Raw genomic sequence first — 110996 nt, 5'->3', positions numbered from 1 at the left:
CAGCAGCACCAGGAATTCGTCGCCGCCATAGCGGCTGACGGTATCGGAGTCGCGCACCACGCTTTCGAGGCGGCGCGCGACCTGGCACAGCACGGCGTCGCCGACCGGATGACCCAGTGTGTCGTTGATCGGCTTGAAGTAGTCAAGATCGACGAACAACACTGCGATGTGCGTGCTGCGCCGCCGGGCCAGCGTAATCGCGCTGTCCAGCCGGTCGTTCATCAGGCCTCGGTTGGGTGTGCCGGTCAGCGGATCGCGTTGACCGTTGCGCGCCAGTTCGTCCAGCGTCAGCGTGGCGCTTTCGGCTATCGCTTCCGCCTGCAGCGCGGCGAGCACGAGATTTTCGTTCGCTTCGAGCAGGTCGGCAGCCTGTGTCGCATTGAAGGCATGCTTCAGGTCTTCAAGCTCGCACTGCAATCGACTCAGTTCTTCTTTCAGCGCATGCGTCTGCGCTTCGAACTGCGCGACGGTGGTGCCGGCTGCCGTGGGCGGCTCTTCGTCCGGCGGCCGGTTGTTCATGATGACCTGAGCGCGCCGTGACGAGTCAGTTTGCCGAACCTTGCATGGCCGCGCCGTCCGCACCGTTCGAAGCTTCCGGATCGCGTCGCGCCGGCTGACCGCCGAGCAGTCCTTCGTGGCCGGTGATCCGCTCGCCGATGCAGATTCCTTCATCACCGATGGTGAACTGCCGCAGCTCGTTCGAGTGCGCGCTGCCGCGCACCTTCACCACGGCCATCACCCGCTTTAGCCGGCTGTCGACCTCGACATAGCGCTGCACGATGATGGCGTCGGTCATGAAGGCGGTGCCGTAAGGGCTGAAGCGCAGGTCATTGAAGCGATCTTCCAGTTCCGACGTCATCAGTACGGTGACGCCGGTACTCGCCAACGCCGACACCAGGCGCGAGAGCGATTCGCGGAAGTCGGTGCGGAATGTCGGCGCCAGCGCCAGTTCGAAGCCGGACAGCGAATCGATGACGACCCGGCTTGCTTTGAGGCGGTTGATTTCAGTGATCAGCAGACGGGCAATCTCGTCAACAGACACTCCCGGTGCGCTGCTGTCGACCACGCCGATGCGGTCGGCCCGGATCAGCGGGGCAAGCGCTGCGCCCTGGGCCAGCCGCGGACGTTGTTCGAAGGCGGCAATGACGGACGTTTCACCCTGGCGCGCGCCCTCGGCCAGAAATGCCGTGGCGAGCGTGCTCTTGCCTGAACCCGACGGACCGGCGACCAGCAGCGAAAAGCCGCGCGGCAGACCGCCACCCATCATGTCGTCCAGACCGGGAACGCCCGTGCCCACGCGTGCCGCCCCGGCCGCTGGGCGGTCGACGCGCGGTGCGCCGGACACCTGCGGCGGCGGGAACACCTGAATGCCCGAAGTTCTGATGCGGAAGGTGTGCAGGCCGGGCAACGAGGGCTGGCCGCGCATCTTCATGATTTCCATCTTGCGCACCATGGAATTGCGTTCGACGCTCTGGCGCAGCCAGATCAGGCCGTCGGCGACGGTGAAGATCGGGTTCGGATCGCAGTCGCTGAAGTACTCGCCGATCAGGAAGGTGGTGGCCTGCCAGCTCGTCATCAGCACGCCGAGATTCTGGATGAAGTGCTGCAGCGTGATGAAGGACGTGCCGTCGTTCTGGCTCGCCAGGATGACCGACCGGAAGGAGTCGACGAATACCAGCCCCGGTCCGCGCGCTTCCACCTCGGCCACAATGTGTTCGAGCACCTTGTCCAGATTGCCGCACGCGACATCGTCGGCCAGATTCACGAAGCGGATCGCGCGGTTCAGCTTGTCGAGCTCGAAAAAATCGAATTGCTGCTGGTAGCGCAGCATCTTCAACGGCGGTTCGCCGAGCACAGTGAAATAGATCGCCGGCCGCTCGGGCGTGGCCAGGGCGAACATGATCTGGTGCGCCAGTGTGGTCTTGCCGCAACCCGGTGGGCCGGCGATCAGGTTGCAGGAGAACTCCGGCAGCCCTCCGCCGAGTACTTCGTCCAGCCCTGGAACACCCGTCTTCAGGCGATTGATGCTTGCTTTGCCGGTGGTCATTGCGAGGTGTCCTGCGCGGCGGAGCCGCTTGAATTGTTGACGAGTACCGACCGCAGCAGCCTCTCGGTCAGCGAATCACCGACGAGTGTGGACAGCAGATCACGGAAGTTTTCGAGCAGCGCGCCATGAGCGTCTACCACTTCGGCTTCGGCCTGCAGCAGCAATGCACTGCGCAGGGCGGCGAGTACATCGTGCCCGGCCGCCGTGTCACAGATCGGAGCCAGCCATGGATGGCGGTCACGTGTCAGGTAAAGGCTGCGCCTGACGAGTGCGGCCACGCCGCGCTGGCCGATGATGGGGGAAAGACTCGCGTGCAGCGTATGCCAGGCAGCAAGTGTCGCGTCGAGCTTCGAAGAAGCCGAAAGCGTCGGGCCGGTGACATCCGCCTTGTGAGATCCCGCTTCCCGGACGTCTCGTGAATCGCTTTGCATCGATGGTCCGGTAGTGGTTGGCTCGCGACTGCCCGCTGATGGTACACCCCGGAGCGGCGCTTCCGGTCGGCTTTTCGCGCTGGCGCCCGTGAGCTGGATGCCATGCGGCACCCGCCGCGCGCCGGTAAGCAATGTCGCCTGCTTATTGATTGTTCGACATCCCGCTTGGCGGCGGCCCGAAAACGATTTCCACGCGCCGGTTCATCTGGCGCCCGGCGGCGGTGTCATTTCCGGCTACCGGCCGGTCTTCGCCGAATGCACGCGTGCTCAGCCGATCAGACGCCACACCGAGCTTGACCAGTTCCGCCATCACCGCATTCGCACGTCTGCCCGACAGCGCGAGGTTGCTCGCTTCGGAGCCTACGCTGTCGGTGTAGCCTTCGATCGTTGCGCTGCGTTGCGGGTTGCGCTTGAAGAAGTCGGCCAGGCGGATCATGTCGGCCGAACCGCTGGACAGCAGATCAGCCTTGCCGCTGTAGAACAGCACGCCGCCCAGCGTGACGACCATGCCGCGATCGGTCTTTTTCGCATTCAGCGCGGTCAGTTCGGCTTCCAGCGTTTCGACCCGCGACCGGCTCTGTTCCATGGCGGCCTGGTCGCGCAGGGCGGACGATTCAGCTTCTGCAAGCTGGGAGCTCTTGACCTGACTGCGTTGCTCGGACGCGATCAGCTCGCGCCGTGTGTTGTCTGCCTCGGCCGTCCGTTCGGCCAGCCGCATGCGGTCGCGCTCGGCCGCCGCACCGGCGGTCACGGCCTGTGCCGCCCGACCGGCCGCGGTTTCGCGGGCGATCAGGATGCGCTGTTCGGCCAGATAGGCGAGGTGATCGACGGTCTCCTTGCGTGTGCCCGCCGTCCAGGCCTGTTCGGCCTTGCTCACGGACGCTTCGGCGTCGCGCAGTTCGTCGGCGGCCAGCGCGCTGACGTGCGGGTCGCTGCGTGCGGCGACGACGCGCTCGCGTGACTGGTCAAGCGCGCTGTTGCGCTCCGGCACGCTGCTGCAGGCCGCCAGCGAAGCGCCGAACAAGGCGATGCACAGCGTGCGGATCTTGGTATGGGGTGTCATCTTGGGCTCCTGATGCGCTGACCGCTGAGGTCAGCGAACGATCTTGCGGTTGATTTCTTCCTGCAGCACGCGGGCGGCGTCCTGCGACTCGGTGGCGCTGCGCTGCGAGCGCACTGCCTGGGCATGCGCTTCGGCAACGTGGGCGTCGAGTTCGGCCTGTTCCGCAAGCTGGCCGGCGCGCTCGTAGTCCTTGTTCGCCAACGCCTGGCGGGCACGGGTGAGCTTGCCGATGGCGATCTGCAGTTCGGCCGGCGCGTTTTCACGCGTGCCGGCGCTGCTGGCCCGTTCGACAGCGGCTTCGGCAACCGCCATCTTTTCGACGGGTGGCGGCGTGGATGCGCAGGCGCCGAGCAAAACGGCGGCCAGCGCGAGTGCGAGCAGCGACCAGGTTGTCCGGGCGGGAGCGGGCAGCGCCGATGCGGCGTGGGTACGAGTGGATGCGTGAGTGGGGGTGTAACTCGGGGTGTGCATGGGGGTGTGCATGGTCATGATGTTTCCCTGGGCAATGTGTCCGTCGACGGCAGCAGGTTGGCGGGCAGTGTTGGTGAGCTTCGCGTGCAGCCTGATCGCTGGCGGCCCCGCCGTCTGTCTGTTTGCGCACATCCGTTTGCGTTCGCGCACATCCGCCCAGGCGCCGGGCGGATGCAGTGCGGCAGCGTACAGACCGCATCCCGCCTGTCGCGGATATTCCGGCCGCACTGGCGACGCACGCCCGCGTTCCGGCCGTCCGTCGGGGCGGGGCCATCGTTGCGCCGCCTCGGGAGCCGTCATGCAAACAAGCCCACAGATCGAACACACCCGTCGACGACGGGTCATCCGGCGCCTGCTGGACGAACTCGCATCGTGCGACCCGGATGACGACGCCTACGAGCGCAAGCTTGATCTGCTTGGCCGGCGCATCGCGCGCCGCGTCCCGCCGGTGGCGGGCGATGCGGCATCCGGCCGCGCCAGCGGGGCCGGGCGCAGGTCGCCCCCGGCGCCTCTCTGGCAACCCTTCTGGCGACGGCAGCGCGCCCGTCTGACAAGGCTGGGCGGCGTGCTGCTGAAACTGGTCAGGGTCGCCTCCGCGCGCACCGCTGACAATCTGCACCGTTCGTCGCCCGCGCGACCGGATGCGCCTGTAGCCGACGGTTCCGGCGGTCTGACCGCAGCGGACGGCCGGCGGGTCGGTCGGTTGATCGGCCGATTCGGGGCTGGACAGCGGGTCGAGGGCGTCGACGGCCATTACATGCTGTATGAACCCGCGTTCCGCACCGCGGGACCGGCGCCGCTGCTGGTCATGCTGCATGGCTGCAATCAGGGGGCCGCCGAGTTTGCCGCCGGCACGCGCATGAACGAGGTGGCGGAAGATTCGGGCGTTGTCGTGCTGTACCCGGAACAGTCGATGGGTGCGAATGCGCTGCGCTGCTGGAACTGGTACGCCTTGCAGGACGTGTCGAACAGCGCCGGTGACGCGGCACTGATCGCCCGCCTGACGCGTCGGGTGATGCAGGATCAGGATATCGATCCGGCACGCGTCTACATCGCCGGCATGTCGGCCGGTGGCGCGATGGCCGCCGTGCTGGCGCGCGACTATCCCGGGTTGTATGCCGCGCTGGGCGTGCACTCCGGCATTGCGGCCGGACGCGCGCACGACGCCGTATCGGCCATGCGCATCATGGCGTCGGGACCGGATACGCTGCCGCCGGACCTGCTGTCGCCGACCGAGCTCGGTGCACTGCAACTGCCGCGCATCGTGTTCCACGGCGACGCGGACACCACCGTGCATCCGTCGAATGCCGATGCGCTGTATGCCGCATCGGGTCAGTCAGGCAACGATCAGGCGAGGGAGCACACGACGTCCGAAGCCACGCCTGCAAGCGAAGGGCAACGCGGCTACACCCGTTCCGCCCTGTTTGGTTCGTCAGGAGTGAGCCAGGGCGAGCGCTGGATCATTCACGGCGCCGGCCACGCATGGACCGGAGGCGACGGTACGCAGCCTCATACCGATGCGGCTGGACCGGATGCATCGAGGCAGATGATGCGGTTCTTCCTGCAGCATCACCTGAACTCGAAGATTTCGTAGCGGATGTTGCCGGCCGGGATGCCGCGTTCGCGCATCCGGGTCCGGACTGTCTGCAACAGGCCTTTCGGACCGCAGAAACTGATATCGATGGTCTCCGGCCGATTTGCGCGCAGGAGCGCATCGAGTGCATAACCGAACTCCGGGTCGGCGCCACCCCCCTTGATGGGGAAGAATGCTGCGCCGCGTTCCGACGCTTGCCCGCGCAAGCTGTCCACATCGGGGAAATCGCGGCCTGGGCTGCAGAAGTAGAACAGGCTGACGCGGTCGAAGTGCTTGCCGCCTGCATCGGTCAGCCACGCAACAAAGGGTGAAATGCCGACGCCACCGCCGATCCAGATTTCGCAGCGCGAGTCGGGCAGGCGCTCGAAGCGTCCGAATGGCGCATACAGGTCGGCGTGCATGCCTGTCCTTGCCTGCGTGACCAGTCGCTGCGTGTAGTCACCCAGGGCCCGGATGACGAACTGGATCCGCCCGTCCTGCCGGCTACCGGAGGCGATGGTGAAGGGATGCGGTTCGCGCAGTCCGTCCTCGCTGAGCGACAGGAATGCGAATTGCCCGGCCTCGAACCGGATCGGTTGCCCGAGCGGTCGCAGATCGAGCTGCACGGCCGCAGGGCCGTGCTCGACTGCGACGATTTCATACGCCGCATGACGCGACATCAGCGGATACAAAAGAAGTTTGTAGGCCGCAGCGGCCAGGCCCAGGCCGCACAGCCCCGCAAGCCAGACACCGGCCGGGCTGGCCAGGACGATCGGCGACTTGATGCTGACGGCGTGAAATACGACAACCAGCAGTGCCGGCCCGGCCAGCTTGTGCCACCACCGCCAGACGCTGTAAGGAATGTTCCGGTTCAGTGCCAGAAGGACCAGCAGCATCAGTGCGACGAAACCCGACTGTCGGGCAAGCCTTGCGATGGCCGGGTCGAGTGCGAAAACGGCCGCCTTCGTCCAGTTGTCGCCGTCGGCCTTGAACATGAGGTGAGCCGAAGCAAAAACCAGCGCCCAGATGCCCAGCCACTTGTGCGTGCGATAGGCGCGATCCAGCCCGCCGAATGCTGTTTCGACCCAATGCCACCGTGCGCCAAGTATCGCCGCACTGGCCATCAGCGCCAGCGCGGTGACGCCGCTGCCCAGACTGAACGCGCCGAGCGTCAGCCGGCTGTCTGCGGGCAGTTCGAGCGTCACGAGAAGGAAGCTGACAGCTGCCAGGATGAAGATCAGGGCCCGGCTGTCGGGGATCATGGTTTTACGTTCTCAGGAATGGGTGAACGAAAGCGCGCCCGGTGTGCCTGGCCGACGCAGCGAGACCGCAAGATGCAGGATGCATCATGCGGCCGCGGTTGGCAGACGTCTGCTCGGTGACGTACATAGCTTGTGTGTGTCAGCAGACAGACAAGATCTTTTCGACTGCGTAACGTGCAATGGACGGACTGCACACGTCCGCGTCCGTCCATGCAGCGACCGCTCCGGCCGCGCCTGCGACGTGACGGCGAATCACGAAAAGAGGACAACCATGAACACACTCCGTACCCATGCGCTGGCGCTTGCCATCGGCCTTGCCTTCAGCACGGGCGTCATCGCCGAAACGATGACCAAGGCCGAGCAGAAGGCTGCCAAGGCGCAGATCACATCTGACTACAAGGCAGCCAAGAAGGCCTGTGATTCGCTGTCCGGCAATGCCGAAGACATCTGCGAGGCGGAAGCGAAGGGCGCTGAAAAGGTCGCCAAGGCCACTCTGGAAGCGAAACGTGCGCCATCCACTACGGCGGACTACAACGTGCGTGTGGCGCGTGCCGATGCGGCCTACATGGTCTCGAAGGAACGTTGCGATGACCTCGCCGGCAACCCGAAGGACGTCTGCGTCGAAGAGGCCAAGGCCGCGCGCACAAGCGCCAAGGCCGATGCGACGGCACAGCTGAAGATGTCGGAAAGCAACGCCGCAGCAGGCGAAGCAACGAGTGATGCGCGCGTGAAGGCGGCGGAACAGAACGCCGAGACGCGCAAGGAAGCGAAGGAAGACAAGGTCGACGCGCGCTATGACGTCGAGCAGGAAAAATGCGACAGCCTGGCGGGCGACGCGAAGGATCGTTGCATCGATGCGGCAAAGATGCGCGCCGGCAAGTAAGCCGGTCGCGCACGCAGTACCTCGCGGCCAACCGGCCGCGATACCCGGATACGAGGTCACACCATGAATACGAAATCGAATGTTGCAAGGATCGCCCTCTGTGCTGCACTGCTCGTCGGCCTGAGCGCCTGCTCGGGCATGTCGGCGCGTGATCGCAACACCGCCATCGGCGCAGGTGCGGGTGCGGTCGGCGGTGCGGTGCTGACCGGTGGCAGCGCGGTCGGCACGGTCGGCGGAGCCGCAGTGGGTGGCCTGATCGGCCGCGAAATCAAGAAGTAAGCTGGCCATCGAGCTTTGGCCGGTTGCAGGGGCATGCGGCGTGACCCGAAGGAAAGCGCCGCATGACCGCTGGCAGGTATGCAGTTGAACGACGGAGTGGTCAATGAACAAGAATGCGCAAAAGCTGGGTGCGGTGATGGTTGCCGGTCTGTTCCTTGCAGTGTTGTCGGGCTGTCAGAAGGAAGGTCCGGCCGAAACCGCTGGCAAGAAACTGGACGCCGCGGTCGGCAATACCTCGGACGCGATCGGTGACGCAACCGAAAAGGCGGGCGACAAGCTCGAACAAGCCGGCGACAGCATCAAGGATGCGACGCGGAACGACAACAAGTAATCAGGCATTGAGGCGGGATGCCGGCCGCGATACTTCCACCGGCCGCACACTCGTTTCAGTCCGCTGAAGGGCGACATTGCGGCGGATACGTTCGCTGCCGAACAGACGCTGTTTGCCGCGCGGCACACAGTTTTCATTGGCGGTGGAACCCAACCGGCAGGACGGTCAGACCCCGGCGATTCCATCCGATTTTCAACATGATGGCGGGTTTCCGGGCTGCGGCCCGCCCGCTGACTGCGCTTTTCCAAAGGAGGCAAGATGAATACGGATTTCAACGGTGGTGAGGCAGGCATCCAGGGCAAGAAGGATGTGCTGGTGAGTGATGTGAAAACGGTGGTCGGCGACGCCGATGCCTTGGTCAAACAGGTGATCGACAGCACGGCGAGCGAAATTTCTGCGGCGCGTACGAAGATCGAAACGCGCCTGTCCGATGCCCGTGCCGGCCTGGATCGCGCTGCGCATGCGGTGTCGGACAAGGTGCACCGCGCAGCAGACAACACGCGGGTGTATGTCAGCGAAAACCCGTGGAAGGCGATCGGCGTGGCCGCGGCGGCCGGGCTGCTGGTGGCGCTTCTGATGCGTCGCCGCTGAGCATTGTTGTCACGTGGAACGGATGCAGGCGACCTGCCTGCAACGTTCGGGTTGAAACTGCAAACCGAAAGGACACGAAATGAACTGGGATATCGCCGAAGGCAACTGGAAACAATTCAAGGGCAAGGTCAAGTCGCAATGGGGCAAGCTGACCGACGATCAGCTTGACGTGATTGCCGGCAAGCGCATCGAACTGGCGGGCCGGATCCAGGAAGCGTATGGCATTACGAAGGACGAGGCGGAAAGTCAGATCGAACAGTTTGAAAAGCTGAACGAAGACAGCATCCGAACTCCCGACAGGCTGCCTTGAAGCGTGTTTGCCCGCGCTGCGCGTCGACGGTCTGCCGCATCCGGCGACGGTTCGTCGACCGCCTGATCAGTCGCTTCGTATCGGTACAGCGCTTCCGCTGCGACTCGATCCATTGTGTGTGGGAAGGCAACTTTCGGGTCGCGATGGAACTGCCCCGTGTCGATGCAAAGGCGGGTGAATGATTCCGGACCGGACTGCTGACCCGCATCTGGCAGGCACTCCGTTTTCGCGGAGAGATGATCATGAATGAAATACGACACACCATCCTTTTGTTCGAACCTGATGCGGTGCGAGCCGGCCGGATCCGGCTCGTGCTGGCAGGGCCGGTTACCTCATGCCTTCGCGTCGAATGGGTCACAACGCTGCCGGATGCGCTGCGGTGCCTTCGCCGGGATGAAATCGAGGTGGTGCTGCTCGACACCGAGCTATGTGAGGGCGAAGGCATCGACACACTCAGACGGATACGGCAAGTGAAGCCGAGTGTGCTGGTGTTGCTGATGTCCGAGCCCGGTGATGAACCCATGCCGGACAGAGCCGGCTTCGGCGACGCCGCGCGCGGATACCCCGGTCCGAGCAACGACACGGCACCCGGGCTTTCGGGTTCGACGTCGCTGTTGGACACATTGCGCCGTGGAGTCGAGGCGGAAAGACTGCAACGCCTGAGCGCCGACGTGGCGCTGACGTCCTGATTCTGTACGCCAGCGCACCGACGCACAACTATGGCGCGCGCATGCTGATGATGTTCCGGTCGGCGGTTTCGCATGGCCGGACATTTCCTGACAGACAGGGTCGCCAGCCGCTGGTTTCGTTCATCGAACGCGAGCGTGCGACGCCTTGCCGAGCGACGTCAGGCGCTCGTACAGCCGTTTCCAAAGGAGTTTTTCATGCATGACATCAAACGATATCTGTCGGCCGCCTTTCTGGCCGTTGCACTTGCCGGCGCTGTAGGCTGCGCCGCCACCTCCAAGCAGGAAGGCACCGGCGAGTATGTGGACGACAGTGTCATCACCACGAAGGTGAAGGCAGCCATCCTGAACGAAGCGACGCTCAAGGTCGCCGAGATCAATGTCGAAACCTTCAAGGGCGTGGTCCAGCTCAGCGGTTTCGTCAATTCGGCAGCCGACATCACGAAAGCGGTTGAAGTGGCGCGCAGCGTGGGTGGCGTCAAGTCGGTCAAGAACGACATGCGCCTGAAGTAAGACGCAGCGGTCTGTAGCCCACGACGGCCCTTGCGTACCTGGTTCGCAAGGGCCTTGCCACGTGTGCAGTGCGCGCAGCGTCAGATACGGATTGCGCCGCGTGTCCTGACCTTGCCGGTCGCCTTGTCGAGCAGCGCCTTCACCTCTTCCAGCGTCGGCAGCAGTGCCTTGAATTCGGGTGCCTGGAAGTACAGATTGACGCGGTGGTTGCCCAATGGCTCGAGCGCGTCACAGGACACGAAGTGCTGCGTGCCTTCGCGCGCGTCGGTGCGCTCGTCGATGAGGTCGAATTCGCCGGTTTCGCAATAGGCGTCGCCGACCCGGGTCGATGAATAGTAAGCCGGGTCGTCCTTCATGATGAGGGCGGTCCAGGCGCTGAGCTGCGCCGGTGTCACCCGCTCGCCGAAGGTTTCGATCGTCAGCTGCAGACCCATGCGGTCACCGCTGCGCCCGGCGAGAAAAGTGCAGATTTCGGTGTGGGTATCGACCGGCGCATCGGCCTGGCCCTTGTAGAGATCCAGTACGTCGGTGGCTGGCAGACGCACGATGCCGAAGCCGACTTCGGCGAGATCAGCGGTATCGACGAGGTCGCACGGTGTCTGACCGGCTTCGCTCGCCGATGCGGTCTGGCAGCACGCGACCACAATGATCGCCAGGCCGTATCGGCGTACCGACGTCACATTCGAAGTCATGTTCCGTCCTCCCGGAGCACCAGAGTAGGGCGACGCTGATGTCCGTCTGCATGTCGGGTCGCGCTGCCGTCGCGTGCCCATGAAAGTGCAGGGCAACGCAACAACATCGTACATCCATTGTGCGCACGGCTGCGCGCCCGGGTACCTGAAGCTCAGTCGAGCGCCAGCACGATGTTGCCGACCACTTGCCCCTGTTCGATCCGCGTGTGCGCGTCGGCGATCTGCGCCAGAGGCATGCGTTCGGCGATGTGGTGTCTCACCCGGCCGGTCGCCAGCAGCCGGGTCAGGGTGTCGATCACCGCGCGCCGCTCGGCCTCGTCCAGCGTGTAGACGAGAATCACGCGCAGCGTGATGTTGCGCGCCGCCAAAGCGAAGAACGGCAGCGCGAACTGCGGCGTTCCACTGCCATATATGATCCATTCGCCGCCCGGGCGCACCAGTCCGATGTCCATGACGGCGTTGGCGGCCACGTCGACTTCGACGATGCGGTCTACGCCTTGGCCACCCGTGGCGGCGGCCACCTGCGCAGCGACGTCTTCGGTGCGATAGTCGATGACCCGGTCGGCACCGGCGTCGCGCGCAAGTTCGGCCTTGGCCGCGTTGCTGACGGTCGTGATGACCTGCCGTGCGCCGAGCAGCTTTGCAAACTGCACGGCATAGCGACCGACCGCGCCCGCACCGCCCGCCACAAGTACCGATTTGCCTGCCACGCCGCCGTGCGTCAACAGGGCGTGCAGCGCGGTCGTTGCCGGAATGCCAAGGCAGGCGCCCGCTTCGCCGCTGATCGAGTCAGCCAGTGCGACTGCCTGTGCCTGCGGCAGCGTGATGAACTGCGCCGCGGTGCCGCAGGCGCGACCCCATGCCGCGTTCCACAGCCACACCCGCTCGCCGATGCGCGAAGCACTGACGCCCGGCCCGACCGCGTCGACGATGCCCATGCCGTCACTGTGCGGAATGATGCGCGGGAAGGGCATGCCGCCGGCACGCAGGCCGGCGCGCGCCTTCACGTCGGACGGATTCACGCCGGACCACTGCAGCCTGACCCGCAGCTCGCCCGCGCCCGGGACCGGATCGGGCAGCTCGGCCACCTGCAGCACCTGCCGGGCCGGGCCGGTCTGGTCGTAGAAGGCTGCGCGCATGGGAAATGTCCGGTCGGGTGCCGGCGCGTCAGTGACGCTTGCCTGTCAGGTAGGGGAATTCGATGTCCGAGCTGCCGCCGTCGATGAGATCGGCAAGCAGGCGTGCCGAGCCGCAGGCCAGCGTCCAGCCGAGCGAGCCGTGGCCGGTGTTGTACCAGAGACCCGGTATGCGGCTGCGGCCGATCAGCGGCACATTGCCCGGCGTGCACGGGCGCAGTCCGGCCCATGCCTGCGCTGCGTCGATATCGCCGGCATCCGGGCACAGCGTGCGGGTCAGACCGGTCAACAGACGCACCCTTTCGTCGTCCACGGTGACCGTGTGACCGCCCAGCTCGGCCAGACCGGCCACGCGGATGGTGTCGCCAAGGCGTGACATCACGATGCGGTGCTCCTCATCGGTGATGCTGACGCGTGGCGCATTCGGACCGGCCGGAAAGGTGATCGAATAGCCCTTGATCGGATACAGCGCCGGGCGCGGGCCGTGCTGTTCGACCAGCGCGCGGGTGTGCGTGCCCAGCGAACACACGATCTGGTCCGCGCACAGCAGCCCGCGTACGCCGCGCGCGTCGCGGACAGCCACGCCGCGCACCCTGCCTTCGTGCATGTCCAGGCTGTCTGCCGTGGTTTCGTAGTGGAAAGCGACACCGGCGTCGGCACAGCACTGCGCCAATGCACGGGTGAAGGCGCAGGCGTCGCCCGATTCGTCGTTCGGCGCGAACAGGCCGCCGATCAGGTTGCGCGTGCTCGATGCGAGTGCGGGCTCGATGTCGATGCAGCCCGCGGCATCGCAGACATCGATCCGGATGCCGTGCCTGTGCAGGATGCGCGCGCGCTGCTGCGCCCGGGCCAGTTCCTTGCGGTTGAAGAACACATGCAGGATGCCGCTTTCGGTGTGCGCATAGTCCAGCTGCAGGGTGCGTCGCAGCAGGCCGAGTTCGACCTGGCTGCGGATGGCCAGCTGCGCCAGTGCATCGGTGTTGGCCCGCACGCGCCCCGGGCGGCATTGCAGCAGGAACGCAGCCATCCATCGCCACTGGCGATGATTGACGGTCGGCGAGAAGCGCACCGGCGCGGTCGAGCGGCCCATGCCGCGCAGCCCGATGCCGGGCGCCTGCGGGGTAGCCCAGGGGCCGGCGTGGCTGACCGAAATCTGCCCACCGTTGGCGAAACTGGTTTCCATGGCCGGCTGGCTCTGACGGTCGACCACTGTGACGGAATGACCCGCCTGGCGCAGGTACCAGGCGGTAGTAATGCCGACGACGCCGGCACCTAGAACAAGTATATGCATGCGGATCTGGTTTTCGAGGACACCGTCAGGACTGCTGTTGCAGGCTGCAGGTTCCTTGTGTAAGCACCGTCGCGGGGCCGGAAATACGATCGAAACCGCAGTCGGCGTGAAATCGTGCGAGGCGTTTCATGGTGCTGTGCACGATAATCGATTTTCTGACCCTACGGAGCCGTACCCCATGTCCCGCATCACCCTCAGCCAGTTCCTGATCCAGCAACAGCGCGACGGCGAGCGCATCAGCGCCGAGTTGCGCTTTCTGGTCGAGGTGGTGGCGCGCGCCGTCAAGGCGATCGGCAACGCGGTGGGCAAGGGCGGGCTCACCAACTCGCTCGGTGAAGCGGGCGGCGAGAATGTGCAGGGCGAGGTACAGAAGAAGCTCGACGTGATCGCCAACGAAATCCTGCTCGAAGCGAACGAGTGGGGCGGTCACCTGGCAGCGATGGCGTCGGAGGAAATGGACGCGCCGCACCAGATCCCGAACCGCTACCCGAAAGGTGAGTACCTGCTGCTGTTCGATCCGCTCGATGGTTCGTCGAACATCGATGTGAACATTTCGACCGGCACCATCTTTTCGGTGCTGCGCTGCCCGGATTTCGCCAACGGCGGTGCCGCACCCGTGGATGAAAGCGCCTTCCTGCAGCCCGGTACCCGCCAACTCGTGGCCGGCTACGCGGTGTACGGATCGGCTACCCAGCTGGTGCTGACGCTGGGCGAGGGCGTGCATGCCTTCACGCTGGACCGCGAAACCGGCAGTTTTGTCAGGACCACCGCCAACATGCGAATTCCGGACGACACCAGGGAGTACGCGATCAACGCATCGAATGCGCGGTCGTGGGAAGCACCGGTGAAGCGCTACATCGACGAACTGACCGCCGGCAAGACCGGCGTGCGGGGCATGGACTTCAATATGCGCTGGGTCGGGTCGATGGTGGCCGACGTGCATCGGATTCTGACCCGTGGTGGCATTTTCCTGTACCCGAAGGACACGAAGGACCCGACCAAGCCGGGCAAGCTGCGCCTGATGTACGAAGCGAATCCGATGGCCATGCTGATCGAGCAGGCTGGCGGCGCGGCGACGACCGGCTACCAGCGCATCCTGGACGTGCAGCCGGAAAAACTGCACCAGCGCGTGCCGGTCATCCTGGGTTCGAAGAACGAGGTCGAGCGCGTGCTGGGTTATCACTCGGCCTGAATGCGGCCTGGATGGCAGCCTGGCCGTGCCCGGCGGCAAGCCGCTTGAGCATGCCGGCGGCCGCGACGCGGCCGCTCGCCATGCTGGCGGTGAGCAGATAGCCGCCGGTCGGCGCTTCCCAGTCGAGCATTTCGCCGGCACAGAACACCCCGGGCAGCGCCTTGAGCATCAGGTCGGCGTCGAGCGACTCCAGCGTCACGCCGCCCGCGGTGCTGATGGCTTCGGCCACCGGCCGGGTGGCGGTCAGGCGCAGCGGAAGGGCTTTGACGGTTGCCGCGATGCGCGCCGGATCGCTCAGTGCCGCCTTGTCGAGTACCTCGAACAACAGCCCGGCTTTCGCCCCGTTGATGCCCAGTCGTCCGGCCAGATGCGACGACAGCGAGCGCGCGCCGCGCGGGTGGGCGACTTCGGCGAGCACGCGCGCCGGCTCGTGCGCCGGCAGCAGATCGAGTGCAATATCGACAAAGCCGTCGGCCTCCAGCCGCTCGCGCAGCACGGCAGACAACGCATAGATCAGGCTGCCTTCGAGACCGCTGGCGCTGACCAGGCATTCTCCGCTGCGCGAGATCGTCCGGCCATTCCTGTCGGTGAAGCCGATACGCACATTTTTCAGCGGCACGCCCGCATGCCGCTCTGCAAAATGGCTGCTCCATGCAAGGTCGAAGCCGCAGTTGGCCGCGCGCAGCGGCGACACCGCGACGCCACGGCTTTCGAGCAACGTGGTCCAGCTGCCATCCGAACCCAGTTGCGGCCAGCTGGCGCCACCCAGCGCGAGCAGCGTGACAGCGGCCGGTCGCGCGACATCACCGTCCGGCGTGCGAAAACACAGCCGGCCGTCGGCGTCCCAGCCGGTCCAGCGGTGATGCATATGGAAGCGCACGCCGGCCGTGCGCAGACGTGTCAGCCAGGCGCGCAGCAGCGGCGCGGCCTTCAGGTCGCGCGGAAAGACGCGGCCGGATGAGCCGATGAAGGTGTCAATGCCCAGTCCGTGCGACCAGGCGCGCAAGGCACCGGCGTCGCAGCCTTCCAGCCAGCGCGCGACGTCGTCGCTGCGCTCGCGGAAGCGTTCGATGAACTGCGATGGGGCTTCGCTGTGCGTGAGGTTGAGCCCGCCCTTGCCGGCCAGCAGGAACTTGCGACCGACCGAAGCCTTGCCGTCGAACAGGTCGACCCGGATGCCGGCGCCCGACAGCACTTCGGCGGCCATCAGGCCGGCCGGACCCCCGCCCACGATGGCGACATCCAGCGCCGGCGGCAGACTGGCGTGCATCAGTTGGCTGACTGGATCAGGCGCATCTCGCTGCTGTCGGCGCGCAGCTTGTAGGGACTGGGTGGCACGACCGGTTCGGGCGGTGCCGCGAGGCGCTTGAGCGCTTCGTAGCGATCGCTCACACGCGGCACATAGGCCCGCGTTTCCGCGTAGGGCGGCATGCCGCCGTGCCGGCGGACCGCACCGGCACCGGCGTTATAGGCAGACAGTGCCAGTTCGACGTCACCGAAATCATCAAGCAGGTCGCGCAGGTGGCGTGCGCTCGCACGAAGGTTGTCGACCGGCTTCAGGGCGTCGGTCACGCCATAGGCCCGCGCCGTCGCCGGCATCATCTGAGCCAGACCGAGCGCGCCCTTGGGTGACACGGCGTGCGGGTTGTAGGCAGATTCCGCCTGCACGACGGCATGCAGCAGTTCCGGGTCGATGCCGCCCGCCACCGCCGCCTGTTCGATCTGCGCGGCGAATGGCAACCCGCTCAATGCCTGCCGCCTGGCTTCCCGCTGTTCCACTTCGCTGACCCGCAACAGTTCCGGCTGAAGCAGCCGGTAGGTCGTTCCATCGCCCAGCCTGAGCTGATACTCCGAGCCATTCGCATGCGTGAGCAGCGGCAGACCGGCAAGCAGCAGCACGAACATCCGGCGCATCATGACCGGATGCCTCTGGCCGCAATGTAGCGTGCAAGCAGCACGGCGAGAACGATGCCGACGCCGTTCGCAAGCAGGTCAGCCAGCTCGGCTTCGCGGCCGGGCAGCGCCAGTTGACGCCATTCATCGTACAGCGCGATCGCGAATGCGAAGACGGCGCAGCTGTAGAGCCAGCGCTGGCCGAGCGCGAGCCAGAGTGAAAATGCGATGGTGCCGAAAGTGGCCATGTGGGCGAGCTTGTCCCATGGGCTGGGAATCAGCCCGACCGCGAGTTCGGTCTCGCCCAGTCTGATCAGACTGGCAATCATCAGGGTGGCAACCCCCATCGCAAGCCACTGGATGACCGGCGTTCGCTTCACTGCTTCAGTACGCATTGCGGTCCTTGAACACCACCGCGACGGTTTTGACGATGATCCACAGGTCAAGGCCGATCGACCAGTTGCGCAGGTATTCCAGGTCGAACTCGATGCGCTTCTGCATCTTGTCCACCGTTTCGGTTTCGCCGCGATAGCCATTGACCTGCGCCCAGCCGGTGATGCCCGGCTTGACCTTGTGGCGGACCATATAGCCCTTGATCAGCTTGCGATAGGTTTCGTTGTGCGCCACGGCGTGCGGACGCGGCCCGACGATGCTCATCCGCCCCTGCACCACATTGATGAACTGGGGCAGTTCGTCGAGTGAGGTGCGGCGCAGGAAGCCGCCGAATTGCGTGATGCGCTGATCGTTTCGCGTCGCCTGCTTCACCACTGCACCGTCGTCCTGCACCGTCATCGAGCGAAACTTGTAGACGACGATTTCACGGCCGTCGAGACCGTAGCGGCGCTGCCGGAACAGCACCGGGCCAGGGGAAGTCATCTTCACGCCGATGGCAATGCCCAGAAGCAGAGGCGAGATCAGAACCAGAATCAGACACGAAAGCAGCATGTCGCTGCCGCGCTTGACCAGACCGTTGATTCCGGTGAATGGCGTGTCGCACACGGCTACCACCGGCACGCCGGCAACGTAGTCCATGCGGCCCTGGATCAGGTCGGTCAGGAAAATGTCCGGTGCGAAGAACACGCTGGCCGTGGTGTCCTTCAGATCGTCGAGCAACGCGAGGATGCGCGGCTGGCTGGCCATCGGCAACGCCAGATAGATCTGGTCGATGCGATGGGCCTTCACATAGGCGGCGAGCTCGCTGAGCCGCCCGAGCAGAGCATGACCGTTGAGCTGGGTGATGCGCTCCGGCGAACGGTCATCGAAGTAGCCGAGGCAATGGATGCCGAGGAAGGGGTTGAAGGCAAACTGTTCAGCCAGTTGCACGCCGATGTCGTTGCAGCCGACGATGATGACCCGCGTCTGGTTTTCCACCTGCGCGGCGGACCTTTTCAGATAGGCGCGTGCGGTGAAGTGGGCCACCAGCTGGGTCGCCGGCGCGGCCACGAGCCACGCGACCACGACGTCGATCGGAAAATTTTCGATGTACTGGCTCGCGTAGCCGAAAAACAGCAGGATGAACGCGATCAGCATCCAGTTGATGACGCACTGCCGGACCACACGACGCGGCCTCATGCTGAGCAGCGACGAGCCCGGAAACGACAGCGAAAACACCACCAGCGACAGCACGACATAGCGCGCGTCGACCGTGTCGCCGAAGTACAGGGCGCATGCGATCAGCGAAAGGATGAGCGACAGCGGGTCGAGGAACATCTCGACCATTCCGGGAAGACTTAGCGGTGCCCGCAATACGGAAGTGTTACGCTCAAACTTGGCGAGCATTGAGATTGAAACCGATGAGTTCAAGCTGGGAGGGTCTTTGGGAGGTGCGTCGCCGTAGAATAGCGGACTGCAGTTGTTAAATTTTTACGATTTGCGCGTCGGCAAGGAAAGCGTCACAGTCTGCAGCCATACTATTTTAGTGCAATGAACAATAACCTTTCGCTCCTTCCGCGCTCGCTGCAGTGCCTGCTGATGTTGACCTTCCCGCTGTGTGCGTTCGCAGGGGAAGGTGACGTATTCAGCCTCGTGACGTCCGGTGCCTGGCAGTACCAGGACAACGTGTTCTATCTGCCCGACGGGCTCGAGCCAACCTCTTTCGGTCCGAACACGCCGCGCGGCGATCACAGCTGGACCGCCACCCTCGGTTTTACCGCCGACAAGATGATCGGACGCCAGCGACTGACCGCGAGCGCCTCGCAGTCGGCCGTGCGCTACAACGATCTGACGCTGCTCGACTACGAAGGGCAGAACATCGCCGCCGGCTGGCAGATGCAGCTCGGCAATGACTTCTCGGGCAACCTGCGCTACACCAACCGCAAATCCCTCGGTGGCTTCGGCGACTTCCGTTCAACCGAGCTCACCAAGAACATCATCGATGCGGAAACACTGCGTTTCGACGGCGCGTACAAGATCGACGCGTACTGGTCGCTGTTTGGCGGCGTGAGCAAGGATTCGTGGCGCAACAGCACGGAAATCAGGCGCCGCAACGATCTCGACATCGAGCGCATGGAAGCGGGTGTGCGCTACACCACGCGCGGAGGCACGGCATTCGAGCTGCTTGGCCGGCGCAGCGACGGCGACTACCCGCAGCGCCTGCCCATCCTGAACCAGACCAATTCGTACAAGCAAAAGGACATCGAGGCGCGCGTGCGCTGGCAGCCGGTCGGTCACTCGCGGCTGTCGGGGGCCATCGGCCAGTCGAAGCGGGAGCACGAGAACGTGCCTCAACGTGACTATGACGATGTCTATGGCCGGCTCGGCTGGGAATGGCAGCCGACCGGGCACACTGCGGTCAATTTTCAGGCCGAGCGCCAGATCAGCTCGCTGGACGACAACTTTTCCAGCTATTTCCGCACCACCACCTACTCCATCGCGCCGGTCTGGCAGGCCACCGGCAAGATCCGCGTTGATGGCCGGGCGCAGTGGATTGCCCGCCAGGGCGAGGGCGATACCTTCTTCACGGCGCTCGGCGCGATCGGGCCGTCGCGTCAGGAAGACCTGACCACCTACAGTGTGGGCGCGACCTGGGCGATCGAGCGCAATCTGTCGGCCAATGTCGAGGTGCGTCGCGACGAACGCGAGTCGAACAACCAGTTCTTCCAGTACCGCGTGCGCAGCGTGTCCGCGTCGCTTCAGTACGTATTCTGAACACCCTTCAGTAGCGAAGCAGCGCGCGGGCGTCCCAGCCCCGGGCGACGAGCCGGGCCGCGCCGCCGAGGTCGGGCAGGTCGATCAGGAAGCGGAAACCCTTGATGTCGCCGCCCGCCCGGGCGATCAGTTCGCCGCAGGCCAGCGCCGTGCCGCCGGTGGCGATCAGGTCATCAATCACCAGTACCCGGGCGCCCGGCAGCACGGCGCCGACCTGCATTTCCAGCCGGTCGCTGCCATATTCCAGCGCGTAATCGATGCCATGGTTCGGGCCGGGAAGCTTTCCCGGTTTGCGTACCGGCAGCAGGCCGCAACCGAGCCGTTGCGCCACGGCGCCGCCAAGCAGGAATCCCCGCGCTTCAATGGCGGCGACCAGATCGATGCTGTGCGGCGCGATGCCTTCGGCAAGCGCCTCGAGTGCCAGCGAGAAGCCGTGCGCGTCGGCCAGCAGCGGCATTACGTCCCGAAACAGAATGCCGGGCGAGGGGAAATCGGGAATGGTCCGGATCAGCGCCTGCAGTTGGCGTGCGTCGTCGGTATTCATCGGATCGGGTCCTTTGCCGGTGGCAGATCGAGGCGGGCGCGGCGTTCGTCGCGCGGCAATGCGGCCAGTTCGCGCAAGGTCGCCCAGACCGCCGGCAGGTCGGGCGACGCGTCGATCAACCGCGTGAAGGCCGGTTTGGCCGCGCTGTACAAGCCGATCGAGGCGAGCGTGGCGTTGTTGATGTCCTGTGCGAACCATCGGTCATAGCCGCGAAAGCCACCCCAGTCTCGTTCGCGCACGCGGGCGTATTCATCGCCGAGTGCGTCGATCAGGCGGGCCTTTTCCTGCCGTTTTTCGGCGTCGCTCGACGATGATCGATAGACCTCATCCAGTGCGTCACGGTACTTCAATACCAGCGCGGAAAAATCGGCGCGGATGCGCTGGTTGCGTTCGAAACCGGCGCGCAGCGCCTCCTTGCCCGGCCGCATCAGCCAGCGCCGGACGCCTTCTTCTTCCACTGCGCTGGCAAAGGATTCGTTGAATTCGGTGTCGTCGCGCACATAGACGATCTGGTGCGACAGTTCATGCACGATGAGCCGCACCAGTTCTGTTTCCGGGTAATGCATGAAGGTGTTCAGCAGCGGATCGTCGAACCAGCCGAGTGTCGAGTAGGCCGGCACGCCGCCGACATGTACATCGAGGCCTTCAGCGCGGCGTGCTTCGGCGTAGGCCCGCGCGTCGGCTTCGCTGAAGAAGCCCCGGTAGCTGACGCAGCCCGCGATGGGGAAGCAGGACTGGGCCGGCTCGACCGACAGCGGATCGGCCGCGAACACGTTCCACACGACGTAGGGTCGCCCCAGATCGGCGTAGCGACGGTAGCTGCCGTTGTCCGGCAGGGCCATCTCGCGGCTGGCCCAGTCACGGATTTCGGCCGCCAGCGCAAGCCTTTCGCGCAAGGTGTGCGGCGTCGCAGGGTCGGCGCCGACCTGTCCGACCGGTCTGGCCAGGCGCCACAGTTCGAACTGTCCGCTGGCCGCCTGCCAGTAGTAATGCGGCGAAAAGCTGCCGTTGCAGCCGACGATCAGGGGCGTCAGGCACAGCAGCAACAGGCGACGCAACGTTGCCTCAGGCCGCGCCACGGTCGCCGGCGAACGGATCTGCGTAGGCGGGCACCGGGGCCGGCGTGGTGTCGGCCGGGCTCACGTCGAGGCTGACCGGTATCCAGCCGCGTACGCTGTTGATGAACCATATCTGTTGCGCCCGGGCAAGATCGGCGTGCGTGAGCACTTGTTCGCGCAGCACGCCGCTGTCCACCAGGTCGCGCCTGAGCGTGCCATCGAGCAGACCGCTGGCAACCGGCGGGGTCAGCTGTTCGCCGTCGATATCGAGCACAAGATTGCCGCGCGTGAATTCGGTCAGTTCGCCGGCGTCGTTCCACAGCAGCACATCGAACGCGGAACCGACGCAGTGCGAGAAGTGGGCGTCATAGACCGAGCGACGGGTTGTCTTGTGATACAGGAAAGGTTCGGCGCGCGACACCGGTTCAACGGCCAGGCGTACGCTGCATGCGAGCGTGCCGGTGCTGCCGGCGACCGTGCTGTCGAGCCGCACCGTGCCATCGGCGCCATACAGCAGACGCACGCGGAAGCGGCCTTTCGGGTGGCGACGGGCGTGGGCTTCGAGTGCGGCACGCGCCGCATCGGGGGCGTCGAAGCCGAAGAAGCGGGCCGACGCGTCGAGCCGTGAAAGATGTCGTTCGAGCAGCGCGTACTGGCCATCTTCAAGCAGCAAGGTTTCGAGCAGATCGAAATTGCGGGCGGCACGGGACAGGAAACGGCTCTTGGTGCGCACTTCCTCGTACTCGTCGGCCGCCACCGAATCCCACGTGATGCCGCCGCCCAGACCGCAGCGCATCCGGCCGCTGGCAACGTCCAGCGTGACGGTGCGGATCGCGACGTTGAACTGTGCGCCGCCGCCCGGTGCGATATGACCGATGGCGCCGCAATAGACCTCGCGCGGCGTGGTTTCCAGATCCGAAATGATGTCCATCGCCTTGAGCTTGGGCGCACCGGTGATCGAACCGCACGGAAACAGGGCGGCAAACACATCCTCTATCGTCACTTCAGGGCGCGTGCGCGCGGTGATGGTCGAGGTCATCTGCAGCACGGTCGGGTAATTTTCGATCGAGAACAGGTGCGGCACCTGCACGCCGCCCGGCATCGACAGCCGCGACAGGTCGTTGCGCAGCAGGTCCACGATCATCAGGTTTTCGGCGCGGTTCTTTTCCGAATCGCGCAGCCAGCGCGCCAGTTCTGCATCCTCGCGCGGCAGCTGGCCACGGCGCGCCGTGCCTTTCATCGGTCGCGTCGTGAGCACACCGTCCTGCCAGGAAAAGAACAGCTCGGGCGAGGCGGACAGGATACGGTGGCTGCCGATGTCGGCATAGGCGCAGAAGTCTGCCTGCTGGGCGACCCGCAGGCGCTCGTAAAAAGCTTGCGCATCGCCTTCGAACGACGCCAGCGCGCGGATGGTGTAGTTCATCTGGTACGCGTCACCGCGCCGGATCGCGGCATGGATGGCCTCGATGCACTGTTCATAGCGCTCGCGCGGGGTGTCCAGCGTCCACTCGGACACCGAAAAGGCGCCCGGCGCATGCGGCGGGGCGTCAAGCGGCGCCTCGTGCAGGCCGAACCACACCAGCGGCAATGTATTGCCCGCCAGAACGCGGGCGGCGCGGTCGAACGCCGGCGCCGCTTCGTAAGCCACGAAACCGGTCGCATGCAGACCGTCGCGCGCAGCCTGCGCGACCCGCTGCAGTGCCGGCCTGACTTCAGCGGCCGTTTCAGCCCGCACGATTTCCACCGGTGGGCCAAACACCAGACGCCGGGGCAGCCGGCTGGGCGACGCGAAATCCAGTATGAAGTTCATGGGGCGGCGGGTGTGCTCGGGTGGTTCAAGGTCGGCCGTATCAGATGATGTGGGGTGCGATGTATAGCGCGACGACCCGCTTGCCGATCAAGGTGACCGACCCTTGCCGGCGTCGTGTGCCGTCATCGCTGTATTCGAAGCCATAGGTACGCTGGATGCGCATCTGTCCGTTGTCGTCGCGTGCCAGCCAGGCCTTGCGGATGGCCACCGTGTCGTCGAGCAGCTGCACGCCATCAGCGTGGCAGGCTGCCCGGCTCGCCTCCATGCCGATTTCGCGAGCGCTGAGGCTGTCCAGCCACAACCATATCAAGCCTCCGATGACCAGCAGTGCGCTGAGTTCAAAAACAGGCATGGTGGCTCAGGCCCGCAGTGCGGGCTGGCGCGCGACGTAGCGCGCGAGTTTGTCGTCGGCTCGCTGCGACAGCCGGGTGGCCAGCTGTTCGGGTGTCAGTCCCGGGTAAAGCCGGCTCAGAACCAGCAACATGCACAACAGCACGTCTGCGGCTTCGGCGATGGCGGCTTCAGGCTCCAGCGTCTTGTGCGGCTTGAAACCGCGCTCGACCAGCACAGCCTCGGCCAGTTCTCCGCATTCTTCGGTAAGTTTGCACAGCAGCATCAGCGGATCCATGCGTTCATGGGCCGCGAAAACCTGCAGGGCGCTGAGAAATGATTCGGCTGGAATGGACATGGTGAAACCGGATGCAGGGTCAGCGCCGATTCTAGCCTGTGCGGCCACACCCGCCACACCCGCCAGACAGCGCACCCACCAGGATGGAAAGACAACAGGTGAGCGCGCGTCCGGACTTGAAACATTCTGCAAACGCGCATCCGGAGTCCGCTCCATTACGGAAACATTTCACGCAATGGCGCCGTAACACTGCGCGGGTACTGTTAATGCTTGAGGACTTGGGCTATCTTGGCAATCGACCTAAGTGTCACAAATCCGCAACAAATTTTTCGGGGACAACATGTCACACCACGCAGGTCGAGCACTCGTTCTTTCCATCCTGGCGACGGCAATGCTGGCGGCGTGCGGCGGAGAGAGCGGTGACAAGAAGGTCGCGACACAGGTCGCAGTCAAGGTGAACGGCGGTGAAGTGTCGGTGCATCAGATCAACCAGGTCATGCAGCGCACCAATGTGAGCAGCCCCGAACAGGCGAAGGCCGCGAGCCGTCAGGTGCTGGAACGACTGATCGACCAGGAATTGCTCGTGCAGCAGGCGATCGACAAGAAGCTCGACCGCGACCCGAAAACCCTGCAGGCGATCGAAGCGGCCAAGCGCGAGGTGCTTTCCCGCGCCTACCTGGAACAGGTTTCGGCGGTTGCGCCCAAGCCGACCGAGTCCGATATCAGCACTTACTACGCCGAACATCCCGAACTGTTTTCCGAACGTCGCATCTTCAGCCTGCGCGAACTTGCGATCCAGGCCGGCCCGGAATTCATGCCGAAGCTGCAGGGGTACATGGCGGAACCGCGCAACATGCAACAGGTTGCAGAATGGTTGCGGTCGGAGAACGTGCGCTTCACGGCCAACGCAGTGACCAAGCCGGCCGAGCAGTTGCCGCTGGAAATGGTCAAGAACATACACAAGCTCAAGGATGGTCAGGTCGGCATCATCCGCTCCGGCAACACGATACTGCTGCTTGAAGTGGCGGCTTCGCGCAGCGTGCCGGTCGACGAGAAGGGCGCCCAGCCGGTGATCGAACAGTTCCTGCTCAATCAGCGCAAGACCGAACTGGCGAAGGCCGAGGTCAAGAAGCTGCGTGACACGGGCAAGATCGAATACCTCGGTGAATTCAGCGCGCCAGCCGATGAGCCGGCGACAGCCACTGCGCCGGTATCGACGACCGAAGCGCCTCCGGCTGCGTCGCCGGATGCCGGCACCGCGGTTGACAAGGGCCTGTCGGGCCTCAAGTAGGACGCCCGGCCGCGCTTTCCGGCCCTCTTCCAGAGGGCTTCAGTCACCTTCATCACCTGGATATGTCCACCATGACGAAGTTTTTGCGCCTGCTGTGTGCACTCTGGTTCAGCGCACTCCTGCTGCCGATGGCCCATGCGGTCGATGCCCGTGAATATGCACTCGGTTCCGGCGACGTGGTTCGCGTGACCGTGTTCCAGAATCCCGATCTCACCGTCGAAACGCGGGTAACCGAGAACGGGAGCATCACCTATCCGCTGATCGGGGCGGTCAACGTCGGCGGCCTCACGCTGCCGGCGACCGAAAAGCTGATCGCGGACAAGCTGCGTGAAGGCGGCTTCGTGTTGAAGCCTCAGGTTAATGTGCTGGTGCTTCAGATACGCGGAAACCAGGTTTCGGTACTCGGGCAGGTGAATCGCCCGGGCCGCTACCCGATCGAGATCGCCGGCACGACAGTGACCGACATCCTGGCCATTGCCGGCGGTGCGTCAGTCAATGGTGCAGACGTCGTGACGCTGGTCGGTACGCGCAACGGTCAGCCGTTCCGCATGGAAGTCGATGTCCCGTCGCTGTTCCAGCCGGATGGCATGAAGTCGGACATCGCGGTGCAGGGCGGAGACATGCTGTATGTGCATCGTGCGCCCGTGTTCTACATCTACGGCGAGGTGAATCGCCCGGGGGCGTATCGCCTGGAGCGCGGCATGTCGGTCATGCAGGCACTCGCCCAGGGTGGCGGCATCACGCTGCGCGGCACCGACAAGCGGATCCGGTTGCATCGCCGCAACGCTTCGGGCCAGGTTGATACGATGGAACCCGAAATGGCGTTGCCACTGCTGAGTGATGATGTCGTGTATGTGCGCGAAAGCCTTTTCTGATCGGATGAATTCATGACTTTCCAGCAGTTTCTTCTGATTCTTCGCGCACGTTGGCTGGTCGGGCTCGCCGTGCTTTTCGTGGTTGTTGCAACCACCGTGGCGGTGAGTCTCGTACTGCCCAAACAGTACGAATCGGCAGCGTCTGTGCTGATCGATGTCAAGTCGCCGGATCCGATTCTCGGCGTCACGCTGCCGGGCCTGGTGTCGCCAGGTTACATGGCGACACAGATCGACATCGTGACCTCGGACCGCGTCGCTCAGCGCGTCGTGCGGGTGCTCGGTTTCGAAAAGAGTGCGCAGGCGGTCGAGCAGTGGCGCGAGGCGACCGATGGCAGAGGCTCGATCGATGCCTACTTCGCCGAATTGCTTAAAAAGAAGCTTGATGTGCGTCCGTCGCGCGAATCGAATGTGTTGTCGATCGCGTTTTCCGGCCAGGATCCCGCGTTCTCCGCTGCCGTGGCAAACGCCTTTGCCCAGGCCTACATAGATACCAATCTCGAACTGAAGATCGAGCCGGCCAAGCAGTACGCCGCCTGGTTCTCCGGCCAGTCGAAGTCGTTGCGCGAAGAGCTTGAAAAGGCGCAGACCAAGCTGTCGGAGTTCCAGAAGGAAAGCGGTATCGTTAATACCGACGAGCGGCTCGATATCGAAAATGCCCGTCTCGCCGAGCTGTCGAGCCAGTACACCGCGATCCAGGCGCAGCGCAGCGACAGTGCGTCGCGTCAGGCACAGGTCAGTCAGTCGCAGATCGAGACGCTGCCGGAAGTGCAGCAGAATTCGCTCATCATCGGGCTCAAGTCGGAGCTGGCACGCGGCGAGGCCCGGATGACCGACGCCAGCCAGCGCTTCGGCCGCAATCATCCGGAGTACCAGCGCGCCCAGGGCGAGGTCGATTCGCTGCGCGCCAAGCTCGATGCGGAAATGAAGAAGGTCGCCAGCACGCTGGGCACCAGCAACCGGGTCAATGTGCAACGTGAAGCCGAGGTCAAGGCATCCCTGGCGGCGCAGAAAGACAAGGTTCTGGAACTGAAGAAGCAACGTGATGACCTGGCGGTCCTCCAGCGTGAGGTCGAAAGCGCGCAGCGCGCCTACGACGCAGTGGCGCAGCGTTTCACGCAGACCAGCCTGGAAAGCCAGACCACGCAGACCAATATCGTTGTGCTGACGCCGGCCTCGCCGCCGCTGGAACATTCCAGCCCGAACCTGCTGCTCAACACGCTGGTCGCCGTGTTCCTCGGTGTGCTGCTCGCCGTGGGTACCGTACTGCTGCTCGAACTGCTCGACCAGCGCATCCGCGGTGATGATGATCTGCAGCAGCTTCTCGGGGTGCCCGTACTGGGTCTGATTTCGACCGCCAAATTCGGCAAGGGTGCCAAGCGCGCCCGCGCAGCCGCAGCCTGAAGGACACTCTGGAATGAATGCATCCACTTCGCTCGACACCGGCTCCGGCCGGGCCATCGGCGCCATCCTCATCGACGCCGGGCGGCTCAGCCCGGACGGTGCCGAACGCATCCTGCGCGCTCAGCGCGACGGTGGTCTGCGCTTTGGCGACGCGGCGATCTCGCTCGGTCTGCTGAAGGAATCGGACATCCAGTTTGCGTTGTCGCGTCAGTTCGATTACCCCTTCCTGCAATCTGGCGAAAGCAGTGTCAGCGACGAGGTCGTCGCGGCTTATCGTCCCTTCACGCACCAGGTTGAAGAATTGCGCGCGCTGCGCAGCCAGCTGATGCTGCGCTGGTTCGATGCCGAAGCCGAGCGAAAGACGCTGGCCATCGTCAGCCCGGAACGTGGCGAAGGGCGCAGCTTCATCGCCGCCAATCTGGCTGTCGTTTTTTCGCAGTTGGGCGAGCGAACGCTGCTGATCGATGCCGACATGCGCAATCCGCGCCAGCACACGATGTTTTCCGTCAGCAATCGGCTCGGCCTGTCGGAAACGCTGGCCGGACGCGGTGGCCCGGAAGCCGTGCAACGCGTCCCGGCGCTGCTTGACCTGTGCGTCATGCCGGCGGGCGCCGTGCCGCCGAACCCGCAGGAGTTGCTGTCGCGACCGATGTTCAGCCAGCTGCTTGCCCAGCTGGCGAAGGATTTCGACGTGATCCTGATCGATACGCCGGCGGGCGCCGAATACGCCGACGCACAGACCATCGCCGTGCGAGCCAGTGGCGCGCTGATGGTGGCACGCAAGAACGTGAGCCGTGCATCGCGCCTGCATCGCCTGGCCGACGAACTGGTCACCGCGAGTGCCACCGTCGTCGGCTCGGTGATGAACGAGCCCTGATGTTCCTGGTCAAAGAGGTCTTTCGCTTGTGAATCTTCCGTCCATGTCTTCCCAGTCTTCGATGCGGCTCGGTCTGCATGCCCTGTCCGCAGGATGGGCGCCATTCTGGATCGTCATTGCGGGTATGGCGGCCATGTTCGGGCCGAGCTTCCACGACCTTTTCAACGGAATCTGGGCCACCGACGAGAACGCGCACGGTCCGATCGTGCTCGCTGTTTCGCTGTGGTTGCTATATACCAAGTGGAACGAAATCGCCGACAGCATCGAGTACACACCGGCGCCCGGGCTGGGTTGGCCGGTGCTGGTGTTTGCGTTGCTGCTGTACGCGCTGGGACGCTCGCAGGACATCCTGATCTTCGAAATCGGCTCGCTGATTCCGCTGCTGGCCGGCCTGCTGCTGGTGTTTTTCGGCAAGTCGACGCTGCTCCGGCTGTGGTTTCCGCTGTTTTTCATGCTGTTCATGATTCCGTTGCCCGGTGTGCTGGTCGACACCATCACCCAGCCGATGAAGATGGGCGTGTCGTGGGCGGCCGAACATCTGCTGTACGCCCTGGGTTACCCGATCGCACGTACCGGCGTCATCCTCGTCATCGGCCAGTACCAATTGCTGGTGGCGGACGCCTGCGCCGGCCTGCATTCGCTGTTCACGCTTGAAGCGCTCGGCCTGCTTTACCTCAATCTGGTGAAGCACGATTCGCTGAGCCGCAACATCACGCTGGCCATCCTGATCGTGCCGATCTCGTTCTGCGCCAACGTCATCCGGGTCATCGTTCTGACGCTGATCACTTACCACTTCGGCGACGAAGCGGGCCAGGGCTTCCTGCATGGCTTTGCCGGCATGGTGCTGTTCATCAGCGCGCTCGTCCTGATCATCGGCGTTGATTCAATGCTGCGCTTCGGCGTACGGGTGGCCGAACCCCGCCCGAGCTGAGCCCGGGCGGGCGGCGTTCATGAGCACCACAGATACCGACCTCGGATTCATGAACGAAGCACTCGCGCTCGCGCGCGAGGCCGGCGCGCTGGGTGAGGTGCCGGTCGGTGCAGTCGTCGTGTGCGACGGTGAAATCGTCGGCCGCGGCTACAACCGGCCCATCATGGCGAACGACCCGACGGCGCATGCCGAAGTGATGGCGTTGCGCGCAGCCGGCCAGGCCCTCGGCAATTACCGCATGCCTGGCTGCACGCTGTATGTGACGCTCGAACCCTGTGCCATGTGCAGCGGCGCGATCCAGCATGCGCGCATCGCGCGCGTAGTGTTCGGGGCGCGCGATCCCAAGACCGGTGCCTGCGGCAGCGTGACCGATCTGTTTGCCGAAGCGCGTCTGAATCACCACGCGACGGTCGAATCCGGTCTGCTCGAAGCGGAATGCGGCCGTGTGTTGAGCGATTTTTTTGCCGCCCGCCGCCGTCGCACCGATACCGCCTGATGCGCCTGGCGCTCGACATCCCCACCCAGTGGATGCAGCTGTACGACGATAGCGATGTGCTGATCCGTCGCTACCGTGTATCCACCGCGCGCAACGGCAGCGGGGAGAAGCGCGGCAGCTATTGCACACCGCGCGGACGCCACGTCATCCGCGCGCGCATCGGTGGCGATGTGCCTGTCAACACGGTGTTCGGGCGGCGCCGCCCGACCGGCGAAGTCTGGTCGCCCGAGCTCGCGGCCAGTCAGCCCGGCCGGGACTGGATACTGACCCGCATCCTGTGGCTGTCCGGTTGCGAGCCGGGCTTCAACCGCCTGGGCGAGGTCGACACGATGCGCCGCTTCATCTACCTGCACGGCAGTCCGGACACGGCCGAGATGGGGGTGCCCGGGTCGATAGGTTGCGTGCGCATGCGCAACCGCGACATCATCGAACTGTTCGAACTGGTGCCGACCGGATCGGCGGTGGAAATCCGCGATTGAGCGCGCTGACTGTCGTTGTCGGGGGCTGGGCAACGCTCGAGCCGGCGCTCAGGACGGTGCGCGAGGCGGTGTTCATCGTCGAACAGGGCATCCCGGACGAGCTGGAGTGGGACGCCGACGACGCGATCAGCCGGCATGCACTGGCGTGCGTCGATGGCGCGCCGGTGGCCTGCGGACGTCTGCTGCCGGACGGACATATCGGTCGCATGGCGGTACAGGCGGCCTGGCGAGGGCAGGGAATCGGCCGCGCCATTCTCGATGCGCTGATCGACTCGGCGCAACAGGGCGGCATGCCCTTGCTGCAGTTGCACGCCCAGATACATGCCACCGGCTTCTACGAAAAGGCCGGATTCACCGCCGAGGGGCCGACGTTCGACGAAGTCGGCATCGAGCATCAGCGGATGGTGCGCACCCTCGCAAGTTGAGGCAGGATTTCACTCTCCAGCGGCTTGACGATGAAATCCGCGACCCGCGGGTAGCCCATCGCGCGTTCACGTTCGTGGTCGAGCGGTGACGAGCTGAGCATGCAGATGCGCGCGTCGCCCTTGTGTTCGTCGGGCAGCAGATGAAAGCGGTCGAGAAATTCGAAACCGTCCATGCGCGGCATGTTGATGTCGAGCAGCACGAGATCGACATCGTGGCGTGGGTTGTCGGCAAACCACACGAGCGCCTTCTCCGCCCATTCGAATACCTCCAGGCGCAACGCAAGACCGGAACGTTCCAGCAGCAGGCCGTGGAAGAAATTGTCGGCTTCGCTGTCGTCGATCAACATGATGGTACGCAGCAATGGCTTGGTCATGCGGCGGCCATCCGTGGCGGCGTGGTCGGCAGGCAGGCCGACAGTGGCAACGCGAGCACGAAACAGCTGCCGCGGCCTTCTTCCGACTGCACATACAGTCGCGCCCCGTGCATGTCGGCAATGCGCCGGCTCAAAGCAAGGCCAAGACCGGTGCCTTCGTATTCCGAGCGCGCGTGCAGACGCTGGAACACGCCGAAAATCTTCTCGTGAAAATCATGGGCGATGCCGATGCCGTTGTCGATCACCTGGATGCGCAGCTCATGTTCATCCGATTCGGAGCGGATGCGGATGACCGGCGCCACGTCCGGCCGCTTGAACTTCAGCGCATTGCTGACCAGATTCTGCAGCAGCAGGCCCAGCAGGGTACGGTCGCCCTGCACCGCCGGCAGCGGTGCCACGTGCAGCGTGGCACCGGCCTTTTCGATCGCATCGGACAGTACCTGCCGGGTGTCTTCGAGGCTTTCATTCAGGTCCACGCGGTCAAGCCGCGCTTCGCTGTTGTCGATGCGTACGAAGGAAAGCAGGTCATTGACCAGCGTGCGCAGGCGCTCGCCGCCGCGCAGTATGAAATCGATGTAACGGTCGATGCGTTCGCTGTCCGCCTCATGGCGGTCGCGCGCCAGCAGCTTGGCGAAGTTGAGGATGGAGTTGATCGGCTCGCGCAGGTCGTGCGAGGCGACATGCACGAACTGCTGCAGCCCCATGTTGCTGCGCTCGAGTTCGTCCAGCGTCCGGCGCAGGTGTTCTTCAGCTTCGAGCCGGGCCGTGATGTCTTCACCCATGCCGAGCAGACCAATGCCGATGCCGCGTTCATCGACCAGGCGCGTGGTGTGCCATGCCACCGTACGGAATTGTCCGTCCGACGTCATCACCCGGCCATGGAAACGACGCGAACTGTCGCTTCCGGCGTCGATCAGGCCGGTGAAGAATTCACGGGCTGCAGCGCGTTCCTGCGCCGGGAAGCACAGGTCGAACCAGTCCTCGCCGCGCAGCGACCCGCTCGGCCGGCGCAAAACCTCGCCCGTGCGGCAGTTGGCGCGTTCGATCCGGCCTGCCGCGTCGGTCACCACCATCATGTTGCCGGCGACGTCGAAATACAGTTCCGCCCGGTCGCGTGCCTGCTGCAGTTCGCGCGTGCGCAGCGCAACCAGCGTCTGCATTTCCTCGTTGAAGCGCTGCAGTTGCTGCTCGAACAGCGACTGGCGCGCGGTGGCTTCCTGTAGCGCAATCACCTTGTCTCGCAACCTGATCTGAGCGACGACCTGACGCGCCAGTGCAGCAAGCGCCTCGCGCTGGGCGTCATTGAGCTGGCGCGGCACGATGTCCAGCACGCACAGTGCGCCGATGCGCTCGCCCGTGCCGATGTCGAGCGGTGCGCCTGCGTAGAAGCGCATACCCATGGGGCCGGTCACCAGCGGGTTATCGTGAAAGCGCTCGTCGCAGCGGGCATCGCCCACCATCATCACGTCTGACTGAAGGATGCTGTGGGCGCAGAACGCGATGTCGCGGGGTGTTTCCGGCGCATCGATCCCGATGCGCGACTTGAACCACTGCCGGTCATGGTCCACCAGGCTGATTGCCGCCATCGGCGTACCGCAGATCATCGACGCAAGACGTGTCAGGTCGTCGAACGACAGCTCGGCAGGCGTGTCGAGCAGCGCGGTATCGTTCAGCGCAGCCAGTCGTTGGATTTCTCCGGAGGGCAGGGGTGCGGCGATCATTTGACGGGGGTTGAAAGCGGAGACGTGGCCGCAACAATCTGCTTTTTCGACATATTAGAGACAAAACTTGATCGCACACGTACGAAAAAGGGGCTGCCGGCCTTCAATGCTGAAGAGTGAAACGCGATGCGCCCTGGTATCGGCCTCTGCTGCCGTAGCGACGCTCTTCGACAGACAGGTATCTTTCGGTCAGCTGCAGCACGGTACCTGCTCGGGTGCCGTACTCATCACCGTTGATGAAAACCGGCGACAACCGGCGTTCCCACTCGATGCCGACGCCAGTGTCCGGCAGGTCGGCGTCGTCCGCCGGCGTGTCGTCGGCAAGGAGGGCGAAGGCCGGTTCGGTGAGGGCATCGAAGGCCGGTGCCTGGGCAGCTTCCGGCCTGCCCAGCATCCGTGAAAGGCCGTCGAGCGCCCGTACGAGCTTGGGCCACGGTGTGCCCGGAAGGTGATTGGATACGGCGTGCAGGCCAGGTTCAAGCGGGCGCACGCTGACCTTGCCGTCGCCCGGATGACCGATCCATATCAGCGAGTTGCCGTCGCACAGCAGCAGATTGAAGCCGTTGTAGTCGCCGCCGTCGCGACGCAGCGCGTTCGCGTAATCGTGCCCACTGGCGTGCCCGCTCAGGAAACCGGACACCAGCAGGCCGCGCGAGCGGGCGTCCGGGCGCTGCGCGGACGGATCGCGGAAATTGGTCAGCGCAGCAAAGCGGCCGCCGCGGGTGACACCCATCCAGGTGCCACCGGATTGCAGATCGCGCCCGGCCAGCACCGTCGGCGCATCCGGCCAGAACGCCAGCGGTGCCGTCGGGCGGCGATGAAATTCGTCGCGATTCGCGATGACCAGCAGCGGCATGTCGGGCCGCACCCGCCAGCCGAGCGCGATCAGGCACATGACAGGGCTTTCCGGCCACTCATCCGGGCGCGCGGAAACGTTCCATGTGGCGCCGGCTGCCTTCGGCCAGCAGTTCGTACAGGCCATGGCGGAACGCGTGGCTGCCCAGTTCGATCTCGAATTCGTACTGGTCGCTGACACCTTCGTAGCTTTCCATCCAGGTCGACGGGTCGTCGAGCCGGCGCCGCACCCGGCCGGCGATGCCGGTCGCCGCGTGCAGCGAGGCCTGCATGGTGGCCAGCGCCGCCAGCAGTTCGGCCTCGCGCCCGGCATCAATGCGGTAATACACGAAGTAGTCGATGCGCACGGCCATCACTCGCCCAGCGTGTAAGGCAGGGGCAGCAGCGTCAGAGCGGCGCCATTCGGGCTGGCCAGCTTCACGGGGCCGGCGGTCGTGCTCGACATCTGGATCACGGCCAGCAGCTCGCAGCCGCCCTCCGGATGGGCGACCGCATCGACCACTTCGCCGCAGGCCTGATCGTTGGTGTCGGTGCCATACACCGGCGTACCTGCCAGCGGCGGCGGGCAGTCGGCCTGCGCGCGGTACATGCGCCGCTTGAGCTTGCCCAGATACTGGGTGCGGGCGACGATTTCCTGCCCCGGATAGCAGCCCTTCTTGAAATTCACGCCGCCGGTCAGCTCGAAATTCACCATCTGCGGCACGAAAGACTCCTGTGTTTCAGGCCACACGCTGACCAATCCGTCGCGAATGTCGAAGCGCCGCCAGACCGGGGTGCCGGCGGGCATTGCATGGGCCGAAAGCGCGCTCCACAGCGGCGCAAGGCGTTCCGCCGGCAGCACGATTTCGAATCTGTCTTCGGCCAGTTTCAGTACCGTCACGTCGTCAGTGACCGCCGTGGCCATGAGTTGCGCAGGCACCGTCAGACCGGCTGCACCCAGCGCAGCGACGGCGTTGCCGCCCGCCAGACCAAGCGCCGGGCGCGCCGCGCTGTTGTCCGAAAGCGTCACTTTCGAGCGCAGCACATACATCGACAGCTTCTTGCGCATCGCTTCAGCCAGCGCCGTCGGCAACTGCACGACAACGGCACTGCCCTCGCGCCAGATCGTGAAGGCGGCCAGCAGGCGACCTTTCGGGCTGCAGAAGCCGGCGTAACGCAGGGCGTCGGCCGGCAGCCCCTTGACGTCCTGCGTCAACAGGTTGTGCAGGAAGGTCGCCGCGTCTTCGCCGTCGGCATGCAGACGCGACAGATGACTCAGCGGAACGAGTACGGCGCCATCATGCGCCGCGCGCATTTCGGCGGCGGCATCGAGCATGGCCGGGAACTGGCCATCTGCGGCAACAGTGCCGGCCGGGAGAAGATCGTTGAATGTCATGGTTGGCAAAGACTGGAGTCAGGCGGTTGACGCTGAGGGTCGGCGACACGTCATAGAGGTTAACATATGCGACCCGGCGTGCTGCGCCGCCCGCCATCCGCCTTTCTGCATGCTCCGTGTTCTCGTCCGTCTCTTCGTGCTCGCGCTGGTCACAGCGCTTGCCGTTGCCGCTGCACTGGCCTGGTACGCCCAGCGTCCGCTGATCTGGGAGGGCGAAGCCGTCGAATTCACGCTGCGCCCCGGAACGGCCCTGCGTCAGGCGACCCGTCAGATCGCTGCGGCCGGTGTGCCGGTCGAGCCGGCATTGATGGGTCTCATCGGCCGCTTTGCCGTCGACGGTACGAAGCTGCAGGCCGGCAGCTATGCCTTCCGCAGCGGGCTGACGCCGGTCGAGCTGCTCGAAATGATGACGCGCGGCGACGTGACGCTGCGCGAAGTGCGGCTGATCGAAGGCTGGACCTGGCGCCAGGCCCGCGCGGCGCTGGCGGCGCATCCGGATCTGCTGCAGGAAGCCGCTGCGCTGGATGACGCGCAACTGCTCGCCCGCATCGGCAGCGATGCGACATTCGCCGAAGGCTGGTTTTTCCCCGACACCTATCTGTTTGCCAGGGGCGACAGTGATCTTGCGGTGCTCAGACGCGCGCATCACGCGATGCAGGCCCAGCTTGCGCAGGCGTGGGAAAAGCGCCCGGCCGATCTCCCATATCGCTCGCCGCAGGACGCGCTGATCATGGCGTCCATCATCGAAAAGGAAACCGGCACCGCAGCCGACCGGCCGATGATCGCGTCGGTATTCGTCAATCGCCTGCGTGTCGGCATGCCGCTGCAGACCGATCCGACCGTGATCTATGGTCTGGGCGAGCGCTTTGATGGCAATCTCACGCGTGCCCATCTGCGTTCCGACACGCCGTACAACACCTACACCCGGGGCGGCCTGCCTCCTACGCCGATCGCGCTGCCCGGTCGGGCGGCGATCGATGCCGCCCTCAATCCGGCGCCCAGCCCCTACTATTACTTCGTGGCGCGCGGCGATGGCAGCAGCGAGTTCTCGCGCACGCTGGCCGAACACAACCGCGCCGTCGACCGCTATCAGCGTCGGCCGGCGAGGAGTGAACGCAAATGAACCCCTTGAGCGATGAACGAAAACACGATGAACGCAGGCAAGACCGCCATGCATGAGCAGTCATACCGTTTCATCACTTTCGAAGGCATGGATGGCGCCGGCAAGAGCACCCAGATCGCCCACGCCGCAGACTGGTTGCGCGCGCGCGGCGACACCGTGCTGCTGACGCGCGAGCCGGGCGGTACGCCACTGGGCGAATCGCTGCGCGCATTGCTGCTGCACGAAGCCATGCATGCCGATACCGAGGCGCTGCTGATGTTCGCCGCCCGGCGCGAGCATCTGGCGCAGGTGATCGAACCGGCGCTGGCGCGCGGCGACTGGGTGCTGTGCGACCGCTACACCGACGCCAGCTTCGCCTATCAGGGCGGCGGTCGCGGCATCGACACGGCACGGCTGGGTGTGCTGGAGCAGTGGGTGCAGCGCGGTCTGCAGCCAGGCCTGACGCTGCTGTTCGATCTGCCATGCGAAGTGGCGGCGCAACGACTGGCCGCGAGTGGTGGCGACCCGGATCGATTCGAGCGCGAGCAGGCCGATTTTTTCAACCGTGTACGGGCGGCCTATCTCGGGCGGGCTTCCGCCGACCCGGTGCGCATGCGGGTCATCGACGCGTCAGTGCGCCCGGGCCTTGTCTCGAATCGACTCGAAGAAATTCTCTCAAGCTACTGTAATTGAATGATTCATGATTGGTTGAAGCCGCAGTGGAATCAGTTGCTCGCCGGGGCGGATCGCATGCCGCACGCGCTGCTGCTGGCCGGTCCGTCCGGTGTCGGCAAGCGCGAATTTGCCGAGGCGCTGGCCGCACGCATGCTGTGCGAACGTGCCCGCGGCACTGAAGCCGCCTGCGGCGTGTGCGCGTCCTGCGTGCTGATCACGACGGACAATCATCCCGACCTGCTGACGGTACGCCCGGAAGCGCTCGACGACGACGCCGGCGAGGCCGATGACGCAGAGGACGGCGAAGGTGGCAAGGCGAAGTCGAAACTGATCCGAATCGCGCAGGTGCGCGCCGTCATCGAACGGCTCGCCGTGGGATCGCATCAGGGCGGCTACCGCGTGGTGCTGCTGTATCCGGCCGAAGCCATGCTGTCCGAGTCCGCCAATTCTCTTCTGAAGGTACTCGAAGAGCCGCCGGTAAATACTTTGTTTTTATTGATTTCAGATCGGCCAAGAAATTTGTTGCCGACGATACGCAGCCGCACCCGGCTGCTGCCCTTCCATCTGCCGCCGATCGAACAGTCGATGGCCTGGCTCAAGGCTCGGGGTGTCGCGCAGGTGGCCGATGCGCTGGCGCTGTGCGCCGGGGCGCCGCTGCATGCACGCGATCTGGCGGCATCAAAAGACGCTCAGATTCAGAGCCAGTTTGTCGATGATGTATCAAGGCACGCAATCGATGCACCGCTGGAAGTCGCCGCGCGCTGGGCCGGCTGGCTGCAGGGTCGCAAGAAGGGCGAACCCGGGCTGACCGACCTGCCGACGCTGGTGACCTGGCTGCAGCGCTGGATGGCCGATCTGGTCATGCAATCGACAGCCGGTGCGCCGCGTGTGTTCGTGGCGCGCCAGCCGGCGTTGCAAGCGCTTGCACAACGCAGCGATGTCGCGACCGTGCTGCGTGGGTACAATGAATTGCTGAAAGTACGGGCGCTGGCGCATCACCCGCTGAATGCGCGCCTTTTTGTGGAAGACATGCTGCTGCGTTACGCCAGGCTGTTCCGGGCGCCACGCTGAGCGAATGACTTGATGTACTTGATGTCGGCCGACCCCAGGACAACAGGAATGAGCGAACCGCAGGTCACGTCGGGCAACCGCCGCAGCGTTCTGTCACTCGCCGTCAGCTCGAAATCGGTGCTGTACGCCGCCTACATGCCTTTCCTCAAGGGCGGCGGTATCTTTCTACCGACCAACCGCGTCTACAAGATCGGCGACGAGGTGTTCCTGCTGCTCCAGTTGATGGACGATCCGGCCAAGTTGCCGATCCAGGGCACCGTCGCGTGGGTGACGCCGCCGGACGCGCAGGGCGGCAAGCAGCAAGGCATCGGCCTGCGCTTCGGTGAAGACGACAGCAGCAAGGCGGCCCGCGCCAAGATCGAATCGGTCATCGGCACCCATCTGGCGTCCAGCCGGCAGACCCATACGCTTTGACCGGGTGGCCCCGGGCGTGATCCGGGCCACCCCAACCCACACGTTTAATCCGGTTCTTCAATGTTCATCGATTCACACTGCCACATCGACTTTCCCGACCTGGCCGTCCGCGAGGACGAACTGCTTGCCAACATGCGGGCGCAGCAGGTGAGTCACGCGCTGTGCGTGTCGGTCAATATCGAACAGTGGCCGCGCGTCACGGCCATGGCCGACCGGCACGACAATGTGTACGCATCACTTGGCGTGCACCCGGACTATGAAGACGTGACCGAACCGGATGTCGCGCAACTGGTGAAGCTGTCCGACCATCCGCGCGTGGTGGCGATCGGTGAAACCGGGCTGGATTACTTCCGCCTGACCGGCGACCTCGAATGGCAGCGCGCCCGCTTCCGCACCCACATCCGTGCTGCACGCGAATGCGGCAAGCCGCTCATCATCCACACCCGATCGGCGGCCGAAGACACGCTGGCCATCATGCGCGAGGAAAAGGCGCACGAAGTCGGCGGCGTCATGCACTGTTTCACCGAATCGCTGGACATGGCCGAAGCGGCGATCGACATGGGTTTCTGCATTTCCTTTTCCGGCATCATCACGTTCAAGAACGCGCAGTCGCTGCGCGATGTGGCCAGGGCCATTCCGGCGCGCGCCATGCTGATCGAAACCGATTCGCCCTACCTTGCGCCGGTGCCCTATCGCGGCAAGATGAACGAGCCCGCCTTCGTGCCGCATGTGGCTGCCGAACTGGCGCGCGTGCGCGACCTGTCGCTCGACGACGTCGCCCGCATCACGAGCGACAATTTCTTCCGCGTGTTCGGCGACGCTGCCCGACTGGCGGGCCGCATCGGAGTGGCGGCATGAAGACCCTGCGCATTCTGGTGCTGAGCACCTGCCTCGCTGCGACCAGCGGCGTGCTGGGCGCGGCCTACGACGACCTGATCAATGCCGCGAATCTGGGCGACGCGCGCACCGTGGCCGCCTTCGTCGATCGCGGGCTGGACGTGAATTCGGTCGATCCGCGCGGCGAAACGCTGCTGATCATCGCGTCGCGTGCCGGTCACCTCGATCTGGTCAAGGCCTTGCTCGATCGCCGCGCCAGGCTTGAAGCGGTCAATGCGGTCGGCGAAACCGCATTGGCGGTGGCGGCCTACAACGGTCACGCCGAAGTGGTCGACCTGCTGCTGGCCAAAGGCGCCGACCCGGTCAACACGCAGGGCTGGTCGGCACTGCATTACGCTGCCATGCAGGGGCACAGCGCGCCGCTGAAGGCGCTGATCGCGCGCGGCGCACCGGTTGATGCGCTGGCACCGAATGGCGCGACCGCACTGATGCTGGCCGCGCGCAGCAACAACATCGACACGGTTCAGGTGCTGCTGGCGGCGCGTGCCGACGCCCGGGTACGCGGGCGCGATGGCGAAACAGCGGTCGACTGGGCACTGAAAGCCGGCAATACCGACGCCGCGGCGCTGATCCGCAAGTCGATGGGGAAGTAATGGACGACGAACGCCAGCTGCCGTCGCATTCGCCGCTCGGGCACAGCACCGACTATCCGGATCGCTACGACGCCGGCCTGCTGTTTCCAATGCAGCGCATCGCCTCACGCCAGTCGCTCGGTCTGTTGCAGGGGCAGCCGCTGCCGTTCTCCGGCATCGATCGCTGGCATGCGTGGGAAATATCCTGGCTGGACCCGCACGGCAAGCCGCAGGTGGCGATCGGCCGCTTCGACATTCCGGCCGACAGCCTGTGCATGGTCGAATCGAAATCGCTGAAGCTCTACCTGAACAGCTACAACAATGAGCGCATGGTGTCGCGCGAAGCGGTGCGTGCGCTGATCGAAACCGATCTGTCAGCCGCTTGCCAGTCGGGCGTGATGGTCGAACTGTATGCGCTCGACGCACTGCCGGCGCTGGTCGGAACGCACGGGGTCGCACTCGCGGGCGACTCGATCGATGCGCCTGAGTTGCATTTCGACTGCTACCTGCCGGATGCCTCATTGCTTTCGGCGAGCGGTGATCCGGTCGAAGAGTGCCTGCGCTCCGATCTGCTGAAAACCAACTGCCCGGTCACGCTGCAGCCGGACTGGGCGACGCTGCGGGTGCATTACCGTGGTCCGCGCATCGATCGCGAAGGCCTGCTGCGCTACGTCGTGTCCTTCCGCAATCACGCCGATTTCCACGAACACTGCGTCGAGCGCATCTATATCGATCTGCTGCAGCGCTGCCGGCCGGAGCGTCTGACGGTGAACGCTTTCTACACACGGCGTGGCGGGCTGGACATCAACCCCTGGCGCAGCAATTTCGAACAGCCGGACGCGTGCTTCGTCAAACTTGCCCGTCAGTGAGCCGGTCGCGCAGCGCGCTGACCGCGGCGCGAAACTCGGGTGCGCCGCCGTAACTGGGGTGACGCGCCGGCAGGGCTTCGATGCCCATGTCGGCCAGACTGGCCTGGCAGATGCGGCCAATCGCCATGCGCGGCACACCCGGGAAGAGCGCGAGGAACTGTTCCAGCAGCGGCCGCAGCGCGCGCCGCTCGGTCACGCTGGGCGCGCGGTTGGTGAGCGGCTGACCCGGCAGGTGAGGGTGATAGGCGACTGCATTCCACAGCACGAAGTCGCGCGCCTGCCAGTTCTGGTCGCGCATCGCGCCCCACACGATGCTGGCGGTACGCTCGAGCATGCCGTCGCGGTTCTTCAGCTGCGGCAGCTCGCGGCTGGTGCGCCGGAAACCGCCGTCGAAGTATTCATTGCCATGGCCGCCGGCACAGCGCGCCAGCACGTCGCGTTCGCTGGTCATCGCCATGCCGGAGAATTTGGCGCCGCTGTAGCTGGGCGCTTCCGCAATCAACAGCACGCGGGCGCGGCCCAGCCGGGCGGCCAGGTAGCGAAACAGATGGTCGGCGCGGATCTGCGGCGCGTCCGGCGATTGGTCATGCACGAGGTCGTGGTCGCCCCACGGGTTGAACATCGTGCCCGGGTCTGGAATCAGCCGGCCGGCCGCCACGGCGGTCACGAAATTGTCGAGATCGTTTGCGGACATCGAAGGTCTCACAGGCCGGACACGAAAGGCGCGCATTGTGCATGACAAGAACCCACGCAGAAGAATCGAAAGCAGAGAGCACCCGATGAAAGCTGACCTGATGTTTGCCGCGCGCATGGCGCTGCGCGATTTCCGTGCCGGCGAGCTGCGCATCCTGCTGGTGGCGCTGCTGCTGGCGGTTGCCGCGCTGACTTCAGTGTCCTTCTTCACCGATCGCGTATCGCGTTCGGTGGTCAGCGAAGCAAACCAGCTGCTCGGCGGCGACCTGCTGGTCGCCGCGCGCGACCCGGTGCCTGACGCCTATGCCGACGAGGCGCGCTCACGCGGCCTGCGCGCTGCCAGAAGCTGGAGTTTCACCAGCATGGCGTCGAGCGCCGACGGCGCCCAGCTGGTCGGCGTCAAGGTGGTGTCCGACGGTTATCCGCTGCGCGGCAAGCTGCGCACTGCGCCGGCGCTCAATGCGCCGGACGCGGAAACCCGTTCGCTGCCCGCTCCCGGCACCGTGTGGCTGGATGAACGCGCAACCAGCGCACTGGGCGTGCGCACCGGCGACACCCTCACGTTGGGTCAGCTCACGCTGCAGGTGGCGGCCGTGCTCACGTTCGAGTCCGACCGCGGGGCCAGTTTCTTTTCCATCGTGCCGCGGCTCATGCTCAACGCGGCCGATCTGCCGGCGAGCGGACTGATCCAGCCGGGCAGCCGCATCAGTTACCGGCTGCACCTGGCGGGCGAAGATGCCGCGGTGCGCAGCTATGCGTCATGGCTCAAGTCAAAGCTGACGGCAGGCGAAAAGATCGAAACCGTCGATGAAGCCCAGCCCGAGGTACGCGGGGCGCTCGACCGGGCGCAGAAATTCCTGCGTCTGGCCGCCATGCTGGCCGTGGTGTTCGCCGCGGTGGCCGTCGGCCTGTCGGCGCGCCGCTACATGCAGCGGCATCTGGATGGCTGCGCCGTTATGCGCTGCCTGGGCGCGACGCAGGCGCGGCTGACGCGCTTGTTCCTGATCGAATTCGCGCTGGTCGGCATCGTGGCCTGCGCAGCCGGGTGCGCTGTCGGCTACGTGACGCAGTTCGGGGTCGAGGCGCTGCTGGCGGGGCTTTTCGCCACCCGGCTGCCGCAGCCGGGACCGCTGCCTCTGGTGTATGGCTTCGCGGTCGGCATGACGCTGATGCTGGGTTTCGTCTGGCCGCAGCTGCTGCGCCTGCGTCGTGTGTCAACGCTGCGCGTGCTGCGCCGCGAATGGGACGAAACCGACCGCATTTCGTGGGGCGCCTATGGCTTCGGTCTGGCCTGCCTGTCGGCGCTGATCGTGCTGATGGCGGGTGATCTGACGCTGGGTCTGGTCGTCGTCGGGGGGTTCGTGCTCGCCTGCGGTGTCTATGCCGCGGTGGCCTGGCTGGCGCTGGCCGCGGTGGCGCGGCTGCGTGGCGGCACGGCTGGCGGCTGGCGCTACGGTCTGGCCAGCCTGACCCGGCGACGTGCCGCATCGGTGATGCAGATCGCCGCGCTCGGGCTGGGTTTGACGGCAGTGCTGCTGCTGGTGATCGTGCGCGGCGACCTGCTCGATGCGTGGCATAACCGCCTGCCCGCAGACGCGCCGAACCGCTTCATCCTGAATATCCAGCCTGATCAGCTGGGCGCGGTACGCGAGGAATTCGCGCGCGCCGGCCTGACACCGCCGGAACTGCTGCCGATGGCGCGTGCCCGGCTGGCCGCCATCAACGGCAAGCCGGCGTCGCCCGACAACTACGACTCGATGCGCGCCCAGCGGCTGGTCGAGCGTGAATTCAATTTGTCCTGGTCGGACAGCTTCCAGGTCGGCAACCGCATCGTCGATGGCGCATGGCGGGCCGATCAGCCGGGTTTTTCGGTTGAAGCCGGGCTGGCGAAGGAACTGGGGCTGCGCGTCGGCGACCGGCTGGCGTTCGAGATCGCCGGCCAGCGGGTCGAATCGACGATACACAGCCTGCGAGAGCTGGCCTGGGACTCGATGAACGTGAATTTCTTTGTCGTTGCTTCGCCCGGCGTGCTCGAGGACTTTCCGGCCAGCTACATCACGTCCTTCCACCTGCCGGCTGCCTCGGCCGCCTTCACGAACGAACTCGTGGCACGCTTCCCGAACCTGACCGCGATCGACGTCGATGCCGTGGTGCGCCAGTTCCGCGCGCTGATGGACCAGCTGTCGGCGGCGGTCAGCGTGGTGTTCGGCTTTGCGCTGCTGGCTGGCGTGGTCGTGCTGTTTGCGGCCATCGAGGCGACGCATGACGAACGCCGCTTCGAACTGGCGGTGCTGCGTACGCTGGGTGCGCGCAACCGTCAGCTCCGGGCATCGCTGCTGACCGAATTCGCGCTGCTCGGCGCACTGGCCGGCATGCTGGCTGCCGCCGGTGCGGTGGCGATGACGATGGTGCTGGCGCGCGAAGCCTTCCAGTTGCCCTATGTGCCATCCATCATCCAGCCGCTGGGCGGCATGCTGTTCAGTACGCTGGCCGTGGTCGGGGCCGGCATGCTGGGCCTGCGCGCGGCGCTTCGTGCGCCGGCGCTGGCCAGCCTGCGCGCTGCCTGACGCCGGTCAAAGCCACAGCGGCGCCACGAAAGCGAAGAACGCGCCGATCGCGTACAGCGCAACCGATGCGGCGTACACGCCGGCCGACAGCCTGCGCGCCCGCTGACAGGTGCGTGCGGCCACCGGGTCAGCCGGGCAGGGCAGCGAGCGGGCGCGCCACTGCGCAACGCCCGCAAGCAGCAGCGCCAGCGCCGCCCCGCCGAATACCACGGCCTTGTGTTCCGACAGCCAGATGAGCTGCGGTACATGACTGGTCAGCGTGACCAGGCTGGCACCGGCGCCCAGCGTCACCAGCAGCGCCGGCAGCGCACAGCACACCAGGGTCGAGCTGCTGGTCAGCAGCGACAGCCAGCTCGCGCCCAATGTGGCGCGAAGACTTTCAGCCGGCCCCATGTCAGCGCGCCTTCAGTCCGGCGCGCAGGTTGTCCAGCGTGTCGGGCACGCGTTCGATGCTTTTCACCAGATAGCCGGCGTCGGTGATCTGCTTGCGCAGCAGGTCGTCGGCGATGTCCTGCCCGTCCTTGAGACTCAGCGCGACGATCTTGTGCTCCAGACTGACCAGTACGTCATCGGTTGCCGCGTTGGAGCGCAGCTTTTTCTCGATGGCCGAGCCGCAGAAGGCGCAGACCAGTCCGTCGACCTGCATCCGGATGGTCTGGGCCGCCCAGGTCTGGCCGACGGACAGGGCGCACAGCGATAAGGCAGCAGCGAAGGTACGAATATTCATTTGATATCTCCTTGAATTCAAAACAGAAGCATGACGTTTACGAAGCCGTCGCCACGATGCTGGCTGTTGACGCTGACACCGACATCCACCCACCAGCGGCGCTGGAACAGCCGCACCAGCGGGGTGATCTGGGTGGCGTCCGACAGGGTGCTGCGCCGTTCGGCCTGCAGGCCGAACCACAGTGCGATGTCTTCGTAGTCGGCGGCATAGGGCGCCCACAGTGCCTGGGCGGTGGTGACCGCCTGGGTCTGGCTGCCGGCGTGGTACAGGTGGGTGGACAGCCGGGTGTAGATGCGCCGGGTTTCGTAGTCCATCCAGAAACCGCCATGGACGCCGCTGCGACTGCCGCTGTCGGTGCCACCTTCGTCGTAGGCGCTGCCGCGTGCGGCGAGCGGTCCGCCATATATATATGCATTGGCGATGCCGTCCCGGCCGTAGTGGCGATGCACCAGCCAGTTGGCCTGCAGCGTCGTGTAGCGGCGCTCGATGCTTTCGTCGTCCGACAGGTAGCGTGACTGGCCGGCAGCGACCGACAGGTCGGCGCGGAAACCGTGTGCCACTTCGGCCATCTGCGCGTCGGGTGATGCGGTGAACATGAACATCGTGATGTCGCGCGGAATGAAGAATCCCGCGTGCGCCTGGCTGGCGAGCGCACTGAGCGCAAGGGCGGCCAGCGTGCGCGAGCGGAAGTCGCGCGCGGGCGAACCCGATGGATCGAGCATGATGAACTCCTGAACGTTGAACAACGGCTGCGACGCACAGGCGTCGCGATCGGCGTGTTCAGCCGTGTCTGGGCGGACGTTCGGGCGGCAGGGGAGTATGGGATGGCCGGTCAGTGAAAGTATGGGTGCTGACCATATCGATGCCTGCCGTTGCGTGTGCCGTCCCGGTCACCGGCAGCGCGATCGCATGCGCGGCAGCGCATTGAGCACCATTCGGGCAATCGTCGATCGCGTCGGCCGCTTCGTGGCAGTCATGACTGGCCTGGCTGTCGGACATGGCGCCATCCATGGCCGCATCGATATGCATGTCACCCGGCATTGCCGGGCCGGCGAGCGCACAGCGAACCTGACACTGCAGGGCGAACGCCTGCAGCGGCAGCGCACCGACCAGGAGCAGCAGGACATAGGTCCGCAGCCACGGTCGCAACAGGTTGGAGCACGCATTCATCAGCGCGAAATCAGCACGGCAACGTGGATGAAGACAGGCCACGCCTGTGACGGTTCAACCGTGGTGCGGCGTGTCGCTGCGTCAGACCACCTGCGGCCAGTGCAGGTCGCCGCACAGCACGCGCAGTTCGTCGTCCCAGTCGCGGTAGGCGACCGACACGGTCACGCACAGGACGCCGGATGAAATCGACAGATAGGGACGCGTCACCTGCACCTTGCCCAGATTATCGACGGCGCGCCGGAAATAGGGCCGGCGCGACCAGCGTGCGTGGCGGTTGATCGACAGCGCGCGGTACTGGCTTTCTTCCGGGCCGGCGGAATCGACCGGACGCACATTGCGGCCGACCTGACGGCCCTGGTCGTCGAGCAGAAAGCAGCAATCGGCGCGTTCGAGCTGCAGGAAGGCGTGGCAGGCCTCGTGCATCGGCACACCTTCTTCGAGCAGCACGGCGCAACCGCCCATGGCGTGGATGTAGGGGCCGATCAGTTCGCGGTAACGCTGCGCACCGTTGCCGCGCGTGGTGTTGAAGCGGTCCCACAGCGCATTGATCACCGGACTGACTTCGCGCGTATCGACCGGCGCGGCGGCTGGCATGGCGAAATAGAAGCCCTGTACGAAATCGATGTCGGAATCGAACGCGGCCAGCGCCTGCGCTTCGGTCTCGACGCCCTCAAGCAGCACCAGCGAGCCGGCTTCGTGGATCAGGCTGACGATCTGCGGCAGCAGGCGGCGGGCCGACGGGTCTTCCACCGACTTGATCGCGAAGGACCGGTCGAGCTTGACGATTTCGGGTTGCAGCGACCAGATGCGGTCGAAGTTCGAGTGGCCGGCACCGAAGTCGTCGAGCGCAATCATGCAGCCCATCTCGCGCAGGTATTCGACCGTGCGGGCAAAGCCTGCGTGTTCAGACACGGCTTGTTCCATGACTTCGACGACGATGCGGCGTGCATCGATGTTCGGGTGTTCGCACAGTTCGGGCAGGAAGTCGGACAGGTCGCTGTCCGGGCCGCGCCGGAACACTTCCGGATGGATGTTCAGGAACAGCCAGCCGCCGTGCGTATCGTGGGCTGAATGGTTATTCACATGCAGATAGCGACACAACTGGTCGAGGTAGCGCAGGTCTTCATAGCCCGAGGTGCTGGCGAGGACCCGTCCCGGTGCGACCGGGTTGAGGTCGGCGTCGGCCGCGCGCAACAGGCCTTCGTGACCGATGGCGCGACAGTGCGACAGGCTGAAGATGGGCTGGAAGTGACTGGTCAGCTTCAAACCCTTGTATCGCGCCGACACGCCACTGGCGCTGTGGACGATGTCGGCACCGCGGGACGTTTCGGCCTCCGCTACCACTGCTGATGTTGCTTGGGGCATGAAGGACGCTCGAATAGACTGGTTAGTGGGTTCTAACGGCAGTGCACGCGGCACTCTTGAACGCCGGTCGCGCTGTCGGGATCGGCGCCCGCTGCTATCCTGCGCGTCGTTCATCCTTCGCTCGCCGCCCGCCCACGTGTCCGAAGTCCCCCGTTTTCCGCATTCCGCAAGGCGCTCAGGCCGCCGTGCGGCAGTTCCATGAATCCGGCCCTGCAACAGATCCTGCTGGCGGCGCCGCTGTTCGTGCTGGTGTTCGTCGGCTACGCCATCATGAGATGGGGCGGCTGGAACAAGGCCGGCGCCGATGCGCTGGCGAAATTCGTGTTCACGATTGCACTGCCGGCGATGCTGTTTCGCCTGATGAGTGGCTTTGCCGGCCTGCCGCCCGTCGATGCGCGCCTGCTGATCGCTTTCTTCGGTGCCTGCCTGATCGTGTTCGTGATCGGCCGCCTCGTGTCGGCGCGGCTGTTCAGTCTCGACGGCGTGTCGCAGTCGCTGTTTGCGCTGGGAGGCGTGTTTTCCAACAATGTGCTGCTGGGCTTGCCGCTGACGCACACGCTGCTCGGCGAGTCGGCCATGCCGTCGGCGGCGCTTGTGGTGGTGTTCAACGCCCTGATCCTGTGGACCCTGGTCACCGTATCGGTAGAGTGGGCGCGCCACGGTGCGCTGACCCTGGCTGGATTCGGCAAGACGGCGCGCGGTGTGCTGACCAACCCGCTGGTGGCCGCGATTCTCGCCGGCACGCTGTTCGGTTTGAGCGGACTGACGCTGCCCGGGCTGATCGATGAGCCGCTGAAACTACTGGCTGACGCCGCGCTGCCGCTGTCGCTGATTGCGCTTGGCATGGGGCTGGCTGAATTCGGCGTGCGCTCGCACTGGCGACAGAGCGCGTCGATCAGCGTGCTCAAGCTGGGCCTGCATCCGTTGATTGTCTGGGCGCTGGCCGTCGCGCTGGGCCTGCCCGAAACCGAAACGCGCACCGTCGTGCTGCTCGCCTCGCTGTCGGTCGGCGCCAACGTCTATCTGATGTCGCGCCAGTTCCAGGTCATGCAGGGCCCGGTGGCCGGCAGCCTGCTGATGTCGACCGCGCTCGCCGCGGTGACGACGCCGCTGATGCTCGCGCTGGTCAGCCGATAGTCTTCGAGCCGTTTCCTGCCGGCCGTCGTCGGAGTTTGCCCTGCGACCGCGGGATTTTTTGCTGTGTGTTCGGGTCTGTGTCCTTAGCAGCCACTGGTGACCGACACGACATGACAGACTTGTTTTCCGACCCTCACTTTGCCGACGCCACCGGCGGCGTCGGCGATTTTCCGGCGACCGTCGCCGCGGCGCTGGCGCGCATTGATGCGATCCAGCCCCTGACGTACGCCCGTACGCGCAACCATATCGATGGCGCGGTGAGCCGCGTGTCACCCTACCTGACACACGGCTTCGTCGATGTGCCGCAGGTAATCGAGCGTTTGTCGCAGCGCTGTGTGCTGGCGCCGGAAGACAAGATCGTGTTCGAACTCGCGTGGCGCGAGTATTTCCATCACCTGTGGCGGCATTGGGGCGACGATATTTTCGAGTCGCGCCGCCCGCCGCCTGCTGCGCAGTACGCGCCGGCCATGCCGCAGGATGTCGTCCAGGGGCGCACCGGTGTGCCGGTGATCGATCAGGCGGTGCGTACGCTGTATCACACGGGCTATCTGCACAACCACGCGCGGATGTGGCTGGCCAGTTATGTCGTGCATCTGCGCAAGACCGACTGGCGCGCCGGGGCGATGTGGATGTATCGCCATCTGCTCGATGGCGATCTGGCCTCCAACACGCTGTCCTGGCAGTGGGTGGCCGGCACGCTGACCGGCAAGCCCTATCTGTTCAACGCGGAAAACGTCGAGCGCTACGCACCGCAGTGGGCCAGTCGCGATACGGTGCTTGATGCCGGATACGACATCCTCGACCAGCATGCCCGGCACGGCGGCGATTGTGGCCCGCACAGTCTGCGTGCCGAAGCGATCGACGAGCCGCCGGTCGGTGCCGTGCTGGATCCCGACAACTGGTCGATGCCGCAGGATGAAGAAGTGTGGCTGATGCACCCGTGGTCGCTCGGCTGTCCCCCGCAGGGACGGGTGATCGGCTGGATCGAGCCGTCGTTCCACGAGCGCTTCGCGTGGAACGAGGGGCGCTGGCAGTTCGTGCTGGCCCGCATGCGCGAGGCCTGCGACGGCATCGTCGTCGGCGACGCGAAGACCCTGCATCGGCAGCTCGGCGGTGTGCGCCTGATGACCATGCAGACGCACAACCCGGGCTATCGTGAGGCGATCGCCGAAGCGGGCATGCTGGCTGAACCGGTGGCACGGCAGTTCGACGACCCGCCGCGTGCCATGCCGTCGTTTACGCGCTTCTGGCAAAGCGTGGCGCCCAAAGCCGAGGTGGGTCGGCCCTGGCACCGCTGACGCCTGTGACTACCGTTCTGAATCCGCTGGCGCGCGCGCCGGCCCGGGTGCTGGGTCTGGCCGGACTGATCCCGTTCGTCGGCCTGACCGTCGCGATGTATGTCGACGCTGCGCCGCGCGGCTGGGTGGCGCTCGCCCAGCTGGCCTACGCGGCCACCATCGTCAGCTTCATCGGTGCGCTGCACTGGGGGCTTGCGATGCGCGACCCCACGCTCGACCGCACCGCGCTCTGGCAGGCGCTCGGCTGGGGCGTGCTGCCCTCGCTGCTGGCGTGGCTGGCGCTGCTTGTACCGCTGGGTACCGGCTTCTGGCTGCTGTGCGCGGCGGTGCCCGCCTGCTGGTGGATGGACGTGCGACTCGCGCGCGCGCTGACGCTCGAACCCTGGTACCTGCAGCTGCGCACGCTGCTCAGCGTCATCGTCACGATCTGCCTCGCCGCGTCGGCGCTGGCACTGCCCTGAACCGGCAATGCAGGTCGTCTGGTTCAAGCGCGACCTGCGCATCACCGATCACGCGCCGCTGCGCGCGGCGGCGCTGGCCGGCCCGGTGCTCGCCCTGTATGTCTATGAAGATGAACTGCTGGGAGCACCCGACGCTGACGCCCGCCATCTCGGATTCCTGAATGAGGCACTCGACGATCTTGACGCGGCGCTCGAGGGCATCGGCCTGCGTCTGCTTCGATTGCGCGGGGCGCTGCCTGATGTGTTCGATGCGCTGCATCGCCGGCAGCGCATCGATGGCCTGTGGAGCCATGAAGAAACCGGCAATGCGTCAAGCTTTGCCAGAGACCGTGCAGTGGCCGCGTGGTGCCGCGGGCAGGGCGTGGCGTGGCGCGAGTTTCCGAATGGTGCGGTAGTCAGGCGTCTGCGCGATCGCGACGAGTGGTCCGGGCACTGGATGTCGGTCATGCGCCCGGCACCGGCCGGCCCGCCGCCGCGCATCACGCCGGCGCGGGTGGTCGGCATGGTGAGCGTGGTGCCGCCGGATGGCGCGGCGATCGGTTTGCTGACGCGCGATATCGAAAGGCGTCAGCGTGCGGGCAGGGCGCTGGCGCTGAACGAACTCGACCGGTTTCTCGATGAGCGCGTGCTGCGCTACCGGCGCGGCATGTCCAGCCCGCTGTCGGCCGGCGACGATTGTTCGCGCCTGTCGCCGCATCTGGCCCTGGGCATCGTGTCGCTGCGCGAGGTGGTGCATGCGGTGTGGCGTGCGCGTTCCAACTGCCTGGCGCGTGCACACGTTCCGCAGGGGGCGGCGGCGCTGGCCGGGCTCAAGTCATTCGAAAGCCGGCTGCACTGGCACTGTCACTTCATCCAGAAGCTGGAGTCTGAGCCGGACATCGAAACCCGCCCGGTGAATCGTCTTTACGAAGGGCTGCGCGAGACCGACTTTTCGGTGTCGCGCCACGCTGCCTGGTGTCGCGGCGAAACCGGTTACCCCTTCATTGATGCGTGCATGCGCTCGCTCGATGCGACCGGCTGGATCAATTTCCGCATGCGCGCGATGCTGATCGCGTTTTCGTCCTATCAGCTCTGGAACCACTGGCGGGAGCCGGCGTTGCATCTGGCGCGCCTGTTCACCGACTACGAACCCGGCATTCATTACCCGCAGGTGCAGATGCAGTCCGGCGTGACCGGCATCAACACCCTGCGCATCTACAACCCGGTCAAGCAGCAGATCGATCAGGACCCGAAAGGCATTTTTGTGCGCCGCTGGTTGCCCGAACTGGCGCGCGTGCCGCTCGAATTTCTGGCCGAACCCTGGCGCATGACAGCAAACGAGCAGATGCGGGCCGGGTGCCTGATCGGTCACGACTATCCGGCGCCGGTGGTCGAGCACCTCGCTGCTGCCCGCGCGGCGCGCGACGCGGTGTGGGCGGTTCGCCGCCTGCCGGAAGCGGGTGCCGAGGCGCGTCGCGTCTTCGTGCAGCACGGCAGCCGAAACCCCGACAGAGAAGGCGTGAAGCGGCGTCGAAAGGCGAAGGCCGATGACGGCGGTCAGATGGGCTTCGGGTTCTAGGGCGAGTCACGCGCGGGCGTCAGCGTCCTCGCTAAGCGTCGCCCAGCGCCTGCTGCAGATCCGCGATCAGGTCATCGGCGTCTTCGATGCCGATGGACAGCCGCAGCATCGCGTCCGGAATGCCGCGTCGTGCGCGCTCTTGCGGCGTAAGGCCGTGATGGGTGGTGGTGCAGGGCTGGGTGACCAGGCTTTCGACGCCGCCCAGGCTGGGCGCCAGCCTGATCAGGCGCAGGCGGTCGGCGACGCGGGTGGCTTCGCCGCCGTCGCCGCGCACCACGATGCTCAGCATGCCGCCGAAGCCGTCCATCTGCGCCTTTGCAAGCAGGTGGCCGGGCGCGTCCGGCAGGCCGGGGTAGTGCACGCGAGCGATCTTCGGGTGACGCGCCATGGCCTCGGCCACCGCCTGCGCATTGGCGTTGTGCTGACGCACGCGCACGACCAGCGTACGCAGGCTGCGCGACAGCAGCGCGGCGGTTTCCGGCGCCGGCACGGTGCCGAGATTCTTGCGCCAGGCCCACACCGGTTCGAGCAGCGCCTTGCTGCCCATCAGCGCGCCAGCGGTGAGATCGCTGTGACCGCCCAGATATTTGGTCGCGCTGTGCATGACGAGGTCTGCACCCAGTTCCAGCGGACGCTGGTTCACCGGCGAGGCGAAGGTGTTGTCGATGGCGGCCAGCGCGCCGTGCGCATGCGCCTTGCTGGCCATGGCGCGGATATCGACGATGTCCAGCGTCGGATTGGTCGGCGTTTCGAAGAACACCAGCTTCACGCCATCGGCCAGCAGGGCGTCCAGCTTGTCCGGTTCGTTGCCGAGTATGCAATGCGTGCGCAGCCCGAGGCCGGGAAGTTGCTGCTCCAGCAGTTCCAGCGTGCCGCCGTAGGCGTCACCGACGCAGACGATGCCCGCGCGGCCGTGTGTCAGGAACAGCGCGCTCAGCGCCGCCATGCCGGATGAAAACACCCACGCGGCCTCGGCCGATTCCAGGCCTGCGAGGGTCTCTTCGAGCGCGTAGATCGTCGGGTTCAGCCCGTAACGCGTATACAGCCCGCCGCGCGTGCGGCCGTCGATCACGTCGAGCAGGTCGGCCGTCGAATCGAACCCGAAGGTGGTGGTGTTGTAGATCGGCGGGTAGGGGCTGCCGTAGGCGTCGTCGGCGGTGTGGCCGTGGATCGCGCGGGTGGCGAGGCGTGCGTTCTTGTCGCTGGGCATGGGTGGCGGTGCTTGCAGGGTGATGTACCAAGAATACGCCGCCAACGCCGGGGGCGTCGCCCCCGGGGTTTCGCCGGATCAGCACTCGGGGCCGACGCCGTTCGCCAGGCTCGACTCGGGCACGACCTTGCGACCAGCCTTCTCGGTGGCGAGGTGCGGACGAATGCGTGCGTACAGCACGCCCATCTTCACTTCTCGCCAGACGTAGTGAAGCTTGCCTGCGGGCGTGTCGATAGACGAGCTATCGGTAGTCCCGGAAATCGTTGGCAGTGCGTGCTTTCCGGGAGGAACTTCGACGAAGAAACAGGTCCTGGTGTCATGTCAGTAGCGTACAGAAGAGTTCTCCGCAGTCGGTCCAGTCGTGTCCTGCGCGTTCGGATTCTTCTCATCGCGGCGATCAACCGTTACCGACTCACCCATGCGCACCGGAAGATCGTTCGGGTAGTTGTACCCCGTGCCCTTGTTGTGGTCGATGATGGCGCCGATACCACCGCCGAGGATGATGTTGCCCCACATGCCGCCGGCCGAACGGGAGATCGCGCGCAGGAATCCGTCGCTCATGCCTTCCTTCTTGCATTCCACATTGAGGTCTTCGGCCGAGCGGCGAACCATGACGTTGCCGGGTGCCGTGGCGGTCCAGCTGCCCTTGTCGTTCTTCAGCGTGCACCGGGTCTGTTCGACCCTGTCGCCGTTCGAGGTGAGCGTATTGAGTGTGACGGACTGCATTTCATTGGATGTGATCGTGGCGCAGCCACCGAACAGCAATGTGCTCAGAAGCAGCGCGGGGAGGGACGTCTTCAAGGGGGAATCCTCATGATGAAGTGCCCCGCCGGTTGTGAAATACGACTTTAGTTATATGCAAAAAGAATTGAATCTTGCGGGGCGCGCGGACTATAGACGTTGAATCGCAATGTCATCGACTGATGACAAAAATTCACGATTGAAAGACTGCGGTCCGCACCGTGTGCGGACAGGCCTGAAGGGGTGGAAAGAGGGGGCGGGAGCGGCGATCAGCCCAGGCAGAAGAACTCGACCACGTCGCTCGCCGCGCTGCGCGGCGAGCCGAAGGCCAGCCAGCCGTGGCCGTCGATGATCACTTCTTCGCGGGTGAGCGCGAATTCCTGCCGGCCTTCGATGGTGACGAAGGTGCCGTTGCTCGAGCGGTCGGTCAGCACGAATCGGTCGCGCCGGAATTCGAGGTCGCAGTGCTGGCGCGAAGCGCGCGCGTCCTTGATGCCGATGTCGACATCGATGTCGCGCCCCATGCGCAGCCGCGGATGTTCATCGCCGAGCAGCCAGACGCGGCCGCCGTGATAGACACGCATTTCGACCCGGCCGCTGCTCATCGTCAGACCGCCGATGTGGGTGACGTGGTCGGAATGTTCGCAGCGCAGTTCGCACAGTTCGACCGAGCGTGCGACACCCTTGACCACGCGCGGCGGCATCGGGCGGATCTTCGGCTGCCAGTGTTCGCTCAGCCGCACCGCGGCTTCGGTCGACACGATGGCACGGCCGTGGCTGGCCAGCTCCGACAGTCGCGCTGCGATGTTCACCGACTCGCCAAAGATGTCGTTGCCCGACTCGACCACCGGACCGAAGTGGAAGCCGGTGCGCACGCCAAGTGAAAAGTGCTTGGCGAGCGGCAGACCGTCGATGTCGCGATGGATGGCCAGCGTGGTTTCAGCCGCGTGGTCGCAGGCCCGGAACACCGCCAGCAGGCCGTCGCCGGTCATCTTGATCACGGTGCCCGAACTGCCGATCACCGAATCGCACATGGTGCGCAGACAGCGGTCGATCAGCGCAAACGCTGCGGTGTCGCCCATTCGTTCGTAGAGCTGCGTGCTGCCGACCAGATCGGCAAACAGCACGGCACATTCACGGGTACGGGGCGGACTGGTCGGCATGTCGGATCAGAAAAAACGTTGTCGCACCGCATCCGGCAAGGCCATGCCGGTGGCGTGGGCACGCGCCAGCAGTTCCCAGTAATAACGGTAGGATGCACGATCGTGCAGCGTGTCGCGGTGGCGTGTCGGGCCCCAGCTGGCATCCTGCGCCGCACACAGGATGTCTATGGCGTCTTCGACTTCGCTGAAATCCGGTCGCATGGCGCTCAGGATAGGCTCGATCTGGTTCGGATGGATGCTCCACATCCGCATGAAGCCGAAATCGTGGCGCGCCCGTTCGGCGTCGCGCCGGATGTATTCGATGTCGCGGATTTCGGTGGTGACGTTGTGCGTAGGCACCACGCCGCACCCATGCGCCGCAGCAGCGATTTCGCACTTGGCCCGCACGATGATCGGGTGTTCGAACTGCTTCGGGCTCTTCATCGCGTCGCCCGGCAGTGCGCCATGATGGGCGCTGACGAAATCCATCAGCCCGAGATCGAGCGATTCGACGCGGTCGAGGCGTGCGATGTCCCACACCTCGCGCAGCGCACCGTGGCTTTCGATCAGCACATGCACCGGAATGTCGCGCTTCACCCCGGCCAGTGTTTCGCAGGTGCGCAGCCAGTCGAGCTGCGTACGCACATCGTCGGCGGAGCGCGCCTTGGGCAAGGTGATGAAAGCGAGGCGGTCGCCGGCTTCGCCGACCAGAACATCCATGTCGGCTTTCCACTGCGCATGCGTGACATCGTGGATGCGCACGCCGATTCGCCCGTACAGATTGTCGGCATCATTGATGATGGACGCGCACAGCAGGCGGTGTGCATCTTCGTTGCCGGCGGCGGCACCGTCTTCGCAGTCGCAGGTGAGGTCGAACACCGGGCCCCGTTCGCCCTGCAGCGCGAGCGCCTTGCGCATCAGCTTTTCCGAGCCGGCGTAGTGGTCGACGGCCGGGAGGATGGGGAAAGCCCGCTCGCCCTGATAGAGAACGTTGCGTGGATGAACCGGCGCGGCTGGAGTCATGCGGGATGTCCGGGCAACAAAAAAGCGGCCACGTTACCGGGCCGCTTCTTCTGTTTCAAGCTTGACGGATCAGAGCAGGTCGGCGACGCCGGCGCGCTCCTCTTCCAGTTCGGCCAGTGTCTTGGCCACATAGGGCTTCGAGAACTCGTCGATTTCCAGGCCCTTGACGATGCTGTACTCGCCATTGGCGCAGATGCACGGGAAGCCGAAGATCAGGCCTTCCGGAATGCCGTACGAACCATCCGACGGCACACCCATCGTTACCCAGTCACCATCCGAACCCAGATGCCAGTTGCGCATGTGGTCGATGGCCGCATTGGCGGCCGAGGCAGCCGACGACAGGCCGCGCGCCTCGATGATGGCGGCGCCGCGCTTGCCGACGGTCGGCAGGAAGGTCTTGGCATTCCACTCCTGATCGTTCACCAGCTGGGCCACGCTGTCGCCGTTCGACGTGGCGAAACGGTAGTCGGCGTACATCGTCGGGCTGTGGTTGCCCCACACGGCCATCTTGCGGAAAGACGCCACCGGCCGGTTCAGCCTGGTCGCCAACTGCGACAGCGCGCGGTTGTGGTCCAGACGCAGCATGGCGGTGAAATTCTTCGCCGGTACGCGGCCGCCGGACTTGGCAGCCGTCTTCAGGGCGATGTAGGCGTTGGTGTTGCAGGGGTTGCCGACGACCAGGATCTTGCAGGTCGGGGCAGCGTGCGCGCCGATTGCAGCACCTTGCACGGTGAAGATCTTTGCATTCTCGGTCAGCAGGTCCTTGCGTTCCATGCCGGGGCCGCGCGGGCGTGCGCCGACGAGCAGCGCGAAATCGGCGTCCTTGAACGCGACGTTCGGGTCGTCGGTGGCGACCATGCCGGCGAGCAGCGGAAACGCGCAGTCGTCCAGTTCCATCATCACGCCGGTCAGCGCCTTCTGGGCCTGCGGCAGGTCGAGCAGTTGAAGGATGACCGGCTGGTCCTTGCCCAGCATTTCGCCGCTGGCAATACGGAACAGCAGGGCATAACCGATTTGACCGGCGGCGCCGGTCACCGCGACGCGGAGGGGCGTCTTTGACATGTGAGTCTCCTGGATGAGGATGGGAGTGGTGCGTAAAAGTGCGTTGTGCGCGGCAGGATTATGGCCGACCTGCAGTGTTTTGACACACAGCACAAAACAGACTTGTCGGAGCGAAACATGCCGGAGTTTCCCGGCGCCTGTCAGCACGGGAGCAATTTATATCATATATAAGACATGAGACAGCTTGTAGACGTGATGGGATTTCTGTGCTGAAATTGTTGCATGGCACAGGAATCCCCAACGTTCAGTCCGCTGTATCGCCAGATACGAGTGCTGCTGACCCAGGCGCTGCAGAGCGGCGAATGGCGTCCGGGTGAATCGATACCGAGCGAAACCGAACTGGCGCAGCGTTTCAGCGTGAGTCAGGGGACGGTGCGCAAGGCCATCGACGAGATGGCGGCGGACAACCTGCTGGTGCGCAAACAGGGCAAGGGCACCTTTGTTGCGACGCATCACGATCCGCGCGCCTTCTTCCGTTTTCTGCGTCTTGCTCCGATCAACGGCAGCATCGAAACATCGCAGAGCGTGCCGCTCGAATGCTGGCGGGCCCGCGCGGGCCAGGAGGTGGCCCGCACACTCAACGTCGAGGTGGGTTCGCAGATCATCATTGTGCGCCGTCTGCTCAAGTTCGCCGGCAAGCCGGTCGTGATAGACGAAATCTATCTGCGCGGAGACCTGTTCCCCGGGCTCAACCTTGATGTGCTCAAGGAACACCAGGGCTCCCTGTACTCCTTTTTCGAAACACGCTTTGGCGTACGCATGGTGCGCGCCGAAGAGCGCCTGCGCGCAGTACCGGCAGATCGCCAGAGCGCCGAATACCTCGAGGTGCAGGAAAACACGCCGCTGCTGTCGGTCGAGCGTGTCGCCTATACCTACGATGACGAACCGGTCGAATGGCGGCGTGGCCTGTGCTCCACCGCTGATCACTACTACCTGAACACCCTGAGTTAGCAGGGCCGGCGCAATCCAGTTTCCTGCCACACGATCATTCTAGGAGAGCGAGCCAGATGGCCAATACAGCCAGCAAGACCCGACCGAAACACCTGCAGCTGACTGCAATACGGCTGCCGATCCCGGGCATCGTGTCCATCCTGCACCGGGTCAGTGGTGCCGGGCTCTTTCTCTGTCTGCCGTTGTTGCTGTGGTTGTTCGCCGCCAGCCTCGGCTCGCCGGAAACCTTCGATACCTTCAGCGCGGTAGTGGGCCATCCGCTTGCGAAGCTCCTTCTACTGGGCCTGATGTGGGCCTATCTGCACCACTTCTGCGCCGGCATACGCTTCCTGCTGCTCGACATGCACCAGGGACTGGAACTGGCTGCCGCGCGCAAGAGTTCGGTTGCCGTGCTGGTCGTGAGCTTGACGCTTACCGTGATTCTGGGGGTGAAACTGTGGTGACTCGGGTTGTTGTCGGTGCCCATTACGGGCTGAAGGACTGGCTGGGCCAGCGCATCACTGCGGTCGTGATGGCGGTGTACACGCTGATTTTCGCGGTCGGCGTTCTTTTCATGGGCGAATTGAACTACGACAACTGGCGTGGTCTGTTCGCGGGTGGGTTCATGCGTTTCGCGACCTTCCTGTTCTTTGCGTCGCTGATGTACCACGCCTGGGTCGGCGTGCGCGACATCTACATGGACTACATCAAGCCCACCAGCGTGCGCCTCGTGCTGCATGCGGTGACCCTGCTGTTGCTGATCGGCTATCTGGGCTGGGCAGCGCAAGTTTTGTGGAGACTGTAAGTGAGCGTACCCATTCGCAAGTTTGATGCAGTCATTGTCGGTGCCGGTGGTGCAGGTCTGCGTGCCGCGATCCAGTTGTCGGAAGCCGGTCTGCGCACAGCAGTTCTGTCCAAGGTATTTCCGACCCGGTCACATACCGTTGCGGCACAGGGTGGTGTTGCAGCTTCCCTCGGCAATTCGGAAGAGGATCACTGGCACTGGCACATGTATGACACGATCAAGGGTTCCGACTGGCTCGGCGACCAGGATGCGATCGAATTCATGTGTCGCAAGGCGAACGAAGTCGTCATCGAGCTGGAACACTACGGTATGCCGTTCGACCGGACGGACAGCGGCAAGATCTATCAGCGCCCGTTTGGCGGTCACATGTCGAACTTCGGCGAAAAGCCGGTACGCCGCTCCTGTGCGGCCGCCGACCGCACCGGTCACGCGATGCTGCACGCGATGTATCAGCGAAACGTCAAGGCCAACACCCAGTTCTTCATCGAATGGATGGCGCTCGACCTTATCCGCGACGATGCGGGTGACGTGGTCGGTGTGACCGCGATGGAAATGGAGTCGGGCGAGGTCTACATCTTTCACGCCAAGGCGGTGCTGTTCGCCACGGGCGGCGCCGGCCGAATTTACTACAGCTCGACCAATGCCTTCATCAACACGGGCGATGGTGCAGGCATGGCGGCACGCGCCGGCGTGCCGCTGGAAGACATGGAGTTCTGGCAGTTCCACCCGACCGGGGTGGCCGGCGCCGGTGTGCTGATCACGGAAGGGGTGCGCGGTGAGGGCGGCATCCTGCGCAATGCCGATGGCGAGCGATTCATGGAGCGCTACGCGCCGAATGCCAAGGATCTGGCGTCGCGTGACGTGGTGTCACGCGCCATGGTGACCGAAATCAACGAAGGTCGCGGCTGTGGTCCGAACAAGGACCATGTGATGCTGGACATCACTCACCTCGACCCGGCGACCATCATGAAGCGCCTGCCGGGCATCCGCGAAATCGGCATCCAGTTTGCCGGTGTCGACGCGATCAAGGAACCGCTGCCGGTGGTGCCGACCTGTCATTACCAGATGGGTGGCATTCCGACCAATTACCACGGCGAAGTCGTCATGCCGAAGAACGGCAACCCGAGCGAGCCGGTGCCCGGCTTCTACGCAGCAGGAGAGTGTGCCTGCGCGTCGGTGCATGGTGCCAATCGCCTCGGCACGAATTCGTTGCTCGACCTGCTGGTGTTCGGCAAGTCTTCCGGCGAGTCGATGGTCGAATTCATCAAGACGCAACCGGCGGCGCACAAGCCCTTGCCCGCCAACGCGGCCGATTACTCGCTGTCGCGCCTGAACCGGCTTGAAACGCAGACCGGTGGCACCGCGGTCGGCGCGACCCGGCTGGCAATGCAGCGCACGATGCAGGCCCACTGCGGCGTGTTCCGCTTCAAGCACATGCTGGAAGAAGGTGTCAGCAAGATCACCGAGATCGAGCAGCAGGTTGCCAGCACCGAGATCAAGGACAAGTCCAAGGTATTCAATACCGCGCGTCTCGAAGCACTCGAGCTGGACAACCTGATCGAAGTCGCCAAGGCGACCATGGTGTCGGCCAATGCGCGTACCGAATCGCGCGGTGCCCACGTGCGTGACGACGCGATCGACAGCCCGGAGTTTCCGGACGGCCGCGATGACGCCAACTGGCTCAAGCACACGCTGTGGTACCGCGAAGGCAACAAGCTCGACTACAAGCCGGTGAACATGAAGCCGCTGACCGTTGACACCATCGCGCTGAAGAAGCGCGCTTACTGAGGATCACAGCATGACCGCCCGTACTGTCGAATTCAGTATTTACCGCTACGACCCGGACCGCGACGAAAAGCCCTACATGCAGTCGATCTCGCTCGAGCTCGACGGCACCGAACGCAAGCTGCTTGATGCGCTGACCAAACTCAAGGATGTGGACGACACGCTGTCGTTCCGCCGTTCGTGCCGCGAAGGCGTGTGCGGCTCGGACGCCATGAACATCAACGGCAAGAACGGTCTCGCCTGTCTGACCGACATGGATTCGATCGCTACGCCCATCGTGCTGCGCCCGCTGCCGGGCCTGCCGGTGGTACGCGACCTGATCGTCGACATGACCCAGTTCTTCAAGCAGTACCACTCGATCAAACCCTACCTGATCAATCCGGAGCACCCGCCCGAGCGCGAGCGCCTGCAGTCGCCGGAAGATCGCGAGGAGCTGAACGGCCTGTACGAGTGCATCCTGTGCGCGTGCTGCTCGACATCCTGCCCGTCCTTCTGGTGGAATCCGGACAAGTTCGTCGGTCCGGCCGGCCTGCTTGCCGCCTACCGCTTCATCGCCGATACGCGCGACCAGGCGACCAGCGAGAGGCTGGACAATCTTGAAGATCCGTACCGACTGTTCCGATGCCATACCATCATGAATTGCGTCGATGTATGCCCGAAGGGATTGAACCCGACGCGCGCCATCGGCAAGATCAAGGACATGATGGTCCGCCGGGCCGTCTGAGCATGGACAGCGCGAACGATCAGCAGGTCAGCCCCGGTCGACTGCTCTGGCATTGCCGACGCGGTTTGCTCGAGCTCGACCTGATCCTGCAGCGCTTCATCGAGCATCATCTTGAAAGCTTGACTACAGACCAGAGGGCAGAGTTGTTCGAACTGCTCCATTACGACGACATCACCTTGTTGGCGATTGTCAGCGGACGCGAGCAGTGCGAGGAGACGCGTCTGAAGGGGATGGTTGACCTGTTGCGTGCAGCGTGAGAGCGCAACGGAGTCGATCCGGGCCATTTTGAGGAAGTGAAGAGGTTAGACATGACAAATCAACGCACTGCTACGCTGACCATCGAAGGTCAGACCACCGAGTTCCCGATCATGAGCGGCGTCGCTGGCGCTGATGTGGTGGATATCCGTTCGATGTATGCCAAGACCGGCATGTTCACGTATGACACCGGTTACCTCTCCACCGCCAGTTGCAAGTCGACCATTACCTACATCGATGGCGACAAGGGCGAGCTGTGGTATCGCGGCTACCCGATCGAACAGCTGGCCGAGCACTGCGACTTCCTCGACGTGTGTTATCTGCTCAAGAACAGCGAGCTGCCCAACGTCGAAGAAAAGACCGAGTACGTCAATCAGATCAAGCGTCACACGCTGCTGCACGAACAGCTGGCCCGCTTCTATGCCGGCTTCCGCCGCGACGCCCACCCGATGGCCATCATGGCCGGCGTGGTCGGCGCGCTGTCCGCCTTCTACCATGACGGCATGGACATTTCCGATCAGGCGCATCGCGACATTTCGATCAACCGCCTGATCGCCAAGATGCCGACGATCGCCGCCATGGCCTACAAGTACTCGGTCGGCCAGCCCTTCATGTACCCGCGCAACGACCTGTGCTATGCCGGCAACTTCATGTACATGATGTTCGGCACACCGTGCGAGGAGTACAAGCCGAATCCGGTGCTGGTCAAGGCGCTCGACCGCATCTTCACGCTGCACGCCGATCACGAGCAGAACGCATCGACCTCGACTGTGCGTCTGGCCGGTTCGTCCGGCGCCAACCCGTACGCCGTCATCGCCGCTGGCATCGCCTGCCTGTGGGGCCCGGCGCATGGTGGTGCGAACGAAGCCTGCCTGCAGATGCTGGAAGAAATCGGTGATGTGTCGCGCGTGCCCGAATTCATTGCGCGCGCCAAGGACAAGAACGACAGCTTCAAGCTGATGGGCTTCGGACACCGCGTGTACAAGAACTTCGATCCGCGCGCCAAGTTGATGCGCCAGACCTGTCACGAAGTGCTCACCGAACTCGGCCTGCAGAACGACCGCCTGTTCAAGCTGGCGATGGAACTGGAACGCATCGCACTGGAAGACGAGTACTTCATCGAAAAGAAGCTGTACCCGAACGTCGACTTCTATTCGGGCATCGTGCAGAAGGCGCTCGGCATCCCGACTTCGATGTTCACCTGCATCTTCGCGCTGGCCCGCACGGTCGGCTGGATTACGCAGTGGAACGAAATGATCACCGATCCGGAATACAAGATCGGTCGTCCGCGCCAGCTCTACGTCGGCCCGGCACGACGCGACATCAAGCCCTGATCGGGGTTCGCAGCGCAACATACCCTGCGGTCATGCGGAGACCGCAGGGGAAACATAAGCAACCGCATGCAGCAGGCCTTCTCGAAGCCCACGAGACGCGAGGGTCCGGAGCACGACAGGTGCGCCTTGATCCGACCGCGTGGGCATCGCCATAACAAGCCCGGGCAACCCCGGGCGGGGGAGCGAGTCATGATGCAGATGTTGAGTCATTCCTACCTCTTCGGGGGCAATGCGCCCTTCGTCGAGGAGTTGTACGAGTCCTATCTTGCCAATCCGGGTTCCGTACCGGACGCCTGGCGCAGCTACTTCGAATCGCTTCAACATCTGCCAGGCGCCGCTGCCGATGTGGCGCATGCGCCGGTCGTCGCATCGTTTGCCGAACTGGCCAAGCGCGGTCCGACCCGCTCTGCTGGCCCGGCCGCCGACGACAAGCGTCAGGTCGGCGTGCTGCAGATGATCAATGCCTACCGCTTCCTCGGTAACCGCTGGGCACAGCTCGACCCGCTCAAGCGCGCCGAACGGCCAGATATTTCCGAACTGGAGCCGTCGCATTACGGCTTCACCGAAGCCGATCTTGGCGACGTATTCAGCACCGGCTCGTTCCGCTTCCCGCCGGATGACCGCGCCAGCCTGCGCGAAATTCTTGAAGCGGTGCGTCAGGTGTATTGCGGCAGCGTCGGGGCCGAATACATGTACATGACCGACATCGCCCACAAGCGCTGGATCCAGGCGCGGCTGGAACCGATGCGCGGCAACTACGGCTACTCGGTCGAGGACCGCAAGCGCTTCCTGGAACGCGTGACGGCGGCCGAAACGATGGAGCGCTACCTGCATACCAAGTATGTGGGCCAGAAGCGCTTCTCGCTCGAAGGCGGCGAATCGACCATCGTTGCCATGGACGAACTGGTGCGTGTGGCCGCCACCCAGGGCGCGCAGGAGATTGTCATCGGCATGGCGCATCGGGGCCGGCTGAACGTGCTGGTGAATACGCTGGGCAAGGCGCCGTCGATGCTGTTTTCGGAATTCGAGGGCAAGGCGGCGTCCGACCTGTCGGCCGGTGACGTCAAGTACCACATGGGTTTCTCGTCCGACGTGAATACGCCGTCCGGCCCGGTGCACCTGACGCTGGCGTTCAACCCGTCGCACCTGGAAATCGTCAATCCGGTGGTGGTCGGTTCGGTGTACGCCCGCCAGCGTCGCCGCGGTGACAAGAGCGGCACCCAGGTCATTCCGGTCATCCTGCACGGTGACGCGGCCGTGGCCGGCCAGGGCGTCAATCAGGAAATGCTGAATTTCTCGCAGACGCGCGGCTACGGCGTAGGCGGCACGGTGCACATCATCGTGAACAACCAGATCGGCTTCACCACCTCCGATCCGCGTGACTACCGTTCATCGCTGTATTGCACCGACATCTTCAAGATGGTCGAAGCGCCGATTTTCCACGTCAATGGCGACGACCCGGAGGCAGTCGCCTACGTGACGCGCATGGCGATGGAATTCCGCGCCGAATTCAAGAAGGATGTGGTGATCGACATCATCTGCTACCGCAAGCTCGGCCACAACGAGCAGGACGAGCCGATGGTGACCCAGCCGCTGATGTACAAGAAGATCACGGCGCACCCGGGTACGCGCAAGATATACGCCGACCGGCTCGTTTCGCAGGCGGTGATCGGCGAGCAGGAGCCGGAGCAGATGATCGCCGACTACCGCGCCGCGCTGGACGAAGGGCGGCTGGCGCAGGACCCGGTGCTGACCAATCATCAGCGCCGCTTCGCGGTGGACTGGACGCCGTTCCTGAAGCAGCCCTACACCGACGAGTGCGACACGCGCGTGCCGAAGGACGAACTTGCACGCCTCGGCAAGCGTCTGACTACCGTACCGGACGGTTTTGCGTTGCATTCGCGGGTGCAGAAGATCATCGACGATCGCGCTGCCATGGCGCAGGGCAGCCAGCCGGTCGACTGGGGCATGGGGGAGAACCTCGCCTACGCCACCCTGCTGGTAGAAGGTTATGGCGTGCGCGTATCCGGCGAAGACGTGGGCCGCGGCACCTTCTTCCACCGCCATGCCGTGCTGCACGACCAGAAGCGCGAAAAGTGGGACAGCGGCAACTACATGCCGCTGCAGCACCTGCAGGAAGACCAGGCGCCTTGCGTGGTGATCGACTCGGTGTTGTCGGAAGAAGCCGTGCTGGCTTTCGACTATGGCTACGCGACGACCGAACCGAACGAACTGGTTGTGTGGGAAGCGCAGTTCGGCGACTTCGCCAACGGTGCGCAGGTCGTGTTCGACCAGTTCATTGCATCGGGCGAAGCGAAGTGGGGTCGCCTGTGCGGGCTCGCGATGATGCTGCCGCACGGCTTCGAAGGTCAGGGTCCGGAGCATTCGTCGGCGCGTATCGAGCGCTACATGCAGCTGTCGGCTGAAAACAACTGGCAGGTGACGATTCCGAGCACGCCAGCGCAGATATTCCATCTGCTGCGTCGCCAGATGCTGCGCAAGGTGCGCAAGCCACTGGTCATCATCACGCCGAAGTCGCTGCTGCGTCACAAGGACGCCGTATCGTCGCTCGACGAACTGGCCAACGGCCGCTTCCAGCCGGTCATTCCGGAAGTCGATGCGCTGGACGACAAGAAGGTCGAGCGCATCATCATGTGCAGCGGCAAGATCTACTACGAACTTCTGGCGCATCGTCGTGCGAACGACATCAAGAACGTCGCCATCGTACGGCTTGAACAGCCCTATCCCTTCCCGTCGTCGGAGGTGACCGCGCAGGTCGCACGCTATCCGAAGGCGAAGGGCATCACCTGGGTACAGGAAGAGCCGCGCAACCAGGGTATGTGGTACTGGCTCATTTCGCGCCAGCACCTGGGCAAGGCAGTGGGCGACATGAAGCTGGAACTGGTATCTCGGCCGGCGGCGGCTTCGCCGGCGGTCGGCTATGCCGCCAAGCACCAGGCACAGCAGAAGGCGGTCATCGAAGCAGCGTTCGCAGGAGTGGGGCGCTAAAGACGCCCCCGACAGGGAGACAGGATCAAATGCTTATCGAAGTGAAGGTTCCGCAGCTGTCCGAATCGGTGGCCGAAGCCACCCTGGTCAGCTGGCACAAACAGGTGGGCGAAGCGGTCGCCCGTGATGAAAACCTGATCGACATCGAAACCGACAAGGTGGTGCTGGAAACCCCGGCGCCGGACGCTGGCGTACTGGTTGCCATCATCAAGCAGAACGGCGCCCTCGTTGCCAGCGGCGAGCTGATCGCGCAGATCGACACCGAAGGCAAGGCAGCTGCGGTGGCACCGGCTGCTGCGGCAGCGCCTGCGCCAGCTCCCGCCGCCGCCGTGGTGGCAACCGCCAGCGCGTCCTCGTCGGCGCCGGCCAGCCCGGCCGCACGCAAGATCATGGACGAACGTGGTCTGGCGGGCGGTGATGTGCAGGGCACCGGTCGCGGTGGCCGCATCACCAAGCCGGATGCCGTCGGTGCGGCAGTGCCCGCAGCCGCACCGGCACCCGCCGCGCCGCGCGCCGCTGCTGCGCCGGCACCGGCTGCCGCGGCACTGCCGCAGCCGCCGGTTCCGGTCCGGCTCGAAGAGCTGCTGGCCGACCGGCCGCAGCAGCGCGTGCCGATGTCGCGCCTGCGCGCCCGCGTCGCCGAGCGCCTGCTGCAGTCGCAGTCGCAGAACGCCATCCTGACCACGTTCAACGAAGTGAACATGCAGCCGGTCATGGAGCTGCGCAAGAAGTACGCCGAGAAGTTCGAGAAGACGCATGGCGTCAAGCTTGGCTTCATGTCGTTCTTCGTGAAGGCTGCGCTGCAGGCGCTGCGCAAGTTCCCGCTGCTGAACGCGTCGATCGACGGCAATGACATCGTCTATCACGGCTTCTTCGATATCGGCATCGCCGTCGGCAGCCCGCGTGGTCTGGTCGTGCCCATCCTGCGCGACGCCGACCAGATGAGCTTTGCCGACATCGAAATGAAGATCGCCGAATTCGGCCAGAAGGCCAAGGACGGCAAGCTGTCGATGGAAGAACTGACCGGCGGCACGTTCTCGATCTCCAACGGCGGCGTGTTCGGCTCGATGCTGTCGACGCCCATCATCAACCCGCCGCAGTCGGCCATCCTGGGCGTGCATGCGACCAAGGACCGGCCGGTGGCCGAAAACGGCCAGGTGGTGATCCGCCCGATCAACTATCTCGCCATGTCCTACGACCACCGCATCATCGACGGTCGCGAGGCGGTGCTCGGCTTGGTGACGATGAAGGAAGCGCTGGAAGATCCGGCCCGCCTGCTGTTTGACGTGTGAACCCGATTCAAGGCTAAAGATGCAGGATGCAAGTGGAGACCTCCCCTTGCATCCTGATACTTGAATCCAGGATCTGTTTTTTGCGGAGCAAATGTAGATGTCCAAAGAATTTGATGTCGTCGTGATCGGTGCCGGTCCCGGCGGATATGTCGCAGCGATTCGCGCCGCCCAGCTGGGCCTGAATGCTGCCTGTATCGAGTACAACAGTTACGCCGACCCCAAGGGCGAGGTGCGGCTCGGCGGTACCTGCCTGAACGTGGGCTGCATTCCGTCCAAGGCGCTGCTGCAGTCGTCGGAGCTGTTCGAGCAGGCCAACCACAGCTTCGTGATGCACGGCATTTCGGTCGAGTCGCCGCGCATGGACGTCGGCGTGATGATGAAGCGCAAGAACAACATCGTCGATCAACTGACCAGCGGCATCCGCGGCCTGTTCAAGAAGAACAAGGTGACGCTGCTGAGCGGTCTGGGCAGTTTCGCCGGCCGCGAGGATGAAAAATGGAAGATCGCCGTGACGCGCAACGGTGAGACCGAACACGTGATGGCGAAGCACGTCGTCGTGGCGACCGGCTCGCGTGCACGCCATCTGCCGGACATTCCGGTCGACAACGAGGTGATCTGCGACAACGAGGGCGCGCTGGCGTTTGACGGTGCGCCGAAGCGTCTGGGCGTCATCGGCGCCGGCGTGATCGGGCTGGAACTGGGCAGTGTATGGAAGCGGCTCGGCGCTGAGGTGACCATCCTCGAAGCCGCACCGGACTTTCTTTCGGCAGCCGATGCGGCCATCACCAAGGAAGCCTGGAAAACCTTCACCGCGAAGCAGAAGCTCGGCATCAAGCTCGGCGCGAAAATCGGCAAGGTCGAACGCACGGCCGACGGCGTGCGCGTCGAGTACGAATTGAAGGACGAGCAGAAGGTGCTTGAGTGCGACCGCCTGATCGTATCGGTCGGTCGCATCCCGAATACCGATGGCCTCAACGCTGACGCGGTGGGCCTGAAGGTGAGCGAACGCGGTTTCATCGAGGTCGATGAGCAGTGCCGCACCAACCTTGCCAACGTATGGGCGGTCGGTGACGTCGTGCCGGGCCCGATGCTGGCGCACAAGGGCATGGAAGAGGGCGTGATGGTGGCCGAATGCATCGCCGGCCAGAAGGGCCACGTCAATCACGACACCGTGCCCTGGGTCATCTACACCCATCCGGAAATCGCCTGGGTCGGCAAGACCGAGGCGCAGCTCAAGGCGGCCGGCATCGAATTCAAGGCGGGCCAGATTCCGTTTGCGGCGAATGGCCGCGCGCTGGGGCAGGGTGACACCACCGGTTTCGTGCGCATGTACGCCTGCGCCGAAACCGATCGCATCCTCGGCGTACACGTGATCGGCAACAACGCGTCAGAGCTGATCGCTGAAGCTGTGGTGGCGATGGAGTTCGGTGCCTGCTCGGAAGACATCGCACGCATCTGCCATGCCCACCCAACATTGTCGGAAGTCATGCACGAAGCGGCACTGGCCTGCGACAAGCGACCTTTGCATTTCTGACACCGGGCGATGTCGCACGAAATACTCCAGGTGCCCGAATGGGGCATGATGGACGCCTTCGAGGCGGCACTCAAAACGCACGGCTATCAGGCTGACGCGTCACAGCGCGCCGCCGCCGAGAGGCTGCAGCAGCTCTACACCGAACTGCTCGGCTTCAAGGCGGCGCGCCGCACCCAATTGCGCAAGCTGCTGTCACGCGCGCAACCGCCGCGTGGCGTCTATTTCTGGGGCGGCGTCGGTCGCGGCAAGAGTTTCCTGATGGATTGTTTCTTCGATGCCGTGCCCTATCGACGCAAGAGACGCGTGCATTTCCACGCCTTCATGCAGCAGGTGCATGCGGCGCTGAAGCAGCACAAGTCGGAAGCCGACCCGTTGGCAAAGGTGGCCGACGATCTGGCGAAGTCTGCCCGGCTGCTGTGTTTCGACGAATTCCACGTATCCGACATCGCCGACGCGATGATGCTCGGCCGGCTGGTCGAGGCACTGTTCGAGCGTGGCGTGGTGCTGGTCGCCACGTCCAACTATCCGCCCGACGGGCTGTACCCGAACGGGCTCCAGCGGCAGAACTTCCTGCCCACGATCGAGCTGCTGAAGAAGAAGCTCGAGGTGTTCGAACTCGATGCCGGCATCGATTACCGGCTGCGATCGCTCGAACGCATGGACATCTACATGGTGCCCAACGGCGCCGACGCCGACCGTCGGCTGGAAGAGGATTTCCGCGAGCTGTGCGGCGAGCCATCGTCCGACGGCACGCTGGACATTCTCGGTCGCACGTTGAAGACCCATGCCTGCTCGCTGGGCGCGGTGTGGTTCGACTTCCAGGAAATCTGCGGCGGCCCGCGCTCGCAGAACGACTACCTCGAACTGGCGCGGCGATTCCACTCTGTCGTTCTGTCCGATGTGCCGAAGATGAGTCGCGAAAAGTCCAACGAGGCGCGCCGTTTCACCTGGCTGGTCGACGTGCTGTATGACTTCCGGGTCAAGCTCATCCTGTCGGCCGAAGTCGAGGCGCATCTGCTTTACACCGACGGCCCGAATGCCAACGAATTCACCCGCACGGTCAGCCGCCTGATCGAAATGCGCACCCGTGAATACCTCGCGTCGCCGCACCGGGTGGATTTCGCCGGCGGAGCGCCCGCGACGGTCAGTTGAGCGTTTTTTGGCAGGTGTCTGTCCCTGTGATCCCTGATCCCCGAACAGGGTCCGCTCCTACGAAAGGCAAGCAGCGTCGCAGTGTTCGTAGGAGCCGTCCCACGGTCGGCCCTGCATGGCCGACCGGCTCCACGGGCGGCGAGCGGTGCTCGCCGAAACCCCCGCGCCGCCCCCGCAGGCGATTCCGGTCTCCGAACACGTAATGGCGCATGAGCAGCGCGCGCATCGCGGACGGGGTCCGCTCCTACGAAAGGCAGCGGTGTTCGCCGAAACTCTCTCAGACGCGAGACCCGGTGAAACGCGCTATGCGCTGCGCAGGTGCAGGGCGCGGGCGATCAGGATGGCGCTGACGGGCATCAGCACGGCGATGGCGACCACGGTGAGCAGCAGTGATGTGAGATCGCTGTAGTTCGCGGCGGTCACCACGGCACCGGTGGCCGGGTCTTTCACTTCGCGCGCCAGCGTGAAGATCTGGTTCAGATATTTGGTGCCGAGCTGGCTGGCCGACAGCGCCAGATTGGTGAAGGACGCCATCACCGCGAAGAAGGTCGCCTTCAGATGGGCCGGTGCCGAATTGGCGATCCAGGCAAGCATTGGAATCATCGAAATCTGACCCAGCGGCGATTCGAGCGCGGTGTCGATCACCGCGATGAAGCGCGCGTCGACGACACCGCCTGTCACGCTGGCGGTCCACTCGTGCAGGCCCATGCTCATGCCCAGCGTGGGCATCGACAGCACGAAGCTGGCCGCGGTCAGGAAGCCCACGACGTAAAGGATGGACCGCTCGGCCATGAAGCGGCGGAACAGGAACATGCCGATCAGCGTCAGCGAACTGGCGATCAGCGACAGCACCGAAAAGAAGGCCTGGTCGAAGCCCAGCACGTCGATCGACCACCAGGAAACGCCGGGCCCGGTGCCTGGCGTCGCGCGGAACATGAAGATGACCAGCGCGGTGCCGATCAGCGTGTTGCGTGCCGTCGTGTCCAGTTCGCGGGTGAGCTTCGCCATCAGGAAAGCGATGATGACGAACGAACCGACGAAGATGATTTCCTGGTTCCATTTCAGGTTCGACAGCCCCATCGTCAGCGTGAAGGCCACGAAGGCTGCGCTGCCGCCGATGATCCACCAGTTGGGTCGGGTGTTTCCGTCCGGATCGCGCAGCAGCGCGGCTGCTTCGGCGCGCGACAGACCGCGCGCCATGTGTGCCCGCATGTGACGCATCCTGAGCAACGCCGCAAAGGCGACGCCGGCCACCGATACCGCCGGAATGACCAGCGCCATCAGATAGATGTCGCGATACAGCAGCACCTTTTCGGCTTCCGGCAGCGCTTCGCTGCCGGAAAACAGATAGAGGTTCACCAGTGCCACCAGCACGCTGCCGCCGATGATGGCGACCCGGCCGAGGGTCTGCATCGTGGTGTGCATCAGCTTCAGGCGTTCGGGCGTGACCGGCGTGCCGTCTTCCTCGACATGCGGCACCGCCTCGACCGTCATCGCGTCGGCCACCGCGTCCTGCAGCACGTAGCCGATCGGGCTCAACAGCGCGCTCAGCACGAACCAGGTGTTGATCGGCAGGATGGCTGCCATCGCGTCGCGTTCGGCGATCAGTCCAGCCATGATCAGCAGGCTGGCGGCGATGATGCCGGCGCCCAGATAGATCAGCAGGCTCTTGTAGCGCCATACCAGATCGACCAGATGGCCCATCGGAATTTTCAGCGCCCACGGGATGCCGACCCAGAAGCCCAATGCGGCAAGAAACTCCGCCGACAGTCCGAGGTAATCCTTGACGAAGAAGGTGCCGACGATGCCGGTCAGGCCCTGGATGCCGGCCGCCATGTAGACCATCAACGGCGGCAGGTACGAGAGGCGCATGTCGCGCCCGAGCGACAGGATGTTGAGGTCAATCCAGTGCAGCAGTCGGGATGTCATGTCTGTAATTATCGTTATGGCCGTGCCTGAGACCGGCAAGGATAGGGGGAATTCCGCACCCGGCGTACTTTTGCGCGCACAAAACTCGGTATGCTGCGGCGTTGATATCCACGCCCCACCCGACGGAGTCCGACGTGCGCTTGTTTGGCCGCCATGATGCACACGAAGCGCCGCATCCGCTGCGCCAGATCAAGCTGTTTTCGACCTTGAGCCGGCGCGAAATGCCGGTGGTGCAGGCGCTGCGCCACGAGCGCAACTACCTCGCGGGCGAGGTGGTGTTCGACGAAGGTGATGACGGCGAGGCGATCTACGCCATCGTGTCCGGCGAAGTCGAAATTCTGCGTCATGACGGCGGGCGCCAGCAGCGTCTGGCGGTTCTGGCCGCCGGCGAGGTGTTCGGCGAACTGGCGCTGCTCGATCAGGCACCCCGCGCAGCGCAGGCCCGCGCCACGGCCGACTGCATGCTGGTCGTGTTTTTCCGCGCCGACTTCATGAACCTGCTGGAAACCCACCCGAAGATCGCGTCGAAGATTGCGCTGTCGCTGGCGCGTCATCTCGGCAGCCGGCTGCGCCAGGCCAATGCCGGGCAGCGGCAGGACGGTCATCTGTGAGCGCGCTGGCATGAGGCGGCTGCGACCATCCGGCGCCGGGCCGCTTGCCTGGTGCGGCATCCTGCTGGCCACCACGCTGGCGCTCTATCTGTTCCAGCAGGTGCTGTGGCTGGTGCTGCCCTTCCTGTTCGGGCTCATCGCCTACTACTTTCTCGCATATCCGATGCAGCGGCTGATGTTCGCCGGCCTGTCGCAGGAATCGGCTGCCAACATCACGGTGGGCGTGTTCGCGCTGCTGCTGGTCGGCGCCTTTGCGTTCATGCTGCCGCGTTTTGCCGCGCAGGCGGTCGGCGTGCAGGAAACCGGCATGCGCTATCTGCAGGGGGGGCTGCTGCTGCTCGACCAGACACTGCGTGCGCTGGAGCAACAGTCCCGTTTCATGCGCGATGCGCATGTGGCCGACGCCGTGTCGTCCTACATTGCGGTGGCCGGCGAGGGCTTTGCCCAGAACCGGTTGCCATCGCTGATGATGTCGGTCGCCGCCTGGCTGCCGTCCATGCTGCTCGCACCTTTCCTCGCCTATTTCTTCCTGCGTGATGGCCGCCGCTTCCAGCGCTTCCTGGCGCGCGCGGTACCCAACGCCTACTTCGAGCGCACGCTGCATCTGCTGTACGAGGTCGACCGCACGACGCGCGCTTACTTCCAGGGGCTGGTCAAGCTCACCGTGCTCGATGCAGTCTGTCTGGCGGCCGGGTTGTGGGTCATCGGACTGTCGTCGCCCCTGACGCTGGGCATCATCACGGCGGTGCTGGCGTGGATTCCGTTTGTCGGCTCGGTCATCGGCTGCGCGCTGGTGGTCATGGTGGCTGCAACCGATTTTCCCGGTTCGCCGTCGATCGCTTACGCATCGATCGGCCTGTTCATCCTGGTGCGCCTGCTCGACGACTTCATCTTCATGCCGCTGACCATCGGCCGCAGTCTGCGCATGCATCCGCTGATCACCGTGCTGATGATTTTCGTCGGCGGTGCGGTCGCCGGTGTGGCCGGTCTGCTGCTGGTGCTGCCGGTGCTCGGCGTCATCATGGTGGTCGGCGAAACGCTGAGCATCGTGGCATCCGACCCGCGCCTGCGCGCCCGCCATGCGCACGCCCGCCGCCTGCGCTGGCAGGCGGTCACGCGCGACCTCTGATTGCCCGGGCATCTTCCGCCTCCCGATGGCCCTTGCTAGTATGACGATCGGGTTGATGGAGGAGCGACATGAAAAGGTATGCAACCAGACCGATTGCCGCAGACGCCGCGACCGCCCCGGACTGTCCGGCTGAGGGTTCGGGGGTCGCGCAGCTCAAGCACCTGCTCGATGTGCCGGCCGAAGCCTGCTTCCTCGGCTTCGCGCTGACGCACAGCGGTACCGGCGACTATCTGTGCCGGTCACCCGATCGCGCGCACGCGGCGCTTTGCAGCTGGTCTTGCGCCCCCGACAAGGCGGTTTTCTTCCGCAACTGGTCCGACACGCTGCAGGCGGCAGCAGTCCGCCCCGAGGTCGACATCGTGCTCATCTTCGACATCGGTGACGCGCTGCTGGTGTTTCCGGCACGCTAGAGCCAGACGCAGCTGTAACGTCATCGCATCGTGTCGGCGCTCAGTGCGGTCTCATGTAGCCGTGCAGCCGTATCGTCGTGTCGCGCAGCCGCTGCGCCAGTGTGCGTGCCAGATTGGCGTAAAGCAGATTGGCAATCTGCGGATGCTGTATCTGCAACTGTTCGAGTGCGGTGCGTTCCAGCACCAGACATTCAACCGTCGTGTCGGCGATCGCATCTGCCGTGCGCGGCTGATTTTCGATCAGGCCCATTTCCCCGACCACCAGACCGGCGCTGAGGCAGGCGATGCGTATCCGCGGCGCGTCGGCGGCGCCGGCGCGCAGGATGCTGACACTGCCCGCCTGCAGCACATACATGGCATCGCTGGCGTCGCCGGCGTTGAACAGCACGTCTCCGCGCACGTAAAGCCCGCGCCGCATCAGGCGCTCCAGCGTGGCGGCCTGGTCCGCGCTCATGCCGGCGCACAGATCGAGATGACGCAGCGTCGTGGCCGAGTCGAGTCGGCGGGTTGCCATACCCGAGTCCAGCACCTGGTTTTCCGCCCATTCGAGCGCTGCGTCGGCGTTGGCGAACCATCGCTTGCGCGGCAGACCCTGCGCCAGGCCGCTGCTGGCAAGAAAGGTCGCCCGCGCACCGGCCGGATCGAGGCCGGCCAGTGCGAGCCGTGTGTGACGGATACGCAGCCGCGTCGCCATGCGCGACAGTACCTGCGCGGCCGACAGGTCGATGTCGATCAGGCGGGAACAATCGAGCACGATGAAGCGGGCGTCCGCCAGGCGCGTTTCGATGACTTCTTCGAGTTCCTCGGCAGTGCCGAAAAACAACAATCCTTCAAGCTCGACCAGTGCGTAGCGCGTCGATTGCGACGCCAGCCTGATCTGCTGCCAGGCCGGCCTGACCTGCAGGCTGGACGCGACCGAACCGTCGGCGACGCGTCGCACGATGCTTTTGCTGTGATCGCGTGCGAAGAGGAACATGGCGCCCACCAGTCCGGCCGACACCGCCTCCAGCAGACCGACGAACGCCGCCACCAGCGTGACCAGGGCGCTGACGGCCAGATTCGACATCAGACGCCGTTCCGGCAGCGATCGGCCGCGCAGGCAGTCACGTACCGCATCAACGCTCCAGCGATCGGCCACGCCGGCGGACAGCAGCACCAGACCGGCGCCGATGGTCGAGTGTGGAAGCATGGCCAGCATGTCGAGGCCGAACAGCCACAGCAATGCAATCAGCAGGGCGTAGCACAGCGCCGGAACCCGCGTCCGGCCGCCCGCCGAATAGGCCGCATTGGCGCGCGATACGGCACCCGCGGCCGGCAGGGCGCCGGCCGCGGCGAGGGCGAGATTGGCACCACCGATTGCAGCAAGTTCGCGCCGGGTGTCGTGCCGGCTGTGAGTCAGCGTGTCGAGCCGGTTGGCAGCAAACAGGGTTTCCAGTGCCGACACCAGCGCGATGGCCACGCATGAGCCACCGAGCACGCGAAGCCAGTCGCCCGGGCCGTGCAGCGCCAATGCATCGGGCAGGTGCAGCAGGTGGTCGAAGCTGAGCCGGGTGTCGGCCAGTGTGCCCAGTGTCAGGCCCATCGCCATGCCGCGTGAAGCCAGTGCGTGATGCAGCAATGCGCCGACACACAGCAGCACGGGCAGGAAAGGCCGCTCCGGCCAGCGTTGCTGCAGCACGAAGCCGGGCAGCACGATGACCGCCGCCACCAGCGCCGGGCCGGATGACAGGTGCCAGGTGCCGCCCTGCATGAAAACCAGCTTCAGCCCGCCGAGCAGCATCAGCAGCGCGACGCCGTTGAAGAACCCGGCCTGTACCGGATAGGGGATGTAGCGCACGAAGCGACCCCAGCCGGCGGCTGCGGTCGTCAGCTGCAGCAGGGCGGCGCCGGCGAGAGCCAGGCCCATCAGGATGAGTGCGCCGTCCTGATGCGGTATGCCGGGCAGCCAGTTGGCCTTGATCAGCGTATGTCCGATCAGGGCCGACACGATGAGCGCCAGCGCCGGTCGTGCGCCGTGTATCTGTCCGACCCGGCTGCCCAGTGACAGGGCGACCAGCGTGCCCAGCATGCCCGCGAGCATGGCCGCGAGAATGCCGCGTCCTTCCATCGCCAGACCCAGAGGCGCCATGGCGAGCAGGCCGTAGCTAAGTTCGTTCGGGATTGATCCGGCCGCAACGGTCACGCCCGCGCCGATTTCCTTTCGCCAGTTTCGGGGTCCGACCGGCTTTGATTCGTCAGGGACTGTGCTCGACGGCGGTGGCGTACTCATGTGAAGGATGCAGGTATTGTTGTTATGCGCCTGAGCGGGGTGGGCTCATGCCATCGGCTGCGATTCGGGTGAACAACCTCGCACCATCGCATCCGATTGTTTCAATTTTGCGTCAGGACGTCGCGCTGTTGCGATGCCCATGCGGACGACCGCTGACGTCAGTGAAAGTCCCGGCTGCGCGGCGTCAATGCGCCGAGCAGCGGCGAGCGGTCGACCAGCCGACGGGCGATCAGGTGGATCACCTCGCCTTCGCGCGACACCTGGCCGTAGATGCCGAGCAGTGTGGCGCCGAGCACTTCGCTGCGCTGCCTCTCCTGCAGGTCCTTGTGCACGATGATGTTGGCCAGCCCGGTTTCGTCTTCGACGGTGACGAACATGACGCCGCTGGCCGTACCGGGACGCTGGCGGCAGGTGACGATGCCGGCGGCGCGCGCCAGTGCGCGGTCGGGCAGGCGGCGCAGTTCGGCCGCAGTGATGAAGCGCTGCGCGGCGAGCTGGCTGCGCAGCAGCGCCAGTGGGTGGCGGCCCAGCGTGAAGCCCAGGCTGGCATAGTCGGCCACGATGTCCTCGCCTTCGCGCGGTGCGGCCAGCGCCAGTATCGTCTCGTTCACCGGCGCGTCGCGCAGCAGCGCGTCGGGCCGGCGCGCGGCGGCCTGCCAGTGCGCCTGGTGACGGTTGCCGGCCAGTGACTGCAGCGCGCCACCGCTGGCCAGACAACCGAGCTGCCGGCGGTCCAGCCGGGCGCGGCGGGTCAGGTCGTCGACATTCGACAACGGCGCCTGTGCGCGCGCCGCCACGATGCGCCGCACCGAGTCCTGCTCCATCCCCTTGATCATGCGCAGGCCCAGACGCACGCCCGGTAACGCGTTGTGCGTTTCTGCTTCGAGCACGCAGTCCCAGCCGCTGACCGATACATCGGCCGGCCTGATGTCGACACCGTGTGCACCCGCATCGGCGATCAGTTGCGCCGGCGCGTAGAAACCCATGGGCTGGCTGTTCAGCAGGCCGCACAGGAAGGCGGCCGGGTGGTGGCACTTGAGCCAGGAGGAGATGTACACCAGCAGCGCAAAGCTTGCGGCGTGCGATTCCGGGAAGCCATAACCGGAAAAACCTTCGATCTGGCGGTAGATCTGCTCGGCGAATTCCGGCGTGTAGCCGTTCTTCAGCAGGCCGTCGGTCAGCTTCTGCTGGAATTTTTCCATCGTGCCGCGCTGCCGCCAGGCCGCCATCGAACGGCGCATCTGGTCGGCTTCGCCGGCGGTGAAACCGGCAGCGACCATGGCCAGCTGCATCACCTGTTCCTGGAAGATGGGCACGCCCAAGGTGCGTTCGAGCACCGGGCGCAGCGCGTCCGACGGATAGTCGATGCGTTCCGGTGGCAGGTGGCGGCGCGCCAGATAGGGATGCACCATGCCGCCCTGTATCGGCCCCGGCCGCACGATGGCGACCTGGATCACCAGATCGTAGTAACGGCGCGGCCGCAGTCGCGGCAGCATGTTCATCTGCGCGCGCGACTCGACCTGGAACACGCCGGTCGACTCGCCGCGGCACAGCATGTCGTAGGTCGCCGGGTCTTCGGGCGGAATATCGGCCAGGGTGCGCGGGGCTTTTCCTGCCGCGGCCGGAACCCCGTCTTCAAACACTGCCAGTGCGTCAAGCGACTTGCGGATGGCGGTCAGCATGCCCAGCGCCAGCACGTCCACCTTCATCAGGCCGAGCGCTTCGAGGTCGTCCTTGTCCCACTGGATGACGCAGCGCCCGGCCATGCGTGCGTTTTCGATCGGCACCAGCCTTGAGAGCCGGCCGCGTGCGATGACGAAGCCGCCGACGTGCTGCGACAGGTGGCGCGGGGCGCCGATCAGTTCGTTCGACAGTTCGAGCAGCAACTGCACGCGCGGCGCTTCGGGCCGGAAGCCGGCTTCGAGCAGGCGGTCTTCGCGTACGCGGCCGCCGTCCCACCACATGTGGCCCTGCGTGAGCCGGTCGAGTGCATCGTCGGTGTAGCCGAGTGCGCGGCCGACATCGCGCAGCGCCGAGCGCGGCCGGTAGGTGGTCAGGCTGGCGGCCAGGGCGGCACGGTCGCGGCCGTACTTGCCATAGATGTACTGGATGACCTCTTCGCGCCGCTCGTGTTCGAAGTCGACGTCGATGTCCGGCGCCTCGTTGCGTTCGCGCGAAATGAAGCGGCCGAACAGCATGTTGGCGCGCCAAGGGTCGACTTCGGTCACGCCGATGCAGTAGCACACGGCCGAATTCGCGGCCGACCCGCGGCCCTGGCACAGGATGCCTTGCGCGCGGGCCCAGGCGACGATGTCGTAGACGGTCAGGAAGTAGGGCTCGTACCCCAGCTCGGCGATCAGCGCGAGTTCGACCTCGATCTGTTCGCGCATCTCCTGTGCCTTGCGCGCGAAGGTGGCGGCGTCCAGCGCAACGATGCCGCGGATCTGCGCACAGCGCTCGACGTAGCCGCGCTCGGTCAGCTCGCGCAGCCAGGAGGTCGTCGTGTGGCCGGGCGGCGCGATTTCCTCCGGGTATTCGTAGCGCAGTTCGTCGAGCGAGAACCGGCAGCATGCCGCCACCTTCAGGGTTTCGGCCCGCAGCGCTGCGGGGTAGATACCGGCCAGCTTGTGCGGCAGACGCAGGTGGCGCTCGCCGTTGGCGTACAGCGCGTAGCCACAGTCGGCCAGCGTGCGCCCGAGCCGTATCGCGGTCATCGTGTCCTGCAGGCGGCGGCGTTTGCGCACATGCATGTGCACGTCGCCGGCGGCGCACAGCGGCAGCCCGCTGGCGGCACCGATGGCCTGCAGCCGGTACAGCCGCGTGGCGTCGTCCGGACCGTGGTGCAGTTCGACGGCCAGCCAGGCACGTTCGGCGAAGCGCTGCTTGAGCCAGCCGGCGTGCGCCGACAGCGCAGCGTCCGTGTCGGGCAGCGCAGTGCCAGGCACCAGCAGCGCGATGCAGCCGGGCAGGCCGTCGTCGAGATCGGCGCAGCTCAGCTGGTAGCGGCCTTTCTCTGCCCGCATGCGACCGAGCGTGATCAGTTCCGACAGGTTGCCGTAACCGTCGCGGTCGCAGGCCAGCAGGACCAGCTTCGGCCCGTCGGCCAGTTGCACTTCGCAGCCGATGATCAGTTTCATCCGCGGTTCGGGCAGGTTGCGCCAGGCCAGGTGAGCGCGTGCGGCGCCGGCCAGCGAACATTCGTCGGTGATGGCCAGCGCCGCATAGCCCAGCCCCGCAGCGCGCGTCACCAGTTCGTCCGGGGCGGAGGCGCCGCGCAGGAAGGTGAAGTGGCTCAGGCAATGCAGTTCGGCGTATTCGACGGGTGGGGCTGGCATGGTGCATCGGCACGAATGAATGGACTGCACGGGATGCTGTGATTCTATACAGTAATCCGGGCGGAGCGAATCGCGCGCTGCGGCATCGGTCGGACTTCCGTCAGGCACCTTGATGGTGCATATCCGGGCGCTGTCAGTGCATGGCGAAGCGAGATGCAGCGCAAGCCGCAACAAGCGCCGGATACGTCTCCCCGGTGGTCGGTCGTGGCAACTTCCGCCTGCAAGCGGCGTGCTGCGAGGCTGTCTCCGACTCCGCCACCCGGTCATCCGGAGCAGCCATCTGCAAACTTGCCGGATATCCGTTGCGAACTGGACCGCTACTTGCTGAACACCGGTCAACGGTCTGGATTGCCGGCGCGTCAACCGTGTGAAAGAGGAAGTGTGTCGCGCGTCGATCGGGCCGCCCGTACCGGGAACTTAGAGGGCGTCGCGACATCGACTCATCAGGTGTTCCGGCGTTGCGCGGCACTGGCGTTCAATCGGATCAGAATGGTGATTGCGGTGTTTATCGAACTTTGCGTATGCGCTGCCGTAGACCAAGCTGAAAGCAGGGCGAACGATAGTGCGCCGCAGGCTGCGCGTGCCGGGCAACAGGTGTTTTGCAGGTCAACGGATTGTGGAGATCAACATGGACATCGTCAGTCATTTCGCCGCACGCTACGAACGCACGCGTGAGGAAGAACTTTCGCTGGAAGAGTATCTGGCGGAGTGCAAACGCGACCCGCTGAGCTACGCCAGCGCGGCCGAGCGCATGCTGAAGGCGATCGGCGAACCGCAGACGGTGGATACCCGCAACGATCCGCGGCTGTCGCGGCTGTTTGCCAACAAGGTGATCAAGATCTATCCGGCCTTCGCCGAGTTCTACGGCATGGAAGACGCGATCGAGCAGGTCGTGAGCTACTTCCGCCACGCCGCCCAGGGGCTGGAAGAGAAGAAGCAGATCCTCTATCTGCTGGGGCCGGTGGGTGGCGGCAAGTCGTCGATCGCCGAGCGGCTGAAGTCGCTGATGCAGGAAGTGCCGTTCTATGCGATCAAGGGTTCGCCGGTGAATGATTCGCCGCTCGGACTGTTCGATGCGACCGAAGACGCTGCCATCCTGGAGAAGGAATACGGCATCCCGCGCCGCTACCTCAATCGCATCCTGTCGCCCTGGGCGGTCAAGCGGCTGGAAGAATTCGGTGGCGACATCCGCAAGTTCCGCGTGGTCAAGCGTTACCCGTCGGTACTCAAGCAGGTCGGCATCGCCAAGACCGAGCCGGGCGACGAAAACAACCAGGACATTTCGAGCCTGGTCGGCAAGGTGGACATCCGCAAGCTGGAAACCTTCGCGCAGGACGATCCGGATGCCTACAGCTTTTCCGGCGGCCTGTGCCTGGCCAATCAGGGTCTGCTCGAATTCGTCGAAATGTTCAAGGCGCCGATCAAGGTGCTGCATCCGCTGCTGACCGCGACCCAGGAAGGCAACTTCAAGGGCACCGAAGGTTTCGGAGCCATCCCGTTCGACGGTGTGGTGCTGGCGCACTCGAACGAGAGCGAATGGAAAGCCTTCCGCAACAACAAGAACAACGAAGCCTTCCTCGACCGCATCTACATCGTCAAGGTGCCGTACTGCCTGCGCGTGTCCGAAGAGGTGAAGATCTACGAAAAGCTGCTGCGCGGCTCGTCGCTGGCCGAAGCCATCTGCGCCCCGGGCACGCTGAAGATGATGGCGCAGTTCGCCACGCTGACCCGCTTGAAGGAACCGGAAAATTCCAGCCTGTATTCCAAGATGCAGGTGTACGACGGCGAAAACCTGAAGGACACCGATCCGCGCGCCAAGAGCTATCAGGAATACCGCGACTACGCGGGCGTGGACGAAGGCATGAGCGGCGTATCCACGCGCTTCGCGTTCAAGATCATTTCCAAGGTGTTCAACTTCGATTCGACTGAGGTCGCCGCCAATCCGGTGCACCTGATGTACGTGCTCGAGCAGCAGATCGAACGCGAACAGTTTCCGCAGGATGTCGAGCAGAAGTACATTTCGTTCATCAAGGAACACCTGTCGCCGCGCTACGCCGAATTCATCGGCAAGGAAATCCAGACCGCCTACCTGGAAAGCTACAGCGAGTACGGCCAGAACATTTTCGACCGCTACGTCACCTACGCCGACTACTGGATTCAGGACAGCGAGTACCGCGACACTGACACCGGCGAGGTGTTCGACCGCGCGTCGCTGAACGCCGAGCTGGAAAAGATCGAAAAGCCGGCCGGCATCAGCAACCCGAAGGATTTCCGCAACGAAATCGTCAATTTCGTGTTGCGTGCGCGGGCCAACAACGGCGGCAAGAATCCGGTGTGGAGCAGTTACGAAAAGCTGCGCACGGTGATCGAGAAGAAGATGTTCTCCAACACCGAAGAACTGCTGCCGGTGATCAGCTTCAATGCCAAGGCGAGCGCCGACGACGCCAAGAAGCACGAAGACTTCGTCACCCGCATGGTGGACAAGGGCTACACCTCGAAGCAGGTCAGACTACTGTGCGAGTGGTACCTGCGTGTGCGCAAGAGCTCGTGAGGGCGCCAGCGCACAGGCAAGGACGTAGAAGTCGGATCGACTGACGGCTCGGAGAACACATCTTGCAGCAGATCATTGATCGACGGCTGGCCGGCAAGAACAAATCCATCGGCAACCGCGAACGCTTCCTGCGCCGCCACAAGGAGCAGATCCGCGAGGCGGTGCGCCGGGCCGTGGAAGGGCGCGGCATCCGCGACATCGCGCAGGGCGAGGACATCCACATCCCTCGGCGCGACATCAGCGAGCCGGTGTTCGGTCACGGCCAGGGCGGCAAGCGCGAAATGGTGCATCCGGGCAACAAGGACTTCGTGCGTGGCGACCGCATCGAGCGGCCCAAGGGCGGGCAGGGTGGCTCCGGGCAGGCCAGCGACGCCGGCGGCGGTGAGGACGACTTCGTTTTCCACCTGTCGAAGGAAGAGTTCATGCAGGTCTTCTTCGATGACCTCGCGCTGCCCAACCTGATCCGTACCACGCTGGCCGACACGCCGGAATACAAGACGCACCGTGCCGGCTTTTCCAGCGACGGCACACCGAACAACCTGCATGTCGTGCGCTCGATGCGCGGCGCCATCGGCCGGCGCATTGCGCTCGGCAGCGAATCGCGGCGCGAACTGCACCGGCTCGAAGACCTGCTGGTCGAATTGCGCGCCCAGCCGGTCAGCGCCGAGCGGCTGCACGAAATCGAACAACTTGAAACTGACATTGCGGCGCTGCGCGCTCGCATCGACCGCATTCCCTACCTCGACCCGATAGACCTGCGCTATCGCAGCCGGGTGCGCACGCCGGTGCCGACGGCCAAGGCGGTCATGTTCTGCGTGATGGACGTGTCCGGCTCGATGGACGAGGCGCGCAAGGACCTGGCCAAGCGCTTCTTCATCCTGCTCTATCTGTTCCTGACACGGCACTACGAAAAGATCGACATCGTGTTCATCCGCCATCACACACAGGCGCAGGAGGTGGACGAGCACGACTTCTTCCACGCCACCGAAACCGGCGGCACCGTGGTGTCGAGCGCGCTCGTGCTGATGGAAGAAATCATCCGCGCGCGCTATCCGCGCAACGAGTGGAACGTCTACGGCGCGCAGGCCAGCGACGGCGACAACTGGCACGACGACAGTCCGCGCTGCCGCCAGTTGCTGGAACACGGCATCCTGCCGCTGTGCCGTTACTTCGCCTACATCCAGGTGGTCGAACAGGAACAGAACCTGTGGCACGAGTACGCCTCGCTGGCCGAAGCGTCCGATACGTTCGCAATGCGCAAGGCGAGCGAGGTCGACCAGATCTACCCGGTGTTCCGCGACCTGTTCAGGAAGGAAGGGGCGGCAAAATGAGCGATACCTTCAATCGCCGGCATGTCGGTCAGGCGGCCACGCCCGACGAGTACGGCGGTCGCCGCCCGCGCCCGCCGCTGCGCGTGCCGCTGCCGCCCACTGATCGACCTGCGCAGACGCTGCCCGGTCCGAGCGACTGGACCTTCGACCTGATCGATCAGTATCACGCGGTAATCCGCGCGACCGCCGAGCGCTTCAGCCTCGACACTTATCCGAACCAGCTGGAAATCATCACCGCCGAACAGATGATGGACGCCTACGCGTCGGTCGGCATGCCGGTCAATTACCGGCACTGGAGCTACGGCAAGGAGTTCATCAGCACCGAAAAGAACTACCGGCGCGGCCAGATGGGGCTGGCCTACGAGATCGTCATCAACAGCAACCCTTGCATCAGCTATCTGATGGAAGAGAACACGATGGCCATGCAGGCCCTCGTGATCGCGCACGCCGCCTATGGGCACAACAGCTTCTTCAAGGGCAACTACCTGTTCCGCATGTGGACCGACGCGGGCTCGATCGTCGATTACCTTGTCTACGCAAAGAACTACGTCGCGGCCTGCGAGGAGCGGCACGGTGTCGATGCGGTCGAACTGCTGCTCGACAGCTGCCATGCGCTGATGAATTACGGCGTCGATCGCTACCGTCGCCCGGGCAAGCTGAGCCTGACCCAGGAACTGGAGCGCGCGAAAGACCGCGAGGCCTACGCGCAGCAGCAGGTGAATGAAATCTGGCGCACCCTGCCGCCGAAGTCGGGCAAGGACGCCGGAGAAAAGGAACAGGCGCGCTTTCCGGCCGATCCGCAGGAAAACCTGCTGTATTTCATCGAGAAGAACGCGCCGCTGCTCGAACCCTGGCAGCGCGAAATCGTGCGCATCGTGCGCAAGATTGCGCAGTATTTCTACCCGCAACGCCAGACCCAGGTGATGAACGAAGGCTGGGCGACGTTCTGGCACCACCACCTCCTGAACACGATGTACGACGACGGCTATCTCGAAGACGGCATCATGATCGAGTGGTTGAAGTCGCACACCAATGTGGTGTTCCAGCCGCCGGTCGATCACCCGGCCTACAGCGGCATGAATCCGTACGCGCTGGGTTTTGCGATGTACAGCGACATCAAGCGCATCTGCGAGGCGCCGACCGACGAAGACCGTTACTGGTTTCCGGACATCGCCGGCCGCGACTGGCTGGAAACGCTCGACCACGCGATGCGCAATTTCAAGGACGAAAGTTTCATCGGCCAGTATCTGTCGCCGCGTGTCATGCGCAATTTCCGGCTGTTTTCCATCGTTGACGACGAGGTGGATCCGACGCTGGAAGTGTCGGCCATCCATGACGAGGCGGGTTACCGCAGCCTGCGCGAAGCCATGTCGCGCCAGTACGATCTGGGCTCGCGCGAGCCGAACATCCAGGTGTGGTCGGTCAATCTGCGCGGCGACCGCTCGCTGATGCTGCGCCACACGCAGCACAACGAGCGCCCTTTGCACGACAACGCCTACGAAGTGCTCAAGCATGTAGCCCGGCTGTGGGGTTTTCCGGTGCATCTGGAAAGCGTCGGCAGCCTGGGCAATGTGTCGCGCCGCTGGACCGTGGACCCGAGCACGGCCTGACCCGGTTTTCGCTGCATCACAAGCTACGCGTCGATTCCGGTCTGGCGTTTCAGGTCTGCTCGCGCGGGCCTGCGCCCGGCCGGATCAGTGCCACCAGTTCGGGCAGGCGGCGCGCCGCGGCGATGCGCGCGTCCTCCTCGATCGCGCGGTAGAGCGCGAGCACCTGTTCGCCGGTTGCCGTGAGCCGGGCACCGCCGCCCGCCGCGCCGCCGCGCTGCTTGGTGACCAGCGGTTCGATGAAGTCCTTGTTCATGGCGTCGACCAGCGACCAGATGCGCTGGTAACTCATGCCGAGCCGGCGTCCGGTTTCAGCCAGTGAGCCCGTCGCGGCGATGCCCTGCAACACGTCTGCCTTGCCGGGGCCGATCGCGACCGCGTGCTTGATCTGCACGCGGAACCGCGTGCTGTGTTCGGCTGTGTCGGGCGCAGCGTTTGTGTTCATCGTTGATCGCGGTCCATCGCTGTCGATGGACGAACTTCAGTCAGAGTGATGCATGGAAGATCCTGCACGGCGTACGGTACTCGTTATACTCAGCGAACGATATCCATACGAATATATATCGAACCGTTCGGAGACGCGTCGCCCGTGAAACCTGTTCGCTTGATCCACCGAATCCTGCTGCTGTGCGTCGTTGCCTGGTCCGTCGCGTCGTTTGCGCGCGCGGCCGAACCGCCCACCGTGGCGGCGGCGTCCGATCTGAAGTTTGCCATCGAAGAGCTTGCGGTGCGCTTCGAGCGCGACACCGGCCACAAGCTGCGTCTCGTGTTCGGGTCGTCCGGCAACTTCTTCTCGCAGATCCGGCAGGGCGCACCGTTTCATCTATTCATGTCGGCGGACGAAGATTTCGTGTTCAAGCTCGCCGAACTGGGGCTTACGCAGGACCGCGGCCGACTATACGCTTACGGGCGGATCGGCTTGATGGTGCCGAAGGGCTCGCCTCTGAAGGCCGACGGCGAACTGAAGGATCTGGCGCTTGCACTGCGCGACGGGCGACTGAAGAAGTTCGCGATAGCCAACCCGGAACATGCGCCGTACGGTGCGCGCGCGAAAGAGGCGCTGCTGCATGCCGGGCTGTGGGCCGACATCGAACCGCGTCTGGTGCTGGGCGAAAACATCTCGCAGGCGGCCCAGTTCGCGACTTCCGGTTCGGCTCAGGGCGGGATCATCGCGTTGTCGCTGGCCATGGCGCCCCAGGTGGGCGGACTTGGAGATTTCGCGCTGATACCCGAAAGCTGGCATCGGAAACTGGCCCAGCGCATGGTGCTGCTGCGCGATGCGCCGCCCGCCGCCCGTGCCTTCTACCATTACGTGGCGACGCCGACCGCGCAGGACGTCATGCGTCGCTACGGTTTTGAAATGCCGAAGGAGTGACCATGCATCCATCACCGCGGCTGACGCCAGCCTGCTGGTCCGCAAACCGGGGCTGACATGGACTGGCAGGCCTTTTCGCTGTCGATCGAACTTGCAGCGGTGACGCTGCTGGTGCTGTTGCCATTCGGCGTACTGGCCGGGCGCTGGCTGGCGCGGACACGCTTTTACGGCAAGGCGTGGGTCGAAGCGTTCGTCGTGCTGCCGCTGGTGCTGCCGCCGACGGTGCTGGGTTACTACCTTCTGGTGTCGCTCGGCGCCGGCTCGCCGCTGGGGCGCTGGCTGCTCGACAGCTTCGATGTCAGGCTGACCTTCAACTTCGCCGGCCTGTTGATTGCATCGCTGGTATTCAACATTCCATTCATCGTGCAGCCGGTGCAGCGCGCATTCGAAGCGATACCCGGGAACCTCGCCGAAGCGGCGGCTGTTTGCGGGCTGAGCGGCTGGCAGACCTTCTGGCGCGTTGAACTGCCGCTGGCCTGGCCGGGCATCCTGTCGGCGATGGTGCTCACCTTTGTCCATACGCTGGGCGAATTCGGCGTGGTGCTGATGATGGGCGGCAGCATTCCGGGCGAAACCAAGACGGTGGCCATTTCCATCTATGACCGCGTACAGTCGTTTGACCTCGCCGGTGCCGACCGCATGGCGTTGCTGCTGCTGCTGTTGTCGCTCGGGGCGGTGGCGGCGTCGTTCTTCGCGTCGGCCAGACTGGTGGCCAGACGATGAGCGGCGGGGGCGATGCCCGGCGCGCCTTGCGCGTCGATATCGATCAGAGCGAACCGATGCCGCTGCGCGGCCGCTTCGAGTGCGCGGCCGGCGAACTGCTCGCACTGGTCGGACCATCGGGCGCTGGCAAGACGTCGATGCTGCGCGTACTGGCCGGGCTGATGCGCCCGCAGCGCGGCCTCATCGAGGTCGGCGGGCAGCTGTGGTGCGACAGTGATCAGGGCGTCTTCCTGCCGCCACAGCGTCGGCATGTCGGACTGGTGTTCCAGAACTACGCATTGATGCCGCATCTGAGCGCAGCCGACAACGTCGCACTGGCCATGCTGCATCTGCCGGCGGCCGAGCGCGACGCTCAGGCCCGGCGCTGGCTGGACCATGTACGCCTGTCCGGCGAGCAGCAACAGCGGCGGCCGGGCACGCTGTCGGGTGGCCAGCAGCAGCGTGTGGCGGTGGCGCGTGCGCTGGCCCGCGAACCGAAGCTGCTGCTGCTCGACGAACCGTTTTCAGCGGTCGACCAGATGAGCCGGCAGGGGCTGTACCGCTTGCTGGCCCAGTTGCGCAGCGACCTCGACATCCCGATCCTGCTGGTGACCCATGACCTGAACGAGGCGCGCCTGCTGGCCGACCGTCTGGTGGTGATGGATGCCGGCGCGGTACTGCAGGAGGGGCCGCCCGAGCACATCCACCGGGCGCCGCGCAATGCGCGTGTGGCTGATCTGGTGGGCATGCACAACCGTTTCCAGGGCGTCTGGGTGGGGCCGTCGGGTCGCGCCGGCTGGGGCTTGCTGAAGTGGGTGACCGAGTCTGGTGGCGAGGGGGAGGGCGAAGCCATGCTGCTCGAAGTGCGCGACAAGGGAAAGATCAAGCCGGGCCAGCCGGTGAACTGGGTCGTGCCGGGTGACGGCATCCTGCTCGGCGCCGATGGCAGCGGTCAGACACTGGACGCGCGGGTGAGCGACGCCCGCCATCTGGGCGAAATCACGCTCGCATCGCTCACGCTGGAGCGCAATCCGCAGATCAGTCTGCGCATCACGCTGGCCGGGCCGCAACGCCAGCGCATCGCCAACGGCGACCGGCTGGCCGTGCGTCTCGATTCAGCCCTGGTGCACGTGATGCCGCTGCACCCGCGTCCGCCTGCGGTGACGACGTAGCCCGCCGATCGATACGGTCGTGTGGAGCGCGTTACATTGCTTGACGGTCCAGCGCTCAAGTTCGCACCTCGCGTGCCGAAGCACTTGAATCCACTGTCCTTTCGATCATGCATGAAGATTTCGGACTTCAAGTGCCACCGCCCGGGCGTCCGGGCAAGCCGTTCTGTCGTGGGCAAGGTACACGACAGTTGCAGGTCGCCGACGGTGTCCGGTCGGCACGCCGCCCGGCTGTCGATACCCGCTCCTCGTGTCTGATTTCCAGCAAAGGCCGAACCTGCCTGGCGCAGTCGTGTCGCGGCAGACAGATCGCGTCACGCCCCTGCCGGGCAGGCTCTGCCGATTCATGGGCATGCCGCGTGTGATGCGCGCCGCGCGCGAGTTCTTCCGCGCCTACGACGTCGACGAAGCGACCGCCGCCCGCTTCAGGGCGCGCCAGATCGAGGCGCTCCTGCGCTACACGCCGATGGCGATGGTGATCAACGTGATCAACGCCGCCATCGTCTGCATGGCAACCTGGTCAGCGGCGTCGCACGTATTCCTCGTGACCTGGGCGGCGGTGATTTCGGCCATCGCTGCGTTCGGCCTTCACGGCTGGCTCAAGTCACAGTCTCGCCCGGCACGGCAGAGCGCGTCCAGGCGGGCGATACGACATGTCGTGGCCCAGGCCAGCGCGCTTTCGCTGGCCTGGGCCATGATGCCGATTGCGCTGTATGGCGTACCCGATCCGAATCTGCGTCTGTTCGTGGCCATGGTGACCTGCGGCATGCTCGGCGCCGGCGCCTTTGCGCTGTCGAGCGTTCCATTCGCAGCGACTGCATACGTGCTCATTCTCGGTGCGGGGGCGGCGATCGCAGTGGCGGTCGAGAACCACAGCCACGCAGGTGGCCTCGCGCTGATGCTCCTCATCTACTGCGTCATGGTCATCTTCAGCTCGTGGGCGGCAGCCCGCACACTTGGCGCACGCTTGACTGCCGAGGCGCGTGCAGATCGTCAGAACGAGGTGATCGGACTGTTGCTCCGCGACTTCGAAAATCATGCCAGCGACCTGTTGTGGGAACTTGATGCCAACTGGCGCTTCGTTCATGTGTCGCCACGGCTTGAAACAGCGTTATCCACGCTGGCTGACGATCTGCGAAGCACGCATGCAGCCATCACCCTGAAACCGATGGCAAGCGTGTCGAACGATATGCGTGCGGCCTGGCGTGTCGTCTATCGCACCTTTGCGCGCGGCGCGCCGTTTCGGGACCTGCTGCTCCCGCTCAGCAATGCATCGGGTTACCGGTGCTGGTCGCTCAGTGCGCGCCCGCTGCTCGATGATCATGGCCAGCTGACAGGTTGGCGCGGCGTGGCCGCGGACGTGACCGAGAATCAGACGATCAACCGACGTCTTGCGTGGCTGGCGCACAACGACGCCCTGACCGGCCTGGTCAACCGCAACCAGTTCCACGACGAACTGGCCGCTCACCTCGCGTCGCACCCGACAGCGATGCAGCCGTTAGCCGTGATCTGCCTCGATCTGGACGGGTTCAAGGATGTGAACGACACGCTGGGTCATGCATCGGGCGACCTGTTCCTGCAGGCGTTTGCGCAGCGGCTGCTGTTTTACACCCGACGCTCGGACACGGTGGCCCGGCTCGGTGGCGATGAATTTGCGATCCTGCTGCGCGGCGTCGCCGGTGCCGACACCGTGCGCATGCAGCTTGACCGGCTGCTCGAAGGGCTCAAGACCCCCTGTGATATCCACGAACAGCGCCTGACCGTGCGCACCAGCATCGGTGTGGCGCTTGCGCCGCACGATGGCACCGATGTCGATGTACTGCTCAAGCGTGCGGACCTTGCGCTGTATGCGGCCAAGCACGGCGGTGGCAGCCGATATTGTTTCTTCGACGGCTCGATGGCCGAGCTGGCGCAGCGCCGCAGCGACATCCAGAGCGCGCTGCAGGGCGCCGTGCAGCGCGGCGAAATGCGGCTTGTGTTTCAACCCCAGGTGTCTCTCGACACCTGGGTCGTCAGTGGCTTCGAAGCGCTGCTGCGCTGGCATCACCCGGAACGGGGCGACGTGTCACCCGCTGAATTCATTCCGATCGCCGAGGCGTGCGGCCTGATGCCGGTCATCGGTGAGTGGGTGCTGACCGAAGCCTGCCGGCAGGCCGCAGGCTGGCCGTCCGGGCTGCGCGTCTCGATCAATGTGTCGGCTGTGCAGCTCGGGCTGAGTCATTTCATCGATCAGGTACGCACGGCGACCGCGGGACTGGAACCGCATCGTGTCGAGCTCGAAATCACCGAATCGGTGCTGATGGACAATACGGAAGAGGCCGTCGCCACGCTCAACATCCTGCGCAGCGAAGGCTTTCTGATCGCGCTGGACGATTTCGGCACCGGATACTCGGCGCTCAGCTATATCCGCCGCTTCCCGTTCGACACGCTCAAGATCGATCGAAGTTTCGTGCGTGATCTGGCCAGCGACAGCGAGGCGCAGGTGCTGGTCGACACCATTCTCGCCATGTCGCGCGCCCTCAAGATGACGGCCGTCGCGGAGGGGGTCGAGAACGTCGACGAAGCCCGGCTGCTGCGCAGCCGAGGCTGCGCGCTGATGCAGGGCTTTCTGGTCAGCCGGCCGGTCGAAGGCGCAGAGGTGCTTCGCTTCATGTCATCGTGGAATCCGGAAGCGGTCGCTGCAAGAATGGACCGCGCCTGAGCGGTTCCGAAGGTCAGCCTGCCGGCTCGGGTTTGCGCGGCAGCAGCATGCGCGCGATCGCGCTGGCGGCGAGCCCCATCAGCAGGAAGCCGACGGCACCGACCAGCCAGATTGCCCACACGATGGCGCTCAGCCAGCCGGTCAGGTCGGGAATCTGCTGCAGCGACGCCTGTATTGTCGGCCCCCAGTCGAGCAGGGTTTGGCGCGCCGACTCCAGCCAGACTTCGGGCAGCCAGGGCGCCAGCCACACCGGCGGCTGCAGGCTCACCACCCAGCCCGGCCAGGTCGCCAACGTGTCGGCGCTCCAGCCCGGCCACGTGAGCACGGCGTCTGCCGTCCAGGTGAGCAAGGTCCAGAGGCCGAGCAGCAGCGCGGTGATGATCCAGATGATTGCGTAAGTCATGTTGTGTTCGTTTCCTTGGTGGTCAGGTGGTGCTGCGGATGCGGGGAACTTCCGCACCAGACGATCTCAACTCTCCTGTACCAGCTTCTTCAGCGCATAGAGTGCATCGAGTGCTTCGCGCGGGCTCAGGCTGTCGGGGTCGAGCGCGGCCAGCGCATCGACCGCGGCGTGAGTGGCCGGTTCCGGCGGTGGGGCAGCAGGGGCGAACAGGTCGGCCTGCGGGCCGGCGCTGATGCGGCTGGCTTCGAGCTGCTGCAGTGCGCGGCGCGCGTCGCGGATCACCGTGCCGGGCACCCCGGCGAGCGCCGCCACTTCAATGCCATATGACTGCGACGCCGGACCCTCTTCGATGGCATGCAGGAACACGATGCGCTTGCCGTGCTCGACCGCGTCCAGGTGCATGTTGGCGCAGCTCGGATGGCTCTGCGCGAGCTGCGTCAGTTCGAAGTAGTGGGTGGCGAACAGCGTCCAGCTGCGGTTGCGCGTCAGCAGATGGCGGGCGATGGACTGGGCGAGTGCGACGCCGTCGAAAGTCGAGGTGCCGCGGCCGATTTCGTCCATCAGCACCAGGCTGCGCTCGGTCGCGCCATGCAGGATGCCGGCCGCTTCGGTCATTTCGACCATGAAGGTCGAACGGCCGGAGGCCAGGTCGTCGGATGCCCCGATGCGGGTGTGGATCGCATCGAGCGGGCCGAGTCGCGCCGACTGCGCCGGCACCGGGCAGCCGCAGTGTGCCATCAGCGCGATCAGTGCGACCTGGCGCATATAGGTCGACTTGCCGCCCATGTTCGGGCCGGTGATCAGCAGCATGCGCCGCGCGTCATGCATGGCCGTGTCGTTGGCGATGAAGCTGTCGACCTGTTGTTCGACCACCGGGTGGCGCCCGCGCACGATCGTGATTTCGGGTTCGTCGACGAACTGCGGCCGGCAATAGTCGTGGCGCTGCGCCGCGCGCGCGAAGGCGAGCAGTCCGTCGAGCAGCGCCAGCGCACGGGCGATGTCGCCGAGTGCCGGCAGATCCGGGGCGAGTGCGTCCAGCAGTTGTTCGTACAGGTGCTTTTCGCGCGAGGTGGCGCGTTCGGCGGCCGACAGTGCGCGGTCCTCGAAGGTTTTCAGCTCCGGCGTGATGTAGCGCTCGGCGTTCTTCAGCGTCTGCCGGCGCCGGTAGTCGTCCGGGATGCGTTCGACATGGGCGTTCGTCACCTCTATATAGAAGCCGTGTACGCGGTTGTATTCGACCTTGAGGTTGGCGATGCCGGTGCGGCTGCGCTCGCGTGCTTCCAGTGCGAGCAGGAATTCGCCGCAGTTGTCCTGCAGGCCGCGCAGCTCGTCCAGTTCGGTGTCGAAGCCGGCGCGCATGACGCGGCCGTCGCGCAGTTGCGATGCCGGCTCGTCCATGATGGCGCGGGCGAGCAGGGCGGCGGCGTCAAGTGGCTGCGCCAGCGTGGCGCGCGCGTCATCGAGCAGGCCGCCATCCAGCGGCACGGCGGCGGCGATGTCGTCCAGGCGCGCCAGACTGTCGCGCAGGCTGGACAGATCGCGCGGCCGCGCGGTGCGCAGCGCGATGCGCGCGCCGATGCGCTCGATGTCGGCCAGCCCGCGCAGCGCGTCGTGCAACGAATCGGCGGTTGTGTCGGTTCGCAGTGCATCGACCGCCTGGTGCCGCGCCTCGGCCTGCGCGCGTTCGCGCAGCGGGTGGTGCAGGCAGCGGCGCAGCCAGCGCGACCCCATCGAGGTGGCGCAGCTGTCGAGCAGCGACAGCAGCGTGGGGGAGGTTTCGCCGCGCAGCGTTTCGGTCAGTTCGAGATTGCGGCGGGTGGCGGCGTCCATGCGCAGCCAGGCCGAATCGTGTTCGACGGCGAGTGTCGTCACGTGTGCCAGCGCGCGCTGCTGTGTCGCCTGCGCGTAGCTGAACAGCGCACCACAGGCGGCCAGCGCGATCGGCACCTCGACCACGTCGAAGGCGGCCAGATCGCGACTGCCGAAGTGTTCGCAGAGCAGGCGCGTGGCTTCGCCCGCGTCGAACTGCCAGGCGCTGCGCGACGTGACGGCCCAACTGCCGTCCGGTGCCGTGCCGCTGTCGGCCACCAGCAGTTCGGCCGGGCGCAGCCGGTCGAGCAGCGATGGCAGCACATTGGCGGCGACTTCGGTCAGTTTCAGTTCGCCGCTGGCCAGATTGAGCCATGCCACACCGGCCCGGGCGCGCTCGACATGCAGCGCCATCAGCAGCGAATCGGCGCGCTCGTCGAGCAGGCTGGCGTCGGTCAGCGTGCCCGGCGTGACGATGCGCGCAATCGCGCGCTCGACCGGTCCCTTGGACGTCGCAGGGTCGCCGATCTGTTCGACGATGACCACCGACTCGCCCATCTTCACCAGCCGCGCCAGGTACTGCTCGAGCGCGTGAAAGGGCACGCCCGCCATCGGAATCGGCTGGCCGGCCGACTGGCCGCGATGGGTCTGCGTGATGTCGAGCAGCCGCGCGGCGCGGATCGCGTCCTCGAAGAACAGCTCGTAGAAATCCCCCATCCGGTAGAACACCAGCAGATCGGGGTGCTGCCGCTTGAAGCCGAGATACTGCTGCATCATCGGTGTGTGCGACGGATCAATCTGGGGCAGGCCGTTCGATGAATTCATTTTTGACGTTCAGCCCGCTTTTGGAAAAAGCCGCACGCCCGGCAGCCCGTCGAAGTGCCGGTCGCACGTGATCAGGTCAGCCTTGTATTCGCGCGCCGTGGCATACACGATGGCATCGGCCGTGGCGAGCCGATGCGCGCGATGCAGGTCCGCCGCGAGCAGGGCGATGCGCGTGTCGAGCGGTGCGACGACGCATTTCTGCGTGTAGGCGATGACCTGGTCGGCCTTGTCGTCGCCGACTTCGCGCATCAGCCATTTCGACAGTTCAAGCTGCACGATGGTGGGGACGATGCACTGCGGGCGCTCCGGTAGTTCCTTGCCGATGATTTCGCCGAGGTCGCTGCCGATGAGCCACTCGATCCACGCCGAGGTATCGACCACGCACGCGGCGGCCGACATCAATAGCGGTCCTCGCGGTCGCGCGTGTCCTCGCTGGACGCGCCCCGCGCGATGCCGGCCAGCTGAGTCGCATCGGGTACCGGCATCAACAGCACGCCCTTGCCTTTCGGAATGAACACAAATTCCTGCCCGGCTTCCCATTGCTGCGCCTCGCGCACGGCCTTGGGGATGGAAATCTGGAATTTGCTGGACAGCATGGCAGTGCTTGTCATGGTCGTACCTGGCGCTGATCGATCGGGATCTGGTAAGAATACTCGTTCGCGACCGCTGCCGCCACGGGCGGCCCGCGGTCAGCTGCGCAGTGCGTCCGTCAGGTGCGGCTCGATCGCGGCCAGCAGGGCCGGGAAGATGCGCGGCGTGGAGGCGACCAGATTGCCGCTGTCCAGATAGCCGGTTTCACCGGTCAGATTGCCGACCAGACCGCCGGCTTCGGTCACCAGCAGGGCACCTCCAGCGATGTCCCACGGCGACAGGCCGATTTCGAAGAAGCCGTCGAACCGGCCGCAGGCAACATAGGCCAGGTCGAGCGCGGCAGCGCCCGGGCGGCGCAGGCCGGAGGTTTTTTCCATCAGGTCCTTGAACATGCCCAGATAGGCATCGACGTGATCCCACACGCGGTACGGAAAGCCGGTGCCGATCAGTGCTTCGCCCAGCTTGGCGCGGCGCGATACGCGGATGCGGCGGTCGTTCAGGAACGCGCCGCGGCCGCGGCTGGCAGTGAACAGCTCATTGCGCACCGGGTCAAACACGACGGCCGACTGCATCAGGCCCCGGTGCTCGAGCGCGATCGACACCGCGTACTGGGGCATGCCGTGGATGAAGTTGGTCGTGCCGTCGAGCGGATCGATGATCCAGCGGTACTCCGACTCTCCGGACGCGCCGCTCTCTTCGGCCAGGATGGCGTGGTCCGGATAGGCTTCGCGCAGGATGCCGATGATGGCATCTTCGGCCGCGCGGTCGACTTCGGTGACGAAGTCGTTCTGGCGCTTGCTGCTGACTTTCAGCAGGTCTACATCCTGGCTGGCGCGGGTGATGATCTGGCCTGCGCGGCGGGCGGCCTTGACGGCGGTGGTGAGCGTCGGATGCATGGGAGGTGTCTGTGCGCGGACCGTGCGGTCCGCAAGTCGGCGGGAAAGCCGAGCATTTTAGGGGCTGTTGCGATTTAATTCGAGGCCCGCACCGGAATTCACCTCTGACCCCACTCCCGATGGATACCCTTGTTCCCCCTTCCGATCGTCACGCCGCCCTTGACCGGGTGCGCGTGGTCATGTCGCATACCACCCATCCCGGCAATATCGGCGCCTGCGCGCGGGCGATGAAGGTGATGGGCCTGTCGCGGCTCTATCTGGTCAATCCGAAGCACTTTCCACACGACGAAGCGGTCGCGATGAGTTCCGGCGCGACCGATGTGCTGGACCGCGCAGTGGTGGTCGATACGATCGAAGCCGCGCTGGCCGGCACCGTTGCGCAGGCGGCGCTGACTGCGCGCCGGCGTGAAATGGCGCTGCCGGTGCGCGACGTCAGGTCGGCAGCGACTGAACTTGCGACGCTGCTGGCCGCCGGCGACGCCGAGGTGGCACTGGTGTTCGGTACTGAAAGTTCAGGGCTCACCAATGAAGAAGTGGCGATGTGCTCGCTGCCGGTCACCATTTCGACCAGCGACACCTACCGTTCGCTGAATGTGGCGGCGGCGGCCCAGATCATGTGCCACGAATTGCGCGTGGCCGTTGCCGCCACACCGGCTGCCGTCAGCGAAGCGCCGGTGCTGGCCAGCCACGAGGGGCTGGAAAGCCTGTACGCGCTGCTCGAACAGCTGATGCTCGACGCAGGCTTTCTCGACCGGGTCAATCCGGGCCGCGCGATGCCGCGTCTGCGCCGTCTGTTCGGTCGCACTCAGGTCGAGGCGGAAGAACTTCATTTGCTGATGGGCGCGCTGAAAGCAATCGGCGGCATTCCGAAGAAGCGCCCGGGGTCGAACGGATAGGTCGGTTGCAGTCGGCGCTGTTGCATCTACGGCAGTGGTTCCGCATGTGGCCACGTCGGACGATGGACGGACCCTGACGCAGGTGCACAAAAACCGACTAAAATCGTCGGGTTTCAACTGACCGCGAACGCCACCTGCGTTTCATAGGGAAAAAGGATGTTCCACCATCTGCGCGAAGACATTGCCAGCGTGCTCGCACGCGACCCCGCCGCACGTTCGTCATTCGAAGTCCTCACCTGCTACCCGGGCATCCATGCGCTGATCCTGCACCGCATGGCGCACGCCTGCTGGGGCGCAGGCCTGCACTGGCTGGGGCGCTTCATATCGCACATCGCCCGCGTGCTGACCGGCATCGAAATTCACCCGGGTGCGTCGATCGGCCGGCGCGTGTTCATCGATCACGGCATGGGTGTGGTGGTGGGTGAAACCGCGGTCATCGGTGACGATTGCACGATCTATCAAGGCGTGACGCTGGGCGGCACCTCTTTGTATCGCGGCGCCAAGCGTCACCCCACACTCGGTCGCGGCGTCGTGATCGGCGCCGGCGCCCAGGTGCTGGGCGGGTTTGAGGTCGGTGACGGCGCCAAGATCGGTTCCTGCGCAGTCGTCGTGAAGCCCGTTCCGGCCGGAGCGACCGCGGTGGGCAATCCGGCGCGCATCATCGAAGCCAGCGAGCCGGGTGCCGATGACGAGAAGAAGCGGCGCGCGGAACAAGCCGGCTTCACCGCCTACGGTGTCACCCGCGACATGGAAGACCCGATGGCCAAGGCGCTCACTGCGCTGGTCGATCACGCACTGGAGAACGACCGGCGGATCGCCTGCCTGATGGAAAAGCTGGAACGGGCAGGCGTCAAGCTCGACGACGAGGCGCGCGAGGAAATGGCGGATCACTCGCACGTCGATCTGGACAAGATCAGGCCTAATTGTTGACTGAACTTGTCGGGAATTATAAAGTCGACTGAATTGATCGGGAATTGGATTGTGTGTTCAATCGTGAGCCCAATCGTGCCTTCCCCGAGTCACTCCATCGAGGAGATCGCTTCATGAGATTGACGACCAAAGGCCGCTTCGCCGTCACCGCGATGCTGGATCTGGCACTTCGCCAGGACAATGGCCCGGTGACGCTGGCCGGCGTGGCCGAGCGCCAGCGCATCAGCCTGTCCTATCTCGAACAGCTGTTCGGCAAGCTGCGTCGCCAGGAACTGGTGGCCAGCGTACGCGGGCCGGGCGGTGGCTACTGCCTGGCGCGTGACGCGCGCAAAATTACGGTCGCCCAGATCATCACCGCGGTCGACGAACCGCTGGACGCCACGCAATGCGGCGGCAAGGAAAACTGTCTGGACGAACATCGCTGCATGACGCACGACCTGTGGTCGAGCCTGAGCCGGCGCATGTACGACTACCTCGATTCGGTGAATCTGCACGATCTGATGGTGCAGCAGCGCGACAAGACGACCCATCGCGTTGTGGTGCACGATCACGCGGTGCGCCCGGGTGTGTCCGAAATGGTGCGGGTGCAGCTCTGATCATGTTTGCACCGGTCTATCTCGATCACAACGCCAGCACGCCGCTCGCCGACGCAGTCCGCGAAGCGATGCTGCCCTGGCTGGGCGCGCGCTTCGGCAACGCGTCGAGCCGGCACGAATACGGCCGCGCTGCGCGCCGGGCGATCGATGAGGCACGGGCTCAGGTAGCGGCCGCCGTGAATGCGCATCCGACCGAGGTGGTGTTTACCAGCGGTGGCTCGGAAGCGAACAATCTGTTCATAAAGGGTGCCGCGGCGCGGCTCAAGCCAGGCGTGATCGCGATTTCGGCGATCGAGCACCCCTGTGTGCGCGAGCCGGCACGCCAGCTGGTGCGCCGCGGCTGGACGCTGCAGGAACTGCCGGTCGATGCGCAGGGCAGGGTGCAGGTCGACGGCTTCGATGGCCAGGCGGCGTTGGTATCGGTCATGCTCGCCAATAATGAAACAGGCGTGCTGCAGGACGTTTCGACGCTGGCAGCGCAGGTGCGCCGCGCCGGCGGCTGGCTGCATACCGATGCGGTGCAGGCGCTGGGCAAGATCGCCGTCGATTTCCGTGCGCTGGGCGTGTCGGCGATGACACTGTCAGCGCACAAGATCGGTGGCCCGCAGGGTGCGGGCGCGCTGATTCTGGACAAGCGGGTCGATATCGAGCCACTCATCGCCGGTGGCGGTCACGAACACGGCCTGCGTTCCGGCACCGAAAACATCGCGGCGATCGTCGGTTTCGGCCGTGCCTGCGAGTTGGCGATGACGCAGTCGACTGCACGACGCGAACAGCTCGACGCACAGCGCGAACGCCTCGAACGCTGCGTGCTGGCGCTCGGCGGCACGGTATTCGGAGCGCAGGCGCTGCGTCTGCCGAACACCTGCTACTTCGCGCTCGATCACATCGACGGCGAAACGCTGGTCGGCAAGCTCGACCGCGCAGGCTTCGCAGTGGCCAGTGGTTCGGCCTGCTCGAGCGCATCACCCGAGCCGTCGCGCACGCTGACCGCAATGGGCGTGCCGCCCGAACAGGCCCGTGGTGCGGTGCGCGTGAGCACCGGCGCGATGACGAAGATGCAGGATGTCGATGATTTTTGCAGCGCGCTCGCGCAGGTGGCGGATCAACTCCGCGGTCTGCGGGCGATGGCTGAAGCGTAATGAAGAACCCGAAGGAGCAACCTGAATGCTGAAATTTCCGATCTATCTCGACTACTCGGCGACGACGCCGGTCGACCCGCGCGTCGCGGCCAAGATGATTCCTTACCTGACCGAGCACTTCGGTAATCCGGCTTCGCGCAGCCACGCCTATGGCTGGGAAACCGAAGCGGCCGTGGAAGAAGCGCGCGATCAGGTCGCCCGTCTGGTGAATGCCGACCCGAAGGAAATTGTCTGGACTTCGGGTGCCACCGAATCGAACTACCTCGCCATCAAGGGCGCGGCGCATTTCTATTCCGGCAAGGGCAAGCACATCATCACGCTGCGCACCGAACACAAGGCGGTGCTCGATACCTTCCGCGAACTGGAACGCGAGGGCTTCGAAGCGACCTATCTCGATCCGCTGCCCAATGGCCTGATTGACATGGATGCGTTCAAGGCGGCGCTGCGCCCGGACACCGTGCTGGTATCCATCATGTTCGTGAACAACGAGATCGGTGTCATCCAGCCGATCGCCGAATTGGGTGAAATCTGCCGCGACAAGGGCATCATCTTCCACGTCGATGCAGCGCAGGCGACCGGCAAGGTGGTCATCGATCTCGACAAGCTGAAGGTCGACCTGATGTCGTTCTGCGCGCACAAGACCTACGGCCCCAAGGGCATCGGCGCGCTATACGTGCGGCGCAAGCCGCGCATCCGCCTCGAAGCGCAGATGCACGGCGGCGGTCACGAACGCGGCATGCGCTCGGGCACGTTGGCGACGCACCAGATCGTCGGCATGGGCGAAGCCTTCCGCATCGCGCGCGAAGAGATGGGCGCCGAGAACGAGCGCGTGCGCATGCTGCGCGACCGCCTGCTGAAGGGCCTGTCGGACATCGAGGCGACCTTCGTCAATGGCGATCTCGAAGCGCGCGTGCCGCACAACCTGAACATCAGTTTTGCCTATGTCGAAGGCGAGTCGCTGATCATGGCGATCAAGGACGTCGCCGTGTCGTCCGGCTCGGCCTGTACGTCGGCCAGTCTCGAGCCGTCCTACGTACTGCGCGCGCTGGGCCGCGAAGACGAACTGGCGCACAGCTCGATCCGCTTCTCGATCGGCCGCTTCACGACCGAAGAGGAAATCGATTTCACGATAGACCTGCTGCACCGCAAGATCGGCAAGTTGCGCGAGTTGTCGCCACTGTGGGAAATGGTGCAGGAAGGTGTTGATTTGAATAGCGTCCAGTGGGCCCACCACTGATTGCGCGTGCACGGCGACTGAAGGAGAACTGTTATGGCCTATAGCGAAAAACTGCTGGATCACTACGAAAACCCGCGCAATGTCGGCGCGTTCGGCAAGGACGACGAGGACGTCGGCACCGGCATGGTCGGTGCGCCGGCCTGTGGCGACGTGATGAAGCTGCAGATCAAGGTGGGTGCGGACGGCATCATCGAAGACGCGAAATTCAAGACCTACGGCTGCGGCTCGGCCATCGCATCGAGCTCGCTGGTGACCGAATGGGTCAAGGGCAAGACGCTCGACGAGGCGATGACCATCAAGAACACCGCTATCGCCGAAGAACTGGCCCTGCCGCCGGTCAAGATTCACTGCTCCATCCTCGCAGAAGACGCGATCAAGGCGGCGATCGACGACTACCGCAAGAAGCATGGCGGTGCAGCCGCGCCGGCTGAAGCGGCGTAAGGAGAGCGACATGGGAAGCGACATGGGGAGAACGACATGGGCGTGACACTGACCGAAAAAGCCGCCACACACGTGAGCAACTACATCGCCAAGCGCGGCCGCGGCGTCGGCCTGCGCCTGGGCGTGCGCACCAGCGGCTGTTCCGGCATGGCGTACAAGCTCGAATTCGCCGATGACACCACGCCTGAGGATCTGATTTTCGAAAGTTATGGCGTGAAGGTGCTTATCGACCCGAAAAGTCTGGCCTATCTCGAAGGCACAGAGCTCGATTTCGTGCGCGAAGGCCTGAACGAAGGGTTCAAGTTCAACAACCCCAACGTCAAGGACGAGTGCGGTTGCGGCGAAAGCTTCAATGTCTGAGCGGGCGATCGCCACGGACAAGCTCGAACGATGAATCCTGACGCTCCCGCACCCGGCCTGCCGGACGCCGAACTGTTCAGTCGCGACCACTTCGAGCTGTTCGCGTTGCCGCGCCGCTTCGTCATCGACGATCGCTCGCTCGAATCGCGTTACCACGAGCTGCAGTCGTCGGTGCACCCCGACCGCCATGCCAGCAGCCCGGAAGCCGAGCGGCGGCTGTCGATGCAGTGGTCGACACGCATCAACGAAGCCTACCGGCTGCTGCGCACGCCGCTGACCCGTGCGCGCTATCTGCTCGAACTGGATGGCGTGGACGTGGCGGCGGAAAACAACACCGCGATGCCGGCCGATTTCCTGATGCAGCAGATGGAATGGCGCGAAGCCCTCGACGAGGCGCGCGACGCCCGCGATGCCGGTGCGCTCGACGAACTGGCGCGCATGCTGCGGCACGCCCGGCGCGACGCGGAAGAGCTGCTGGTCCGGCAGCTGGATGCAGAACACGACACCGTCGGCGCCGCCGCGACGGTGCGCCGCATGATGTTCATCGCCCGACTGGCGGAAGACATTGCCGAAGCACACGAAACACTGGACAACTGATGGCCCTGCTGCAGATCGCCGAACCCGGCGAATCCACCGCGCCGCACCAGCACAGGCTGGCTGCTGGCATTGATCTCGGAACGACCAATTCACTGGTGGCCAGCGTGCGCAATGGCGTACCGCTGGTGCTGAACGACGAGCACGGCCGTGCGCTGTTGCCGTCCGTGGTGCGCTATCTGGCGGACGGAACGGCCGTGGTCGGCCACGCCGCGCGCGCCGCACAGGCGCAGGACCCGCGCAACACCATCGCCTCGGTCAAGCGCTTCATGGGACGTGGCGTTGCCGATGTGGCGCACGTCGAGTCGATGCCCTATGTATTCGAGGACGCGCCCGGCATGGTGCGGTTGCGTACCGCACAGGGTGCGAAAAGCCCGGTCGAAGTGTCGGCCGACATCCTGCGCGTGCTGCGCGAGCGGGCAGAAGCCAGCCTCGGCGGGCCGCTGACCGGCGCAGTGATCACCGTACCGGCGTATTTCGACGATGCGCAACGCCAGGCCACGAAGGACGCTGCGCGGCTGGCCGGCCTCGACGTGCTGCGCCTGCTGAACGAACCGACTGCCGCCGCGATCGCCTATGGCCTGGACAACGCGTCCGAAGGTATCTACGCGGTGTACGACCTGGGGGGCGGTACTTTCGATATTTCCATCCTTAAGCTGTCGCGCGGCGTATTCGAGGTGCTGGCCACCAGCGGCGACGCCGCACTCGGCGGCGATGATTTCGACCACCGCGTCTATTGCTGGCTCATCGAAGCGTCGCGCATCGGGCCGCCGAGTCTCGAAGACATGCGTTCGCTTTATATGGAAGCCCGGCGCGCAAAGGAAGCGCTCAGCGGCGCCGACGACGTGCATGTCGGACTCAAACTGTCGTCGGGCGACGAAATCGATGTGCGCCTCACGCGCGAAGCGTTCGCTGCCATGACGAAGACGCTGGTCGACAAGACGCTGGTGCCGACGCGCAAGGCGCTGCGCGACGCCGGCTTGTCGGTCGAGGACGTCAAGGGCGTGGTCATGGTGGGCGGCGCGACGCGCATGCCTCAGGTGCAGCGCGCCGTCGGTGAGTTTTTCGGCCAGGTGCCGCTGACCAATCTCGATCCGGACAAGGTTGTGGCCATTGGCGCCGCCATCCAGGCCAATGTGCTGGCGGGCAACCGTGCGGCCGGCGAAGACTGGCTGCTGCTCGACGTCATTCCGCTGTCGCTCGGTCTGGAAACAATGGGCGGCCTGGTCGAGAAGATCATTCCGCGCAATTCGACGATACCGACCGCGCGCGCGCAGGAATTCACCACCTACCGCGACGGCCAGACGGCGATGGCCGTCCATGTACTGCAGGGCGAGCGCGAACGCGTTACCGACTGCCGCTCGCTGGCCCGCTTCGAGTTGCGGGGCATTCCGCCGATGGTGGCCGGCGCAGCACGCATCCGCGTGTCGTTCCAGGTGGACGCCGATGGCCTGCTCGCCGTGTCTGCGCGCGAACTGGGCACTGGCATTGAAGCGCGCATCGAGGTCAAACCCAGTTATGGTCTGGGTGACGATGAGGTGGCGCGCATGCTGCGCGACGGCTTCGATCATGTGCAGGACGACATCGCGGCGCGCGCGCTGGCCGAACAGAAGGTGGACGCCACGCGCCTGATCGACGCCACGCAGACGGCGCTGGCTGCCGACGGCGATCTGCTCGACGGCGCCGAACGGGCTGCGGTCGATACGGCCGTCCGCGCGCTGGTCGAGGTCCTCGAGGGCGACGATACGGCGGCCCTGCGCGCTGCGGTCGAAGTGCTCGGTCGGGCCACCGACGAGTTCGCCGCCCGCCGCATGAACCGTGGCATCCAGCGTGCGCTGTCCGGGCGCAGCATCGAATCACTCTGATTGACGGAACACCGTGCAATGACCCAGATCGTCGTATTGCCCCATGTCGAGCTGTGCCCGGACGGAGCGGTGTTCGACGCCGAACCCGGCACCACCATCTGTGATGCACTGCTGGCCAACGGCATCGAAATCGAACACGCGTGCGAAAAGTCGTGCGCCTGCACGACCTGTCACGTCGTGGTGCGCGAAGGTTTCCGCAGTCTCGACCCGGCCGAAGACCTCGAAGAAGATCTGCTCGACAAGGCCTGGGGGCTGGAGCCGAATTCGCGCCTGTCCTGTCAGGCCGGGGTGGCCGGCGAGGCGCTGGTGATCGACATTCCCCGCTATACGATCAATATGGTCAGTGAAGGAAAGAGGTAAGCACCATGAAATGGACCGATACACTGGACATCGCGATTGCGCTGACCGATACGCACCCCGAAGTCGATCCGCGCAACGTCCGCTTTACCGACCTGATGCAGTGGGTGCTCGATCTGCCCGGCTTCGATGACGACCCGAAGCGCTGCGGCGAAAAGATCCTCGAAGCGATCCAGCTGGCCTGGATTGACGAAGCAGACTGAAACGCCGTGCCCTGACGCATCGGCGGGGCGGCCCGGCAGGTCGGTCGGGGCCGTATTTGCCTGCCGGTCGGCTTCAAGCTGCGGGACTTTTCCGGTAAACTAGGAATTTCCCGCTGCAGTGCAATAAATGACAAAGTATGTGTTCGTCACCGGCGGTGTGGTGTCCTCGCTAGGCAAGGGCATCGCAGCCGCGTCACTGGGCGCGATTCTCGAATCGCGGTCAATCCGTGTCACCCATCTGAAGCTTGACCCCTACATCAACGTCGATCCGGGCACGATGAGCCCGTTTCAGCACGGCGAGGTGTTCGTCACCGACGACGGGGCTGAAACCGATCTCGATCTGGGTCACTACGAACGCTTTACGCACGCCCGCATGGGCAAGCGCAACAACTTCACCACCGGCCAGATCTACGAGGCGGTGATCAAGAAGGAACGCCGCGGCGAGTATCTGGGCAAGACCGTGCAGGTCATCCCGCACATCACCGACGAAATAAAGCTCTACATCAAGCGCGGCGCCGAAGGTGCGGACGTCGCCATCATCGAGGTCGGCGGCACGGTCGGCGACATCGAATCGCTGCCATTCCTTGAAGCCATCCGCCAGATGGGCATCGAAGAAGGCCGTGGCAACACCTGCTTCATCCATCTGACGCTGGTGCCCTACATCGCGACGGCCGGCGAGCTGAAAACCAAGCCGACCCAGCACTCGGTCAAGGAATTGCGCGAGATCGGCATCCAGCCCGACGTGCTGCTGTGCCGCTCCGACCGCGTGGTGCCGGATGAAGAGCGCCGCAAGATCGCGCTGTTTACCAACGTGCTGCCCGAAGCCGTCATCTCGGTGGTCGACGCCGACAGCATCTACAAGATTCCGGCCATGCTGCATGACCAGATGCTGGACGAAATCGTCTGCCACAAGCTGAACATCCTGGCGCGCGCGGCCGACCTGAGCACCTGGAAGCGCATGATCGACGCACTGGAAAACCCGGAACGCGATGTCGACATCGCCTTCGTCGGCAAGTACGTCGACCTGACCGAATCCTACAAGTCGCTGTCCGAGGCGCTCATCCACGCAGGCATCCAGACACGCTCGCGCATCAACATCCACTACATCGATTCGGAAGCCGTCGAGCGCTCGACCGATGGAGGGCGCGCACTGCTCGATCCGATGGACGCCATCCTGGTGCCCGGCGGCTTCGGCCGGCGCGGCGTCGAAGGCAAGATCGGCGCCATCCGCTATGCGCGTGAAAACGGCGTGCCCTATCTGGGCATCTGTCTGGGCATGCAACTGGCGGTGGTCGAATACGCCCGCAATGTGGCCGGCCTGGCGGGCGCGCACAGCACCGAATTCGAGCGCGATACGCCGCATCCGGTGATCGGCCTGATCACCGAGTGGATGAGCGCCGAAGGCAAGCTGGAGCGGCGCGACGAGTCGTCGGACATCGGCGGCACGATGCGTCTTGGTGGCCAGACCTGTCATCTCGCAGCAGACAGCCTGGCGCGCGAAATCTACGGTGTTGAACAGATCATCGAGCGGCATCGCCACCGCTACGAAGTGAACAACCAGTATCTGGCACAGCTTGAAAAGGTCGGTCTGCGCGTGTCCGGCCGTTCGCTCGACACGGTCGATCCGCTGTGCGAAATGATCGAGCTGCCGGACCACCCGTGGTTCGTGGCCTGCCAGTTCCACCCGGAATTCACGTCCACGCCGCGCGCCGGACATCCGCTGTTTTCCGCCTTCGCCCGTGCCGCGCTCGCCCGTCAGGACGCGCGTGGCATGGTGAAGCGCTCAGCGCGCAAGGTGACTTCATGAAACTGTGCGGATTCGATGTCGGTCTCGACAAGCCCTTCTTCCTGATAGCCGGCCCGTGCGTGATCGAATCGCGCGACATGGCGTTCGATACCGCCGGCCAGCTGAAGGAAATTACTGCGCGTCTGGGCATTCCCTTCATCTACAAGTCGTCGTTCGACAAGGCCAACCGCAGCTCGGGTACCAGCTTTCGTGGCCCGGGCATGCAGAAGGGGCTGGAAATCCTGGCTGACGTGAAGCGCGAACTGGGTGTGCCGGTGCTGACCGACGTGCATACCGCCGAAGAGGCGCCGATCGTCGCGCAGTACGTCGATGTACTGCAGACGCCGGCCTTCCTGTGCCGCCAGACGGACTTCATCCACGCCTGCGCCGCTACCGGCAAGCCGGTGAACATCAAAAAGGGCCAGTTCCTCGCGCCGGGCGACATGAAGCATGTCGTCGCCAAGGCGAAGGAAGCCAACGGCGGCGCCGACACCATCATGGTGTGCGAGCGCGGCGCGTCCTTCGGCTACAACAATCTGGTGTCCGACATGCGTTCACTGGCCATCATGCGGGAAACCGCATGCCCGGTCGTGTTCGACGCCACCCACTCGGTGCAGCTGCCGGGCGGGCAGGGTGCATCATCCGGCGGTCAGCGCGAATTCGTGCCGGTGCTGGCGCGCGCCGCCGTGGCGGTCGGCATCGCCGGACTGTTCATGGAAAGCCATCCTGATCCGGCCAAGGCCATGTCCGATGGCCCGAACGCCTGGCCATTGCCGATGATGGCCGCGCTGCTCGAGCAGCTGCGCGACCTCGACGCGGTCACGAAGCGCCACGGCTTTCTCGAATCCGCGCTCGCCTGAGTGCGCGCCGATTATTCATAATCTGTCTTCTTACCCAGGAACCCAGCGACCATGAGTGCAATTGTCGATGTCGTCGCGCGCGAAATTCTAGATTCGCGCGGCAATCCCACCGTTGAAGCGGACGTGCTGCTGGAGTCCGGCATCATGGGCCGCGCCGCCGTGCCGTCCGGCGCGTCCACCGGTTCGCGCGAAGCGATCGAGCTGCGCGACGGCGACAAGGACCGCTATCTCGGCAAGGGCGTGCTGGCCGCGGTCGAGAACGTCAATACTGAAATTTCCGAAGCCATCATCGGTCTGGACGCCGAAGAACAGGCCTTCATCGACCGTACGCTGATCGAACTCGACGGCACCGAAAACAAGGGCCGGCTCGGCGCCAATGCCATGCTGGCGGTATCGATGGCGGTGGCCAAGGCGGCAGCCGAAGAAGCCGGTCTGCCGCTGTACCGCTACTTCGGCGGCTCCGGCAGCATGGCGATGCCGGTGCCGATGATGAACGTCATCAACGGTGGGGCGCACGCCAACAACAGCCTCGATTTCCAGGAATGCATGATCATGCCGGTCGGCGCATCGAGCTTCCGCGAGGCACTGCGCGCCGGCGCTGAAATCTTCCATGCGCTGAAGAAGCTGACCGACAAGAAGGGTTTCCCGACCACGGTCGGTGACGAGGGTGGTTTCGCGCCCAACGTCGGCAGCGCCGAAGAGGCGCTGAACATGATTCTCGACGCGGTCAGCGCGGCCGGCTACGAGCCGGGCACCGACATCGTGCTGGCGCTCGATTGCGCGGCGTCCGAGTTCTACAAGAACGGCAAATACCACCTCGAAGGCGCCGGCCTGACGATGGAGTCGGCCCAGCTGGTCGATTACCTCGCGACGCTGGCCGACAAGTACCCCATCGTCAGCATCGAAGACGGCATGGCGGAAAACGACTGGGACGGCTGGAAGCTGCTGACCGAACGTCTGGGCAGCCGCGTGCAGATCGTCGGCGACGACCTGTTCGTCACCAACACCAAGATCCTGAAGGAAGGCATTTCACGCGGCATCGCCAATTCCATCCTGATCAAGATCAACCAGATCGGCACGCTCACCGAAACCTTCGCGGCGGTCGAAATGGCCAAGCGCGCAAGCTACACCGCGGTGATTTCGCATCGTTCGGGCGAAACCGAAGACAGCACGATCGCCGACATCGCGGTCGGGCTGAACGCGATGCAGATCAAGACCGGTTCGCTGAGCCGCTCGGACCGCATCGCCAAGTACAACCAGCTGCTGCGCATCGAGGAAGATCTCGGTGACACGGCGTGGTACCCCGGCGCTTCCGCGTTCTACAACCTGCGCAAGTAACGATGACGCGCCATTGGCCTGCCTTGTTGCTGGTGGCGCTGATTGCGGGGCTGCAGTATCCGCTCTGGCTCGGCAAGGGCGGATGGCTGCAGGCCTGGGAAGCGGGCCGCGCGCTGGACGCCCAGCGCGACCTCAACACCCGGCTGGAAGCGCGCAATGCCGCGCTGGACGCCGACGTGAAGGATCTGAAAACCGGCTTCGACGCAGTCGAAGAGCGGGCGCGCGCCGAACTCGGGTTGATCAAGCCGGGCGAGGTATTCGTGCAGATTCCGAACGACAGACCCTGACCGTCATCACCCTTCGCGCCTGAGCGTGCGCAGGCCGCTGATGCGCGCGGCGAACCAGCCGCTGTCCAGCCTGTCCGTCCGTACATACTTGCCGCGCGTGCTCGGTGCGTGGATGAAGCGCCCCTCGCCGGCGTAGATGCCCATGTGCGAATGCGGCGTGCCGTTGGTGTTGAAGAACACCAGATCGCCGGGTGCCAATGCCCTGCGGTCAATCGGCCGAGCGATCTTCGCGATCTGGGCCGCGTTGTGCGGCAGGCGCACGCCGGCCACCTGTTCGTAGATCCAGCTCACCATGCCGCTGCAGTCCAGCCCGCTGTCCGGGTTGCGGCCGCCGAACTGGTAGTGGTTGCCGATCAGGCCGAGCGCGTAGATCACCGCGTCCTGGGCATGTGCGTCGTCGGCGAGCTGTATCCGGCCCGCCGGCGTCGGTCTTGCAGCGGGTTGTTCGGCCGGCGTGCCTGCCGGCGGCCGCGCAGCCCGCTCCGGCAGGCTGCCGCACGCGGCCAGCGCCAGCGACAGCAAAAGGGCCGGCGCGAGGGCAGCGGGCCTGCGACTACCGGCGCTCAATCTCGATCTGTCCGCTGATCGACACCGCCACACGCGACTCTCCGGCTTCGACCGGCATGTCGGCCATCGCTTCGGCAATGCCCGCCTTGCTGCGCATCAGCATCGGACGCGGCGGCGGCATGCCGCCCGTGTGATTGACGTTCATGTGGAGGATGCGCCACGACTTGCCGAGCGACTCCGCGACGATCTTCGCGCGCGCGTTGAAGGCGGCGATGCCGTCGGCGATGGCGTCGTTCTCGGCCTGCCGCGAAGCTTCTTCACTCGGTTCCAGCGTCAGCTGACCGACCGCAAGCTGGGTCTGCAGCTTGCCCAGCAGTTCGGAAATGGCGGCCTGATCCTTCGATTCAAGCAGCAGCTCCGAACGCATGCGCCAGCTTTCGATGCTGCGGCCGTTCTTGCCATAGACCGGGTAGGTCGAAGTATTGCCGCTGCGCACCTTCACACTCGGGTAAGGCTTGGTCGTGGCGATGGCCGACTGCATGACCGCATTGACCTTCTTCGCCAGCGCGCTCGGCGTGGCGTCACCCATTTCGATGTAGGCCTGGGCGCGGGCGAGGTCATTGGGGGCGAGGCGGGAGGCTTCGGCATTCAGGTCAACCACGATGCCGGCGCGCTGGACGGCGGTGTGGTCGGCGGCCTGGGCGACCGAAAGCGTGGCGGCAAGCAGCAGCCAGAACGAATGTTTCATGGAGGACTCCCGCAATGTGATCAGTGCGGGAGTATAACCAGCGCGCTGCAGGCGTCTGTCAGCGCTTGCGACGTACCGGCCGGTCTTCTTCGGTATCGACGCGGATCGGCTCGCCGAGGTTTTCGCAGTTTCCGGGTTGCTGACGTTCGTCGCCCATGGCTGACAGCAGCGCGGCGCCGATCAGTGCGAGGTAGGCCAGCACGGCCAGTCCGGCCGCTTCGCTGTTGAAGGCGACCATGATGGCGGGCAGGGCGTGCGCGCCGGTGAAATAGAAGGTGGTGCGTTCGGCCATGTCGATCTCCGCGAGTGACGTTCTCAGGGAATATCGACGCCAGTTGGCAGAACTGAAGTGTGATTCAGGGTCGACTGCGCCTATTCGCGCGGCACTTCCTTCAGCCCGGTCCGATAGTGCCGTGCCTTGTCGACGTACTGCGCAGAGCCGGACATGAGCGCCGCCACTTCATCGTCGCTCAGTTCGCGCACGATGCGACCGGGTGAGCCGACCACGAGCGAGCGGTCGGGAATGACGCGGCCCTCCGGAATCAGCGCATTGGCGCCGATCAGGCAGTTGCGGCCAACGACGGCGCGGTTCATGACCACCGCCTTGATGCCGATCAGCGACCCGTCACCGATGGTGCAGCCGTGCAACATGGCATGGTGACCGACCGTGACGTCGTCGCCGATGGTCAGCGGCACACCCTCGTCGATGTGGAGCACCGCTCCGTCCTGCACGTTGCTGCGTTCGCCCACGACGATGCGGTCGTTGTCGGCCCGGATGACGGCGCCGAACCACACGCTGCTGTCGGCCTTCAGCACGACCTCGCCGATCACGGTCGCGTTGGACGCGATCCATGTGGAAGGATGGATGTCGGGCTGCTGGTCGTCGATGCTGTAGATGCTCATGCTTGCTTTCGTTTTCCCGCCTGGGCGGTGAATCAGTTCCCGGAACGATCAGATACGTCGTGCCTGTCCAGACCCGGTTTGCGCATTACACTCGTGTTGCAATGCAAACAGGGCGCGATTGTAAGCGCAAGCGCACAGGGTCTTGCAAGCAGGGGGTAGTTTTGCCGCCGTGCCGGAGAGTGCAGATGAACGAAAGATTGGGCAGCTCGCTGGACGATTTCGAAGCCGGGCGCATCGACATGGACGCCCTGATCGCCACCTGGCGCCGCCTTGGCGTCGAAGACGCAAACCTGCCGGCGAAGTGGCGCGAAGTGCTCGACGGCCTGCTGATGCGGCTTGAATCCGCCCGGTTGTTTTCGCAGGACACTTGCTCGTTCAGCCGCAGCGAACTGCTCGCAACGATGCGCGAATGGCTCGCGCGGGCGCAAGCCCAGGTGCAGGCACAGCAGTGATGCGAGGCCGGGTGTGTTGTTGGGCATCGCTGCGCTCAGCCCAACCTACGGGTTGATGCGGGTCGGGTCGGTGGGCGGTTTGCGTGGGGTGTCGGTGAGGCGGGGTGTGACGCGTTGTTGTTGGGCATCGCTGCGCTCAGCCCAACCTACGGGTTGATGCGGGTCGGATCGGTGGGCGGTTTGCGTGGGGTGTCGGTGAGGCGCGTGTGGCGTGTTGTTGTTGGGCATCGCTGCGCTCAGCCCAACCTGCGGGTGGATGCGGGTCGGATCGGTGGGCGATTGCGTGGGGTGTCGGTGAGGCGCGTGTGGCGTGTTGTTGTTGGGCATCGCTGCGCTCAGCCCAACC

The 110996-nt window shown here is 64.8% G+C and carries 114 protein-coding genes (1 of these 114 running past the window's edge); 67 read left to right on the top strand and 47 right to left on the bottom strand.

What is annotated here, in order from left to right; translation table 11 throughout:
• From Q8R75_RS14850 to Q8R75_RS14830, 5 genes are all read right to left on the bottom strand, one after another.
• Positions 1–519, bottom strand: the start of a protein-coding gene (locus tag Q8R75_RS14850; RefSeq protein WP_305626104.1) for a diguanylate cyclase. It extends 1110 nt beyond the left edge of the window; 519 of the gene's 1629 nt are visible here — the first part of the coding sequence; the start codon lies at positions 517–519; its stop codon lies off the left edge, out of view.
• 25 nt (positions 520–544) lie between these two features.
• The gene (locus Q8R75_RS14845) at positions 545–2047 is read right to left on the bottom strand and encodes an ATPase domain-containing protein (RefSeq protein ID WP_305612971.1); all 1503 of its coding nucleotides are present in this window, start codon (positions 2045–2047) and stop codon (positions 545–547) included.
• Positions 2044–2478 (bottom strand): hypothetical protein, encoded by a 435-nt coding sequence (locus Q8R75_RS14840; RefSeq protein WP_305612973.1) that lies wholly within the window; start codon positions 2476–2478, stop codon positions 2044–2046. The genes Q8R75_RS14845 and Q8R75_RS14840 overlap by 4 nt, the downstream gene beginning before the upstream one ends.
• A 142-nt stretch (positions 2479–2620) precedes the next feature.
• The gene (locus Q8R75_RS14835; protein WP_305612975.1) at positions 2621–3541 is read right to left on the bottom strand and encodes an OmpA family protein; all 921 of its coding nucleotides are present in this window, start codon (positions 3539–3541) and stop codon (positions 2621–2623) included.
• 30 nt (positions 3542–3571) lie between these two features.
• Positions 3572–4030, bottom strand: coding sequence for a DUF4398 domain-containing protein (locus Q8R75_RS14830; RefSeq protein ID WP_305612977.1), 459 nt, complete (start codon positions 4028–4030; stop codon positions 3572–3574).
• A gap of 280 nt (positions 4031–4310) precedes the next feature.
• Between Q8R75_RS14830 and Q8R75_RS14825 the strand changes: the two genes are divergently transcribed.
• Positions 4311–5606, top strand: a complete 1296-nt coding sequence (locus tag Q8R75_RS14825) for a PHB depolymerase family esterase (protein ID WP_305612979.1) — start codon at positions 4311–4313, stop codon at positions 5604–5606.
• Here the strand turns inward: Q8R75_RS14825 and Q8R75_RS14820 are convergent.
• A complete protein-coding gene (locus Q8R75_RS14820; RefSeq protein WP_305612981.1) occupies positions 5582–6847 on the bottom strand; it encodes a ferredoxin reductase family protein in 1266 nt (421 codons plus the stop codon). The genes Q8R75_RS14825 and Q8R75_RS14820 overlap by 25 nt on opposite strands.
• Before the next feature lie 271 nt (positions 6848–7118).
• Here Q8R75_RS14820 and Q8R75_RS14815 point away from each other — a divergent pair, with 271 nt between their 5' ends.
• From Q8R75_RS14815 to Q8R75_RS14785, 7 genes are all read left to right on the top strand, one after another.
• A complete protein-coding gene (locus Q8R75_RS14815; protein WP_305612983.1) occupies positions 7119–7730 on the top strand; it encodes a hypothetical protein in 612 nt (203 codons plus the stop codon).
• A gap of 63 nt (positions 7731–7793) precedes the next feature.
• The gene (locus Q8R75_RS14810; protein WP_305626103.1) at positions 7794–8009 is read left to right on the top strand and encodes a glycine zipper 2TM domain-containing protein; all 216 of its coding nucleotides are present in this window, start codon (positions 7794–7796) and stop codon (positions 8007–8009) included.
• A 103-nt stretch (positions 8010–8112) separates the two neighbouring features.
• Complete coding sequence (locus Q8R75_RS14805; RefSeq protein WP_305612986.1) at positions 8113–8340, top strand: hypothetical protein; 228 nt, start codon at positions 8113–8115, stop codon at positions 8338–8340.
• Between the two features lie 258 nt (positions 8341–8598).
• Complete coding sequence (locus tag Q8R75_RS14800) at positions 8599–8931, top strand: DUF883 family protein (protein ID WP_305626102.1); 333 nt, start codon at positions 8599–8601, stop codon at positions 8929–8931.
• Between the two features lie 79 nt (positions 8932–9010).
• A complete protein-coding gene (locus Q8R75_RS14795) occupies positions 9011–9241 on the top strand; it encodes a CsbD family protein (protein ID WP_305612990.1) in 231 nt (76 codons plus the stop codon).
• Positions 9242–9477: 236 nt separating this feature from the next.
• Positions 9478–9930: a response regulator gene (locus Q8R75_RS14790; RefSeq protein WP_305626101.1), complete on the top strand. Its 453-nt coding sequence runs from the start codon at positions 9478–9480 to the stop codon at positions 9928–9930.
• Between the two features lie 195 nt (positions 9931–10125).
• Positions 10126–10440 (top strand): BON domain-containing protein, encoded by a 315-nt coding sequence (locus Q8R75_RS14785; protein WP_305612994.1) that lies wholly within the window; start codon positions 10126–10128, stop codon positions 10438–10440.
• 80 nt (positions 10441–10520) lie between these two features.
• Here the strand turns inward: Q8R75_RS14785 and Q8R75_RS14780 are convergent, their stop codons facing one another.
• From Q8R75_RS14780 to Q8R75_RS14770, 3 genes are all read right to left on the bottom strand, one after another.
• Positions 10521–11132, bottom strand: a complete 612-nt coding sequence (locus tag Q8R75_RS14780) for a hypothetical protein (protein ID WP_305612996.1) — start codon at positions 11130–11132, stop codon at positions 10521–10523.
• A 152-nt stretch (positions 11133–11284) separates the two neighbouring features.
• On the bottom strand, positions 11285–12271 hold the full coding sequence (locus Q8R75_RS14775) for an NADPH:quinone reductase (protein WP_305612997.1): 987 nt from the start codon (positions 12269–12271) through the stop codon (positions 11285–11287).
• A gap of 28 nt (positions 12272–12299) precedes the next feature.
• Positions 12300–13559 carry a D-amino acid dehydrogenase gene (locus tag Q8R75_RS14770; protein ID WP_305613000.1) on the bottom strand — a complete coding sequence of 420 codons (1260 nt, stop codon included), beginning with the start codon at positions 13557–13559 and terminating at the stop codon, positions 12300–12302.
• A gap of 178 nt (positions 13560–13737) precedes the next feature.
• On the opposite strand from Q8R75_RS14770, the gene Q8R75_RS14765 reads away from it, so the two are divergent.
• Positions 13738–14751 carry a class 1 fructose-bisphosphatase gene (locus tag Q8R75_RS14765; protein WP_305613001.1) on the top strand — a complete coding sequence of 338 codons (1014 nt, stop codon included), beginning with the start codon at positions 13738–13740 and terminating at the stop codon, positions 14749–14751.
• Here Q8R75_RS14765 and Q8R75_RS14760 read toward each other — a convergent pair.
• Genes Q8R75_RS14760 through Q8R75_RS14745 form a run of 4 tightly spaced genes read right to left on the bottom strand, consistent with a single transcriptional unit; the run spans position 14696 to position 18363 of the window.
• Complete coding sequence (locus tag Q8R75_RS14760) at positions 14696–16021, bottom strand: TIGR03862 family flavoprotein (RefSeq protein WP_305613002.1); 1326 nt, start codon at positions 16019–16021, stop codon at positions 14696–14698. The genes Q8R75_RS14765 and Q8R75_RS14760 overlap by 56 nt on opposite strands.
• Positions 16021–16665, bottom strand: a complete 645-nt coding sequence (locus tag Q8R75_RS14755) for a lytic transglycosylase domain-containing protein (RefSeq protein ID WP_305613083.1) — start codon at positions 16663–16665, stop codon at positions 16021–16023. The genes Q8R75_RS14760 and Q8R75_RS14755 overlap by 1 nt, the downstream gene beginning before the upstream one ends.
• Positions 16665–17039 (bottom strand): VanZ family protein, encoded by a 375-nt coding sequence (locus tag Q8R75_RS14750; protein WP_305613004.1) that lies wholly within the window; start codon positions 17037–17039, stop codon positions 16665–16667. The genes Q8R75_RS14755 and Q8R75_RS14750 overlap by 1 nt, the downstream gene beginning before the upstream one ends.
• Complete coding sequence (locus tag Q8R75_RS14745) at positions 17029–18363, bottom strand: undecaprenyl-phosphate glucose phosphotransferase (RefSeq protein WP_305663780.1); 1335 nt, start codon at positions 18361–18363, stop codon at positions 17029–17031. The genes Q8R75_RS14750 and Q8R75_RS14745 overlap by 11 nt, the downstream gene beginning before the upstream one ends.
• 204 nt (positions 18364–18567) lie before the next feature.
• On the opposite strand from Q8R75_RS14745, the gene epsL reads away from it, so the two are divergent.
• Positions 18568–19791, top strand: a complete 1224-nt coding sequence (epsL, locus tag Q8R75_RS14740; protein ID WP_305626098.1) for an XrtB/PEP-CTERM-associated polysaccharide biosynthesis outer membrane protein EpsL — start codon at positions 18568–18570, stop codon at positions 19789–19791.
• Positions 19792–19798: 7 nt separating this feature from the next.
• On the opposite strand, the gene Q8R75_RS14735 is transcribed toward epsL, so the two are convergent.
• The 5 genes from Q8R75_RS14735 to Q8R75_RS14715 are packed head-to-tail and all read right to left on the bottom strand — an operon-like array spanning position 19799 to position 23891.
• Entirely contained in the window at positions 19799–20335 is a 537-nt protein-coding gene (locus tag Q8R75_RS14735) for an adenine phosphoribosyltransferase (protein ID WP_305613009.1), read from the bottom strand.
• Positions 20332–21393: an aminopeptidase gene (locus Q8R75_RS14730; RefSeq protein ID WP_305613011.1), complete on the bottom strand. Its 1062-nt coding sequence runs from the start codon at positions 21391–21393 to the stop codon at positions 20332–20334. The genes Q8R75_RS14735 and Q8R75_RS14730 overlap by 4 nt, the downstream gene beginning before the upstream one ends.
• Before the next feature lie 7 nt (positions 21394–21400).
• A complete protein-coding gene (gene pabB / locus Q8R75_RS14725) occupies positions 21401–23203 on the bottom strand; it encodes an aminodeoxychorismate synthase component I (protein ID WP_305663779.1) in 1803 nt (600 codons plus the stop codon).
• Between the two features lie 40 nt (positions 23204–23243).
• A complete protein-coding gene (locus tag Q8R75_RS14720; RefSeq protein ID WP_069037634.1) occupies positions 23244–23555 on the bottom strand; it encodes a DUF3301 domain-containing protein in 312 nt (103 codons plus the stop codon).
• Between the two features lie 6 nt (positions 23556–23561).
• Entirely contained in the window at positions 23562–23891 is a 330-nt protein-coding gene (locus tag Q8R75_RS14715; protein WP_305613016.1) for a hypothetical protein, read from the bottom strand.
• A 280-nt stretch (positions 23892–24171) separates the two neighbouring features.
• Here Q8R75_RS14715 and Q8R75_RS14710 point away from each other — a divergent pair, with 280 nt between their 5' ends.
• From Q8R75_RS14710 to Q8R75_RS14675, 8 genes are all read left to right on the top strand, one after another.
• Positions 24172–25122, top strand: a complete 951-nt coding sequence (locus tag Q8R75_RS14710; RefSeq protein WP_305613018.1) for an EpsD family peptidyl-prolyl cis-trans isomerase — start codon at positions 24172–24174, stop codon at positions 25120–25122.
• Between the two features lie 71 nt (positions 25123–25193).
• On the top strand, positions 25194–25997 hold the full coding sequence (gene epsE / locus Q8R75_RS14705) for a polysaccharide export protein EpsE (RefSeq protein ID WP_305613019.1): 804 nt from the start codon (positions 25194–25196) through the stop codon (positions 25995–25997).
• 12 nt (positions 25998–26009) lie between these two features.
• A complete protein-coding gene (epsF, locus tag Q8R75_RS14700; RefSeq protein WP_305613021.1) occupies positions 26010–27398 on the top strand; it encodes a chain length determinant protein EpsF in 1389 nt (462 codons plus the stop codon).
• Between the two features lie 13 nt (positions 27399–27411).
• Positions 27412–28275, top strand: a complete 864-nt coding sequence (gene epsG / locus Q8R75_RS14695) for a chain length determinant protein tyrosine kinase EpsG (RefSeq protein ID WP_305613022.1) — start codon at positions 27412–27414, stop codon at positions 28273–28275.
• Between the two features lie 61 nt (positions 28276–28336).
• Entirely contained in the window at positions 28337–29206 is an 870-nt protein-coding gene (gene xrtB / locus Q8R75_RS14690) for an exosortase B (protein ID WP_305613084.1), read from the top strand.
• A 19-nt stretch (positions 29207–29225) separates the two neighbouring features.
• A complete protein-coding gene (tadA, locus tag Q8R75_RS14685; RefSeq protein ID WP_305613023.1) occupies positions 29226–29702 on the top strand; it encodes a tRNA adenosine(34) deaminase TadA in 477 nt (158 codons plus the stop codon).
• Complete coding sequence (locus Q8R75_RS14680; protein WP_305613024.1) at positions 29702–30181, top strand: L,D-transpeptidase; 480 nt, start codon at positions 29702–29704, stop codon at positions 30179–30181. The genes tadA and Q8R75_RS14680 overlap by 1 nt, the downstream gene beginning before the upstream one ends.
• Positions 30178–30606 carry a GNAT family N-acetyltransferase gene (locus Q8R75_RS14675; protein WP_305613030.1) on the top strand — a complete coding sequence of 143 codons (429 nt, stop codon included), beginning with the start codon at positions 30178–30180 and terminating at the stop codon, positions 30604–30606. Before Q8R75_RS14680 ends, Q8R75_RS14675 begins: the two co-directional genes overlap by 4 nt.
• Here Q8R75_RS14675 and Q8R75_RS14670 read toward each other — a convergent pair.
• The 5 genes from Q8R75_RS14670 to Q8R75_RS14650 all read right to left on the bottom strand — a co-directional run bounded on the left by Q8R75_RS14670 (position 30576) and on the right by Q8R75_RS14650 (position 34931).
• Positions 30576–30980: a response regulator gene (locus tag Q8R75_RS14670; protein WP_305613031.1), complete on the bottom strand. Its 405-nt coding sequence runs from the start codon at positions 30978–30980 to the stop codon at positions 30576–30578. The genes Q8R75_RS14675 and Q8R75_RS14670 overlap by 31 nt on opposite strands.
• Positions 30977–32701 (bottom strand): ATP-binding protein, encoded by a 1725-nt coding sequence (locus tag Q8R75_RS14665; RefSeq protein ID WP_305626097.1) that lies wholly within the window; start codon positions 32699–32701, stop codon positions 30977–30979. Before Q8R75_RS14665 ends, Q8R75_RS14670 begins: the two co-directional genes overlap by 4 nt.
• 103 nt (positions 32702–32804) lie before the next feature.
• Positions 32805–33596 (bottom strand): NRDE family protein, encoded by a 792-nt coding sequence (locus tag Q8R75_RS14660; RefSeq protein WP_305613036.1) that lies wholly within the window; start codon positions 33594–33596, stop codon positions 32805–32807.
• A gap of 19 nt (positions 33597–33615) precedes the next feature.
• Positions 33616–33909: a DUF4936 family protein gene (locus tag Q8R75_RS14655; protein ID WP_305613039.1), complete on the bottom strand. Its 294-nt coding sequence runs from the start codon at positions 33907–33909 to the stop codon at positions 33616–33618.
• Entirely contained in the window at positions 33909–34931 is a 1023-nt protein-coding gene (locus Q8R75_RS14650; RefSeq protein ID WP_305613041.1) for a folate-binding protein, read from the bottom strand. The genes Q8R75_RS14655 and Q8R75_RS14650 overlap by 1 nt, the downstream gene beginning before the upstream one ends.
• Before the next feature lie 109 nt (positions 34932–35040).
• On the opposite strand from Q8R75_RS14650, the gene mltG reads away from it, so the two are divergent.
• Genes mltG through queF form a run of 7 tightly spaced genes read left to right on the top strand, consistent with a single transcriptional unit; the run spans position 35041 to position 40531 of the window.
• Positions 35041–36054: an endolytic transglycosylase MltG gene (gene mltG, locus Q8R75_RS14645; protein WP_305613042.1), complete on the top strand. Its 1014-nt coding sequence runs from the start codon at positions 35041–35043 to the stop codon at positions 36052–36054.
• Positions 36055–36102: 48 nt separating this feature from the next.
• The gene (tmk, locus tag Q8R75_RS14640) at positions 36103–36726 is read left to right on the top strand and encodes a dTMP kinase (protein WP_305613085.1); all 624 of its coding nucleotides are present in this window, start codon (positions 36103–36105) and stop codon (positions 36724–36726) included.
• Between the two features lie 57 nt (positions 36727–36783).
• Positions 36784–37779 carry a DNA polymerase III subunit delta' gene (gene holB, locus Q8R75_RS14635; protein ID WP_305663778.1) on the top strand — a complete coding sequence of 332 codons (996 nt, stop codon included), beginning with the start codon at positions 36784–36786 and terminating at the stop codon, positions 37777–37779.
• A gap of 48 nt (positions 37780–37827) precedes the next feature.
• Positions 37828–38193: a PilZ domain-containing protein gene (locus Q8R75_RS14630; RefSeq protein ID WP_305613046.1), complete on the top strand. Its 366-nt coding sequence runs from the start codon at positions 37828–37830 to the stop codon at positions 38191–38193.
• Between the two features lie 60 nt (positions 38194–38253).
• Positions 38254–39051 (top strand): TatD family hydrolase, encoded by a 798-nt coding sequence (locus Q8R75_RS14625; protein ID WP_305613048.1) that lies wholly within the window; start codon positions 38254–38256, stop codon positions 39049–39051.
• Positions 39048–39683, top strand: a complete 636-nt coding sequence (locus tag Q8R75_RS14620; protein WP_305613050.1) for an ankyrin repeat domain-containing protein — start codon at positions 39048–39050, stop codon at positions 39681–39683. Before Q8R75_RS14625 ends, Q8R75_RS14620 begins: the two co-directional genes overlap by 4 nt.
• Positions 39683–40531: an NADPH-dependent 7-cyano-7-deazaguanine reductase QueF gene (queF, locus tag Q8R75_RS14615; protein ID WP_305613052.1), complete on the top strand. Its 849-nt coding sequence runs from the start codon at positions 39683–39685 to the stop codon at positions 40529–40531. Before Q8R75_RS14620 ends, queF begins: the two co-directional genes overlap by 1 nt.
• Here queF and Q8R75_RS14610 read toward each other — a convergent pair.
• The gene (locus Q8R75_RS14610; RefSeq protein ID WP_305613053.1) at positions 40512–41225 is read right to left on the bottom strand and encodes a uracil-DNA glycosylase; all 714 of its coding nucleotides are present in this window, start codon (positions 41223–41225) and stop codon (positions 40512–40514) included. The two genes, queF and Q8R75_RS14610, sit on opposite strands and share 20 nt — an antisense overlap.
• Before the next feature lie 85 nt (positions 41226–41310).
• Here Q8R75_RS14610 and Q8R75_RS14605 point away from each other — a divergent pair, with 85 nt between their 5' ends.
• A complete protein-coding gene (locus tag Q8R75_RS14605; RefSeq protein ID WP_305613055.1) occupies positions 41311–43791 on the top strand; it encodes an FtsX-like permease family protein in 2481 nt (826 codons plus the stop codon).
• Positions 43792–43797: 6 nt separating this feature from the next.
• On the opposite strand, the gene Q8R75_RS14600 is transcribed toward Q8R75_RS14605, so the two are convergent.
• The 5 genes from Q8R75_RS14600 to Q8R75_RS14580 all read right to left on the bottom strand — a co-directional run bounded on the left by Q8R75_RS14600 (position 43798) and on the right by Q8R75_RS14580 (position 47053).
• A complete protein-coding gene (locus tag Q8R75_RS14600) occupies positions 43798–44184 on the bottom strand; it encodes a hypothetical protein (RefSeq protein ID WP_305613057.1) in 387 nt (128 codons plus the stop codon).
• A gap of 1 nt (position 44185) precedes the next feature.
• Positions 44186–44518, bottom strand: a complete 333-nt coding sequence (locus Q8R75_RS14595; RefSeq protein WP_305613058.1) for a heavy metal-associated domain-containing protein — start codon at positions 44516–44518, stop codon at positions 44186–44188.
• 17 nt (positions 44519–44535) lie between these two features.
• Entirely contained in the window at positions 44536–45240 is a 705-nt protein-coding gene (locus Q8R75_RS14590; RefSeq protein ID WP_305613061.1) for a hypothetical protein, read from the bottom strand.
• Between the two features lie 58 nt (positions 45241–45298).
• Positions 45299–45688, bottom strand: coding sequence for a hypothetical protein (locus tag Q8R75_RS14585; RefSeq protein ID WP_305613062.1), 390 nt, complete (start codon positions 45686–45688; stop codon positions 45299–45301).
• An 81-nt stretch (positions 45689–45769) separates the two neighbouring features.
• Positions 45770–47053 carry an EAL domain-containing protein gene (locus Q8R75_RS14580; protein ID WP_305613063.1) on the bottom strand — a complete coding sequence of 428 codons (1284 nt, stop codon included), beginning with the start codon at positions 47051–47053 and terminating at the stop codon, positions 45770–45772.
• Positions 47054–47251: 198 nt separating this feature from the next.
• Here Q8R75_RS14580 and Q8R75_RS14575 point away from each other — a divergent pair, with 198 nt between their 5' ends.
• The 4 genes from Q8R75_RS14575 to Q8R75_RS14560 all read left to right on the top strand — a co-directional run bounded on the left by Q8R75_RS14575 (position 47252) and on the right by Q8R75_RS14560 (position 51507).
• On the top strand, positions 47252–48190 hold the full coding sequence (locus Q8R75_RS14575; RefSeq protein ID WP_305613066.1) for an AEC family transporter: 939 nt from the start codon (positions 47252–47254) through the stop codon (positions 48188–48190).
• Positions 48191–48300: 110 nt separating this feature from the next.
• Positions 48301–49488 (top strand): FAD-binding domain-containing protein, encoded by a 1188-nt coding sequence (locus tag Q8R75_RS14570; RefSeq protein ID WP_305613068.1) that lies wholly within the window; start codon positions 48301–48303, stop codon positions 49486–49488.
• A gap of 5 nt (positions 49489–49493) precedes the next feature.
• Positions 49494–49949 carry a DUF3429 domain-containing protein gene (locus tag Q8R75_RS14565; RefSeq protein ID WP_305613070.1) on the top strand — a complete coding sequence of 152 codons (456 nt, stop codon included), beginning with the start codon at positions 49494–49496 and terminating at the stop codon, positions 49947–49949.
• A gap of 7 nt (positions 49950–49956) precedes the next feature.
• Positions 49957–51507, top strand: coding sequence for a cryptochrome/deoxyribodipyrimidine photo-lyase family protein (locus Q8R75_RS14560; RefSeq protein WP_305613071.1), 1551 nt, complete (start codon positions 49957–49959; stop codon positions 51505–51507).
• 31 nt (positions 51508–51538) lie between these two features.
• On the opposite strand, the gene Q8R75_RS14555 is transcribed toward Q8R75_RS14560, so the two are convergent.
• From Q8R75_RS14555 to Q8R75_RS14535, 5 genes are all read right to left on the bottom strand, one after another.
• Positions 51539–52717 carry an aminotransferase class I/II-fold pyridoxal phosphate-dependent enzyme gene (locus Q8R75_RS14555; protein ID WP_305613073.1) on the bottom strand — a complete coding sequence of 393 codons (1179 nt, stop codon included), beginning with the start codon at positions 52715–52717 and terminating at the stop codon, positions 51539–51541.
• Positions 52718–53038: 321 nt separating this feature from the next.
• A complete protein-coding gene (locus Q8R75_RS14550) occupies positions 53039–53518 on the bottom strand; it encodes a hypothetical protein (RefSeq protein ID WP_305613074.1) in 480 nt (159 codons plus the stop codon).
• A gap of 209 nt (positions 53519–53727) precedes the next feature.
• On the bottom strand, positions 53728–54621 hold the full coding sequence (locus tag Q8R75_RS14545) for an adenylate/guanylate cyclase domain-containing protein (protein WP_305613076.1): 894 nt from the start codon (positions 54619–54621) through the stop codon (positions 53728–53730).
• Between the two features lie 6 nt (positions 54622–54627).
• Positions 54628–55623: an aldolase/citrate lyase family protein gene (locus tag Q8R75_RS14540; protein WP_305613078.1), complete on the bottom strand. Its 996-nt coding sequence runs from the start codon at positions 55621–55623 to the stop codon at positions 54628–54630.
• Positions 55624–55692: 69 nt separating this feature from the next.
• The gene (locus tag Q8R75_RS14535) at positions 55693–56685 is read right to left on the bottom strand and encodes a malate dehydrogenase (protein WP_305613079.1); all 993 of its coding nucleotides are present in this window, start codon (positions 56683–56685) and stop codon (positions 55693–55695) included.
• Positions 56686–56907: 222 nt separating this feature from the next.
• On the opposite strand from Q8R75_RS14535, the gene Q8R75_RS14530 reads away from it, so the two are divergent.
• From Q8R75_RS14530 to zapE, 11 genes are all read left to right on the top strand, one after another.
• Positions 56908–57636 (top strand): GntR family transcriptional regulator, encoded by a 729-nt coding sequence (locus Q8R75_RS14530; RefSeq protein WP_305613081.1) that lies wholly within the window; start codon positions 56908–56910, stop codon positions 57634–57636.
• Positions 57637–57692: 56 nt separating this feature from the next.
• Positions 57693–58079: a succinate dehydrogenase, cytochrome b556 subunit gene (gene sdhC, locus Q8R75_RS14525; protein WP_257081168.1), complete on the top strand. Its 387-nt coding sequence runs from the start codon at positions 57693–57695 to the stop codon at positions 58077–58079.
• A complete protein-coding gene (gene sdhD, locus Q8R75_RS14520; RefSeq protein ID WP_257096550.1) occupies positions 58073–58420 on the top strand; it encodes a succinate dehydrogenase, hydrophobic membrane anchor protein in 348 nt (115 codons plus the stop codon). The genes sdhC and sdhD overlap by 7 nt, the downstream gene beginning before the upstream one ends.
• On the top strand, positions 58421–60208 hold the full coding sequence (gene sdhA / locus Q8R75_RS14515; RefSeq protein ID WP_305614850.1) for a succinate dehydrogenase flavoprotein subunit: 1788 nt from the start codon (positions 58421–58423) through the stop codon (positions 60206–60208).
• Positions 60209–60218: 10 nt separating this feature from the next.
• On the top strand, positions 60219–60929 hold the full coding sequence (locus Q8R75_RS14510; protein WP_069037594.1) for a succinate dehydrogenase iron-sulfur subunit: 711 nt from the start codon (positions 60219–60221) through the stop codon (positions 60927–60929).
• 2 nt (positions 60930–60931) lie between these two features.
• Complete coding sequence (locus Q8R75_RS14505; RefSeq protein WP_257081172.1) at positions 60932–61186, top strand: succinate dehydrogenase assembly factor 2; 255 nt, start codon at positions 60932–60934, stop codon at positions 61184–61186.
• A gap of 51 nt (positions 61187–61237) precedes the next feature.
• On the top strand, positions 61238–62518 hold the full coding sequence (gene gltA / locus Q8R75_RS14500; protein WP_305614849.1) for a citrate synthase: 1281 nt from the start codon (positions 61238–61240) through the stop codon (positions 62516–62518).
• 189 nt (positions 62519–62707) lie between these two features.
• Complete coding sequence (locus Q8R75_RS14495; protein ID WP_305663777.1) at positions 62708–65527, top strand: 2-oxoglutarate dehydrogenase E1 component; 2820 nt, start codon at positions 62708–62710, stop codon at positions 65525–65527.
• Positions 65528–65556: 29 nt separating this feature from the next.
• On the top strand, positions 65557–66819 hold the full coding sequence (odhB, locus tag Q8R75_RS14490) for a 2-oxoglutarate dehydrogenase complex dihydrolipoyllysine-residue succinyltransferase (protein ID WP_305626826.1): 1263 nt from the start codon (positions 65557–65559) through the stop codon (positions 66817–66819).
• A 97-nt stretch (positions 66820–66916) separates the two neighbouring features.
• Entirely contained in the window at positions 66917–68353 is a 1437-nt protein-coding gene (gene lpdA / locus Q8R75_RS14485; RefSeq protein WP_305626824.1) for a dihydrolipoyl dehydrogenase, read from the top strand.
• A 9-nt stretch (positions 68354–68362) separates the two neighbouring features.
• A complete protein-coding gene (gene zapE / locus Q8R75_RS14480; RefSeq protein WP_305614783.1) occupies positions 68363–69505 on the top strand; it encodes a cell division protein ZapE in 1143 nt (380 codons plus the stop codon).
• A gap of 303 nt (positions 69506–69808) precedes the next feature.
• Here the strand turns inward: zapE and Q8R75_RS14475 are convergent, their stop codons facing one another.
• Complete coding sequence (locus tag Q8R75_RS14475) at positions 69809–71434, bottom strand: hypothetical protein (RefSeq protein ID WP_305614782.1); 1626 nt, start codon at positions 71432–71434, stop codon at positions 69809–69811.
• 134 nt (positions 71435–71568) lie between these two features.
• Here Q8R75_RS14475 and Q8R75_RS14470 point away from each other — a divergent pair, with 134 nt between their 5' ends.
• The 3 genes from Q8R75_RS14470 to Q8R75_RS14460 all read left to right on the top strand — a co-directional run bounded on the left by Q8R75_RS14470 (position 71569) and on the right by Q8R75_RS14460 (position 73584).
• Complete coding sequence (locus Q8R75_RS14470) at positions 71569–72045, top strand: cyclic nucleotide-binding domain-containing protein (protein ID WP_305614781.1); 477 nt, start codon at positions 71569–71571, stop codon at positions 72043–72045.
• A gap of 10 nt (positions 72046–72055) precedes the next feature.
• A complete protein-coding gene (locus Q8R75_RS14465; protein ID WP_305614780.1) occupies positions 72056–73174 on the top strand; it encodes an AI-2E family transporter in 1119 nt (372 codons plus the stop codon).
• 68 nt (positions 73175–73242) lie between these two features.
• On the top strand, positions 73243–73584 hold the full coding sequence (locus tag Q8R75_RS14460) for a hypothetical protein (RefSeq protein WP_305614779.1): 342 nt from the start codon (positions 73243–73245) through the stop codon (positions 73582–73584).
• 40 nt (positions 73585–73624) lie between these two features.
• Here Q8R75_RS14460 and Q8R75_RS14455 read toward each other — a convergent pair whose 3' ends face one another.
• Both Q8R75_RS14455 and Q8R75_RS14450 read right to left on the bottom strand, forming a co-directional pair.
• Complete coding sequence (locus Q8R75_RS14455) at positions 73625–75853, bottom strand: SulP family inorganic anion transporter (RefSeq protein WP_305626822.1); 2229 nt, start codon at positions 75851–75853, stop codon at positions 73625–73627.
• Positions 75854–76011: 158 nt separating this feature from the next.
• Entirely contained in the window at positions 76012–79188 is a 3177-nt protein-coding gene (locus tag Q8R75_RS14450) for an error-prone DNA polymerase (RefSeq protein WP_305663776.1), read from the bottom strand.
• Positions 79189–79816: 628 nt separating this feature from the next.
• Between Q8R75_RS14450 and Q8R75_RS14445 the strand changes: the two genes are divergently transcribed.
• The 3 genes from Q8R75_RS14445 (at position 79817) to Q8R75_RS14435 (ending at position 84680) form a co-directional block, all read left to right on the top strand.
• Entirely contained in the window at positions 79817–81739 is a 1923-nt protein-coding gene (locus Q8R75_RS14445) for a PrkA family serine protein kinase (protein WP_305614776.1), read from the top strand.
• 62 nt (positions 81740–81801) lie between these two features.
• Positions 81802–83070, top strand: coding sequence for a YeaH/YhbH family protein (locus Q8R75_RS14440; protein ID WP_305614775.1), 1269 nt, complete (start codon positions 81802–81804; stop codon positions 83068–83070).
• A complete protein-coding gene (locus tag Q8R75_RS14435; protein WP_305614774.1) occupies positions 83067–84680 on the top strand; it encodes a SpoVR family protein in 1614 nt (537 codons plus the stop codon). The genes Q8R75_RS14440 and Q8R75_RS14435 overlap by 4 nt, the downstream gene beginning before the upstream one ends.
• Before the next feature lie 49 nt (positions 84681–84729).
• Here Q8R75_RS14435 and Q8R75_RS14430 read toward each other — a convergent pair whose 3' ends face one another.
• The gene (locus Q8R75_RS14430; RefSeq protein ID WP_305614773.1) at positions 84730–85122 is read right to left on the bottom strand and encodes a LysR family transcriptional regulator; all 393 of its coding nucleotides are present in this window, start codon (positions 85120–85122) and stop codon (positions 84730–84732) included.
• 144 nt (positions 85123–85266) lie between these two features.
• On the opposite strand from Q8R75_RS14430, the gene modA reads away from it, so the two are divergent.
• The 4 genes from modA to Q8R75_RS14410 all read left to right on the top strand — a co-directional run bounded on the left by modA (position 85267) and on the right by Q8R75_RS14410 (position 90624).
• Positions 85267–86052 (top strand): molybdate ABC transporter substrate-binding protein, encoded by a 786-nt coding sequence (gene modA / locus Q8R75_RS14425; RefSeq protein ID WP_305614772.1) that lies wholly within the window; start codon positions 85267–85269, stop codon positions 86050–86052.
• 57 nt (positions 86053–86109) lie between these two features.
• Entirely contained in the window at positions 86110–86775 is a 666-nt protein-coding gene (gene modB / locus Q8R75_RS14420; RefSeq protein WP_305614771.1) for a molybdate ABC transporter permease subunit, read from the top strand.
• On the top strand, positions 86772–87926 hold the full coding sequence (locus Q8R75_RS14415; RefSeq protein WP_305614770.1) for an ABC transporter ATP-binding protein: 1155 nt from the start codon (positions 86772–86774) through the stop codon (positions 87924–87926). The genes modB and Q8R75_RS14415 overlap by 4 nt, the downstream gene beginning before the upstream one ends.
• Positions 87927–88269: 343 nt before the next feature.
• The gene (locus Q8R75_RS14410) at positions 88270–90624 is read left to right on the top strand and encodes an EAL domain-containing protein (protein WP_305614769.1); all 2355 of its coding nucleotides are present in this window, start codon (positions 88270–88272) and stop codon (positions 90622–90624) included.
• Positions 90625–90637: 13 nt separating this feature from the next.
• Here the strand turns inward: Q8R75_RS14410 and Q8R75_RS14405 are convergent, their stop codons facing one another.
• From Q8R75_RS14405 to Q8R75_RS14385, 5 genes are all read right to left on the bottom strand, one after another.
• Positions 90638–91027 (bottom strand): hypothetical protein, encoded by a 390-nt coding sequence (locus Q8R75_RS14405; protein WP_305614768.1) that lies wholly within the window; start codon positions 91025–91027, stop codon positions 90638–90640.
• A 66-nt stretch (positions 91028–91093) separates the two neighbouring features.
• Positions 91094–93661, bottom strand: a complete 2568-nt coding sequence (gene mutS / locus Q8R75_RS14400; protein ID WP_305614767.1) for a DNA mismatch repair protein MutS — start codon at positions 93659–93661, stop codon at positions 91094–91096.
• A gap of 9 nt (positions 93662–93670) precedes the next feature.
• Positions 93671–94060, bottom strand: coding sequence for a type II toxin-antitoxin system VapC family toxin (locus Q8R75_RS14395; RefSeq protein ID WP_305614766.1), 390 nt, complete (start codon positions 94058–94060; stop codon positions 93671–93673).
• Positions 94060–94272: an AbrB/MazE/SpoVT family DNA-binding domain-containing protein gene (locus tag Q8R75_RS14390; protein ID WP_305614765.1), complete on the bottom strand. Its 213-nt coding sequence runs from the start codon at positions 94270–94272 to the stop codon at positions 94060–94062. Before Q8R75_RS14390 ends, Q8R75_RS14395 begins: the two co-directional genes overlap by 1 nt.
• A 78-nt stretch (positions 94273–94350) precedes the next feature.
• On the bottom strand, positions 94351–95148 hold the full coding sequence (locus Q8R75_RS14385; RefSeq protein WP_305614764.1) for an inositol monophosphatase family protein: 798 nt from the start codon (positions 95146–95148) through the stop codon (positions 94351–94353).
• 119 nt (positions 95149–95267) lie between these two features.
• On the opposite strand from Q8R75_RS14385, the gene Q8R75_RS14380 reads away from it, so the two are divergent.
• The 15 genes from Q8R75_RS14380 to ftsB all read left to right on the top strand — a co-directional run bounded on the left by Q8R75_RS14380 (position 95268) and on the right by ftsB (position 108040).
• Positions 95268–96044, top strand: a complete 777-nt coding sequence (locus Q8R75_RS14380) for an RNA methyltransferase (RefSeq protein WP_305614763.1) — start codon at positions 95268–95270, stop codon at positions 96042–96044.
• A 156-nt stretch (positions 96045–96200) separates the two neighbouring features.
• The gene (gene cysE, locus Q8R75_RS14375; RefSeq protein ID WP_305614762.1) at positions 96201–96974 is read left to right on the top strand and encodes a serine O-acetyltransferase; all 774 of its coding nucleotides are present in this window, start codon (positions 96201–96203) and stop codon (positions 96972–96974) included.
• A gap of 113 nt (positions 96975–97087) precedes the next feature.
• Positions 97088–97570, top strand: a complete 483-nt coding sequence (gene iscR, locus Q8R75_RS14370; protein ID WP_305626818.1) for a Fe-S cluster assembly transcriptional regulator IscR — start codon at positions 97088–97090, stop codon at positions 97568–97570.
• Between the two features lie 2 nt (positions 97571–97572).
• A complete protein-coding gene (locus Q8R75_RS14365; protein WP_305626816.1) occupies positions 97573–98712 on the top strand; it encodes a cysteine desulfurase family protein in 1140 nt (379 codons plus the stop codon).
• A gap of 25 nt (positions 98713–98737) precedes the next feature.
• Positions 98738–99949: an IscS subfamily cysteine desulfurase gene (locus tag Q8R75_RS14360; RefSeq protein WP_305663775.1), complete on the top strand. Its 1212-nt coding sequence runs from the start codon at positions 98738–98740 to the stop codon at positions 99947–99949.
• 33 nt (positions 99950–99982) lie between these two features.
• On the top strand, positions 99983–100390 hold the full coding sequence (iscU, locus tag Q8R75_RS14355) for a Fe-S cluster assembly scaffold IscU (RefSeq protein ID WP_305614458.1): 408 nt from the start codon (positions 99983–99985) through the stop codon (positions 100388–100390).
• Between the two features lie 36 nt (positions 100391–100426).
• Positions 100427–100750: an iron-sulfur cluster assembly protein IscA gene (gene iscA / locus Q8R75_RS14350; protein WP_305614459.1), complete on the top strand. Its 324-nt coding sequence runs from the start codon at positions 100427–100429 to the stop codon at positions 100748–100750.
• A 30-nt stretch (positions 100751–100780) separates the two neighbouring features.
• A complete protein-coding gene (gene hscB, locus Q8R75_RS14345) occupies positions 100781–101347 on the top strand; it encodes a Fe-S protein assembly co-chaperone HscB (protein WP_305614460.1) in 567 nt (188 codons plus the stop codon).
• A complete protein-coding gene (hscA, locus tag Q8R75_RS14340; protein WP_305626813.1) occupies positions 101347–103209 on the top strand; it encodes a Fe-S protein assembly chaperone HscA in 1863 nt (620 codons plus the stop codon). The genes hscB and hscA overlap by 1 nt, the downstream gene beginning before the upstream one ends.
• Before the next feature lie 18 nt (positions 103210–103227).
• Positions 103228–103569, top strand: a complete 342-nt coding sequence (gene fdx / locus Q8R75_RS14335) for an ISC system 2Fe-2S type ferredoxin (RefSeq protein WP_305613910.1) — start codon at positions 103228–103230, stop codon at positions 103567–103569.
• A 5-nt stretch (positions 103570–103574) separates the two neighbouring features.
• Positions 103575–103769 (top strand): Fe-S cluster assembly protein IscX, encoded by a 195-nt coding sequence (gene iscX / locus Q8R75_RS14330; RefSeq protein ID WP_305613911.1) that lies wholly within the window; start codon positions 103575–103577, stop codon positions 103767–103769.
• A 127-nt stretch (positions 103770–103896) separates the two neighbouring features.
• The gene (locus Q8R75_RS14325; protein ID WP_305663774.1) at positions 103897–105576 is read left to right on the top strand and encodes a CTP synthase; all 1680 of its coding nucleotides are present in this window, start codon (positions 103897–103899) and stop codon (positions 105574–105576) included.
• Entirely contained in the window at positions 105573–106415 is an 843-nt protein-coding gene (gene kdsA, locus Q8R75_RS14320; protein ID WP_305614846.1) for a 3-deoxy-8-phosphooctulonate synthase, read from the top strand. The genes Q8R75_RS14325 and kdsA overlap by 4 nt, the downstream gene beginning before the upstream one ends.
• A 51-nt stretch (positions 106416–106466) precedes the next feature.
• Positions 106467–107753, top strand: coding sequence for a phosphopyruvate hydratase (gene eno / locus Q8R75_RS14315; RefSeq protein ID WP_305614845.1), 1287 nt, complete (start codon positions 106467–106469; stop codon positions 107751–107753).
• A gap of 2 nt (positions 107754–107755) precedes the next feature.
• Positions 107756–108040: a cell division protein FtsB gene (gene ftsB, locus Q8R75_RS14310; protein ID WP_305614844.1), complete on the top strand. Its 285-nt coding sequence runs from the start codon at positions 107756–107758 to the stop codon at positions 108038–108040.
• 6 nt (positions 108041–108046) lie between these two features.
• Here the strand turns inward: ftsB and Q8R75_RS14305 are convergent, their stop codons facing one another.
• The 4 genes from Q8R75_RS14305 to Q8R75_RS14290 all read right to left on the bottom strand — a co-directional run bounded on the left by Q8R75_RS14305 (position 108047) and on the right by Q8R75_RS14290 (position 110198).
• On the bottom strand, positions 108047–108607 hold the full coding sequence (locus Q8R75_RS14305; protein WP_305614843.1) for a C40 family peptidase: 561 nt from the start codon (positions 108605–108607) through the stop codon (positions 108047–108049).
• Entirely contained in the window at positions 108594–109295 is a 702-nt protein-coding gene (locus Q8R75_RS14300) for an SIMPL domain-containing protein (protein ID WP_305614842.1), read from the bottom strand. The genes Q8R75_RS14305 and Q8R75_RS14300 overlap by 14 nt, the downstream gene beginning before the upstream one ends.
• 58 nt (positions 109296–109353) lie before the next feature.
• Positions 109354–109587: a hypothetical protein gene (locus Q8R75_RS14295; protein ID WP_305614841.1), complete on the bottom strand. Its 234-nt coding sequence runs from the start codon at positions 109585–109587 to the stop codon at positions 109354–109356.
• An 80-nt stretch (positions 109588–109667) separates the two neighbouring features.
• Positions 109668–110198: a gamma carbonic anhydrase family protein gene (locus tag Q8R75_RS14290; protein WP_305614840.1), complete on the bottom strand. Its 531-nt coding sequence runs from the start codon at positions 110196–110198 to the stop codon at positions 109668–109670.
• A gap of 185 nt (positions 110199–110383) precedes the next feature.
• Here Q8R75_RS14290 and Q8R75_RS14285 point away from each other — a divergent pair, with 185 nt between their 5' ends.
• Positions 110384–110650, top strand: coding sequence for a hypothetical protein (locus Q8R75_RS14285; protein ID WP_305614839.1), 267 nt, complete (start codon positions 110384–110386; stop codon positions 110648–110650).
• Positions 110651–110996 lie beyond the last annotated feature (346 nt).

This window comes from Methyloversatilis sp. (assembly GCF_030696805.1).
GTDB lineage: Bacteria > Pseudomonadota > Gammaproteobacteria > Burkholderiales > Rhodocyclaceae > Methyloversatilis.
Note: the sequence above shows the minus strand (reverse complement) of the source record. Positions and strands in the feature narration are given on the sequence as shown.

What these genes read in the sequence shown, in the direction of transcription:
- Q8R75_RS14845 (WP_305612971.1), bottom strand. Translation starts at nt 2,047, where the DNA reads ATGACCACCGGCAAAGCAAGCATCAATCGCCTGAAGACGGGTGTTCCA.
- Q8R75_RS14840 (WP_305612973.1), bottom strand. Translation starts at nt 2,478, where the DNA reads ATGCAAAGCGATTCACGAGACGTCCGGGAAGCGGGATCTCACAAGGCG.
- Q8R75_RS14835 (WP_305612975.1), bottom strand. Translation starts at nt 3,541, where the DNA reads ATGACACCCCATACCAAGATCCGCACGCTGTGCATCGCCTTGTTCGGC.
- Q8R75_RS14830 (WP_305612977.1), bottom strand. Translation starts at nt 4,030, where the DNA reads ATGACCATGCACACCCCCATGCACACCCCGAGTTACACCCCCACTCAC.
- Q8R75_RS14825 (WP_305612979.1), top strand. Translation starts at nt 4,311, where the DNA reads ATGCAAACAAGCCCACAGATCGAACACACCCGTCGACGACGGGTCATC.
- Q8R75_RS14820 (WP_305612981.1), bottom strand. Translation starts at nt 6,847, where the DNA reads ATGATCCCCGACAGCCGGGCCCTGATCTTCATCCTGGCAGCTGTCAGC.
- Q8R75_RS14815 (WP_305612983.1), top strand. Translation starts at nt 7,119, where the DNA reads ATGAACACACTCCGTACCCATGCGCTGGCGCTTGCCATCGGCCTTGCC.
- Q8R75_RS14810 (WP_305626103.1), top strand. Translation starts at nt 7,794, where the DNA reads ATGAATACGAAATCGAATGTTGCAAGGATCGCCCTCTGTGCTGCACTG.
- Q8R75_RS14805 (WP_305612986.1), top strand. Translation starts at nt 8,113, where the DNA reads ATGAACAAGAATGCGCAAAAGCTGGGTGCGGTGATGGTTGCCGGTCTG.
- Q8R75_RS14800 (WP_305626102.1), top strand. Translation starts at nt 8,599, where the DNA reads ATGAATACGGATTTCAACGGTGGTGAGGCAGGCATCCAGGGCAAGAAG.
- Q8R75_RS14795 (WP_305612990.1), top strand. Translation starts at nt 9,011, where the DNA reads ATGAACTGGGATATCGCCGAAGGCAACTGGAAACAATTCAAGGGCAAG.
- Q8R75_RS14790 (WP_305626101.1), top strand. Translation starts at nt 9,478, where the DNA reads ATGATCATGAATGAAATACGACACACCATCCTTTTGTTCGAACCTGAT.
- Q8R75_RS14785 (WP_305612994.1), top strand. Translation starts at nt 10,126, where the DNA reads ATGCATGACATCAAACGATATCTGTCGGCCGCCTTTCTGGCCGTTGCA.
- Q8R75_RS14780 (WP_305612996.1), bottom strand. Translation starts at nt 11,132, where the DNA reads ATGACTTCGAATGTGACGTCGGTACGCCGATACGGCCTGGCGATCATT.
- Q8R75_RS14775 (WP_305612997.1), bottom strand. Translation starts at nt 12,271, where the DNA reads ATGCGCGCAGCCTTCTACGACCAGACCGGCCCGGCCCGGCAGGTGCTG.
- Q8R75_RS14770 (WP_305613000.1), bottom strand. Translation starts at nt 13,559, where the DNA reads ATGCATATACTTGTTCTAGGTGCCGGCGTCGTCGGCATTACTACCGCC.
- Q8R75_RS14765 (WP_305613001.1), top strand. Translation starts at nt 13,738, where the DNA reads ATGTCCCGCATCACCCTCAGCCAGTTCCTGATCCAGCAACAGCGCGAC.
- Q8R75_RS14760 (WP_305613002.1), bottom strand. Translation starts at nt 16,021, where the DNA reads ATGCACGCCAGTCTGCCGCCGGCGCTGGATGTCGCCATCGTGGGCGGG.
- Q8R75_RS14755 (WP_305613083.1), bottom strand. Translation starts at nt 16,665, where the DNA reads ATGCGCCGGATGTTCGTGCTGCTGCTTGCCGGTCTGCCGCTGCTCACG.
- Q8R75_RS14750 (WP_305613004.1), bottom strand. Translation starts at nt 17,039, where the DNA reads ATGCGTACTGAAGCAGTGAAGCGAACGCCGGTCATCCAGTGGCTTGCG.
- Q8R75_RS14745 (WP_305663780.1), bottom strand. Translation starts at nt 18,363, where the DNA reads ATGGTCGAGATGTTCCTCGACCCGCTGTCGCTCATCCTTTCGCTGATC.
- epsL (WP_305626098.1), top strand. Translation starts at nt 18,568, where the DNA reads ATGAACAATAACCTTTCGCTCCTTCCGCGCTCGCTGCAGTGCCTGCTG.
- Q8R75_RS14735 (WP_305613009.1), bottom strand. Translation starts at nt 20,335, where the DNA reads ATGAATACCGACGACGCACGCCAACTGCAGGCGCTGATCCGGACCATT.
- pabB (WP_305663779.1), bottom strand. Translation starts at nt 23,203, where the DNA reads ATGAACTTCATACTGGATTTCGCGTCGCCCAGCCGGCTGCCCCGGCGT.
- Q8R75_RS14720 (WP_069037634.1), bottom strand. Translation starts at nt 23,555, where the DNA reads ATGCCTGTTTTTGAACTCAGCGCACTGCTGGTCATCGGAGGCTTGATA.
- Q8R75_RS14715 (WP_305613016.1), bottom strand. Translation starts at nt 23,891, where the DNA reads ATGTCCATTCCAGCCGAATCATTTCTCAGCGCCCTGCAGGTTTTCGCG.
- Q8R75_RS14710 (WP_305613018.1), top strand. Translation starts at nt 24,172, where the DNA reads ATGTCACACCACGCAGGTCGAGCACTCGTTCTTTCCATCCTGGCGACG.
- epsE (WP_305613019.1), top strand. Translation starts at nt 25,194, where the DNA reads ATGACGAAGTTTTTGCGCCTGCTGTGTGCACTCTGGTTCAGCGCACTC.
- epsF (WP_305613021.1), top strand. Translation starts at nt 26,010, where the DNA reads ATGACTTTCCAGCAGTTTCTTCTGATTCTTCGCGCACGTTGGCTGGTC.
- epsG (WP_305613022.1), top strand. Translation starts at nt 27,412, where the DNA reads ATGAATGCATCCACTTCGCTCGACACCGGCTCCGGCCGGGCCATCGGC.
- xrtB (WP_305613084.1), top strand. Translation starts at nt 28,337, where the DNA reads ATGCGGCTCGGTCTGCATGCCCTGTCCGCAGGATGGGCGCCATTCTGG.
- tadA (WP_305613023.1), top strand. Translation starts at nt 29,226, where the DNA reads ATGAGCACCACAGATACCGACCTCGGATTCATGAACGAAGCACTCGCG.
- Q8R75_RS14680 (WP_305613024.1), top strand. Translation starts at nt 29,702, where the DNA reads ATGCGCCTGGCGCTCGACATCCCCACCCAGTGGATGCAGCTGTACGAC.
- Q8R75_RS14670 (WP_305613031.1), bottom strand. Translation starts at nt 30,980, where the DNA reads ATGACCAAGCCATTGCTGCGTACCATCATGTTGATCGACGACAGCGAA.
- Q8R75_RS14665 (WP_305626097.1), bottom strand. Translation starts at nt 32,701, where the DNA reads ATGATCGCCGCACCCCTGCCCTCCGGAGAAATCCAACGACTGGCTGCG.
- Q8R75_RS14660 (WP_305613036.1), bottom strand. Translation starts at nt 33,596, where the DNA reads ATGTGCCTGATCGCGCTCGGCTGGCGGGTGCGGCCCGACATGCCGCTG.
- Q8R75_RS14655 (WP_305613039.1), bottom strand. Translation starts at nt 33,909, where the DNA reads ATGGCCGTGCGCATCGACTACTTCGTGTATTACCGCATTGATGCCGGG.
- Q8R75_RS14650 (WP_305613041.1), bottom strand. Translation starts at nt 34,931, where the DNA reads ATGACATTCAACGATCTTCTCCCGGCCGGCACTGTTGCCGCAGATGGC.
- mltG (WP_305613042.1), top strand. Translation starts at nt 35,041, where the DNA reads ATGCTCCGTGTTCTCGTCCGTCTCTTCGTGCTCGCGCTGGTCACAGCG.
- tmk (WP_305613085.1), top strand. Translation starts at nt 36,103, where the DNA reads ATGCATGAGCAGTCATACCGTTTCATCACTTTCGAAGGCATGGATGGC.
- holB (WP_305663778.1), top strand. Translation starts at nt 36,784, where the DNA reads ATGCCGCACGCGCTGCTGCTGGCCGGTCCGTCCGGTGTCGGCAAGCGC.
- Q8R75_RS14630 (WP_305613046.1), top strand. Translation starts at nt 37,828, where the DNA reads ATGAGCGAACCGCAGGTCACGTCGGGCAACCGCCGCAGCGTTCTGTCA.
- Q8R75_RS14625 (WP_305613048.1), top strand. Translation starts at nt 38,254, where the DNA reads ATGTTCATCGATTCACACTGCCACATCGACTTTCCCGACCTGGCCGTC.
- Q8R75_RS14620 (WP_305613050.1), top strand. Translation starts at nt 39,048, where the DNA reads ATGAAGACCCTGCGCATTCTGGTGCTGAGCACCTGCCTCGCTGCGACC.
- queF (WP_305613052.1), top strand. Translation starts at nt 39,683, where the DNA reads ATGGACGACGAACGCCAGCTGCCGTCGCATTCGCCGCTCGGGCACAGC.
- Q8R75_RS14610 (WP_305613053.1), bottom strand. Translation starts at nt 41,225, where the DNA reads ATGTCCGCAAACGATCTCGACAATTTCGTGACCGCCGTGGCGGCCGGC.
- Q8R75_RS14605 (WP_305613055.1), top strand. Translation starts at nt 41,311, where the DNA reads ATGAAAGCTGACCTGATGTTTGCCGCGCGCATGGCGCTGCGCGATTTC.
- Q8R75_RS14600 (WP_305613057.1), bottom strand. Translation starts at nt 44,184, where the DNA reads ATGGGGCCGGCTGAAAGTCTTCGCGCCACATTGGGCGCGAGCTGGCTG.
- Q8R75_RS14595 (WP_305613058.1), bottom strand. Translation starts at nt 44,518, where the DNA reads ATGAATATTCGTACCTTCGCTGCTGCCTTATCGCTGTGCGCCCTGTCC.
- Q8R75_RS14590 (WP_305613061.1), bottom strand. Translation starts at nt 45,240, where the DNA reads ATGCTCGATCCATCGGGTTCGCCCGCGCGCGACTTCCGCTCGCGCACG.
- Q8R75_RS14585 (WP_305613062.1), bottom strand. Translation starts at nt 45,688, where the DNA reads ATGAATGCGTGCTCCAACCTGTTGCGACCGTGGCTGCGGACCTATGTC.
- Q8R75_RS14580 (WP_305613063.1), bottom strand. Translation starts at nt 47,053, where the DNA reads ATGCCCCAAGCAACATCAGCAGTGGTAGCGGAGGCCGAAACGTCCCGC.
- Q8R75_RS14575 (WP_305613066.1), top strand. Translation starts at nt 47,252, where the DNA reads ATGAATCCGGCCCTGCAACAGATCCTGCTGGCGGCGCCGCTGTTCGTG.
- Q8R75_RS14570 (WP_305613068.1), top strand. Translation starts at nt 48,301, where the DNA reads ATGACAGACTTGTTTTCCGACCCTCACTTTGCCGACGCCACCGGCGGC.
- Q8R75_RS14560 (WP_305613071.1), top strand. Translation starts at nt 49,957, where the DNA reads ATGCAGGTCGTCTGGTTCAAGCGCGACCTGCGCATCACCGATCACGCG.
- Q8R75_RS14555 (WP_305613073.1), bottom strand. Translation starts at nt 52,717, where the DNA reads ATGCCCAGCGACAAGAACGCACGCCTCGCCACCCGCGCGATCCACGGC.
- Q8R75_RS14545 (WP_305613076.1), bottom strand. Translation starts at nt 54,621, where the DNA reads ATGCCGACCAGTCCGCCCCGTACCCGTGAATGTGCCGTGCTGTTTGCC.
- Q8R75_RS14540 (WP_305613078.1), bottom strand. Translation starts at nt 55,623, where the DNA reads ATGACTCCAGCCGCGCCGGTTCATCCACGCAACGTTCTCTATCAGGGC.
- Q8R75_RS14535 (WP_305613079.1), bottom strand. Translation starts at nt 56,685, where the DNA reads ATGTCAAAGACGCCCCTCCGCGTCGCGGTGACCGGCGCCGCCGGTCAA.
- Q8R75_RS14530 (WP_305613081.1), top strand. Translation starts at nt 56,908, where the DNA reads ATGGCACAGGAATCCCCAACGTTCAGTCCGCTGTATCGCCAGATACGA.
- sdhC (WP_257081168.1), top strand. Translation starts at nt 57,693, where the DNA reads ATGGCCAATACAGCCAGCAAGACCCGACCGAAACACCTGCAGCTGACT.
- Q8R75_RS14510 (WP_069037594.1), top strand. Translation starts at nt 60,219, where the DNA reads ATGACCGCCCGTACTGTCGAATTCAGTATTTACCGCTACGACCCGGAC.
- Q8R75_RS14505 (WP_257081172.1), top strand. Translation starts at nt 60,932, where the DNA reads ATGGACAGCGCGAACGATCAGCAGGTCAGCCCCGGTCGACTGCTCTGG.
- gltA (WP_305614849.1), top strand. Translation starts at nt 61,238, where the DNA reads ATGACAAATCAACGCACTGCTACGCTGACCATCGAAGGTCAGACCACC.
- Q8R75_RS14495 (WP_305663777.1), top strand. Translation starts at nt 62,708, where the DNA reads ATGATGCAGATGTTGAGTCATTCCTACCTCTTCGGGGGCAATGCGCCC.
- odhB (WP_305626826.1), top strand. Translation starts at nt 65,557, where the DNA reads ATGCTTATCGAAGTGAAGGTTCCGCAGCTGTCCGAATCGGTGGCCGAA.
- lpdA (WP_305626824.1), top strand. Translation starts at nt 66,917, where the DNA reads ATGTCCAAAGAATTTGATGTCGTCGTGATCGGTGCCGGTCCCGGCGGA.
- zapE (WP_305614783.1), top strand. Translation starts at nt 68,363, where the DNA reads ATGTCGCACGAAATACTCCAGGTGCCCGAATGGGGCATGATGGACGCC.
- Q8R75_RS14475 (WP_305614782.1), bottom strand. Translation starts at nt 71,434, where the DNA reads ATGACATCCCGACTGCTGCACTGGATTGACCTCAACATCCTGTCGCTC.
- Q8R75_RS14465 (WP_305614780.1), top strand. Translation starts at nt 72,056, where the DNA reads ATGAGGCGGCTGCGACCATCCGGCGCCGGGCCGCTTGCCTGGTGCGGC.
- Q8R75_RS14460 (WP_305614779.1), top strand. Translation starts at nt 73,243, where the DNA reads ATGAAAAGGTATGCAACCAGACCGATTGCCGCAGACGCCGCGACCGCC.
- Q8R75_RS14455 (WP_305626822.1), bottom strand. Translation starts at nt 75,853, where the DNA reads ATGAGTACGCCACCGCCGTCGAGCACAGTCCCTGACGAATCAAAGCCG.
- Q8R75_RS14450 (WP_305663776.1), bottom strand. Translation starts at nt 79,188, where the DNA reads ATGCCAGCCCCACCCGTCGAATACGCCGAACTGCATTGCCTGAGCCAC.
- Q8R75_RS14445 (WP_305614776.1), top strand. Translation starts at nt 79,817, where the DNA reads ATGGACATCGTCAGTCATTTCGCCGCACGCTACGAACGCACGCGTGAG.
- Q8R75_RS14435 (WP_305614774.1), top strand. Translation starts at nt 83,067, where the DNA reads ATGAGCGATACCTTCAATCGCCGGCATGTCGGTCAGGCGGCCACGCCC.
- Q8R75_RS14430 (WP_305614773.1), bottom strand. Translation starts at nt 85,122, where the DNA reads ATGAACACAAACGCTGCGCCCGACACAGCCGAACACAGCACGCGGTTC.
- modB (WP_305614771.1), top strand. Translation starts at nt 86,110, where the DNA reads ATGGACTGGCAGGCCTTTTCGCTGTCGATCGAACTTGCAGCGGTGACG.
- Q8R75_RS14415 (WP_305614770.1), top strand. Translation starts at nt 86,772, where the DNA reads ATGAGCGGCGGGGGCGATGCCCGGCGCGCCTTGCGCGTCGATATCGAT.
- Q8R75_RS14410 (WP_305614769.1), top strand. Translation starts at nt 88,270, where the DNA reads ATGGGCATGCCGCGTGTGATGCGCGCCGCGCGCGAGTTCTTCCGCGCC.
- Q8R75_RS14405 (WP_305614768.1), bottom strand. Translation starts at nt 91,027, where the DNA reads ATGACTTACGCAATCATCTGGATCATCACCGCGCTGCTGCTCGGCCTC.
- mutS (WP_305614767.1), bottom strand. Translation starts at nt 93,661, where the DNA reads ATGAATTCATCGAACGGCCTGCCCCAGATTGATCCGTCGCACACACCG.
- Q8R75_RS14395 (WP_305614766.1), bottom strand. Translation starts at nt 94,060, where the DNA reads ATGTCGGCCGCCGCGTGCGTGGTCGATACCTCGGCGTGGATCGAGTGG.
- Q8R75_RS14390 (WP_305614765.1), bottom strand. Translation starts at nt 94,272, where the DNA reads ATGACAAGCACTGCCATGCTGTCCAGCAAATTCCAGATTTCCATCCCC.
- Q8R75_RS14385 (WP_305614764.1), bottom strand. Translation starts at nt 95,148, where the DNA reads ATGCATCCGACGCTCACCACCGCCGTCAAGGCCGCCCGCCGCGCAGGC.
- Q8R75_RS14380 (WP_305614763.1), top strand. Translation starts at nt 95,268, where the DNA reads ATGGATACCCTTGTTCCCCCTTCCGATCGTCACGCCGCCCTTGACCGG.
- cysE (WP_305614762.1), top strand. Translation starts at nt 96,201, where the DNA reads ATGTTCCACCATCTGCGCGAAGACATTGCCAGCGTGCTCGCACGCGAC.
- iscR (WP_305626818.1), top strand. Translation starts at nt 97,088, where the DNA reads ATGAGATTGACGACCAAAGGCCGCTTCGCCGTCACCGCGATGCTGGAT.
- Q8R75_RS14365 (WP_305626816.1), top strand. Translation starts at nt 97,573, where the DNA reads ATGTTTGCACCGGTCTATCTCGATCACAACGCCAGCACGCCGCTCGCC.
- Q8R75_RS14360 (WP_305663775.1), top strand. Translation starts at nt 98,738, where the DNA reads ATGCTGAAATTTCCGATCTATCTCGACTACTCGGCGACGACGCCGGTC.
- iscU (WP_305614458.1), top strand. Translation starts at nt 99,983, where the DNA reads ATGGCCTATAGCGAAAAACTGCTGGATCACTACGAAAACCCGCGCAAT.
- iscA (WP_305614459.1), top strand. Translation starts at nt 100,427, where the DNA reads ATGGGCGTGACACTGACCGAAAAAGCCGCCACACACGTGAGCAACTAC.
- hscB (WP_305614460.1), top strand. Translation starts at nt 100,781, where the DNA reads ATGAATCCTGACGCTCCCGCACCCGGCCTGCCGGACGCCGAACTGTTC.
- hscA (WP_305626813.1), top strand. Translation starts at nt 101,347, where the DNA reads ATGGCCCTGCTGCAGATCGCCGAACCCGGCGAATCCACCGCGCCGCAC.
- fdx (WP_305613910.1), top strand. Translation starts at nt 103,228, where the DNA reads ATGACCCAGATCGTCGTATTGCCCCATGTCGAGCTGTGCCCGGACGGA.
- iscX (WP_305613911.1), top strand. Translation starts at nt 103,575, where the DNA reads ATGAAATGGACCGATACACTGGACATCGCGATTGCGCTGACCGATACG.
- Q8R75_RS14325 (WP_305663774.1), top strand. Translation starts at nt 103,897, where the DNA reads ATGACAAAGTATGTGTTCGTCACCGGCGGTGTGGTGTCCTCGCTAGGC.
- kdsA (WP_305614846.1), top strand. Translation starts at nt 105,573, where the DNA reads ATGAAACTGTGCGGATTCGATGTCGGTCTCGACAAGCCCTTCTTCCTG.
- eno (WP_305614845.1), top strand. Translation starts at nt 106,467, where the DNA reads ATGAGTGCAATTGTCGATGTCGTCGCGCGCGAAATTCTAGATTCGCGC.
- ftsB (WP_305614844.1), top strand. Translation starts at nt 107,756, where the DNA reads ATGACGCGCCATTGGCCTGCCTTGTTGCTGGTGGCGCTGATTGCGGGG.
- Q8R75_RS14300 (WP_305614842.1), bottom strand. Translation starts at nt 109,295, where the DNA reads ATGAAACATTCGTTCTGGCTGCTGCTTGCCGCCACGCTTTCGGTCGCC.
- Q8R75_RS14295 (WP_305614841.1), bottom strand. Translation starts at nt 109,587, where the DNA reads ATGGCCGAACGCACCACCTTCTATTTCACCGGCGCGCACGCCCTGCCC.
- Q8R75_RS14290 (WP_305614840.1), bottom strand. Translation starts at nt 110,198, where the DNA reads ATGAGCATCTACAGCATCGACGACCAGCAGCCCGACATCCATCCTTCC.
- Q8R75_RS14285 (WP_305614839.1), top strand. Translation starts at nt 110,384, where the DNA reads ATGAACGAAAGATTGGGCAGCTCGCTGGACGATTTCGAAGCCGGGCGC.